At 63.1% G+C, this 115,022-nt stretch carries 99 protein-coding genes, 2 tRNA genes, 1 pseudogene and 1 riboswitch (1 of these 103 running past the window's edge); of the genes and pseudogenes, 61 read left to right on the top strand and 41 right to left on the bottom strand.

From position 1 onward, the window contains the following. Nucleotides 1-426, top strand: partial view of a glycosyltransferase gene (locus QRN22_RS12225; RefSeq protein WP_042553915.1) — the 3' end only. It extends 459 nt beyond the left edge of the window; 426 of the gene's 885 nt are visible here — the last part of the coding sequence; its start codon lies beyond the left edge, outside the window; it ends in the stop codon at nt 424-426. A gap of 40 nt (nt 427-466) precedes the next feature. Here the strand turns inward: QRN22_RS12225 and QRN22_RS12220 are convergent, their stop codons facing one another. Together QRN22_RS12220 and QRN22_RS12215 are read right to left on the bottom strand one after the other, a co-directional pair. Then, entirely contained in the window at nt 467-1,132 is a 666-nt protein-coding gene (locus QRN22_RS12220) for a BUD32 family EKC/KEOPS complex subunit (protein ID WP_042553916.1), read from the bottom strand. Then, nucleotides 1,129-2,313, bottom strand: coding sequence for an O-antigen ligase family protein (locus QRN22_RS12215; protein ID WP_231570159.1), 1,185 nt, complete (start codon nt 2,311-2,313; stop codon nt 1,129-1,131). Before QRN22_RS12215 ends, QRN22_RS12220 begins: the two co-directional genes overlap by 4 nt. Before the next feature lie 239 nt (nt 2,314-2,552). Here QRN22_RS12215 and QRN22_RS12210 point away from each other — a divergent pair, with 239 nt between their 5' ends. From QRN22_RS12210 to hldE, 3 genes are all read left to right on the top strand, one after another. Then, complete coding sequence (locus QRN22_RS12210) at nt 2,553-3,449, top strand: GNAT family N-acetyltransferase (RefSeq protein WP_042553918.1); 897 nt, start codon at nt 2,553-2,555, stop codon at nt 3,447-3,449. A gap of 4 nt (nt 3,450-3,453) precedes the next feature. Continuing rightward, on the top strand, nt 3,454-4,875 hold the full coding sequence (locus tag QRN22_RS12205) for a PIG-L deacetylase family protein (protein WP_042553919.1): 1,422 nt from the start codon (nt 3,454-3,456) through the stop codon (nt 4,873-4,875). Between the two features lie 84 nt (nt 4,876-4,959). Next, nucleotides 4,960-6,381 carry a bifunctional D-glycero-beta-D-manno-heptose-7-phosphate kinase/D-glycero-beta-D-manno-heptose 1-phosphate adenylyltransferase HldE gene (gene hldE / locus QRN22_RS12200; RefSeq protein ID WP_042553920.1) on the top strand — a complete coding sequence of 474 codons (1,422 nt, stop codon included), beginning with the start codon at nt 4,960-4,962 and terminating at the stop codon, nt 6,379-6,381. A 92-nt stretch (nt 6,382-6,473) separates the two neighbouring features. Here hldE and QRN22_RS12195 read toward each other — a convergent pair whose 3' ends face one another. From QRN22_RS12195 to QRN22_RS12180, 4 genes are all read right to left on the bottom strand, one after another. Next, the gene (locus QRN22_RS12195) at nt 6,474-7,439 is read right to left on the bottom strand and encodes a hypothetical protein (protein ID WP_042553921.1); all 966 of its coding nucleotides are present in this window, start codon (nt 7,437-7,439) and stop codon (nt 6,474-6,476) included. Between the two features lie 69 nt (nt 7,440-7,508). Next, a complete protein-coding gene (locus QRN22_RS12190; RefSeq protein WP_197077016.1) occupies nt 7,509-8,345 on the bottom strand; it encodes an aldo/keto reductase in 837 nt (278 codons plus the stop codon). After that, the gene (locus QRN22_RS12185; RefSeq protein ID WP_042553923.1) at nt 8,342-9,514 is read right to left on the bottom strand and encodes an NAD(P)/FAD-dependent oxidoreductase; all 1,173 of its coding nucleotides are present in this window, start codon (nt 9,512-9,514) and stop codon (nt 8,342-8,344) included. The genes QRN22_RS12190 and QRN22_RS12185 overlap by 4 nt, the downstream gene beginning before the upstream one ends. Before the next feature lie 70 nt (nt 9,515-9,584). Further along, nucleotides 9,585-9,917, bottom strand: coding sequence for a DMT family transporter (locus tag QRN22_RS12180; protein WP_042553924.1), 333 nt, complete (start codon nt 9,915-9,917; stop codon nt 9,585-9,587). An 86-nt stretch (nt 9,918-10,003) separates the two neighbouring features. Here QRN22_RS12180 and QRN22_RS12175 point away from each other — a divergent pair, with 86 nt between their 5' ends. Together QRN22_RS12175 and waaA are read left to right on the top strand one after the other, a co-directional pair. Then, nucleotides 10,004-10,891, top strand: coding sequence for a LysR family transcriptional regulator (locus QRN22_RS12175; protein ID WP_042553925.1), 888 nt, complete (start codon nt 10,004-10,006; stop codon nt 10,889-10,891). Between the two features lie 70 nt (nt 10,892-10,961). Beyond that, nucleotides 10,962-12,245 carry a lipid IV(A) 3-deoxy-D-manno-octulosonic acid transferase gene (gene waaA, locus QRN22_RS12170; protein ID WP_042553926.1) on the top strand — a complete coding sequence of 428 codons (1,284 nt, stop codon included), beginning with the start codon at nt 10,962-10,964 and terminating at the stop codon, nt 12,243-12,245. A gap of 109 nt (nt 12,246-12,354) precedes the next feature. Here the strand turns inward: waaA and QRN22_RS12165 are convergent, their stop codons facing one another. Continuing rightward, nucleotides 12,355-13,788 carry a TolC family outer membrane protein gene (locus QRN22_RS12165; RefSeq protein WP_042553927.1) on the bottom strand — a complete coding sequence of 478 codons (1,434 nt, stop codon included), beginning with the start codon at nt 13,786-13,788 and terminating at the stop codon, nt 12,355-12,357. Nucleotides 13,789-13,939: 151 nt separating this feature from the next. Continuing rightward, nucleotides 13,940-14,046, top strand: a riboswitch (TPP riboswitch). A gap of 216 nt (nt 14,047-14,262) precedes the next feature. On the opposite strand from QRN22_RS12165, the gene thiC reads away from it, so the two are divergent. Continuing rightward, a complete protein-coding gene (thiC, locus tag QRN22_RS12160) occupies nt 14,263-16,146 on the top strand; it encodes a phosphomethylpyrimidine synthase ThiC (RefSeq protein WP_042553928.1) in 1,884 nt (627 codons plus the stop codon). Nucleotides 16,147-16,192: 46 nt separating this feature from the next. Here the strand turns inward: thiC and QRN22_RS12155 are convergent, their stop codons facing one another. Further along, nucleotides 16,193-16,951 carry an RsiV family protein gene (locus QRN22_RS12155; RefSeq protein WP_042553929.1) on the bottom strand — a complete coding sequence of 253 codons (759 nt, stop codon included), beginning with the start codon at nt 16,949-16,951 and terminating at the stop codon, nt 16,193-16,195. 169 nt (nt 16,952-17,120) lie between these two features. Between QRN22_RS12155 and QRN22_RS12150 the strand changes: the two genes are divergently transcribed. From QRN22_RS12150 to QRN22_RS12110, 9 genes are all read left to right on the top strand, one after another. Further along, on the top strand, nt 17,121-17,738 hold the full coding sequence (locus QRN22_RS12150; RefSeq protein ID WP_042553930.1) for an NUDIX domain-containing protein: 618 nt from the start codon (nt 17,121-17,123) through the stop codon (nt 17,736-17,738). Then, nucleotides 17,729-18,181: a DUF1249 domain-containing protein gene (locus QRN22_RS12145; protein WP_042553931.1), complete on the top strand. Its 453-nt coding sequence runs from the start codon at nt 17,729-17,731 to the stop codon at nt 18,179-18,181. Before QRN22_RS12150 ends, QRN22_RS12145 begins: the two co-directional genes overlap by 10 nt. A 116-nt stretch (nt 18,182-18,297) precedes the next feature. Then, nucleotides 18,298-19,116 carry a 3',5'-cyclic-AMP phosphodiesterase gene (gene cpdA / locus QRN22_RS12140; RefSeq protein ID WP_042553932.1) on the top strand — a complete coding sequence of 273 codons (819 nt, stop codon included), beginning with the start codon at nt 18,298-18,300 and terminating at the stop codon, nt 19,114-19,116. Nucleotides 19,117-19,233: 117 nt separating this feature from the next. Further along, on the top strand, nt 19,234-19,815 hold the full coding sequence (locus QRN22_RS12135) for a YqiA/YcfP family alpha/beta fold hydrolase (RefSeq protein ID WP_042553933.1): 582 nt from the start codon (nt 19,234-19,236) through the stop codon (nt 19,813-19,815). 45 nt (nt 19,816-19,860) lie between these two features. Then, nucleotides 19,861-21,759: a DNA topoisomerase IV subunit B gene (parE, locus tag QRN22_RS12130; RefSeq protein WP_042553934.1), complete on the top strand. Its 1,899-nt coding sequence runs from the start codon at nt 19,861-19,863 to the stop codon at nt 21,757-21,759. Continuing rightward, complete coding sequence (locus QRN22_RS12125; RefSeq protein ID WP_082045783.1) at nt 21,759-22,745, top strand: esterase-like activity of phytase family protein; 987 nt, start codon at nt 21,759-21,761, stop codon at nt 22,743-22,745. Before parE ends, QRN22_RS12125 begins: the two co-directional genes overlap by 1 nt. Next, nucleotides 22,742-23,266 carry a retropepsin-like aspartic protease family protein gene (locus QRN22_RS12120; RefSeq protein WP_042553936.1) on the top strand — a complete coding sequence of 175 codons (525 nt, stop codon included), beginning with the start codon at nt 22,742-22,744 and terminating at the stop codon, nt 23,264-23,266. The genes QRN22_RS12125 and QRN22_RS12120 overlap by 4 nt, the downstream gene beginning before the upstream one ends. 7 nt (nt 23,267-23,273) lie before the next feature. After that, nucleotides 23,274-25,529 (top strand): DNA topoisomerase IV subunit A, encoded by a 2,256-nt coding sequence (gene parC / locus QRN22_RS12115; RefSeq protein WP_042553937.1) that lies wholly within the window; start codon nt 23,274-23,276, stop codon nt 25,527-25,529. 258 nt (nt 25,530-25,787) lie between these two features. Beyond that, a complete protein-coding gene (locus tag QRN22_RS12110; protein WP_042553938.1) occupies nt 25,788-26,492 on the top strand; it encodes a PqiC family protein in 705 nt (234 codons plus the stop codon). 10 nt (nt 26,493-26,502) lie between these two features. On the opposite strand, the gene QRN22_RS12105 is transcribed toward QRN22_RS12110, so the two are convergent. Then, the gene (locus tag QRN22_RS12105) at nt 26,503-27,441 is read right to left on the bottom strand and encodes a LysR family transcriptional regulator (protein ID WP_042554422.1); all 939 of its coding nucleotides are present in this window, start codon (nt 27,439-27,441) and stop codon (nt 26,503-26,505) included. Nucleotides 27,442-27,585: 144 nt separating this feature from the next. Between QRN22_RS12105 and QRN22_RS12100 the strand changes: the two genes are divergently transcribed. Then, nucleotides 27,586-28,974: an L-serine ammonia-lyase gene (locus QRN22_RS12100; RefSeq protein WP_042554423.1), complete on the top strand. Its 1,389-nt coding sequence runs from the start codon at nt 27,586-27,588 to the stop codon at nt 28,972-28,974. 249 nt (nt 28,975-29,223) lie between these two features. Beyond that, the gene (sstT, locus tag QRN22_RS12095; RefSeq protein ID WP_042554424.1) at nt 29,224-30,486 is read left to right on the top strand and encodes a serine/threonine transporter SstT; all 1,263 of its coding nucleotides are present in this window, start codon (nt 29,224-29,226) and stop codon (nt 30,484-30,486) included. Nucleotides 30,487-30,548: 62 nt separating this feature from the next. Here sstT and QRN22_RS12090 read toward each other — a convergent pair whose 3' ends face one another. Then, nucleotides 30,549-31,733: a BaiN/RdsA family NAD(P)/FAD-dependent oxidoreductase gene (locus QRN22_RS12090; RefSeq protein WP_042554425.1), complete on the bottom strand. Its 1,185-nt coding sequence runs from the start codon at nt 31,731-31,733 to the stop codon at nt 30,549-30,551. Nucleotides 31,734-32,108: 375 nt separating this feature from the next. Here QRN22_RS12090 and QRN22_RS12085 point away from each other — a divergent pair, with 375 nt between their 5' ends. Next, on the top strand, nt 32,109-32,819 hold the full coding sequence (locus QRN22_RS12085; RefSeq protein ID WP_373565123.1) for a substrate-binding periplasmic protein: 711 nt from the start codon (nt 32,109-32,111) through the stop codon (nt 32,817-32,819). A gap of 10 nt (nt 32,820-32,829) precedes the next feature. Here QRN22_RS12085 and QRN22_RS12080 read toward each other — a convergent pair whose 3' ends face one another. The 3 genes from QRN22_RS12080 to mdtD form a co-directional block, all read right to left on the bottom strand. Then, nucleotides 32,830-34,065, bottom strand: a complete 1,236-nt coding sequence (locus QRN22_RS12080) for a diguanylate cyclase domain-containing protein (protein WP_042554427.1) — start codon at nt 34,063-34,065, stop codon at nt 32,830-32,832. A gap of 36 nt (nt 34,066-34,101) precedes the next feature. Further along, the gene (gene dbpA / locus QRN22_RS12075; RefSeq protein WP_082045807.1) at nt 34,102-35,481 is read right to left on the bottom strand and encodes an ATP-dependent RNA helicase DbpA; all 1,380 of its coding nucleotides are present in this window, start codon (nt 35,479-35,481) and stop codon (nt 34,102-34,104) included. Nucleotides 35,482-35,558: 77 nt separating this feature from the next. After that, nucleotides 35,559-36,974, bottom strand: coding sequence for a multidrug transporter subunit MdtD (mdtD, locus tag QRN22_RS12070; RefSeq protein ID WP_042554428.1), 1,416 nt, complete (start codon nt 36,972-36,974; stop codon nt 35,559-35,561). 148 nt (nt 36,975-37,122) lie between these two features. On the opposite strand from mdtD, the gene torT reads away from it, so the two are divergent. After that, nucleotides 37,123-38,139, top strand: coding sequence for a TMAO reductase system periplasmic protein TorT (gene torT, locus QRN22_RS12065; protein ID WP_042554429.1), 1,017 nt, complete (start codon nt 37,123-37,125; stop codon nt 38,137-38,139). On the opposite strand, the gene betA is transcribed toward torT, so the two are convergent. The 5 genes from betA to QRN22_RS12040 all read right to left on the bottom strand — a co-directional run bounded on the left by betA (nt 38,136) and on the right by QRN22_RS12040 (nt 45,109). Next, nucleotides 38,136-39,845 (bottom strand): choline dehydrogenase, encoded by a 1,710-nt coding sequence (betA, locus tag QRN22_RS12060; protein ID WP_042554430.1) that lies wholly within the window; start codon nt 39,843-39,845, stop codon nt 38,136-38,138. The genes torT and betA overlap by 4 nt on opposite strands. 119 nt (nt 39,846-39,964) lie before the next feature. Then, nucleotides 39,965-41,437: a betaine-aldehyde dehydrogenase gene (betB, locus tag QRN22_RS12055; protein ID WP_042554431.1), complete on the bottom strand. Its 1,473-nt coding sequence runs from the start codon at nt 41,435-41,437 to the stop codon at nt 39,965-39,967. Nucleotides 41,438-41,836: 399 nt separating this feature from the next. After that, entirely contained in the window at nt 41,837-42,439 is a 603-nt protein-coding gene (betI, locus tag QRN22_RS12050; RefSeq protein ID WP_042554432.1) for a transcriptional regulator BetI, read from the bottom strand. A gap of 59 nt (nt 42,440-42,498) precedes the next feature. Then, nucleotides 42,499-43,191, bottom strand: a complete 693-nt coding sequence (locus QRN22_RS12045) for a response regulator (protein ID WP_042554433.1) — start codon at nt 43,189-43,191, stop codon at nt 42,499-42,501. Beyond that, nucleotides 43,184-45,109, bottom strand: a complete 1,926-nt coding sequence (locus QRN22_RS12040) for an ATP-binding protein (RefSeq protein ID WP_052493812.1) — start codon at nt 45,107-45,109, stop codon at nt 43,184-43,186. The genes QRN22_RS12045 and QRN22_RS12040 overlap by 8 nt, the downstream gene beginning before the upstream one ends. 164 nt (nt 45,110-45,273) lie before the next feature. Here QRN22_RS12040 and QRN22_RS12035 point away from each other — a divergent pair, with 164 nt between their 5' ends. Then, on the top strand, nt 45,274-47,151 hold the full coding sequence (locus tag QRN22_RS12035) for a potassium transporter Kup (protein ID WP_156152719.1): 1,878 nt from the start codon (nt 45,274-45,276) through the stop codon (nt 47,149-47,151). 143 nt (nt 47,152-47,294) lie between these two features. Here QRN22_RS12035 and QRN22_RS12030 read toward each other — a convergent pair whose 3' ends face one another. Beyond that, on the bottom strand, nt 47,295-47,927 hold the full coding sequence (locus QRN22_RS12030) for a class I SAM-dependent methyltransferase (protein ID WP_042554435.1): 633 nt from the start codon (nt 47,925-47,927) through the stop codon (nt 47,295-47,297). A gap of 102 nt (nt 47,928-48,029) precedes the next feature. Here QRN22_RS12030 and QRN22_RS12025 point away from each other — a divergent pair, with 102 nt between their 5' ends. The 11 genes from QRN22_RS12025 to QRN22_RS11975 all read left to right on the top strand — a co-directional run bounded on the left by QRN22_RS12025 (nt 48,030) and on the right by QRN22_RS11975 (nt 59,202). Next, nucleotides 48,030-50,387 carry a DNA polymerase II gene (locus QRN22_RS12025; RefSeq protein WP_042554436.1) on the top strand — a complete coding sequence of 786 codons (2,358 nt, stop codon included), beginning with the start codon at nt 48,030-48,032 and terminating at the stop codon, nt 50,385-50,387. Between the two features lie 263 nt (nt 50,388-50,650). After that, nucleotides 50,651-51,997 (top strand): OprD family porin, encoded by a 1,347-nt coding sequence (locus tag QRN22_RS12020; RefSeq protein ID WP_042554437.1) that lies wholly within the window; start codon nt 50,651-50,653, stop codon nt 51,995-51,997. A gap of 280 nt (nt 51,998-52,277) precedes the next feature. Then, on the top strand, nt 52,278-52,922 hold the full coding sequence (locus QRN22_RS12015) for a DMP19 family protein (protein ID WP_179539282.1): 645 nt from the start codon (nt 52,278-52,280) through the stop codon (nt 52,920-52,922). 64 nt (nt 52,923-52,986) lie between these two features. After that, nucleotides 52,987-53,538 (top strand): sugar O-acetyltransferase, encoded by a 552-nt coding sequence (locus QRN22_RS12010; protein WP_042554439.1) that lies wholly within the window; start codon nt 52,987-52,989, stop codon nt 53,536-53,538. Between the two features lie 161 nt (nt 53,539-53,699). Next, entirely contained in the window at nt 53,700-54,338 is a 639-nt protein-coding gene (locus QRN22_RS12005) for a peroxiredoxin (protein WP_042554440.1), read from the top strand. A gap of 9 nt (nt 54,339-54,347) precedes the next feature. Next, complete coding sequence (gene ssuE, locus QRN22_RS12000; protein ID WP_042554441.1) at nt 54,348-54,935, top strand: NADPH-dependent FMN reductase; 588 nt, start codon at nt 54,348-54,350, stop codon at nt 54,933-54,935. Between the two features lie 112 nt (nt 54,936-55,047). Further along, nucleotides 55,048-56,025 (top strand): sulfonate ABC transporter substrate-binding protein, encoded by a 978-nt coding sequence (locus QRN22_RS11995; RefSeq protein ID WP_042554442.1) that lies wholly within the window; start codon nt 55,048-55,050, stop codon nt 56,023-56,025. Nucleotides 56,026-56,083: 58 nt separating this feature from the next. Then, entirely contained in the window at nt 56,084-57,232 is a 1,149-nt protein-coding gene (ssuD, locus tag QRN22_RS11990) for an FMNH2-dependent alkanesulfonate monooxygenase (protein WP_042554443.1), read from the top strand. A 54-nt stretch (nt 57,233-57,286) separates the two neighbouring features. After that, nucleotides 57,287-58,081 (top strand): aliphatic sulfonate ABC transporter permease SsuC, encoded by a 795-nt coding sequence (gene ssuC / locus QRN22_RS11985; protein WP_042554444.1) that lies wholly within the window; start codon nt 57,287-57,289, stop codon nt 58,079-58,081. Continuing rightward, nucleotides 58,078-58,878, top strand: a complete 801-nt coding sequence (gene ssuB, locus QRN22_RS11980) for an aliphatic sulfonates ABC transporter ATP-binding protein (protein WP_042554445.1) — start codon at nt 58,078-58,080, stop codon at nt 58,876-58,878. The genes ssuC and ssuB overlap by 4 nt, the downstream gene beginning before the upstream one ends. 108 nt (nt 58,879-58,986) lie before the next feature. Continuing rightward, on the top strand, nt 58,987-59,202 hold the full coding sequence (locus QRN22_RS11975; RefSeq protein ID WP_013793202.1) for a TOBE domain-containing protein: 216 nt from the start codon (nt 58,987-58,989) through the stop codon (nt 59,200-59,202). 207 nt (nt 59,203-59,409) lie between these two features. Here QRN22_RS11975 and QRN22_RS11970 read toward each other — a convergent pair whose 3' ends face one another. Then, nucleotides 59,410-60,942, bottom strand: coding sequence for an AhpA/YtjB family protein (locus tag QRN22_RS11970; protein WP_042554446.1), 1,533 nt, complete (start codon nt 60,940-60,942; stop codon nt 59,410-59,412). 180 nt (nt 60,943-61,122) lie between these two features. On the opposite strand from QRN22_RS11970, the gene serB reads away from it, so the two are divergent. After that, entirely contained in the window at nt 61,123-62,337 is a 1,215-nt protein-coding gene (serB, locus tag QRN22_RS11965) for a phosphoserine phosphatase SerB (protein WP_042554447.1), read from the top strand. 43 nt (nt 62,338-62,380) lie between these two features. On the opposite strand, the gene QRN22_RS11960 is transcribed toward serB, so the two are convergent. The 5 genes from QRN22_RS11960 to QRN22_RS11940 form a co-directional block, all read right to left on the bottom strand. Further along, nucleotides 62,381-64,444: an EAL domain-containing response regulator gene (locus QRN22_RS11960; RefSeq protein ID WP_042554448.1), complete on the bottom strand. Its 2,064-nt coding sequence runs from the start codon at nt 64,442-64,444 to the stop codon at nt 62,381-62,383. A 57-nt stretch (nt 64,445-64,501) separates the two neighbouring features. Next, nucleotides 64,502-66,304 carry a cyclic-di-GMP receptor FimW-related protein gene (locus QRN22_RS11955; RefSeq protein WP_042554449.1) on the bottom strand — a complete coding sequence of 601 codons (1,803 nt, stop codon included), beginning with the start codon at nt 66,302-66,304 and terminating at the stop codon, nt 64,502-64,504. 130 nt (nt 66,305-66,434) lie between these two features. After that, complete coding sequence (asd, locus tag QRN22_RS11950; RefSeq protein WP_179540120.1) at nt 66,435-67,292, bottom strand: archaetidylserine decarboxylase; 858 nt, start codon at nt 67,290-67,292, stop codon at nt 66,435-66,437. A 58-nt stretch (nt 67,293-67,350) separates the two neighbouring features. Further along, nucleotides 67,351-68,166 carry a rhodanese-like domain-containing protein gene (locus QRN22_RS11945; protein ID WP_042554451.1) on the bottom strand — a complete coding sequence of 272 codons (816 nt, stop codon included), beginning with the start codon at nt 68,164-68,166 and terminating at the stop codon, nt 67,351-67,353. 68 nt (nt 68,167-68,234) lie between these two features. After that, entirely contained in the window at nt 68,235-69,746 is a 1,512-nt protein-coding gene (locus QRN22_RS11940) for an HDOD domain-containing protein (RefSeq protein ID WP_042554452.1), read from the bottom strand. Between the two features lie 120 nt (nt 69,747-69,866). Here QRN22_RS11940 and motA point away from each other — a divergent pair, with 120 nt between their 5' ends. Then, complete coding sequence (gene motA, locus QRN22_RS11935) at nt 69,867-70,718, top strand: flagellar motor stator protein MotA (RefSeq protein WP_042554453.1); 852 nt, start codon at nt 69,867-69,869, stop codon at nt 70,716-70,718. Between the two features lie 5 nt (nt 70,719-70,723). Further along, nucleotides 70,724-71,752, top strand: a complete 1,029-nt coding sequence (motB, locus tag QRN22_RS11930; protein WP_042554454.1) for a flagellar motor protein MotB — start codon at nt 70,724-70,726, stop codon at nt 71,750-71,752. Nucleotides 71,753-71,823: 71 nt separating this feature from the next. Here motB and rsgA read toward each other — a convergent pair whose 3' ends face one another. Next, nucleotides 71,824-72,855, bottom strand: coding sequence for a small ribosomal subunit biogenesis GTPase RsgA (gene rsgA / locus QRN22_RS11925; RefSeq protein ID WP_042554455.1), 1,032 nt, complete (start codon nt 72,853-72,855; stop codon nt 71,824-71,826). A 117-nt stretch (nt 72,856-72,972) separates the two neighbouring features. On the opposite strand from rsgA, the gene QRN22_RS11920 reads away from it, so the two are divergent. Beyond that, nucleotides 72,973-73,788 (top strand): class I SAM-dependent methyltransferase, encoded by an 816-nt coding sequence (locus QRN22_RS11920; protein ID WP_042554456.1) that lies wholly within the window; start codon nt 72,973-72,975, stop codon nt 73,786-73,788. A gap of 27 nt (nt 73,789-73,815) precedes the next feature. After that, complete coding sequence (orn, locus tag QRN22_RS11915; RefSeq protein ID WP_042554457.1) at nt 73,816-74,358, top strand: oligoribonuclease; 543 nt, start codon at nt 73,816-73,818, stop codon at nt 74,356-74,358. A gap of 62 nt (nt 74,359-74,420) precedes the next feature. Here the strand turns inward: orn and queG are convergent, their stop codons facing one another. Next, entirely contained in the window at nt 74,421-75,488 is a 1,068-nt protein-coding gene (gene queG, locus QRN22_RS11910) for a tRNA epoxyqueuosine(34) reductase QueG (protein WP_042554458.1), read from the bottom strand. A 57-nt stretch (nt 75,489-75,545) separates the two neighbouring features. Between queG and QRN22_RS11905 the strand changes: the two genes are divergently transcribed. From QRN22_RS11905 to QRN22_RS26600, 13 genes and pseudogenes are all read left to right on the top strand, one after another. Further along, nucleotides 75,546-77,036 carry a bifunctional ADP-dependent NAD(P)H-hydrate dehydratase/NAD(P)H-hydrate epimerase gene (locus QRN22_RS11905; RefSeq protein WP_042554459.1) on the top strand — a complete coding sequence of 497 codons (1,491 nt, stop codon included), beginning with the start codon at nt 75,546-75,548 and terminating at the stop codon, nt 77,034-77,036. Beyond that, complete coding sequence (gene tsaE, locus QRN22_RS11900; protein WP_042554460.1) at nt 77,024-77,491, top strand: tRNA (adenosine(37)-N6)-threonylcarbamoyltransferase complex ATPase subunit type 1 TsaE; 468 nt, start codon at nt 77,024-77,026, stop codon at nt 77,489-77,491. The genes QRN22_RS11905 and tsaE overlap by 13 nt, the downstream gene beginning before the upstream one ends. 8 nt (nt 77,492-77,499) lie before the next feature. Then, nucleotides 77,500-78,930, top strand: a complete 1,431-nt coding sequence (locus QRN22_RS11895) for an N-acetylmuramoyl-L-alanine amidase (RefSeq protein WP_373565162.1) — start codon at nt 77,500-77,502, stop codon at nt 78,928-78,930. After that, nucleotides 78,927-80,801 (top strand): DNA mismatch repair endonuclease MutL, encoded by a 1,875-nt coding sequence (gene mutL, locus QRN22_RS11890; protein ID WP_042554462.1) that lies wholly within the window; start codon nt 78,927-78,929, stop codon nt 80,799-80,801. Before QRN22_RS11895 ends, mutL begins: the two co-directional genes overlap by 4 nt. Nucleotides 80,802-80,871: 70 nt before the next feature. Further along, nucleotides 80,872-81,828 (top strand): tRNA (adenosine(37)-N6)-dimethylallyltransferase MiaA, encoded by a 957-nt coding sequence (miaA, locus tag QRN22_RS11885; RefSeq protein WP_042554463.1) that lies wholly within the window; start codon nt 80,872-80,874, stop codon nt 81,826-81,828. 113 nt (nt 81,829-81,941) lie between these two features. Beyond that, nucleotides 81,942-82,202, top strand: a complete 261-nt coding sequence (hfq, locus tag QRN22_RS11880; RefSeq protein ID WP_042554464.1) for an RNA chaperone Hfq — start codon at nt 81,942-81,944, stop codon at nt 82,200-82,202. A gap of 14 nt (nt 82,203-82,216) precedes the next feature. Continuing rightward, nucleotides 82,217-83,518 (top strand): ribosome rescue GTPase HflX, encoded by a 1,302-nt coding sequence (gene hflX / locus QRN22_RS11875; RefSeq protein ID WP_042554465.1) that lies wholly within the window; start codon nt 82,217-82,219, stop codon nt 83,516-83,518. 97 nt (nt 83,519-83,615) lie between these two features. Next, a complete protein-coding gene (gene hflK, locus QRN22_RS11870) occupies nt 83,616-84,809 on the top strand; it encodes an FtsH protease activity modulator HflK (protein ID WP_042554466.1) in 1,194 nt (397 codons plus the stop codon). Next, a complete protein-coding gene (gene hflC / locus QRN22_RS11865) occupies nt 84,809-85,678 on the top strand; it encodes a protease modulator HflC (protein ID WP_042554467.1) in 870 nt (289 codons plus the stop codon). Before hflK ends, hflC begins: the two co-directional genes overlap by 1 nt. A gap of 346 nt (nt 85,679-86,024) precedes the next feature. Continuing rightward, on the top strand, nt 86,025-87,209 hold the full coding sequence (locus tag QRN22_RS11860) for an ATP phosphoribosyltransferase regulatory subunit (protein ID WP_042554468.1): 1,185 nt from the start codon (nt 86,025-86,027) through the stop codon (nt 87,207-87,209). 79 nt (nt 87,210-87,288) lie between these two features. Next, the gene (locus QRN22_RS11855) at nt 87,289-88,581 is read left to right on the top strand and encodes an adenylosuccinate synthase (protein ID WP_042554469.1); all 1,293 of its coding nucleotides are present in this window, start codon (nt 87,289-87,291) and stop codon (nt 88,579-88,581) included. A gap of 105 nt (nt 88,582-88,686) precedes the next feature. Continuing rightward, nucleotides 88,687-89,847: pseudogene (locus QRN22_RS26605) on the top strand (HAMP domain-containing protein); the annotation flags it as partial. After that, nucleotides 89,821-90,705 (top strand): methyl-accepting chemotaxis protein, encoded by an 885-nt coding sequence (locus tag QRN22_RS26600; RefSeq protein ID WP_373565161.1) that lies wholly within the window; start codon nt 89,821-89,823, stop codon nt 90,703-90,705. The pseudogene QRN22_RS26605 and the gene QRN22_RS26600, both read left to right, overlap by 27 nt. 131 nt (nt 90,706-90,836) lie before the next feature. Here the strand turns inward: QRN22_RS26600 and QRN22_RS11845 are convergent. Together QRN22_RS11845 and QRN22_RS11840 are read right to left on the bottom strand one after the other, a co-directional pair. Then, a tRNA-Leu gene (locus QRN22_RS11845) sits at nt 90,837-90,923 on the bottom strand. An 83-nt stretch (nt 90,924-91,006) separates the two neighbouring features. Then, nucleotides 91,007-91,093 (bottom strand) — tRNA-Leu (locus QRN22_RS11840). Nucleotides 91,094-91,294: 201 nt separating this feature from the next. Here QRN22_RS11840 and rnr point away from each other — a divergent pair. The 7 genes from rnr (at nt 91,295) to dnaB (ending at nt 98,325) form a co-directional block, all read left to right on the top strand. Beyond that, nucleotides 91,295-93,787, top strand: coding sequence for a ribonuclease R (rnr, locus tag QRN22_RS11835; RefSeq protein WP_042553834.1), 2,493 nt, complete (start codon nt 91,295-91,297; stop codon nt 93,785-93,787). Next, nucleotides 93,784-94,533, top strand: coding sequence for a 23S rRNA (guanosine(2251)-2'-O)-methyltransferase RlmB (rlmB, locus tag QRN22_RS11830; RefSeq protein ID WP_042553835.1), 750 nt, complete (start codon nt 93,784-93,786; stop codon nt 94,531-94,533). The genes rnr and rlmB overlap by 4 nt, the downstream gene beginning before the upstream one ends. Nucleotides 94,534-94,735: 202 nt before the next feature. Beyond that, on the top strand, nt 94,736-95,158 hold the full coding sequence (rpsF, locus tag QRN22_RS11825; protein ID WP_042553836.1) for a 30S ribosomal protein S6: 423 nt from the start codon (nt 94,736-94,738) through the stop codon (nt 95,156-95,158). A 28-nt stretch (nt 95,159-95,186) separates the two neighbouring features. Then, nucleotides 95,187-95,417: a 30S ribosomal protein S18 gene (gene rpsR / locus QRN22_RS11820; protein ID WP_003246847.1), complete on the top strand. Its 231-nt coding sequence runs from the start codon at nt 95,187-95,189 to the stop codon at nt 95,415-95,417. 36 nt (nt 95,418-95,453) lie between these two features. Further along, nucleotides 95,454-96,347, top strand: coding sequence for a YybS family protein (locus QRN22_RS11815; RefSeq protein WP_042553837.1), 894 nt, complete (start codon nt 95,454-95,456; stop codon nt 96,345-96,347). Nucleotides 96,348-96,368: 21 nt separating this feature from the next. Then, entirely contained in the window at nt 96,369-96,815 is a 447-nt protein-coding gene (rplI, locus tag QRN22_RS11810; protein WP_042553838.1) for a 50S ribosomal protein L9, read from the top strand. A 115-nt stretch (nt 96,816-96,930) separates the two neighbouring features. Next, a complete protein-coding gene (gene dnaB / locus QRN22_RS11805; protein WP_042553839.1) occupies nt 96,931-98,325 on the top strand; it encodes a replicative DNA helicase in 1,395 nt (464 codons plus the stop codon). 6 nt (nt 98,326-98,331) lie between these two features. On the opposite strand, the gene QRN22_RS11800 is transcribed toward dnaB, so the two are convergent. Continuing rightward, the gene (locus tag QRN22_RS11800; protein ID WP_042553854.1) at nt 98,332-100,149 is read right to left on the bottom strand and encodes a sensor domain-containing diguanylate cyclase; all 1,818 of its coding nucleotides are present in this window, start codon (nt 100,147-100,149) and stop codon (nt 98,332-98,334) included. 250 nt (nt 100,150-100,399) lie between these two features. Between QRN22_RS11800 and QRN22_RS11795 the strand changes: the two genes are divergently transcribed. Next, complete coding sequence (locus QRN22_RS11795; protein WP_042553855.1) at nt 100,400-102,712, top strand: YgiQ family radical SAM protein; 2,313 nt, start codon at nt 100,400-100,402, stop codon at nt 102,710-102,712. A gap of 131 nt (nt 102,713-102,843) precedes the next feature. On the opposite strand, the gene QRN22_RS11790 is transcribed toward QRN22_RS11795, so the two are convergent. From QRN22_RS11790 to QRN22_RS11770, 5 genes are all read right to left on the bottom strand, one after another. Beyond that, complete coding sequence (locus tag QRN22_RS11790) at nt 102,844-103,569, bottom strand: class I SAM-dependent methyltransferase (protein ID WP_042553840.1); 726 nt, start codon at nt 103,567-103,569, stop codon at nt 102,844-102,846. 71 nt (nt 103,570-103,640) lie between these two features. Then, a complete protein-coding gene (locus QRN22_RS11785) occupies nt 103,641-104,906 on the bottom strand; it encodes an Hsp70 family protein (RefSeq protein WP_042553841.1) in 1,266 nt (421 codons plus the stop codon). Between the two features lie 231 nt (nt 104,907-105,137). Continuing rightward, the gene (locus QRN22_RS11780; protein ID WP_042553842.1) at nt 105,138-106,091 is read right to left on the bottom strand and encodes a lysylphosphatidylglycerol synthase transmembrane domain-containing protein; all 954 of its coding nucleotides are present in this window, start codon (nt 106,089-106,091) and stop codon (nt 105,138-105,140) included. A gap of 210 nt (nt 106,092-106,301) precedes the next feature. Continuing rightward, nucleotides 106,302-106,742 (bottom strand): YqaA family protein, encoded by a 441-nt coding sequence (locus QRN22_RS11775; RefSeq protein ID WP_042553843.1) that lies wholly within the window; start codon nt 106,740-106,742, stop codon nt 106,302-106,304. 12 nt (nt 106,743-106,754) lie between these two features. Beyond that, entirely contained in the window at nt 106,755-107,483 is a 729-nt protein-coding gene (locus QRN22_RS11770) for a VC0807 family protein (protein WP_042553844.1), read from the bottom strand. 288 nt (nt 107,484-107,771) lie between these two features. Here QRN22_RS11770 and QRN22_RS11765 point away from each other — a divergent pair, with 288 nt between their 5' ends. From QRN22_RS11765 to QRN22_RS11755, 3 genes are all read left to right on the top strand, one after another. Beyond that, nucleotides 107,772-108,527, top strand: a complete 756-nt coding sequence (locus QRN22_RS11765) for a substrate-binding periplasmic protein (protein WP_042553845.1) — start codon at nt 107,772-107,774, stop codon at nt 108,525-108,527. Between the two features lie 204 nt (nt 108,528-108,731). After that, on the top strand, nt 108,732-109,595 hold the full coding sequence (locus QRN22_RS11760) for an oxaloacetate decarboxylase (protein WP_042553856.1): 864 nt from the start codon (nt 108,732-108,734) through the stop codon (nt 109,593-109,595). Between the two features lie 132 nt (nt 109,596-109,727). Beyond that, nucleotides 109,728-109,994: a DksA/TraR family C4-type zinc finger protein gene (locus QRN22_RS11755; RefSeq protein ID WP_042553846.1), complete on the top strand. Its 267-nt coding sequence runs from the start codon at nt 109,728-109,730 to the stop codon at nt 109,992-109,994. On the opposite strand, the gene QRN22_RS11750 is transcribed toward QRN22_RS11755, so the two are convergent. The 6 genes from QRN22_RS11750 to urtC form a co-directional block, all read right to left on the bottom strand. Next, on the bottom strand, nt 109,995-110,525 hold the full coding sequence (locus QRN22_RS11750) for a GNAT family N-acetyltransferase (protein WP_042553847.1): 531 nt from the start codon (nt 110,523-110,525) through the stop codon (nt 109,995-109,997). It abuts the gene before it with no gap. After that, a complete protein-coding gene (locus tag QRN22_RS11745; protein WP_042553848.1) occupies nt 110,522-111,040 on the bottom strand; it encodes a GNAT family N-acetyltransferase in 519 nt (172 codons plus the stop codon). Before QRN22_RS11745 ends, QRN22_RS11750 begins: the two co-directional genes overlap by 4 nt. Nucleotides 111,041-111,087: 47 nt before the next feature. Then, nucleotides 111,088-111,849, bottom strand: coding sequence for an SDR family NAD(P)-dependent oxidoreductase (locus QRN22_RS11740; RefSeq protein WP_042553849.1), 762 nt, complete (start codon nt 111,847-111,849; stop codon nt 111,088-111,090). Between the two features lie 286 nt (nt 111,850-112,135). After that, entirely contained in the window at nt 112,136-112,834 is a 699-nt protein-coding gene (urtE, locus tag QRN22_RS11735) for an urea ABC transporter ATP-binding subunit UrtE (protein ID WP_042553850.1), read from the bottom strand. A 150-nt stretch (nt 112,835-112,984) separates the two neighbouring features. Then, nucleotides 112,985-113,824: an urea ABC transporter ATP-binding protein UrtD gene (gene urtD / locus QRN22_RS11730; protein ID WP_042553851.1), complete on the bottom strand. Its 840-nt coding sequence runs from the start codon at nt 113,822-113,824 to the stop codon at nt 112,985-112,987. Then, nucleotides 113,821-114,909 carry an urea ABC transporter permease subunit UrtC gene (gene urtC / locus QRN22_RS11725; RefSeq protein WP_042553852.1) on the bottom strand — a complete coding sequence of 363 codons (1,089 nt, stop codon included), beginning with the start codon at nt 114,907-114,909 and terminating at the stop codon, nt 113,821-113,823. The genes urtD and urtC overlap by 4 nt, the downstream gene beginning before the upstream one ends. Between the last annotated feature and the right edge of the window lie 113 nt (nt 114,910-115,022).

The raw sequence follows: 115,022 nt of genomic DNA, 5'->3' as shown, positions 1-115,022 counted from the left end.
TTCATGGATCGAAAGCCTGGGCCACCTGCGCCAACCTTGCTATTTCGTCGCGACGCGCTCGAGACGGTTGGTGGTTTCGATCCATCCATTCGCATCGAGGATTACTACGTAGAGCTTCGTATCGCTCACGCCGGGTACTTCATCGACATATTGGCAGAGCCGCTCGCTCTCTATCGCGTGCATGGCAGCAATACTTACAAGAACCGCCGATTGATGATCGAGACCGAGCTCGCAATCTACAAGCGTTTCGAGGAGCATCCGGGCTATGAAGCGACTCGGTTGCGTTATCTGAACGCGATGTTTGCCAAGGTCGCGAATGAAGATAGGGCGTTGGCAGGTGAGTTGTTGGCTCAGATTCCTTGGCGCTCGCGCAATCTCAAGACGCTCAAGGGGCTCTGGCGCTACTGTTTCACACGAACTGCCTGACACCTGCACTTGGCGGCAAGTGCGGCATGTCCGTCATCCTTCACTGCGTCGCCGACAGCCATTTTTTCAGGTCGCGAGAAAAGCGCTCGGCGCTGCGAGTGCTGACGCTCTTTGCGTAGCCTGCTACCCAGTCTTCGCGGTGTTGCTCGGTTAGCCAGCCGATATCTTCCGGGTATCTCAGGATGTGCTGCAAATTGCGGCGGCGCTTCCAGGGGGCCAATGCATTGCGCTCGAGTTTCATGTCCGACAGGTCGATCAGGCCGAAGCTCCCGTCTGGCAGCAGCAGCACATTTCCCAGGTGCAGTGAGCGAAAGTACACGCCGCACTGATGCAGTTCACCGAGAAAGCTTCCGAAGCGCATCACGTCTCGAGAGCGTGTCGCAGCATCTGATTTGCGCAGGTGATTGCGCAGCGTGTCGCCAGGCAATGGCTGATAGCGCACCGCGCTGAGGCGGCGTTCACTGATCATCAGCACCTCGAGAACCTTAGGGGCGGAGATGCCCAGGTTCAGCAGGCCGTTTGCATTGTCTGCGAACCGTTGCGCAGGCAGATCCCACAGATCGGAAGACAGCAGCCGCTTGCGCCGGTACAGTTTGAGGAAGTCGCCCTCCTTGAGTTCGGCGACCTTTATGCCCAGGCCATCCTCTTCAATGGTTCTGGCGTCCTTGAGCAGTCCGTCCAGCTGTGCGGGTTCGATACGCTTCATGCTTGCGACTGCCTATGCCGAATGGAAAGAGCGCATAGCAGCGCCAGTGGTATCCAGATCAGGAACCAGCTCTCGTTGGGACGTGAAAGATAATTGCCACCCTCGGTCAGTCCGGCACACAGTCCGTAGATCAATAGCGCCGATGCGAGCTGGAAGTGCGGCTCTGCACGCAGGCGCAGGCAACGCGAAAGCGCGAATGCATACATGGCAGTCCACAAGCCAAGACCGATAAGCCCCAGTTCGAGGAGTACCGCGAGCTCGACATTGTGCGGGTCATGCAGCAGGTAGCCAACCCCGGCAATGTCGAAAACGAATTTGCTCTCATAGCCCGAGCCAAGCCAGAGGTGCTGGCCCGCCTGACGTACCGCGTCGGCCCAGAGCTCGGGTCGATATGACATACCGCGCTGGAGAAGTATTTCCGGAAATGCCAGGTATGCGGCACTCGCCCCGATCAGCAGGGCGCCTACCAGAAGGATCGCGCGTTTTCCGCTCATCAGCAGCATCCAGACGCTGGTCAAAGCCAGGCCCATCAATGGGGTCCGCGAACCTGTGGCGAGCAGCGCGGCCAGGAGGGGAAGAGCCATGAGAATTGGCAGCCAGTCATGGCGCTCACTGCGTGATAACCAGGCGGCCACCCAGTAGGTGCATAGAAACCCCAGCACATGGGAGGTCAGCAATGGATTGCGCAGAGCCCCGCTACCGATCAGCCGCTCACCTGGGGTTGCGTGCTGCAGGAACCACACGATATTGACGAGAGCCGCCAGTGCGCCCAAGCCGGCGCCGATGCGCAATGTTTTCAAAAGCAGGACTTCGCTCTTGAGAGCGATCAGCGCGCAACCTGCGAATAACATGAACACGTAGAGAGGCCGCTTGGCCAAACTGCCGAGGTCGTCTTCGGCACGGGTCCAGCCCATGCTGATCAGCAACCATGCAGTCAGCGCCAGGAAACTCAGCAGGACTGGCTCGCTCAGAATCGGTTTGATCTGCCTGGGTGCAAGTACGAGTCCTAGCAAAGCTGGGGCTGCGAACATGACGTAGTAGATTTTTTTGTAATGGCTGCCGTCACTGACCCAGAACAGACCAGTGAGTAAAACTAGATAGCCGAAGACGAGCCAGCGTCCAGCAATGAAATCGTGTATCCGGATGCATATGAGATGCGGCTGCGAGTTCGATACCTGCACTAGGGGTTCCAGCATGTCTACAAAAAGGGCGTTATCTTAATCCATCACCGCACAACTACCAGCGAATGCTGTGCTAGTCTTTCGCGCTTTTTTGACGGTACGCACATGCAGGTGAGTCTCTGGAGAGCCAAACAGCCCTTCTGCTCGGACATCAGCCTGCTGGCCAATGTTTCGGTCTGGCCAGTGCGTGAACCGTATGTTGCGCTATTCAATACCACTACGTCGGAGCAGGATGCCTGATGTTCAATCCCTTTCAGCGCTGGCGCGAACGCGGCTGGCGTTCGATCAGTGCCGAATGCTACAGCGAGATCTGGTCCCGTCTGGGGGGGAGTGTCGCGACCCATCCTGAGGTGGTCTCGCGGCTTTCTGCCATGGCTGGCATTCCCGTACGGTATCTGGGCTGGCCTCTGGAGGGGCAACTGCAGGCCGCTGTTCCCGTGTGGGGTGGGCGCTTGGCTTTATCTCGCGATGTGCTCAAGCGCCGCGGTCAGCGTGACCTGTTCGATCTCGGCAATGCCGAAGTGATTCTGCCGATTGCCAAAGGGGCGATGGCGCCTGTGCGGCAACGCATGCGCTACGTTTCGGCTCTCCATCAGGGCAGCATCTCGACGCTCTGCAAGCAGCCCGAAGAGCTGGCTATCGCCCGGGAGCCGGAGGAATACAGCAAGAAGTTTCGTTACAACCAGCGCCGTGAATTGCGGATGCTGGAAGAGGCCGGCGGGCAGGTTTTGCCGGTTTCGCAGCTGTCTGCAGGCGAACTGGCAGCTATCTATACCGAGTTGTTCGAGAGCCGCTGGGGCTTCGCGGTGCCAGGTAAAGTGCACCTCGCCGAGGTCTTCGAAGCGTTGCGGGACCTCCTGTGGGGAAGCTATCTGCAACTTGACGGCAAGCCTGTCGCCGTTCAGGTCTTGTACAGAGTCGAGTCGCCAGAATGGATCAGCATCGAATACATCAATGGTGGGGTTGACCCCGCTTCCCGTGATTTCAGTCCGGGCAGCGTGCTCAGCTTCATCAACACGCAGTCTGCGTGGGAAGAGGCTCGCTTGAAGGGAAAGGCTTTACGTTACTCGTTCGGCCGCGCCGATGTTGAATACAAGGATCGTTGGTGCAATCGCCAACCTGTTTTTCGAGTGTAAGTGTATGGAAGCACGCAAGCAGCAGTTGTTACGTCGGCATCGGCGTAACAAGCGCATTCTCATGGTCGTTGCCTTACCGGTTCTGGTAGCCCTCGACTGGTTCGGCTCATGGGGGACGGCGCCGGTCGTTCTCGTTCTGGCATGGATTGCCCACGAAGCCTGGTTTTCCGACCATCTGTTCTATTCGCCCAAAGACGACTATCGCTACGATTTTCCGGCAGACAGCCTGAGCCTGTCGGTACGCATCGGGCGCGATGGTCGTGTTGCGCCCGCTACTGCCGCATTGCCTGACAGTGCCGAAACACTGGTGCTGGCCGTTCACGTTCGCAGCAGTTGGCTGGGACGCTGGCTGGACCCGAATGTGCTGATCGGGGAAGGCGCGCACCTCGATCGACAGGACTTCGAAAGGGGCGTCAACGGGGTACGCTTCGTCAACCTGTCCGGTTGCCTTGCGGCGCTTCGTGATGGGCGACTGAGGGTGCGCGGGCGCTTCTGCAGGCTGTCCAGCGAGGCGACTCTGCATTGCTTCAGCAATCCCGACTATGCCGGTCGTCGGGTGATGGTCATCGCTCCGCATGCCGATGACGCCGAACTGGCCGCATTCGGGCTTTACAGCCGTTGTATCGAAGCCTCCATCGTGACACTGACTCAGGGCGAGATCGAGGCGAAGTTCTATCGGCGTCTGGGCCTGAGTGACACGGCGGCTGCGCGGCTAAAAGGTCGCCTGCGCAGTTGGAGCAGCCATACCGTGCCGCTGTGGGGAGGCGTGCCGCCGAGTCACTGCGTGCAGTTGGGCTACTACTGCATGCAGCTGACGAAAATGGAGGGCGAACCCAGCATGCCCTTCGTGTCATTGGAGTCGGGCGATTCGGATATCCGTAGCGTGCGACGTTTCAATCCGTTCAGGTTGCCTGGGGATACCGATGGGTTGCCTACCTGGAACAATCTGGTGGCCGATATGGCGGCGCTGCTGCAGCATTTTCGGCCCGAGGTCGTGGTCTTGCCTCACCCGCAGCTGGATCCGCATCCCGACCATGTCCAGTCCAGCAGGGCGCTGCACCAGGCAATAGAGCTCGGTGGCTGGCGCCCGGATGTACAGCTGCTTTACGCCAACCATCTCGCCGACAATGATCGCTGGCCCATGGGCCCTGCGGGCAATGGCGTAGCATTGCCGCCCTGTATCGAGCCGTTGCCTGCCGACAAGCTGTGGAGCCCGCTACTCGATGATCAGGAGCTGGTCGACAAGAGCCAGGCGCTGGCGATGCAGCACGATCTGCAAACGCCGCTACCCTTCAAGAAGCGTTTGCGTCGCTTCATTCAATGGTGTCTGGCGGCGCGGCGCTGGCCTCAGGCGGGCGAAGACGAATTCTTCCGCAAGGCGGTACGTCGGCACGAGCTTTTCTGGGTGCGACCGCTGGATCGCTGAACGTCGCTGCCAAGGCCTGACGGCGGAGTGGCCATGGCCAATGTGCTATTCTCCGCGACGATTTTGCATATCCGGAGTTTCCGCATGAAGTTATCCATGCCCCGTTTCGATCAGGCCCCCGTTCTCGTGGTGGGCGATGTCATGCTTGATCGTTATTGGCACGGCGCTACCTCGCGTATTTCGCCAGAGGCTCCGGTGCCCGTGGTCAAGGTCGAGCAGATCGAGGACCGACCAGGCGGCGCGGCCAACGTTGCGCTGAATATCGCCGCGCTCGGTGCGCCTGCTGTGCTGGTGGGTGTCACCGGTGAGGACGAGGCGGCGGAAAGCCTGCGTCAGAGCCTGGAAGCCATTGGTGTGAAAACCTACTTCCAGCGCATCGAGAGTCAGCCGACCATCGTCAAACTGCGGGTCATGAGTCGTCATCAGCAGTTGCTGCGCATGGACTTCGAAGAGCCCTTCCATACCGACGCCGATGCGCTGGCGCGGCAGGTCGAGCAGTTGCTGGATGAGGTCAAGGTGCTGGTGCTGTCCGATTATGGCAAGGGCGCCCTGCAGAACCATCAGGTGCTGATTCAGGCCGCACGGGCGCGAGGCATTCCTGTGCTGGCCGACCCGAAAGGCAAGGACTTCTCCATCTATCGCGGCGCCAGCCTGATCACCCCGAACCTCAGCGAGTTCGAGCTCATCGTCGGGCGTTGCGAAGACGAAGCCGAGCTGGTCAGCCGTGGTGCTCGCCTGATGCGTGAGCTTGATCTGGGTGCTTTGCTGGTGACCCGCGGCGAGCATGGCATGACCCTGCTGCGCCCGGACCATGCGCCATTGCACCTGCCCGCCCGCGCGCGGGAAGTGTTCGATGTGACGGGGGCCGGGGATACGGTAATTTCGACACTGGCAGCCTCCATCGCGGCAGGTGAAGAGCTGCCTCAAGCCGTTGCACTGGCCAACCTGGCTGCGGGTATCGTCGTCGGCAAGCTGGGTACGGCGGCGATCAGTACTCCCGAGCTACGTCGTGCGGTACAGCGTGAGGAGGGCTCCGAGCGTGGTGTGCTGAGCCTGGAGCAACTGCTGCTGGCCACTGAAGATGCTCGCGCTCATGGCGAGAAGATCGTATTCACCAATGGCTGTTTCGACATCCTGCATGCCGGTCATGTGACCTACCTTGAGCAGGCGCGTGCCCAGGGTGATCGTCTGGTCGTCGCGATCAACGACGATGCTTCGGTCAGTCGCCTGAAGGGGCCCGGCCGTCCGATCAATGCCGTGGATCGGCGCATGGCGGTGCTGGCCGGCCTAGGTGCCGTGGACTGGGTGGTGAGTTTCAGCGAGGACACGCCCGAGCGCCTGCTCAAGCAGGTTCAGCCGGATGTGCTGGTCAAGGGTGGCGACTACGGCATCGATCAGGTGGTTGGCGCCGATATCGTGCTGGCCTGCGGCGGCGAAGTGCGCGTCCTGGGGCTGGTCGAGAACAGCTCGACCACCGCCATCGTCGAGAAGATACGCAGCCGTTGAGCATCAACCCCGCCATTCGGCGGGGTTTTGCTATGCGCTCTGTAATCCTCGATAGTAGGATCCGGGCGGGGCGAGGTGCACATGCCCGCATGTCAGACCGCTGCAGCGGTATCCAGGCGAACTCTCGGTACCTGTGCCGTGCCGGCGCGGTTGGTGCCAGGGCCAGATTTGTGGGCCTTCGGCTTGACGTTCTGCAGCGCCAGCCAGTCCTTCCAGCGAATGCGTTCATCGCGCACCAGCCAGCCATCCTGGGCAGCAAAGCTCTCGGCCAGCCACAGGCCACGGGTGTTGGCAGGCACCAGTTGGCCCTGGCGCAGGGTCATCAGCTCTGCCGTCGGCCGGCCCTGTTCAAGGGGAATCAGATAGAGGTCCGGGCGGCTGTGATCCAGCCGCGCGATCAGCTTGCCGTTCTCCAGATGCTCGTCAACGTGCAGCAGGCTGGGCTGTTTGGCTTCCTTGGGCAGGTCCAGGCGCATGTCGTAGACCAGCTGCAACGAAGCCGTTGGCACGTGCACGTAAGCGCGGGGGCGTTCCAGCAAGGTCAGGTTACCGCACTGCACGGGGCGCGCTGCGCCGGACAGTGGGCTTAGCTGGAAGTGCACGCCATCGCGGTACCTGAGCGTCCCCTCGTAGGGTGCTGGTAGCCAGGTATCGCCGAAGCGTCCGTGCAGCCAGCCTTCGCTGGTTTCCAGCAGGCACTCTTCGGCCACTTCCTGAATTGCGGTCAGCAGCGGCAGGTTGAGTTCATGAGCCGGCACATAGCCTGAGATCAGCTTGAGCACGACGTCGCCACGATCGAGGCGTCGCTGACGCACCAGCAGCCAGTATTCGCGGCCTTGCCAATTCAGGGTCAGGCGCACCGAGACGCCCAGGTTGGCCAGCTCGACGGCGAAGCGCTGACTGTCGTTGAGCTCGACCGGCTTGCGGCGTTCCAGCACTTCGCTGAAGTTCAGCGGGCGGCCAAGGCTCTGATAGACGATACCGTCGGTCGAGGCTTCGACGAACAGCGGCATGGTCTTGAACGTGGCAGGGTCTTTCCGGGAAATGATACGCGGCATGTCGGCTCCTTCTTGCGTCGGGGTCGGCCGCATAAGCGGCGTCAATGGCGTGCCAAACACGCCAGTTCATCACTCTCCTGATTCTTTGTTACCGGTGTTGGTGCCCGCGATCACTTCAGCGGCCATGGCGACGTTGTGAGCCAGGTGCAGCGGGTTGATCGTGCCGACGATGGCACTGCCGACCCCAGGGTGAGCAAAGATCAGCTCGAAGCTTGCCCGCACCGGATCGACACCGCTTTCCAGGCAGACATGCCCGCTGGCCAGGGCTTTCTTGATCAGGATGCCTTTGGCGTGACTGGCAGCATAGTCCAATACCGGGCGCTCATGCTGCTCGCCCAGGTTGTAGGTCACCATCGCGCAGTCACCCCGCTCGAGGGCCAGCAGACCGCCTTCTGCCGTCTTGCCAGAGAAGCCGAAGCCTCGGATCAGCCCGGCCTGCTTGAGTTCGGCAAGGGTGTCGTAGACGGCTTCGTCGCGCAGGATCGACAGATCATCACCGTTGGAATGCACCAGGACCAGGTCGATGTAGTCCGTTTCCAGACGTTTCAGGCTGCGCTCCACCGAGCGGCGGGTATGGGCGCTGGAAAAGTCGAAATGCGACTGACCGTTGTCGAACTCCTCACCGACCTTGCTGACGATCACCCAGTCCTGGCGTTGGCCGCGCAGCAGTGGGCCGAGGCGTTGTTCGCTGATGCCGTAGGCTGGTGCGGTGTCGAGCAGGTTGATGCCCAGCTGGCGGGCGAGATTCAGCAGTTGGCGAGCCTGATGATCGTCAGGAATGGTGAAGCCGTTGGGGTATTTGACGCCTTGGTCGCGGCCCAGCTTGACCGTGCCCAGGCCCAGAGGGGAAACGCTCAGGCCGGTCGATCCTAGCGGGCGGTGCAGACCTTGCAGATCACGTATCAAAACGAGGTCTCCCAGGCGGTGCGGCCGATGACCGGGCGCGGCAGCTCGGGCAACGGCGGATGAACGGCGGGGCGGATGCCATCCCGTTCCAGGTGGCTCAGCACACGATCAGCGAAGTCCGGCGCCAGGGCCAGTTTGGTCGGCCAGCCGACCAGCAGTGCACCCTGGTCACTGAGAAAGGCGTTGTCGGGGCGAACCAGGCCGCTTTGCGCGGGTTCGGCGCGCTCCACCCGCAGCGTCGCCCAGCGGGCTGTGGACAAGTCCACCCAGGGCAACAATTGAGAGAGCTCCTTGCGCGCCGCCTCGATCTGCGCCGCTTCGTCGCGCGCCACGCCATCGGCTTCGGCAAGGTCGCCGCCGAGGTACCAGACCCATTCGCCATCGGCCCCTGGATGGCTGGTAACGGTGATCCGCGGCTTGGGGCCGCCGCCCAGGCAGTGGGCGTACAGCGGCTTCAGCGTCGGCCCCTTGACCATCACCATGTGCAACGGGCGCAACTGCTGACTGGGCTGTGCGACGTTCAGGCTGGCCAGCAGCCCGGCATTGCCGCGACCTGCGCTGAGCACGATACGCTGCGCACGGATCTCCCGGCCATCGACGCGCAGGCCAACGAGTTGCCCGCCTTCGTGCAGGGGCTCGATAGCGTCGGCGGCGAGCAGGCTGTCACCGGCGAGATCGGCCAGGCGCGCAATCAGGCTGGGTACGTCCACCACCAGCTCGGCCAGGCGATAGACCTTGCCCTTGAATTTCGGGTTCTGCAGCGCGGGCGGCAACTGCTCGCCCTTGACCTGATCGACTCGGCCGCGCACCGCCTTGCTGGCGAAGAAGCTGGTGAGGTTGCCGGCCAGGGTGCCAGGCGACCACAGATAATGAGCGTCGGAGAGCAGGCGTACGCCAGACAGATCCAGCTCGCCGCTGCCGTCCAGCGCCTCGCGCCAGCGTCGCGGCATGTCTGCGATGGCTTCCGAGGCGCCGCTCAGGGCGCCGTGCAGGGCATATTTGGCGCCGCCGTGGATGATCCCCTGGGACTTGACGCTCTGACCGCCGCCCAGGCTTTCCCGCTCCAGCAGCAGCGTGGCATAGCCGTTGGCACGCAGGCGCGCATTCAGCCATAAGCCGGCGATGCCGCCGCCGACGATCAGGACGTCTGTGCTCAGAGTTTGGGACATGCGGGCGCCTCTAGGGAAAACAGGTGCGCAGTATAACCCTCGTGAGAGCGGCAAGCTTCAAGCGCCTGCCTCAATGCCCAGTGACACGGGAGAACAACTGGATCACCACCACGCCACTGACGATCAGGCCCATGCCCAGGACCGCGGGCAGGTCCGGTTTCTGGTCATAGACGAACATCGCCGCGATGCTGACCAGGACGATGCCCAGGCCGGCCCAGATGGCGTAGGCGATGCCCACCGGAATGGTGCGTACGACCAGGATCAGCATCCAGAACGCGATGCTGTAGCCGGCGATCACCAGCAGCAGCGGCAACGGTTTGTTGAAGCCATCGACGGCCTTCATGGACGTGGTTGCAACCACCTCGGCAGCGATGGCCAGAGCGAGATAGAGATAACCATTCATCGGCAGCACTCCTATTAACAGGGGACCGATTTTACGGGTTCATTCTGTTAGGTAAACTCATTACCTATCTTGATTGGAGATAGGTTGTGCGCTGGACTCTCGAGCAGCTCGAAGTATTCGTAGCCGTTGCCGACGGCAACTCCTTTTCTGCCGTGGCGCGGCGTTTCGGCCGGGTGCAATCTGCGGTCAGTACCGCCGTGGCTGCGCTGGAGGATGATCTGGGGGTGCGCTTGTTCGAGCGCAGCAGCGGGCGTCAGCCGCGCCTGACCGAAGCCGGCCAGGCGTTACTCGAAGAGGCCCGCGAGTTGCTGCGTCAGTCCGAACGGCTGGAGGGGCGGGCTTTGGGGTTGTCGCAAGGCGAGGAGGTGTGTTTGCGCCTGGCTCAGGATGAGGCGCTGCCGATGCCGCCGATACTCGACAGCCTGGAGGCCTTGGCCCAGGCGTTCCCGCGGGTCGAGGTGCAGATGACCAGCGGCGGCCAGGGCGTGGTGGCGCGCCAGTTGCTCGAGCGGCGTGCCGACCTGGGCCTGCTGTTTCACCATGAAGGCATGCCCGCCGAGCTGGAGCGTCGCCGCTTGGGCATGGTGGATATGGTCATGGTCTGCGGGGCCGCTCATCCGCTTGCCCAGGGGCGCTCCGTCGACCGTCGTGAGTTGGCCCAGCACCGGCAGTTGCTGATTACCCTGCAGGACAGCCACTACCCGGGTAACGAACGAATCAGCCCGACGGCCTGGCGCACCGACAGCTTTTATGTGATGGCTGAGTTGCTGATGCGTAATCTGGGCTGGGCGTGCCTGCCTAGGCACGTGGCGCAGTACCCAACTTATCAAGGGCATTTGATCGAGCTGAGCAGCGACTGGATCGCGCCGCCACTGCCGGTGGAACTGGTGTTTCGCCGTGATGAAACCTTGGGCCCGGCCGCGCAGTGGCTGGTACGCTATCTCGGTGATCGGCTGCGCATACTGGAGCCTTGATGCGTACGCTTGTGGCCGGCGCTCTGTGCCTGCTTGTGCTGCAACGTCGGCATCCCTAAGCTTCGCCGCCATGAACCGATATCTCTATAGCCTGCTGTTTCACCTCTGCCTGCCGTTGATCGGTCTACGTCTGATCTGGCGAGCCTGGCGCGCGCCTGCTTATACCAAGCGTGTCGGCGAGCGCTTTGCTTTAGGTCTGCCGCCATTGCGTCCAGGCGGTATCTGGGTCCACGCGGTATCGGTCGGTGAAAGCATCGCGGCAGCGCCGCTGGTGCGCGAGCTGCTGGCGCGCTATCCGGATCTGCCGATCACCCTGACCTGCATGACACCGACCGGCTCCGAACGCATTCGCGCGCTGTTTCCCGACGCGCAGTTCGCCGGTCGCGTCCAGCACTGCTATCTGCCCTATGACCTGCCCTGGGCTGCGTCGCGCTTTCTCGAGCGAGTACGTCCGCGCCTGGCGGTGATCATGGAAACCGAGCTGTGGCCCAACTACATCCACCAATGTGCCCGTAGAGGTATTCCGGTGGCCCTGGCCAATGGTCGACTGTCCGAGCGCTCGGCCAGAGGCTACGGGCGCTTTGCCAAGCTCACTGCGCCGATGCTCGCTGAGCTGAACCTGCTCGCGGTGCAGAGCCAGGTCGAGGCGCAGCGCTTCGTCGCCCTCGGAGCACGGCCTGAAACGGTCGAGGTGACCGGCTCGATCAAGTTCGACCAGCAGGTGGATACCGACGTGTTGGCGCGCGCCACGGCGCTGCGTGAGCGGTGGCAGGCGCAGCGACGACCGGTATGGATCGCCGCCAGTACCCGTGAGGGGGAAGATGCGCTGGTCATCCAGGCACACCAGCAACTGCTCGCCACGCAGCCGGATGCGTTATTGATCCTGGTGCCGCGTCATCTCGAGCGTTTCGACAGCGCCGCTGCGCAGTTGCGTGAGGTCGGCCTCACCTTCGTGCGTCGCTCCTCGGGCGAGGCTGTTGACCCTGGTGTGCAGGTACTGCTCGGCGACAGCATGGGCGAACTGATGTTTCTGTATGGCTTGGCCGATGTCGCTTTCGTGGGTGGCAGCCTGGTCGAGACGGGCGGGCACAATCCGCTGGAGCCAGCGGCGCTGGGGCTTCCGGTAATCATGGGGCCACATCGCTTCAACTTCCAGGAGATCACCGCGCAGTTGCTCGAGCGTGGCGCGCTCTGCGAGGTGGCGGATGCCAAGGCGCTCGGCACTCAGGTCGCGGTGCTGTTGCACGAGCCACCACGTGCGGCGGCCATGCGCGAGGCCGGGCTGGCAGTGCTCAAGTCCAACCAGGGCGCGCTGCAGCGTTTGCTGGATGGGTTGGGAAGGCTGATCGTCTAGAGTCTGCCCGTCTGCCCTGAGTTTCGCTGCAACGCTGCGGGCGTGGGCCAATCTCTATTCATTGTGGGCCTGATCCGGTATCCCTGCAGATTGTCCATTCCCCCTGCGCTTACTCGTCGCCTTGCAGGCGTGCTTCGGCGGCCTTGGCCAGATCCGTGGGCAGGAAGTCGCGGTCCGGGTTGTAGTCCGGCTTCAGGTAACGACCCAGAGCGTCCAGATCTGCCGGGCTGAGGGTGCCGGCAGCCTGTTTCAGGCGCAGATTGTTGAGGATGTAGTCGTAGCGCGCGTCGTTGTAGTTGCGCACTGCGCTGTACAACTGGCGCTGGGCGTCCAGTACGTCGACGATGTTGCGCGTGCCTACCTGATAACCGATTTCCGTGGCTTGCAGCGCGCTCTGGTTGGAGATGATCGACTGGCGGCGAGCCTGTACGGTTTCCACGTCGGTGTTCACCGCGCGATAGAGGTTGCGGGTGTTCTGTACCACCTCACGGCGCAGCCCTTCACGTTGTTGCTCGGACTGACTGAGGCGCTGGTAGGCCTCGCGGGCCTGGGAGCTGGTGAGGCCGCCGCTGTACAACGGAATGTTCAGTTCCAGGCCAATGCTGCGTTGCGACACGTCGCTGCCATAGTTCTGCCCGGTGTAGTTGGGGTTGCTCAGGCCCAGTGCGTCGTTGTCTCCGCGCTCATAGCGGGCCACGGCATCCAGGGTCGGCGCGTGCCCGGCCTTGCGCTGACGCAGGGTTTCCTCGGCCGCATCGACGGCAAAGTTGCTGGCCTGCAGGTTGAGATTCTGCGCGGCCGCGGTGTTGACCCAGGCGGTGGCGTCGTTGGGCACGGGGGTAAGAATCGGCAGGCTGTGCTGGATGCCTTCGATGCTCCGGTATTCGCGGTTGGTCAGGGTGATCAGGGCCTGGAAGGCGTCGTCGACCTGACGCTGGGCAATGATGCGATTGGCCCTTGCCGTATCGAAACCGGCCTGGGCCTGAAGCACGTCGGTCTTGTCCGAGAGGCCAACGTCGAAGCGCTCGTTGGCCTGGTCGAGCTGGCGATTGAAGGCCGCTTCTTCGGCTTTGGTGGAGGCCAGGTTGTCCTGGGCGCGCAACACCGAGAAATAGGCCTCGGCGCTCTGCAGGATCAGGTTCTGCTCATTGGCGGAAAGCTCCAGGGCGGCCTGCTCGCTGACCGCTTCGGCCGCCTGCAGCTGGAACCAGCGGTCGGCGCGAAACAGTGGCTGGCTGAGGTTGGCCTGGTACAGCGTACCGCTGCGTGACTGGGTGGCGGAGGGCTGTTGCAGGGCGGTGCGAGTGTCCGTCGTCCGGGCGCCGGCACTGAGGTTCGGCAGCAGGCCTGCGCGGGCCTGCGGTACGCCTTCGCGGCGGGCCTGGTAGTCGGCTCGGGCGGCGGCCAGATCGGCATTGTTGGCGGCGGCCTCCTGATACACCGACATCAGGTCGGTGCGTACCGACAGCGGGGCCGGATCTGCCCAGGCCGTGGCGGTTGAGGCAGCGGTCACGGCGACGGCCAGGGAGAGTCTGCGCAGCATGTCAGCGAATCCTAGAGGGGGCAGTAGTCGGCGAGACTAAGCCCGGCCATCGGGGTGGTCAAGGCGCGCGGTGATGGGCAGGCAGGCGCCACTATCCGACCTGCGGGTCCTGCCGGCGTTGCGGCGGCGGGCAGCTGTCAGTAGACTGGCCGAGTTCTTGTCGGGGTGCCTCGAATCGGAGGCTGAGATCGGATAGTTCCGGATCCCGTTGAACCTGATCAGGTTAAGGCCTGCGTAGGGAACAAGAGGTATCCACCTCTACAGATCGTTTGAAAACGTGTGCGATGGCACGCGGATAGTTTTCAGCGACCTGCATGGTGGAAACCCCCGCACCGCGTTCGCGGTGCGCCCGCGCCCTGGCTGTTCGATCATGCCGGCGCTCTCACGAATCCTGCATGTTCAAACAGCCACGGCGTGGTGTTGCTTCATCACGTCCATCAGGTTCGCTCCGACATCAAGCCGAGGAGCCAACCGATGAGCGTCAAACAACAACAGAACCTCAGTGAGTCCGCCCAGGTCGACGAGCAGTCGATCCAGCCCTTTCCCCGTTCGCAGAAAATCTACGTCCAGGGCTCGCGCCCGGACATTCGCGTGCCGATGCGCGAAATCAGCCTGGACGTGACACCGACAGACTTCGGTGGCGAGATCAATGCCCCGGTCACCGTCTACGACACCTCCGGCCCCTACACCGACCCGAGCGTGACCATTGACGTGCGCAAGGGCCTTGCCGACGTGCGCAGCGCCTGGATCGAGGATCGTGGCGATACCGAACGCCTCGATGGCCTGTCCTCGGAGTTCGGCCAGCGCCGTCTGGCCGATGCCGAGCTGACCAAGATGCGTTTCGCTCATGTGCGCAACCCGCGCCGCGCCAAGCCCGGCAAGAATGTCAGCCAGATGCATTACGCGCGACAGGGCATCATCACGCCGGAGATGGAATACATCGCCATCCGCGAGAACATGAAGCTCGCCGAGCACCGCGCGGCCGGGCTGCTCAAGGAGCAGCATGCCGGCAACAGTTTCGGCGCCAGCATTCCCAAGGAAATCACCGCCGAGTTCGTTCGTGACGAAGTGGCCCGTGGCCGCGCCATCATTCCCGCGAACATCAACCACACCGAACTGGAGCCAATGATCATCGGCCGCAACTTCCTGGTGAAGATCAACGGCAATATCGGCAATTCGGCGCTGGGTTCGAGCATCGAGGAAGAGGTCGCCAAGCTGACCTGGGGCATTCGCTGGGGTTCGGATACGGTGATGGACCTGTCCACCGGCAAGCACATCCACGAAACCCGCGAATGGATCATCCGCAACTCGCCGGTGCCGATCGGTACCGTGCCGATCTACCAGGCGCTGGAGAAGGTGGGCGGCGTGGCCGAAGACCTGACCTGGGAGCTGTTCCGCGACACCCTGATCGAACAGGCCGAGCAGGGTGTCGACTACTTCACCATTCACGCCGGCGTGCTGCTGCGCTACGTGCCGCTGACCGCCAAGCGGGTTACCGGCATCGTCAGTCGCGGCGGTTCGATCATGGCCAAGTGGTGCCTGGCGCACCACAAGGAAAACTTCCTCTACACCCACTTCGAAGACATCTGCGAAATCATGAAGGCCTACGACGTCAGCTTCTCGCTGGGTGACGGCCTGCGCCCGGGCTCCATCGCCGATGCCAATGACGCCGCGCAATTCGGTGAGCTGGAGACCCTTGGCGAGCTGACCAAAATTGCCTGGAAGCACGATGTGCAGTGCATGATCGAAGGCCCGGGCCACGTGCCGATGCAACTGATCAAGGAGAACATGGACAAGCAGCTGGAGTGCTGCGACGAGGCACCGTTCTATACCCTGGGCCCACTGACCACCGATATCGCGCCAGGCTACGACCACATCACCAGCGGCATCGGTGCGGCGATGATTGGCTGGTTCGGCTGCGCGATGCTCTGCTACGTCACCCCCAAGGAGCATCTGGGGCTGCCCAACAAGGATGACGTGAAGACCGGCATCATCACCTACAAGATCGCCGCCCATGCGGCCGACCTGGCTAAGGGGCACCCGGGGGCGCAGATCCGCGACAACGCGCTGAGCAAGGCGCGTTTCGAATTCCGTTGGGAGGATCAGTTCAACCTCGGTCTGGACCCGGATACCGCGCGTGCCTTCCACGACGAAACGCTGCCGAAAGACTCGGCCAAGGTCGCCCACTTCTGCTCCATGTGCGGGCCGAAGTTCTGCTCGATGAAAATCACTCAGGAAGTGCGCGAGTACGCCAAGGTCAACGGTCTGTCCGACGACAGCAAGGCGGTCGAGGCCGGCTTCAAGGAGCAGGCCGAGCGCTTCAAGGAAGAGGGCTCGGTGATCTACCGGCAGGTGTGACGCTCAGCCGGGTGGACGGCAGGGCTGCCGCTCACCCGGCCTTCTCTCAGCGTGCCGCGGCGCCGGGCATGTAGGCCGGGCGCAGGATCCCCTGCAGCTGGCTGTAGGGGATCTTGATCTCGGGGTGGCCGTCGGAGTAGGGCGCCAGGCGGGCGACATCGTACTTGAGCATCACCGCGTCGGGGTTGAGGGCGATATTCGCCGTGCGCTCGAAGGGCCAGGTCTTGCGGAATTCCCCATCGTCGCCGTGCCCCTGGGCGATCAGCCAGGCCTGGTGAGCGCGCTGGGCGACCTGCCAGAACGCTGCCTCTTCGCCAGGGACGATGAAGTCCTGCAGGCTCAGCACCTTGTTCAGCTCACGGTCATAGTTCAGGTAGGTGCGACCCGGAACGCCATGGGCGCCACCGATGAAGTGGTAGCTGGACAGTTCGATCACCACCAGGCGGTCATGCTGGCTGATGACCTTGTCCTGCAGATAGCTGACCCAGCCAGGTTTGCCGTTGGCGAGAAACTCACGTTCATGATCGGCCAGCGATTGCGGTCTGGCGCCGGTGGCGGTGCCCACCAGGCCAAGCAGAGTCGACTCGATCCGTGCATTGAGCTCGGGGTGGTCGGTTACCCGCTGCAGCTCGATGTTGACCAGCGGGCAGTCCTGGGCGGCGCAACCCGGTGCCTTGTGCTCCCAGCGCTCGTTGCTGGTGGCGAGGGCCGCTGGCGTGTCCGGCCCGGACAGGCTCTGGCAGGCGCCGAGCAGCAGGCCCAGGCTGAGGATGGCGCCGAGGCGGGCAATGGAAGATGTTTTCATGCAGGAAAGCCATTGGCGAAGGACGGGTGTTCGACTGCCTGACGGCAGTTGAGTTCGCGATTATTCGTCAATGCGAGCGGATCGGCCAGGGTTTCGATGCGTCGCTTGCGGGAGAGGCTTAACAGCCCCTAGGATGCATTCAATAAGCAGGCAAACGAGAGAAAAGCAGATGACCGAAACCTTTACCCCCGGCCCGGATGCGGTGGAAATCATCGAACGTGAAGAATGCTTCCGCGGTTTCTACCGTCTGGATCGCTTTCACCTGCGCCACCAGCAGTTTTCCGGCGAGATGGGGCCAGTGCTCCGCCGTGAACTGTTCATCCGCCACGATGCCGTGTGCGTGCTGCCCTACGATGCGGTGACCGACAGCGTGGTGCTGGTCGAGCAGTTCCGGGTCGGCGCCATGCACAAGGCCGCCAACCCCTGGCTGGTCGAACTGGTAGCCGGGCTGATCGACAAGAACGAGGAGCCCGACGAAGTCGCGCTGCGTGAAGCCGAGGAAGAGGCCGGGCTGACGCTGACCTCGCTGTGGCCGATAACGCGCTATTTCCCGTCGCCGGGCGGCTCCGACGAATTCGTGCACCTGTTCCTCGGTCGCTGCGACAGCGCCGGTGTGGGCGGCATACATGGCCTCGAGGAAGAGGGCGAGGACATTCGCGTGCAGGTCTGGCCTTTCGAGGATGCCTTGCAGGCGGTCAAGGATGGGCAGATCAACAACGCGGCGAGCATCATCGCCTTGCAATGGCTGGCGCTCAATCGCGCCGAGGTAAGGGGCCTATGGGGGTAAATCTGCTGCGTGAGCGCTACCGGGTCGATCTGATCGAACTGCAGGCTGCTTGCGAGGCCAATTACGCGCGGCTCATGCGTTTGCTGCCCGGCATGCGCGAAGCTCACGCTGCCCGCCGTGTGGCGCTCAGCCAGGGTGAACGGCAGCTTGGCGTGCTGGCGCTGGAAGTGGTGGAGTGCTGCCCGTACACCTCCACCGTCCAGGTACGTCAGGAGCACAGCCTGCCGTGGCTGCCCGTGCCGCAGTTGGAGGTGCGTGTCTATCACGATGCGCGCATGGCAGAGGTCACCGGTGCCCAGAGTGCACGGCGCTTTCGCGGCATCTATCCTTATCCCAATGCCGCCATGCACCAGCCGGACGAGAAAACCCAGCTCAACGTGTTCCTCGGCGAATGGCTGAGTCACTGCCTGGCATGTGGGCACGAAACCGAACCTTTGCTGTGAGATGGCGTCTTGCTATCAAACTGCTTCGGGTTTCTGTGAACTAGTCCCTATTAGTGGGTTTACCGGGCCCACGCCGCGCTTCCATAATTTGCACTTGCCCTCTATGGAGAAGCACCTTGTCGAGTGCGTCCGTGTCCACCCCCGCCGATTCTTCGGTACTGCTCGTGCAGCTTACCGATAGTCACCTGTTTGCCGCCGCGGACGGCAAGCTGCTGGGCATGGATACCGCCGACAGCCTGCGCCTGGTGGTCGATCTGGTGCTTCAGGAACAGTCGAACATCGACATGATCCTGGCGACTGGCGATCTGTCTCAGGACGGCAGCCCTGCCTCTTATGCGCGCTTTGTCGAGCTGAGCGCCGCGCTGAATGCCCCGGCTCGCTGGATCCCCGGCAACCACGACGAGATCCCGGCCATGAAGGCGGCCTGCGTGGGCACCGACCTGCTCGAGCCTGTCGTGGATATCGGCAACTGGCGGTTGGTCATGCTCGACTCCTCGATCCCCGGTGCTGTGCCCGGTTACCTGCAGGATCCGCAACTGGCGCTGCTCGAACGGGCGCTGAGCGAGGCCCCCGATCGCCACCATCTGATCTGCCTGCATCACCATCCGGTGGACATCGGCTGCCAATGGATGGCGCCGATAGGCTTGCGCAATCCCGAGGCGCTGTTCGCTGTGCTGGACCGTTTTCCGCAAACGCGGGCGGTCCTCTGGGGGCACGTCCATCAAACCATCGACGAGATGCGCGGCAAGGTACGCCTGCTTGCCTCGCCATCGACCTGCGTACAGTTCACTCCCGGCAGCGAAGAGTTTCAGGTCGACAGCACGGCGCCCGGCTACCGCTGGCTGCGCCTGTACGATGACGGTCGTCTGGAAACCGAGGTGTCGCGGGTCAGCGGGATGGTTTTCGAGCCCGACTACAGTGTCGGCGGTTACTGAGCGATCCGCCTACGCTCCAGCGCAAGCCGCGTTGCCGCATGAAATCCGCTATGGCTGGGGGCGATCCGCCAGCCGCAGGGCTTGCCGCTGATGGGGCGGCGCTAGTAGCCTCCCGTTATGACTACCAGCATTCTTTATATCCATGGGCTCAACAGCTCGCCGGCTTCCACCAAGGCCAGCCAGTTGATCGCTGCCATGACCGCCATGGGGCTGCAGGCGCAACTGCGCGTTCCGGCCCTGCATCATCATCCACGCCAGGCCATCGCCGAGCTCGAGGCGCTGATTGCCGAGCTCGGTCGCCCCGTGCTGGTCGGCAGCTCCCTGGGCGGCTACTATGCGACCCACCTGGCCGAACGGCATGGCCTCAAGGCGCTGTTGATCAACCCTGCGGTGTGCCCGCACCGGCTGTTCGACGGCTACCTCGGCCCGCAACGTAACCATTACAGTGGCGAAACGTGGGATCTGACTGCCGATCACGTGACGGCACTGGCGGAGCTCGAAACGCCCCCGCCCACTGATCCGGCCCGTTATCAGGTATGGCTGCAGACTGCCGATGAAACCCTCGATTACCGGCACGCCCAGGCGTATTACCGGCATTGCGCCCTGCGCATCGAGGCTGGCGGCGACCATGGTTTTCAGGGCTTCGCCGAGCGCCTGCCCATGCTGTTTGCCTTCGCCGGCATCGCGCCCGTGTCCTGACCGGTCGCGCCCGAACCCCGATTAATCAGAGCATTTCAGAGACCTATGGCCCAGCAAAACGCCTACAACGCAGATGCCATCGAAGTCCTTTCCGGCCTTGATCCGGTACGCAAGCGGCCGGGGATGTACACCGACACCAGCCGCCCCAACCACCTGGCCCAGGAAGTCATCGACAACAGCGTCGACGAAGCCCTCGCGGGGCACGCCAAATCCATCCAGGTGATCCTCCACGAGGACAATTCCCTGGAGGTCAGTGACGACGGCCGCGGCATGCCGGTGGACATCCATCCGGAAGAGGGCGTGCCTGGGGTCGAGCTGATCCTCACCAAGCTGCACGCTGGTGGCAAGTTCTCCAACAAGAACTACCAGTTCTCGGGCGGCCTGCATGGCGTGGGTATCTCGGTGGTCAACGCCCTGTCGACCCGGGTCGAAGTACGGGTCAAGCGCGACGGCAACGAGTACTCCATGGCGTTCGCCGATGGTTTCAAGGCCAGCGACCTGGAAGTGATCGGTACGGTCGGCAAGCGCAACACCGGCACCAGCGTGCATTTCTGGCCGGATGGCAAGTATTTCGATTCCCACAAGTTCTCGGTCAGCCGCCTCAAACACGTGCTCAAGGCCAAGGCCGTGCTGTGCCCCGGCCTGGCAGTGAGCTTCCATGACAAGGCCAGCGGCGAGCTGGTCGAGTGGCTCTACGAAGACGGCCTGCGCTCCTACCTGGTCGATGCGGTCAGCGAATACGAACGCCTGCCCAACGAACCCTTCTGCGGCAGCCTGGCCGGCAACAAGGAGGCCGTGGACTGGGCGCTGCTGTGGCTGCCGGAAGGCGGCGATTCGGTGCAGGAAAGCTACGTCAACCTGATTCCCACTGCCCAGGGCGGTACCCACGTCAACGGTCTGCGCCAGGGCCTGCTGGACGCCATGCGTGAATTCTGCGAGTTCCGCAACCTGCTGCCCCGTGGAGTCAAGCTGGCCCCGGAAGACGTCTGGGAGCGGATCGCGTTCGTCCTGTCGATGAAGATGCAGGACGCCCAGTTCTCCGGGCAGACCAAGGAGCGCCTGTCTTCCCGTGAGGCGGCCGCATTCGTCTCCGGCGTGGTCAAGGATGCTTTCAGCCTGTGGCTCAACGCCCATCCGGAGTTCGGTCAGCAGTTGGCCGAACTGGCCATCAGCAATGCCAGCCGCCGCCTCAAGGCGGGCAAGAAAGTCGAACGCAAGAAGATCACCCAGGGCCCGGCGCTGCCCGGCAAACTGGCCGATTGCGCTGGCCAGAATCCGATGCGCTGCGAGCTGTTCCTGGTCGAGGGTGACTCCGCCGGTGGCTCCGCCAAACAGGCGCGGGACAAGGAGTTCCAGGCGATCCTGCCGCTGCGCGGGAAGATCCTCAATACCTGGGAAGTGGACGGCGGTGAAGTGCTGGCCAGCCAGGAAGTGCACAACATCGCCGTGGCCGTCGGCCTCGACCCCGGCTCCAGCGATCTGAGCCAGTTGCGTTACGGCAAGATCTGCATCCTCGCCGACGCCGACTCCGACGGCCTGCACATCGCCACGTTGCTCTGTGCGCTGTTCGTGCAGCATTTCCGCCCGTTGGTGGACGCCGGGCACGTGTACGTGGCCATGCCGCCGCTGTATCGCATCGACCTGGGCAAGGAAATCTACTACGCCCTGGATGAGCCTGAGCGTGACGGGATCCTCGACCGCCTGGTGGCCGAGAAGAAACGCGGCAAGCCGCAGGTGACCCGCTTCAAGGGTCTTGGCGAAATGAACCCGCCGCAACTGCGCGAAACCACCATGGACCCCAACACCCGGCGCCTGGTGCAACTCACCCTCGACGACTACGACGGGACTCGCGAGGTCATGGACATGCTGCTGGCGAAAAAGCGCGCCGGCGACCGCAAATCCTGGCTGGAGTCCAAGGGCAACCTGGCGGAGGTGCTGCTCTGATGCGGCGACTGCTCGGCGTCGTGCTGTTTTCGGCTCTGGCGCCGGTGCTGGCGGATACCCCGCCACTCGAGGAACTCAAGCTGCTCAGCGAGCACCCGGTCGCCGGCATGGAGTCGGGCAATCTGTCCGGCCTTGCCTGGTGCGGCGATGCGTTGTGGGCCGTGTCCGATCGTGACGACGATCGCCTCTATCGTCTCGACTCGTCCGCGCGGATCTGGCAGGCCGAGGCCGAGCGTTTCGTGGCGCCGCCGGCACCCGTGATGCCGCTGCCCTGGGGCCTGCGCATGCGCGCCTGGGTGTCCGGCCTGGTGCGCGGTGGTCATCTGGATTTCGAAGGTATCGCCTGCGACGCCAAGGGCAATCGCTACCTGGTCAGCGAAAGTCATGCCGCAGTACTGCAGGTACCGCCCGCCGCCGATGCGCAGTGGCTGGCATTGCCCGAGGGCATGGTGCGCCAGGCACGGGCCAGCGGCATGCTGCTGCACTTCAACTCGCAGTTCGAGGGCATCGCCGTCGATCCGGCTGGTGAGCGCCTGTGGCTGGCCGCCGAGAAAGAGCGGCGTGGCCTGGTGGTGGTGCATCACCGTCGTGCCACCTGGCGCTGCGAAGGGGGCTGCGTGCTGCTCAGCGAGGGCGGCCAGGAGGCTTCGCCCGACGCCCTGGGCGGCGCACCGGCCCCCGTCGACTTCTCCGGCCTGGCCTTTCACGAGGAAAAACTCTTTACCCTGGAGCGACAGGCCCACCGTATCTGCCGCCGCACACCGGCGAGCGGTGACGCCGAGCGCTGCTGGTCGTTCGCCGCGGATGCGCTGACCGACGAACGTCGCTATCCGGTCAGCTACGGCGTTGCCGAGGCGCTGTCGGTGGATGCGGAAGGTGCCTGGATCGGTCTCGACAACGGTGGCCACGCCCGTGCGGACGGCGAGAGTCGGCCGGTGGTCTGGCGTTTCGCGGCGCCTGCCGGTGGCTGGGGTGCGACGCGGTGAGCGAGCAGACCGCCGGCCGTCGTGCCGGCCGGGTGATGCTGGTCCTGGCCTGGGGGGCGGGGCTGCTGCTGGCCACGCATTTCTTCGGCAAATGGGAAGAGGACAAGCGCCATCCCAACCGTCAGCCGCAGTCGGTGCATGGTAGCGACTATGTCGAGGTGCGCCTGGCCAGCAGCCCCGGTGGGCATTATCTGGTCGATGGGCAGATCAACGGTGACTCGGTGACCTTTCTGCTCGACACCGGCGCCACCCAGGTCGCGATCCCCAGCCAGGTTGCCCGCAGCCTGGGCCTGCAGTCGGGGGCACCTGTGCAGATCAGCACCGCCAATGGCCGCGCCACGGCGCATCGCACGCGTCTGGAGCGCTTGCAGCTTGGCGATATCGTGCTGCATGACGTATCCGCGCTCATCGCGCCAGGCATGGATGGCGACGAAATCCTGCTGGGCATGAGCGCCTTGAAACAACTTGAATTCAGTCAGCGCGACGGCACCTTGATGCTGCGCCAATCAACCTTGCAATGAGGCACGCATGAGCGAAACCCTCGATCTGAGCCTGGACGGTGTCGAACGCCGCTCCCTTGCCGACTTTACCGAGCAGGCTTATCTCAATTACTCGATGTACGTGATCATGGATCGCGCGCTGCCGCACATCGGCGACGGCCTCAAGCCCGTGCAGCGGCGCATCGTCTATGCCATGAGCGAACTGGGTCTGGATGCCGACTCCAAGCACAAGAAGTCGGCGCGTACCGTCGGTGACGTGCTCGGCAAGTTCCACCCGCACGGCGACTCGGCCTGCTACGAAGCCATGGTGCTGATGGCGCAGCCGTTCAGCTACCGCTACACCCTGGTCGATGGTCAGGGTAACTGGGGGGCGCCGGACGATCCCAAGTCCTTCGCCGCCATGCGTTACACCGAGGCACGCCTGTCGCGCTATTCCGAGGTGCTGCTGAGCGAGCTCGGCCAGGGCACGGTGGACTGGGTGCCGAACTTCGATGGCACCCTGAACGAGCCGGCGACGCTGCCGGCACGCCTGCCCAACCTGCTGCTCAATGGCACCACCGGCATCGCCGTGGGCATGGCCACCGATGTACCGCCGCATAACCTGCGTGAGGTCGCGGCCGCCTGCGTGCGTCTGCTCGACGAGCCCAAGGCCACGGTGGAGCAACTTTGCGAGCACGTGCTCGGCCCGGATTATCCGACCGAGGCGGAGGTCATCACCCCGCGTGCCGACCTGCTGAAGATCTACCAGACCGGCCGTGGCTCGATACGTATGCGCGCCGTGTACAGCGTCGAGGATGGTGACATCGTGGTCACCTCGCTGCCCCATCAGGTGTCTGGCGCCAAGGTGCTGGAACAGATCGCCGCGATGATGCAGGCCAAGCCCTCGAAGGCACCGCAGATCGCCGATTTGCGCGATGAGTCCGATCATGAGAACCCCTGCCGTATCGTGATCATCCCGACCAACAGCCGCGTCGATCACGAAGCGCTGATGCAGCACCTGTTCGCCAGCACCGACCTGGAGTCCAGCTACCGAGTCAACACCAACGTCATCGGTCTCGACGGCAAGCCGCAGGTCAAGGATCTGCGCACCCTGCTGGTCGAATGGCTGCAGTATCGCGTGGGCACCGTGCGCCGCCGCCTGCAGTTCCGCCTGGACAAGGTCGAGCATCGCATGCATTTGCTGGAAGGCCGTTTGATCGCCTTCCTCAACCTCGACGAAGTGATCCACATCATTCGTACCGAGGATCAGCCCAAGCCGGTGCTGATGGAGCGCTTCGGCCTCACCGAGATACAGGCCGAGTACATCCTCGAAACCCGCCTGCGCCAACTTGCCCGCCTCGAAGAAATGCAGATCCGCGGCGAGCAGGACGCGCTGAGCAAGGAACGCGACAAGCTGCTTGCCCTGCTGGGCAGCGAGACCAAGCTGAAGAAGCTGGTGCGCAAGGAAATCATCGAAGACGCCGAGAAGTACGGTGATGATCGCCGTTCGCCGATCGTCGAGCGTGCCGAGGCCAAGGCGCTGTCCGAGCACGATCTGCTGCCGAACGAAAAGATCACCGTGGTGCTCTCGGAAAAAGGCTGGGTGCGCTCGGCCAAGGGGCACGAAATCGATGCCACCGGCCTGTCCTACAAGGCTGGCGATGGCTTCAAGACCGCAGCACCGGGACGCTCCAACCAGTACGCCGTGTTCATCGATTCCACGGGACGTAGCTATTCGCTTGCCGCCCACACTCTGCCATCGGCCCGTGGCCAGGGCGAGCCGTTGACCGGTCGTCTGACGCCGCCGCCAGGGGCCAGCTTCGAATGCTTGCTGATGCCCGATGACGAGGCGCTGTACGTGATCGCGTCGGATGCCGGCTACGGTTTCGTGGTCAAGGGCGAAGATCTGCAGGCCAAGAACAAGGCCGGCAAGGCCCTGCTCAGCCTGCCCAATGGCGCGCTGGTAGTGGCGCCAAGGCCGTTGGCCAATCGCGAGGAGGACTGGTTGGCGGCCGTCACCACCGAAGGTCGTTTGCTGCTGTTCAAGGTCGCCGACCTGCCGCAACTGGGCAAGGGCAAAGGCAACAAGATCATCGGCATTCCGGGTGAGCGTGTCGCCAGCCGTGAGGAATACCTCACCGACCTGGCCGTGCTGGCCCCGGGCGCGACGCTTGTATTGCAGGCTGGCAAGCGTACCCTGTCTCTCAAGGCCGACGATCTCGAGCACTACAAGGGTGAGCGTGGCCGACGTGGCAACAAATTGCCGCGTGGATTCCAGCGCGTCGACGCCTTGCTGGTCGAGTAGCGAACTGCTGGCAAATGGCCTGCTACTGGAGTTGCAGGCCGGTTTGACGGATGATACAGCCCCTTATGGGCCTGCCTGACGGTGGGCCCTATGCCATCTTTTCGGGTCAAGGCGTTCGGTGGCAGGCGCATTGCATATGGACAGGGATTATTCGACACCTCGCCGGGGTTTGCCGGCGCGGTGATTTACCTATTTTTTGTTTTTGACCCTTTACCTGTAGCCATGGTCGCTGGCGATACTGCCAGCTGGAATACATCGATGATTTTCAAGCGGCTTCCTCTCACGCTACTCCTCGCTGGTCTGCTGACGCTGACTGGCTGTTCGCATTTCATGCCTGTCTCGCTCTATCAGCTCGACGGTGGCCCAAGCGCCGCCAAGACCGCTGACAAGGACGGGATGAGCGTATTGCTGGGCCCCATTACCGTCGCCGATTATCTGCAGCGTGAAGCGCTGCTGCAGCGTCAGGACGATGGCAGCTTGAGCACCGCAGGCGGTGCCCGTTGGGCCGGCAGCCTGGCCACCGACCTGGATCGCCAGGTGCTGCGCCAGCTGTCGAGCCGGATCAACAGTCAGCGCCTGGTGCTCGCTTCGGATAACCCGGGCTTCAAGGCCCAGGTGCAGGTACTGCTGTCCGTAACCCGCCTGGACTCCGGTCCCCGTCAGCCTGCGGTGCTCGAAGCGCAATGGCGGCTGGTCGGTCGAGAAGGGCAATTGCTCGATACCCGGCTGGTGCACCTGGAAGAGAAGCACAAGGGGGCGGTCGCCGATCAGGTGCGTGCCCAGAGCGCGGTGGTGCAGCAACTGGTCGAGCAATTGGCGAGCGCGGTGAAGAACCACGGCAATACGCCGATCGCCGCCGAGGAGCCACGCAAGAAGGCACCGACCCCGGCAGCGCGTCAGGAGCCACCGAAGATGCCGGTGGCCGAGCCGATCCGCATCGATGCGGAAGTCTTCCGCTTCTGATCCTGGCGGGTCAGGCCTTGCCTGACTCGTTCAGCTCGATCCGCTGATACCCTTCCAGCATTCCTGCCGTGCGTATCGCCTCGTCGAGGAATACGGTCACGGCGGGATGCTTGCGCTCGCCCTTGCGGTAGGCGAGGAATATCTTGCGCTGGATGGCCGGTGCGAGTCTTACGGCCGTGACGTTTTCCAGTGGGCGCACCAGGCGCAGGCCCGAAACCACCGAGATCGAATTGCCGGATGCGACCATCGCCGCGACCATTTCGAACCCGGCGCAGTGCGCGTTGATACGCGGCGCGAAGCCGGAGCGGCGGCACAGGTTGCCGATGAATTCACCAAAGGAGCTATTGGTCGAGTCCAGCGCCCATGCCTCGTCCTGCAGGTCGGCGATGGTCAGGGTGCTGCGCGATGCCAGCGCATGGCTCGCTGGCAGCAGCACGTGCAGGCGATCTTCGGTCAGTGGAATCAGCTCGTAGTGTTCCTGGCGCGATTTTGCCGCGCCGGCCAGGTCGTCGATCACGGCGACATCGATCTGCCAGGCACTCAGGGCGCTGAGGCTCTCCTGCGGCTCCAGATCCGCCACCACCACGTCCAGGCGCGGATAGGCCTGGCGCAGATTGCGTACGATGGGCGCGACCAGCGCTACCGCGATCGAAGGGAAGGCTGCCACGCGCAGCTCTCCGGCTATTTCGCTGCGCATCTGCGCCAGCTCCGAGCGGGCCTCGTCGAGAATCACCAGAATCCGCTCGACGTGCGCCACCAGTCGACTACCTGCGGGCGTCAGCACCACGCCGCGGCCACGCCGCTCGATCAATGCCACGTCGGTCTCGCGTTCCAGCTGAGTGATCTGCTGGGAAACCGCTGAGGGCGTCAGGTGCAGAAACTCGGCGGTGGCTGCCATGGTGCCGCAGCGGGCGAGCTCGCGAAGGGTGCGTAAGCGGATGAGGTCCATGGGCGGAATTCTATAGGTAAGATTTTCTAATCAATGGGGTAAGAATAAATCAGTATACATAACGAAAGTGGGGTCTTAGATTTTTCTCACCGACGGGTGCATGACCGGGCGCCTGTCTTCACCTCATAAAAGAAAAATACCGCCATGGCCGTTAGCGTATTCGATCTGTTCAAGGTGGGCATCGGCCCATCGAGCTCGCACACCGTCGGGCCGATGCGTGCCGCGGCGCTGTTCACCCACGCCCTGGAAAATCAGGGGCATATGCCCAATGTCGTGCGGGTGGTGGCCGAACTGTATGGCTCGCTGGGTGCTACCGGCAAAGGCCACGGCAGCGACAAGGCGGTATTGCTCGGCCTGAGTGGGTATGAGCCAGACACTGTCGATGTCGAGCAGGTTGCAGGCTATATCGAGGCCATTCGCAGCGAGAAGCGTATCGTTTTGCCTGGTGGTCATTCGGTCGCATTCAACGAAAAGACCGACCTGAAGATGATTCGCAAGGCGCTGCCGCTGCATGCCAACGGCTTGCGCTTCGCGGCGTTCGACGCGGCGGGGCTGCAGGTGCACGAGGCCACCTATTACTCGGTGGGCGGTGGTTTCGTGGTCAGCGAGGCGATCCTCGCCGACGGCTCCAAGCACAAGGTCATCGCCCCGGATGCCACCGCATTGCCATTGCCGTTTCGCAGCGGCGCCGATCTGCTGCGCCTGACCCGCGAGTACGGGATCGGCATTGCCGAGGTGATGCGCCGCAATGAGCGCCACTGGCGTACCGATGAGGAGATCGACAGCGGTCTGCTGGCGATCTGGCGCGTGATGCAAGCCTGTGTCGAGCGCGGCTGTCGCACCGAAGGCATCCTGCCTGGCGGTTTCAAGGTGCGCCGCCGCGCCGCCATCCTGGCCCGCAAGCTGGGTGGCTTTCAGCGCAGCTACACGGAAGATCCGCTGCGCATGCTCGACTGGGTCAACCTCTGGGCCCTGGCGGTGAACGAGGAGAATGCCGCCGGTGGCCGCGTCGTCACCGCACCCACCAATGGCGCGGCAGGCATCATCCCCGCGGTGCTGCATTACTACGCCAACGCCATTTCCGGTGCCAGTGAGCGCGGCATCATCGATTTTCTGCTGACCGCCGGTGCGATCGGCATCCTGTACAAGGAAAACGCCTCGATCAGCGGCGCCGAAGTGGGCTGTCAGGGGGAGGTCGGCGTGGCCTGCTCGATGGCTTCCGGCGCGTTGTGTGCGGTACTCGGGGGCACGCCTGAGCAGGTCGAGAACGCCGCCGAGATCGGCATGGAGCACCATCTGGGCCTGACCTGCGACCCGGTCGGCGGCCTGGTGCAGATTCCCTGCATCGAGCGCAACGCCATTGCCTCGGTGAAGGCCATCAATGCCGCGCGTATGGCGCTGTACGGCGATGGTTCGCACCATGTGAGCCTGGACAAGGTGATCAAGACCATGCGCGAAACCGGCGCCGACATGCTGACCAAGTACAAGGAAACCGCACGCGGCGGCCTGGCCGTGAACATTATCGAGTGCTGAGCCGCTCACCTGCCGAACCTGCGTGATGCGCAGCCTGGAGGGCTGCCATCAGGCTCCGGTCGTCGACAACAATAACAAGTGAGACCTCCCTGCGTGTCCCCGCAAAGCATCTAGATGGCGCTGATCCCGTCCCCCTCCCTTATAATCGCGTGATGTCTTGGGGTGACCTGCCCGGTTGGCGTGGCTCGTGCCCCTGCTGACCTGTCCCCCAATGCCATCAAGCCTAGAATTCTGGACAGCGTCTATTACATGAATACTCTAAAACGCATCGCCTCCGCCTATTCCACTACCAGCCTGGTGCTACGCATCTTCATCGGTCTGGTGCTGGGCATTCTGCTCGCTTATTTCTCGCCAGATGCCGCCCTCAAGGTCGGCCTGCTGGGTGAACTGTTCATCCTCGCCCTCAAGGCGGTCGCGCCGGTACTGGTGCTGGTGCTGGTGATTTCCTCCCTGGCGGCCCATCAGAGTGGCCAGCCCACCCATATTCGTCCGGTGCTGATGATGTACCTGATCAGTACCTTCAGCGCAGCGGCCCTGGCGGTATGCGCCAGCTTCCTGTTTCCCACCATGCTGTCGCTGGACATCAGCTCGGCCGAGGGCAATCCGCCCGGCAGCATCATCGATGTCTTGCACAACCTGCTGACCAGCATCTTCGTCGGCCCGGTGCAGGCGCTGAACACCTCCAACTACATCGCCATCCTCGCCTGGGCCGTGGCGCTGGGCATCTTCCTGCGGCATGCCGCGCCGAGCACGCGCACCATGCTGCATGACGTATCCAACGCCTTCACCCAGGTGGTGCGGTTCGTCATCAATCAGGCGCCGATCGGTATCTTCGGCCTGGTCGCCAGCACGCTGGCCGACTCCGGCTTCGAAGCGCTGTACGGCTATGCCCGCCTGCTGATGGTGATGGTTGGCTGCATGCTGATCGTGACCCTGCTGATCAACCCGCTGCTCGCCTACCTCAAGATGCGCCGCAACCCCTATCCGCTGCTGTTCACGGTGCTGCGCGAGAGCGCGGTGACGGCCTTCTTCACCCGTAGCTCGGCGGCCAACATTCCGGTCAACCTGCGTCTGTGCGAGAAACTCAAGCTGGACAAGGACACCTACTCGATCACCATTCCGCTGGGGGCCACCATCAACATGGCGGGTGCGGCGATCACCATTTCCGTGATGGCCCTGGCGACCACCCACACCCTGGGCATCAATGTCGACCTGCCGACGGCGCTGCTGCTCTGCGTGGTGTCGTCCCTGGCAGCGGCGGGCGTTTCCGGGGTGGCTGGCGGCTCGCTGCTGCTGATTCCGATGGCGACCAGCCTGTTCGGCATCGACACCGAAATCGCCATGCAGGTGGTGGCCATCGGCTTCGTCATCGGCGTGGTGCAGGACTCCTTCGAGACGGCTCTGAACTCGCACACCGATGTGGTCTTCACCGCGGCGGTGTCCTATGCGGGTGAAGCGCGTGGCGCTGCCGAGCAGGCCACGCGGATCGACGCCCAAGCCTCTCGCAGCTGATCTTGCGGGCAATGAAAAACGCGCCTCATGGCGCGTTTTTTTGCGAAAGGCGCGCTCAGCGACTACACGAACTGCGCTGCTGCATAACCTGAAGCCCAGGCCCACTGGAAGTTGAAGCCGCCCAGGTGGCCGGTGACATCCAGTACCTCACCGACGAAATACAGCCCGGGTGACTTCAGCGACTCCATGGTCTTGGACGACACTTCCTTGGTATCGATGCCGCCAAGCGTGACCTCGGCCGTGCGGTAGCCCTCGGTGCCCGCCGGCACCAGCTGCCAGTCCGCCAGGCGCTCGGCGATGGCCTTGAGCTCGGCCGGGTTGTACTGCTTCATCGGTTTGGACGCGAACCAGTGTTCGGCCAGCAGGCCAGCCATTTTCTTGGTGAAGAGTTCGCCCAGCAGGGTTTTCAGCTCGCTGTTGGGACGCTCGCGCTGTTGTGCCTGCAACCACTCCGGCAGGTCGATATGCGGCAGCAGATCGATGCTGACTGCATCGCCAGGCTGCCAGTACGACGAAATCTGCAGGATCGCCGGGCCGCTGAGGCCGCGGTGGGTGAAGAGAATGTTTTCCACGAAGCTCTGGCCGTTGCAACTGACCCGGCAATCTTCCACCGAAGTACCCGACAGTTCACTGCACAGGATTTTCAGCTGTGGATCCGTCAGCGTGAACGGCACCAGGCCAGCGCGCGTTGGCAGCAGGGTGTGGCCGAACTGGCGAGCGATCTGGTAGCCGAAGCCGGTGGCGCCGAGGGTCGGAATCGACAGCCCACCGGTGGCGATTACCAGCGACTCGCAGCTGACGGGGCCGAGGCTGGAGCTCAGGCGATAGCCATTTTCGCCGCGCTCGATGGCGTTCACCGAGGTATCCAGGCGCAGGTCGACGCCAGCCTGTTCGCATTCGTCCAGCAGCATGCCGAGGATGTCGCTGGACTTGTGGTCGCAGAACAGTTGGCCGAGTTTCTTCTCGTGGTAGGGCACGCCGTGCTTGGCCACCAGGGCGATGAAATCCCACTGGGTGAAGCGCGCCAGCGCGGATTTGCAGAAATGCGGGTTGTGCGACAGAAAGTTGCCCGGCTCGCAGTACAGGTTGGTGAAGTTGCAGCGCCCGCCGCCGGACATGAGGATCTTCTTGCCTGCCTTGTTGGCGTGGTCGAGCAACAGCACGCTGCGGCCACGCGCGGCGGCGCTCATGGCGCACATCAATCCGGCCGCACCGGCACCGATGATGACAACCTGGGGTGAAAGCACGGCAATGTCCTCGCATACGCTAGGCGTCAGGCATCGCTGCGGGCTGACGCGAAACGGCGCAGTTTACCTGAAGGCCGGGTTCCGCTGTCGCCCACGCAGGGTGATCGCATCAGGTTTGTCCGGCGCGGCGCGGGAGGGCCACAAGCGCGTGTTTGCGGATGGACGCGGGCAGCCCGCCAGGTGCCATTCGGACTTTTTTGCGAACCGCGCATTGCCAGGGCTGGTCTAGCGATTATGCTCAATGGATAAAACGGGAATAGCTATTTGCCACTATCTTGTCTGCCGTTACCTCAGGCGCGCCGTCGGCATGTTTCATGCGGCGGGTTCACTCTTGGCTTTCGGGGCACATGAGCATTGAAAAGCTGGCGAGCGTGGTTGCTGTCGCTGTTCCTGCTGCCCGGCGCTGTGGCCGCCGAGCAGTTGCGCCTGGTCGCCGATACCTGGCCGCCGTTCACCGACCAGCGCCTACCGGGAAATGGAGTGGCAGCGGAGCTGGTCGCGACTGCGCTTGAGCGTGCCGGCTACACCAGCGATTACCGCGAAGTGCCTTGGGAACGAGCCATCCTGGGGTTGCAGCGGGGGGATTACGATGTGCTGATCAATGCCTGGTACAGCGACGAACGTGCCGGGTTCGGTCACTTTTCCGAGCCCTATCTGATCAACCGAATCCGTTTCGTGCAGCGCAAGGGCGATGGCATCGCTTTCGCTCAACTCTCCGACCTGTACCCCTACCGAATCGCCGTGCTACGTGGCTATGCGTACTCCGCGCAGTTCGGTGCCGACAAGAATCTGCGCAAGGTCGGCGTCAGCAGTTTCGAAAGCGCCGCGCACATGGTGCAGCACGGTCGGGTGAGTCTGGCGCTGGAGGATGAATACGTTGCGCGCTTTCAGTTCAACCACCAGCTCAAGAGCATTGCCGATCAGCTGGAGTTCCTGCCGACGCCCCTGAGCGAAAACGGCCTGCACATTCTCATCCGTCTGACCCATGGCAACCACCTCGAGATTGCCAGGCGTTTCGACGCCGCGATTGCGGCCATGCGCGCCGATGGCAGCTATGCGGCGATCATGCAGCGTCATGGCCTGTAGGTCGCGAACGTCACTGCCAGAGCGTGCGTGCGCGACCCTGCCGCTTGGCCTGATAGAGCTGCTGGTCGGCGAGGTGCAGGAGGCTTTCCAGGTCATCCGGGGCGCCGTGATAGACGCCGGCACTGAATGACAGCGGCGGCGCGCCAATCGCGTACTTGAGCTGTGCGCACTGCTCACGCAGGCGGTCGAGAGCCTGGCTCAACTGCTCGGCGTTCTGCTGGCTGACCATGGCGAATTCTTCACCACCCAGGCGGCCGAGCAGGGCATCGGGAAACGCTGCGCTCAACGCCCGGGTAAAGGCGACCAGCGCCGCGTCGCCGCTGGCATGGCCATGTTCGTCGTTGATCTGCTTGAAGAAGTCCATGTCGAGCATCGCCACGCTGAGATCGCGACCACTGCGCTGGGCCAGCTGGAACTGCTGGATTCCCTGCTCGTAGAACGCCCGCCGGTTGTTCAACCCCGTCAGTGCGTCGAATTGCGCGGCCTGCTTGAGTGCGCGCATCAGATCACGGCGCTCCAGAGTGGAAATCACCCGGCAGTTCAGTTCTTCCGGGCAGAACGGTTTGCGCAGGAAGTCGTCAGCGCCGTGCTTGATGAACATGGCGCTGAGCGAGCCCTTGGTATCGGCGGACAGGCCAAGGATGATCAGCTCGTTGCGCTTCATCTTCTGGCGCAGCAGCTTGACCAGTTCGAAGCCGCTGATGCCGGGCATGCTGTGGTCGACCACCAGCAGGTCGATATCCGGTTGTTCCTTGAGAATGCGCAGGGCTTCCTCGCCGTCGCTGGCGTCGATGATCTGGTAGCGATGCGGCGCCAGCACATGACGAATGAAGTGGCGCGTGGCCTCCGAGTCCTCGGCGACGAGAATCTTCACCTGGCTGTTGCTTTCCAGCCGGTGCAGCAGGCGGAAAGCGTACTCGTAGGAGTGCTGGCTTTCCTTGAGCACGTAATCGACCACGCCCTTGAGCAGCAGGTCATCGCGACGTTTTTCGTTGTACGAGCCGCTGAGCACGATGCACGGCAGGGCGTAGCGCATGACCAGATCGACGCTTTCGCCATCCGGCGCATCTGGCAGGTGCAGATCGACGATGGCAGCGAAGAACAGCTCCGCCGAGGTTTCCAGCATGACCTCGGCTTCAGCCAGAGAGGCGCAGAATACCGGTTGCAGATCCGTTTCCTGGCGGAACAGATGCTCGAGGATTTTCAGGACCAGCGGGCTGTCTTCGATAACCAGAATATTGCGCACGAAACCCCCTGTAGCGGATCTGCAATTTCCTTGAGTTTACAACGTGCGCACGCGTAATGAGCGGCCTTTGATCTTGCCTTCGCTGAGGCACTTGAGTGCTTGCACGGCCAGGCTGCGCTCGACGGCTACATAGGCCTGGAAGTCGAAAATGGCGATCTTGCCGACCTGCGCGCCAGGGATGCCGCCCTCGCCCGTGAGTGCACCGAGAATATCGCCGGGGCGCAGTTTGTCTTTGCGCCCAGCACCGATGCACAGCGTCATCATGAGCGGCTGCAGCGGCGCGCCCCCTTGGTGTTTCAAGCTGCTCAGCGGGTGCCAGTTGAGTGGCGACTTTTGCAGGTTTTCGATGGCTTGGGCACGATGACCTTCGGCCGGGGCAACCAGGCTCATGGCCAGGCCTTTCTCGCCTGCACGACCGGTGCGGCCAACACGGTGAATGTGAATTTCCGAGTCGCGCGCCAGTTCGACGTTGATCACCATGTCCAGTGCGTCGATGTCCAGGCCACGCGCCGCCACATCGGTGGCGACCAGAACGGACAGGCTGCGGTTGGCAAAGGTCGCCAATACCTGATCGCGGTCGCGTTGTTCGAGGTCTCCGTGCAGGGCAGCGGCCGAGATGCCCTTGGCGGTGAGGTGGTCGACGACTTCCTGGCATTGTTGCTTGGTGAAGCAGAAGGCCACGCAGGATGTCGGGCGGTAGCTGTTGAGCAGCTTGACCACGGCGTCCAGGCGCTCTTCAGGCGTGATCTCATAGAAACGCTGTTCGATCTGGCTGTCGTCGTGCAGCGCTTCGACCTTGACCTGCTGCGGGTTGCGCATGAAGGTCGCGGACAACTGTTTGATGCCGGCCGGGTAGGTGGCCGAGAACAGCAGCGTCTGGCGGCGCTCCGGGGTTTGCCCGATGATCTCGGCGATGCTGTCGTAGAAGCCCATGTCGAGCATGCGATCGGCTTCGTCGAGCACCAGGGTATTGAGGCCGTCGAGTTTCAGCGTGCCTTTGGCCAGGTGCTGCTGCACCCGGCCGGGGGTGCCGACGATGATCTGCGCGCCGTGCTCCAGAGAGCCGATTTGCGGGCCGAAGGGCACGCCACCGCAAAGGGTGAGGATCTTGATGTTGTCTTCGCCCCGAGCCAGGCGGCGCAGTTCCTTGGCGACCTGATCGGCCAGCTCGCGAGTGGGGCACAGCACCAGCGCCTGGCAGCCGAAGTAGCGCGGGTTGAGGGGGGCCAGCAGGCCGATGCCAAAGGCGGCGGTCTTGCCACTGCCGGTCTTGGCCTGGGCGATCAGGTCCATGCCCTTGAGCATGACCGGCAGGCTCTGGGCCTGGATAGGCGTCATCTGCGCGTAACCGAGGGACTCGAGGTTCGCCAGCATGGCGGGCGACAGGGCAAGCGAGGAGAAAGCGGTGGCGGTCACGGTACAGAGCCTAGGGAGAGCGTTTAGAGGCGCCTAGTGTAGCAGGCGCCGTGCCCGGTTCCGTGGCGATCGCTGCGTTACTCGTCGACGTCCACCTCCACGCGTCGCGCGCTGCGCCCGTCTTCCGGCGACAGCTGCAGGAAGATGCCTGCCGCCAGTATCGACAGCAGGCCGACGCACAGGTAAGTGGCCTGGAAGGCGCCCAGTACGCCATCTGCAGCACCCTGATTGTCCAGGTTGAAACCGCCAAGCAGTGCCGCGGCGGCGGCGATCCCCATGCTCATCGACAGTTGCACCACCACGGACAGCAGGCCGTTGCCGCTGCTGGCCTCGCTATCGCGCAGGTCGATCAGGGTCACGGTGTTCATGGCGGTGAACTGCAAGGAGTTGATGGCGCCGATCAGCGTCAGCTGAATGGCCAGTTGCACGTGGGAGGTCTGCCCGTCGACCAGGGCCATGCTGGCGATCAGCAGGCCTAGCAGCACGGTGTTGCTGGTCAGGATGCGGCGGTAGCCGAGGCGGTCGATCAATGGCTTGGCCAGCGGCTTCATGGCCATGGCGGCCAGGGCCAGGGGAATCATGCTCATGCCCGCCTGGGCCGGTGAGTAACCCATGCCCAATTGCAGCAGCAGTGGCGTGAGGAACGGCAGGGCGCCGCTGCCCAGGCGGGCGAAGATATTGCCGAGAATACCCACCGCGAAACTGCGGGTGTGGAACAGGCTGGGCGGGAACAGCGCATTGGGCGTGCGCCCGGCGCGCAGCCAGTACGCGGCCAGACACGCCAGGCCACCGAGCAACAGCAGCATCACCCGGACATGGGGCAAGTGCAGCTCGCCGAGGCCTTCGAGCGCCATGGTGATCAACAGCATGGCGGCGCCGAAGAGCAGGAAGCCGATCAGATCGAACCGCGTGCGTTCGGGGCCGCGCAAGTCCGGCATGAAGCGGAAGGCGGCCCAGCAGCCGATGGCGCCGACCGGCAGGTTGAGCAGGAATATCCAGTGCCAGCTGGTGTACTCCACCAGCCAGCCGCCCAGGGTGGGGCCGATCAGCGGCCCGAGCAGGCCGGGCAGGGTGATGAAACTCATGATCCGTACCAGCTCGGTACGCGGATAGGCGCGCAGCACCACCAGACGACCTACCGGCATCATCAGCGCGCCGCCGAGACCCTGGATGATGCGTGCGATCACCAGCATGTTAAGCGACTGCGAGACGGCGCACAGCAGCGAGCCGAGGCTGAACAACAGGATGGCGCCAAAGAATATGTGCCGGGTGCCGAAGCGATCCGCCAGCCAGCCGGAGGCGGGGATCAGCAGTGCCACCGTGAGCATGTAGGCGATGACCACCGACTGCATGCGCAGCGGGTCTTCGGAGAGATCGGCGGCCATGCTCGGCAGGGCGGTGTTGAGGATGGTGCCGTCCAGCGTCTGCATGAAGAACGCGATGGCGACGATCCAGGGCAGCAGGCGGGCAGTGCGGGCGTCGAGCAAGGTCATGGTGGTCTCACTACGGGGTGTCATACTCTATCCATGCCGGTCATCCAGGCATGGGTGCTAGGATGAACCGTGGTCAGTGTACTAGGGTCTGTTGACGCTTCACGCACGGCTCGCGCTGAAAGGCCAACAGATACTAGGGAGGGTTCATATGCGCTGTCTGTTGTTGCTCGCTATGCTCTGGTCGAGCCTTTCGGCGGCGGCGTGGTTTTCTCAGCCTGTTCTTGTCGATGGTCAGTTGCATGTCTATCAGCCGACGAATGCAGCCAGTGAGCCCTGGCGTATTTGCGTGCTGATCCCGAATGCCAAGGATCGTTACTGGTGGGGCGTAGCCTGGGGGTTGCAGCAGGAAGCTCAGCGTCTGGGCGTACGGCTTGGCATCTACGAGGCCGGCGGCTACGACCATCCCGAGGTTCAGGTCAGGCAGTTCGACCATTGTGTCAGTAAAGGCGCCGATGGCTTCCTGATCGCCGGCATCAATCCTTCCGACCTGTGTTCACGCATCGCGGTTCAGCAAAGCGCCGGGCGCCCGGTGATCGACCTCATCAATGGCCTTGGCTGTGAAACGCTGAGCTCACGTTCGCGTGTCGACTTCGCCGATATGGCCAGCGCTACCGTGAATTATCTGACCACGCTCAGTGAAGGTCGGCCAATTCGTGTCGGCTGGTTGCCGGGGCCTGCCGATGCCGGCTGGATAAAGGACGCCGAGCGTGGCTTGCACGCCGCTTTGCAGGGAACCGCCATCACGTTGGTGCACGGCGGTTATGGCCCGCTGGATCGCAGTCGTCAGGCGCAGCTGGCGCGCGAGCTGTTCAAGAACGAGCCTGCGCTCGACTACGTGATCGGCAACGCCGAGGCGGCACTGTTCGCCACCGAACTGGTGAACAGCGCCCGTTCGCCCACTCGGGTGTTGTCGCTCTACGCCACGGATCGCGTGCTGCAGCAGGTGCGCGAAGGCGACATACTGGCCGCCCCGACCGACTCTCCAGTGATTCAGGCACGTATCGCCCTGGATCTCGCGGTACGCGGTCTGCAGGGCGAAGTGCTACCCGCCATCATCAGTCCGCAGGTCGAGATACTCGATGCCCGTGCCCTTAAGCGCTTCGATCTCGAGCGCCTGGCACCGCCGGAGCGCTATCGGATGACGACTCAGGAACTGCCGAACTAACTGGCCGTTCGCATCGCTTCGACCGCGCGCTGCGGGGTGCCGCGTACCGGTTTGCCATTGGCGGTGTAATAGGGCGCGGTGCTGCGCGGCAGTGCCTCATTGCCACGAATGCGGTCGGCGATCTTCTCGGCGATCATGATGGTGGTGGCATTGAGGTTGCCGGTGATGATCTCCGGCATGATCGACGCGTCCACCACGCGCAGGCCCTGTACACCATGCACGCGGCCCTGGCCATCGACTACCGCCATGGCGTCCTCGCCCATCTTGCACGAGCAGGATGGATGGAATGCCGTCTCTGCGTGTTCGCGGATGAAGGCATCCAGCTCGGCATCGCTCTGTACATGAGCACCGGGGCTCAGTTCACGGCCGCGGTACGGATCGAGAGCGGGTTGGTTGATGATCTCCCGGGTCAGGCGAATGCCGTCGCGAAACTCCTGCCAGTCCTGCTCATGGGACATGTAATTGAACAGGATGCTCGGGTGCTGGCGCGGGTCCTTCGACTTGACCTGCACGCGGCCGCGACTTGGCGAGCGCATCGAGCCCACGTGGGCCTGGAAGCCGTGCTCTTTCACCGCATTGCTGCCGTTGTAATTGATCGCCACCGGCAGGAAGTGGTACTGCAGGTTCGGCCACTCGAACTCTTCGCGCGAGCGAATGAAACCACCGGCCTCGAACTGATTGCTGGCGCCGATGCCGTCGCCGGCCAGCAGCCATTTTGCGCCGATCCCGGGCTGGTTGAGCATCTTCAGGGCCGGGTACAACGACACCGGCTGGGTGCAGGCGTACTGCACGTACACCTCCAGGTGATCCTGCAGATTGGCGCCCACGCCGGGTAGCTCGTGCACCACGTCGATGTCCAGGCTGCGCAGCAGCTCGCCAGGGCCAACGCCGGAGCGCTGCAGAATCTGTGGCGAGGCAATGGCACCTGCGCACAACAGCACTTCGCGGCGTGCCGTGGCGATGATCGGCGTATTGCCGTTGCCCTGCAGGTAGGCAACGCCGTTGGCGCGCTTGCCGTCGAACAGGATGCGGTCGGTGGTGGCGTGGGTGGCGATGGTCAGGTTAGCGCGCTCGCGGGCCTGATCCAGATAGCCACGTGCCGTGCTGGCGCGGCGGCCTTCCGGGGTCACGGTGCGATCCATCGGGCCGAAGCCTTCCTGCTGGTAACCGTTGAGGTCCTCGGTACGCGGGTAGCCCGCCTGCACGCCGGCCTCGACCATGGCGTGGAACAACGGGTTGTTGTCGGCCTTGGGCGTGGTCACGCTGACCGGGCCGCTGTCGCCGTGATAATCGTTGGCACCGATGTCGCGGGTTTCCGCCTTGCGGAAATACGGCAGGCAGTCCAGGTAGCTCCAGTCTTCGAGGCCGGGCTGCTTGGCCCAGTTGTCGAAGTCCATGGCGTTGCCGCGGATATAGCACATGCCGTTGATCAGCGACGAACCGCCCAGGCCCTTGCCGCGTCCGCACTCCATACGGCGGTTGTCCATGTACGGTTCCGGGTCGGTCTCGTAAGCCCAGTTGTAGCGGCGGCCCTGCAACGGAAAGGCCAGGGCGGCAGGCATCTGGGTACGGAAGTCGAGGCGATAATCCGGGCCGCCGGCTTCCAGCAGCAGCACGCTGACGCTGGCGTCTTCGGTCAGGCGGGTCGCCAGCACGTTACCGGCAGAGCCGGCGCCGATGATGATGTAATCGAATTCTTGGGACATGGTGGCCTCCTGGTAGGTGGCTGAGCCTTGGGCCAAGCGGATCGCAGGCCCGTGTCCGGCTCATGCAACAGGTTTGCAGCGCTGCCGGGACGCCGGTTGGCGCCGCCTGGCAAACGCAGTCAGAACACCGAGGCGTAATCGCCCAGTTCGACCTGCACGGATTTGATTCGGGTGTAATGAGCCAGCGTGGTCAGACCGTTCTCGCGGCCGACGCCGGATTGCTTGTAGCCGCCCACCGGCATTTCGGCAGCGGATTCGCCCCAGGTATTGATCCAGCAGATGCCTGCTTCCAGCTTGTGGATAACCCGGTGCGCACGATTCAGGTCGCGGGTGACGATGCCGGCGGCCAGGCCGTAGTCGGTGTCGTTGGCGCGGCGGATGACTTCCTCTTCGCTGTCGTAGATGAGGATGCTCATCACCGGGCCGAAGATTTCCTCGCGCACGATGGTCATGTCGTCACGGCAATCGGTGAACACGGTCGGTGCCACGTAGGCGCCATTGGCATATTCACCCGTGGTCACCCGCTCACCGCCGATCAGCAGGCGAGCGCCTTGCTGGCGACCCGACTCGATGTAGCCGAGCACGCGCTCCATGTGGGCGAAGCTGACCAGCGGGCCGAAGTTGGTGTTGTCATCCTGTGGGCTGCCCAGGCGGATGCGCTTGACCCGCTCCAGCACCTTGCTCTCGAAACGAGCCTGCAGCGCGCGTGGCACGAAGACCCGCGTGCCGTTGGTGCACACCTGACCGGAGCTGTAGAAGTTGGCCATCAGCGCGATGTCGGCGGCGCGGTCCAGATCGGCGTCTTCGAAAATGATCAGCGGCGACTTGCCGCCCAGCTCCATAGTCACTTCCTTGAGCGATGAGCTGGAGGCACTGGCCATGACCTTCTTGCCGGTGACCGTGCCGCCGGTGAAGGAAATCTTCTCGATCCGCGGATGCTCGGTGAGCCACTGGCCCACTTCACTGCCGCTACCGGTCAGCACGTTGAACACGCCATCGGGCAGGCCAGCCTCGCTGTAGATTTCGGCCAGTTTGAGGGTGGTCAGCGAGGTGACTTCGCTGGGCTTGAAGATCATCGCGTTGCCAGCGGCGAGGGCTGGAGCGGATTTCCACAGGGCGATCTGGATCGGGTAGTTCCAGGCACCGATACCGGCGACCACACCCAGCGGCTCGCGGCGGGTATAGACGAAGCTGGTGTCGCGCAGCGGGATCTGTTCGCCCTCGATGGCCGGGATCAGGCCAGCGTAATACTCGAGTACATCGGCGCCGGTGACGATATCGACGTAGCGGGTTTCGCTCAGCGGCTTGCCAGTGTCGAGGGTTTCCAGCTCGGCCAGCTCGTCATTGCGCTCACGGAGAATATCCACGGCACGACGCAGGATGCGTGAGCGCTGCATGGCGGTCATCGCGGCCCAGACTTTCTGGCCCTGCTCGGCACTGACCACGGCACGTTCGACATCGTCCTGGCTGGCGCGCTGGATGTTGGCCAGCACCTCGCCGTTGGCTGGGTTGATGCTTTGCAAGGTGGCGCCGCTGCTTGAGTCGACGTACTGGCCGCCTATATAGAGCTTCTGGTCTGCGAATCGAGCCATGGGGCGTCTCCTGATCGGGCCAGGCACCGTTCGCGGCCTGGCGGATGGATCGGCGTGATCGAGATGAAAAGACATGTCAGCCGATTTGGTTAAAAAACAGCCTACTTTATTTTTATTGATCGATCAATCAATAAAAATCCTGCGGGCGACGAGAAACCAGCCGAATACGACGAGTCGGCGCCTTTTCAGGAGGAATCATTCGCTGCATCTCTGACACGCAGGCTGAAGATGCAGCCCAGTATTGAGGGCCGTCGTAGGAGCCGGCTTGCCGGCGATAGCAGTGGCAAGATCGACGCATGGGTTGCGGCTGCAACCGCTTCGCTGGCAAGCCAGCTCCTACCAGGAGGGTGCCTGTGCGCGGCAACTGGTGGATGATCGGCGGCTACCGCTTGCGGGCGATCAGCTGGGGTTGGTGTCGGCCTTGGCCAGTTGCAGGTCGAGGTAGTCGTAGGCGATCTGCGCCGCCTGGCGGGTATCGAAGCGTTCCCCGGACAATGCACCGCGCAGCCACAGACCGTCGATCAGCGCCGCCATGCCACGGGCGGCAGCACGGGCTTGCGGTTGCGGCAGCACACGGCGGAACTGGCCGCACAGGTTGGAGTACAGGCGCTGGTCGTTGACTCGCTGCAGGCGACGCAGGGAGGGGTGGTGCATGCTGCTGGCCCAGAATGCCAGCCAGGTCTTCATCGCCGGGCCGCTGACCTGCGTCTCGTCGAAGTTGCCGTCGATGATCGCGCGCAGGCGCGCCTGCGGGGTGTCTTCGCGCAGCAGCCGGTAGCGGGCATGTACGGCCTCGCTGAGCGCCTGCATCAGGTGGCGCATGGTCGCTTCCAGCAAGCCGTTCTTGTCCTGGAAGTAGTGGCTGATGATGCCGTTCGACACGCCAGCGAGGCGTGCGATATAGGCGATGCTGGCATCGCTCATGCCAACCTGGTCGACGGCTTCGAGGGTCGCCGCAATCAACTGCGAGCGGCGGATCGGCTGCATTCCGACCTTGGGCATCGTGTTCTCCGGTAGGGGCTGTGGCAGCAGTCTATCAGAGGCTCGCGCAGGCTGGCCGCTCAGCTATCCCTATCCACCAGCCGATAGCCGACCCCGGCTTCGGTGATGATCAGCCGCGGTGCGGCCGGGTCGTCGCCCAGTTTCTGCCGCAGGTGAGCGATGACGATGCGCAGGTAATGGCTGTGCTCGACATGGCTGGGTCCCCAGATGTCGCGCAGCAGCTGCTGTTGGGTGACGACCATGCCAGGGTGCCGGGCGAGCGTCTCCAGCACGGCGTATTCCTTGCGCGTCAGGCCGACATCCTGATCGTCCAGAGTGACCCGGCGAAAGGCGAAGTCGACCCGCAGTGGCCCGTTGACCAGTGCTGCCGCAGGCCTTTCGGCCGATGGTCGATTGCGCAGCAGGGCGCGTACGCGGGCGAGGAATTCCTGCACGCCGAAGGGTTTGCTGACGTAGTCGTTGGCGCCCTGGTCGAGCGCCATGACCTTGTCCTTTTCCCCGGCACGCACCGAAAGCACCAGCACCGGCACGCTCGACCATTCACGCAGTCGCGTCAGTACCTGCTGGCCGTCCAGATCCGGCAGGCCGAGGTCGAGCACCACCAGATCCGGTTGCTCCAGTGCCGCCAGTCGCAGGGCCACTTCGCCACCGTCGGCTTCGATTACCCGATAGTTCTGGGCCTGCAGGCCGATGCGCAGAAACTTGCGGATGGCTGCCTCGTCGTCGACCAGCAGAATGGTCGCTTCACTCATGGGAAATGGCCTCGTTTTCGCCGGGTTCATCGTCAGGGGGCGCCGCCAGCGGCAGTTGCAGGGTCAGTGTGCTGCCCTGGCCGACGACCGAGGCGACGCTCACCTTGCCGCCGTGGGCATTGAGCATGCCCTGGCAGATCGCCAGGCCCAGGCCGGTGCCTCCGCCGCCACGGTCTCCCCGTGCGGCGGTGTAGAACATGTCGAAGATGCGTGCCTGCTCGTCCGCGGGAATGCCGGGGCCCTGGTCGCTCACGGCAATGTTCAGCCAGTCGCCGTCGTTACGGACGCGAATGCCGATTTCGCCGCCGGGTGGGGAGAAGCGGGCAGCGTTTTCCAGCACGTTGATCAGCGCCTGCTCGATCAACGCGCCCTGGATCCACAGCAGTGGCGTATCGGCCGGCACATCGTGGCTGACCTGCAGGGGCTGCAGCACCGGCTGCAAGCGTTGCAGGGCGGCGGCGATCAGATCGTCGGCACTCACCCAGTCGCGTTCCAGGCGCAGGCCTCCATGGCCGAGGCGGGTCATGTCCAGCAGGTTCTGGATATAGCGATCCAGTCGCGCGGCTTCGGTGCCGGTGTCCTGCAGCAACTCGTCGCGAACACCTGCGTCGAGGCTGTCGGCGAACAGTTGCAGGGTTTCGATATTGCCGCGCATGGCGGTCAACGGCGTGCGCAGGTCATGGGATACCGAGGCCAGCAGGGCACTGCGCAGCCGCTCGGTTTCGTGATGCAGGCGCGAATGGGCGAGGGCTTCAGCGATCTTCACCCGGGCCAGCGCGTTGCTCAGCAGTGGCAGCAGGGCGCTGATCAGGCGCCGCTGGTCGATGGGCGGCGCGTCGCCCTGCCCGGTGCGCACGCCAAGCAGCGCCAGCGGTCGATCGATTTCCAGCAATGGCCACCACCACCAGTGCGGGCGCGCCAGGCTGTGGCTGTCGTAGCCGCGTGGTTGCGCGTTGCGCCAGGCATGTTCGGCACTGATCCGCTCCAGCTCGCTGAGGTCGGTAGGGCTGCCATCCAGCGTTTGCCAGCGACCATTTTCATCCAGGCCCAGCAGACACAGTTGCGCAGCGGGGATATCCAACTGGCGGGCCATGGCCTGCAGCAGATCAGTGTGATCACGGGCGTTGCTCAGGCGCTCGGCGAACAGCAGCAATTGCTGGGTCTGCGTCTGAGCCTGCTGCAGGTCCCGGTACTGTCGCCGCTGGCGGGCGGCGAGGTTGCCGGTGAGCAGGGCCATCAGCATGAAGAACACCAGGGTGAGGATGTCCTGCTCGCGGTGGATCATCACCGACCAGGCCGGTGGCAGGAAGTAGAAGCCGTAGGCGCCGAACGACAGCAACGCGCACAGCAGTGCCGGGCCGGTGCTGCTGCGCACGGCCACCAGCAGCACGGCGGCGAGAAATATCAGGGAAATGTTCGGCAGGTCGAGCCAGCGCGAAACGCCCAGAGCCAGCAGTGCGCCGACCACCGCCGCAGCGATGGCCAGCAGGTATTCGCTGAACGGCGCCGTGGGCTGCAGCACCTTGCGTTCGGTGAGCCTGCCTGGCAGGTTCAGGACGCCGATCTCGAAACCGTCCCCCTTGCGTAATAGCGAGCCGCTCAGTGAGCGCCGCCCTGTGCCGGCGCACCACAGGCCCGCTGCCTGTCTGGCATGGGCGAAGTCGATGAGCAGGGCAGCGCAATCATTGCCCTGCAGTTGCACGTAACTGCCGCCCAGTTGTTCGCAAAGACGTTCCGGTGTGTGCAGCCGCTCATGCCGAGCACTGCCGCCCACCGCCACGGCGATCCAGGGTCTGCCACGTTGTCGCGCCAATTCGGCGACATGGCCGAGCAGGGCGTCTTCGTTCGCCTGGCCGCTCAGGCAGGCCAGTAGAGGCCCCTGTGGATAACGCAGGGTAGGAGGTACAGCGGTAGGCATGGCGATTTCCGGTCCAGGGCAGTGATGATCATGGCCCGCTGCAAGGTTGGCGTAAAGAACCGCGAGTGGGCGTAAAAATGCCGTAAAAGTTCGCCTGAAGACGCTGTTGGCAGCCGGGTTCAGAGGTATATCTGAAGCATCTGCAGTTCCCAGAGAAATCCAACGTGAGCACCACCACTACCCGCACCTCTCCCATTGCGTTGCTGATCGGCGCGGTCGGTATCGTTTATGGCGATATCGGCACCAGCCCGCTGTACAGCCTCAAGGAAATCTTTTCGCCGCATTACGGCGTCGATCTGTCCCAGGCCAGCGTGCTCGGTATTCTGTCGCTGATTTTCTGGTCGCTGACCCTGGTGGTCACCGTCAAGTACGTGATGTTCATCCTGCGCGCCGACAATGGCGGCGAGGGGGGCATCATGGCCCTCACCGCCCTGGCCCAGCGCGCCGCTGCCGGCCATCCACGTCTGCGTTCGGTACTGATCATGCTCGGCCTGTTCGGCGCCGCACTGTTCTATGGTGACAGCATGCTCACTCCGGCGGTTTCGGTGCTCTCCGCCGTGGAGGGTGTCGGTCTGGTGGTCGACGGCATCGATCACTGGGTGGTGCCGGTGGCGCTGCTGATCCTGGTGCCGCTGTTTCTGTTGCAGCGCCATGGTACGGCGCGCATCGGTTATCTGTTCGGGCCGGTGATGGTGGTCTGGTTCGTGGTGCTGGGTGCGCTGGGCGTACATGGCATCGTGCAGCAGCCGCAAGTGTTGCTGGCGCTGAATCCCTATTGGGCGCTGCACTTCTTCATCGCCAATCCGTTGCTTGGGGTGACGGTAATGGGCGCGGTGGTGCTGACCATCACCGGGGCTGAGGCGCTGTATGCCGACATGGGCCACTTCGGTCGCCGTCCCATCGTGCACGCCTGGCTGTTTCTGGCCTTTCCCGGTCTGATTCTCAACTATTTCGGCCAGGGCGCAGTGCTGCTCAGCGATCCCGAGGCGGTGCGTAACCCCTTTTATCTGCTGGCGCCGTCCTGGGCGCTGATTCCCCTGATCGGCCTGTCGACCCTGGCCACCATCATCGCCTCCCAGGCGGTGATCACCGGCGCCTTCTCGGTGACTCGCCAGGCGATCCAGCTCGGCTACGTGCCGCGCATGCAGATCCTGCACACCTCCAGTGCCGAACAGGGGCAGATCTACATTCCCCTGATCAACAGTTGCTTGCTGATCGGTGTGGTACTGCTGGTGCTCGGCTTCCAGTCGTCCAGTGGCCTGGCCGGCGCCTATGGTGTGGCCGTGACAGGCACCATGCTGTGCACCACGCTGCTGGTGTCGGCGGTGATCCTGCTGTTGTGGCGCTGGCCGAAAGTCCTGGCCGTGCCGCTGTTGGCGGTGTTCCTGCTGGTCGACGGCATCTTCTTCGCCGCCAACGTGCCGAAGATCGCCGGTGGCGGTGCAGTTCCAATGATCGTCGGCATCCTGCTGTTCGGCCTGATGACTACCTGGAAACGCGGTCGCCAACTGGTGCTCGAACGCCTCGACGAACATGCGCTGGTGCTGCGCGACTTCATCGCCAGCATTGCCCTGCAACCGCCCCATCGGGTCGCCGGTACCGCGGTGTTCCTGACCAGCCGGGTGGACGTGGTGCCCCATGCGCTGTTGCACAACCTGCTGCATAACCAGGTCCTGCATGAGCGGGTGATGCTGCTCACCGTGCTCTACGAGGATCGTCCGCGGGTGCCGTTGGCCGAGCGCTTCGAACTCGATGCCTATGACCAGGGGTTCTATCGCGTGCGCCTGCGCTTCGGCTTCCTCGAAGCACCGGACATTCCTCAGGCGCTGGCGCAACTGAGCGAAAAGGGACTCGATTGCCCGCCGATGCGCACCACCTACTTCCTCAGCCGGGAAACGGTGATTCCTTCCGAGCGTATCGGCATGGCCATGTGGCGCGAGCGGCTGTTCGCCGTGCTGCAGAAGAACGCCGGTAGCTCTCTGGGCTTCTTCCGGCTGCCGGTGAACCGGGTGATCGAGCTGGGCACGCAGGTGGAGATTTAGACTGTGAAATGGCGATAGCCGCCGTTCGTAGTCGGGCGCCAATTGGTGGGCTGAAGCCCACCCTACGGTTAGATGCGCGGCTGTAGGGTGGGCTTTAGCCCACCAAATCGAAGGTCCGCTATCGCCTTATAGCCGTCACCGAGTCAGGCATCGCAGCGACGCCATACACTGGCCAGCCAGGGTTGTTGCTCGCGTGGCAGGCCAGCTGGGCGGTAGTAATGTTCCAGCTCGTCGAAGCCGGCGGCGGTGAGCAGTTGGCGCCAGCTGTCCAGGTCATGCCAGGCACCATAGCGCTCGCCGCTCCAGCCTTCCTGGTTGTCGCCTCTTGGGTTGGAGCTGAACAGCACGCCGCCCGGCTTCAGGCTGGCACGAAGTTCCCTGAGCACCCGAGGCAGTTCCTGGCTGGGGATATGGAACAGCACGGCGTTGGCGAATATGCCGTCGAAGCGTTCTGCCGGCAGATTCAGGGCGAGAAAGTCTTGGTGCCAGACCTCGCAGCCACTGTCTGCGCGGGCCATGGCGACGAACTGCGGGCAGCCGTCGAGACCTACCGGGCGATGGCCGAGCCTTGCGAAGGTGCGCAGGTCACGGCCGGGACCACAGCCGAAGTCGAGAATGCTCAGGGGGGCGGCCGCGTCGATATGGCGCAGCAGCGCGTCGATATTCTGGCTGACGTCATGGTCGCGGGTGCCCTCGCGAAAGCCTTCGGCGTTGGCCTGGTAATGAGCCAGCGTGCGGCTGGTGATCTGTTGCAACTGATCGGGGTCGATGGGCATGACGGGCCTGCGCAGTACGTGGGCGCCTATTTAACCGCATTGCGCGCAGGCCGTGACGATGCGCGATAACATCGCACCCTGAACAGCATTCGAGGTGGCAGGGTGGATCTACAGCAGGGCTTCGTCCTGACCCGGCACTGGCGCGATACGCCAGCCGGTACCCAGGTGGAATTCTGGCTGTCGACCGACAGCGGCCCGCGTCTCGTCCGCCTGCCGCCGCAAACGTCGGTGGCCTTCATTCCTGTCGAGCAGCGCGCGCGCGCCGAGGCCTTGTTGGGCAAGGAGGCGGATGTCGAGCTGCGCCCGCTGCAGCTGCGCGACTTCCGTCAGCGCCCGGTACTTGGCCTGTACTGCCGCCAGCAGCGCCCGTTGATTCAGCTCGAGCAGGCCCTGCGGCAGGCCGGTGTGGATGTCTACGAGGCCGATATCCGTCCGCCCGAGCGTTACCTGATGGAGCGCTTCATTACCGCGCCTGTACTGTTCGGCGGTACGCCGACACAGGAGGGGGTGCTGATAGACGCGCAGTTGAAGCCGGCGCCGGACTATCGCCCGCAGCTCAAACTGGTTTCCCTGGATATCGAAACCACCGCCCGCGGCGAGCTGTATTCGATCGCTCTGGAGGGCTGCGGCCAACGCCAGGTGTACATGCTCGGGCCGCCGAACGGTGACGCCGACGTCGACTTCGATCTCGCTTATCTGGATAGCCGCGCCGAGTTGCTGGAGGCGCTCAATGGTTGGCTGGAGCGTTTCGATCCGGACGCCATCATCGGTTGGAACGTGGTGCAGTTCGACCTGCGTGTGCTGCACGAGCACGCGCAGCGTCTGCAAGTGCCGCTACGCCTCGGCCGTGGTGGCGAAGCGTTGAACTGGCGCGAGCATGGTTCCAAGCAGCATTTCTTCGCCAGTGCACCGGGCCGTCTGATCATCGATGGCATCGAAGCGCTGCGCTCGGCCACCTGGAGCTTCCAGTCCTTCAGCCTGGAAAGCGTCGCCCAGCAGTTGCTTGGCGAGGGCAAGGCGATCGACAACCCCTACCAGCGCATGGACGAAATCAACCGCATGTTCGCCGAGGACAAGCCGGCTCTGGCCCGCTACAACCTCAAGGACTGCGAGCTGGTGACGCGCATCTTCGCCAAGACCGAGCTGCTCACCTTCCTGCTCGAGCGAGCTACGGTCACCGGCCTGCCGGTGGATCGCAGCGGCGGTTCGGTCGCCGCCTTCAGCCACCTGTACATGCCGCTGATGCATCGACAGGGCTTCGTGGCGCCCAACCAGGGCGAGCGTCCGCCCGAAGCCAGCCCGGGCGGCTTCGTCATGGATTCGCGGCCTGGGCTTTACGAGTCGGTGCTGGTGCTGGATTACAAGAGCCTGTATCCGTCGCTGATCCGCACCTTTCTGATCGACCCGGTGGGGCTGGTCGAGGGGTTGCGTCAACCCGACGATGCCCACTCGGTTGCGGGCTTCCGCGGTGCGCGCTTTTCGCGCACTCGGCACTGCCTGCCGGCCATCGTCGAACGCGTGTGGCAGGGCCGGGAAGCCGCCAAACGGGCAGGCAACGCGCCTTTGTCGCAGGCGCTGAAAATCATCATGAACGCCTTCTACGGCGTGCTCGGCTCCAGTGGTTGCCGCTTCTTCGATACGCGCCTGGCGTCCTCGATCACCTTGCGTGGCCATGAGGTGATGCGCCGTACCCGCGAGCTGATCGAGGCCGAAGGGCATGCGGTGATTTATGGCGATACCGACTCCACCTTCGTCTGGCTGCGCAGCGCCCACCGCGAGGACGACGCCGAGCGTATCGGCCGCGGCCTGGTGCAGCGGGTCAACGCCTGGTGGCGCGAGCACCTGCAAACCGAGTTCGGCTTGCAGAGTGCTCTGGAGCTGCAGTTCGAAACCCACTTCAGCCGTTTTCTGATGCCGACCATTCGCGGTATGGAGGAGGGCAGCAAGAAGCGCTACGCCGGGCTGATTCGCCAGGCCGATGGCGGCGAGGAAATGGTCTTCAAGGGGCTGGAAACGGTGCGCAGCGACTGGTCGCCGCTGGCCCGGCAGTTCCAGCAGGAGCTGTACCTGCGCATCTTCAAGCGCCAGCCCTATCAGGATTACGTGCGTGACTACGTGCAGAGCACTCTGGACGGCAAGTTCGACGAACGACTGGTGTACCGCAAGCGACTGCGCCGCAGGCTCGATGACTATCAGCGTAACGTGCCGCCACATGTGCGGGCGGCACGCCTGGCCGATGCCCACAATGATGAGCAGGGACGCCCTCGCCAATACCAGAGCGGCGGCTGGATCAGTTACGTAATGAGCGTGGCGGGCCCTGAACCCCTCGAGCTACGCCGCGCGCCCATCGACTACGGCCACTACCTGAGCAAGCAGCTGCAGCCGGTGGCCGATGCCATCCTGCCGTTCGTGGACGATGACTTCAGCGCACTGATCGGCGGCCAGCTCGAGTTGTTCTGAGACCCATGCCGGAACTTTCGAAACTTTTTGCAAACATTCTGCTTCCGCCACGTGACCCGCGCTTGAGCCGCGCGTCGAACAGAGCGGACTGCTGACAGAGAACCTTGTCAGGTCGGGCCGTATATTCAAAAAAGTAATTTATTAGTAATTATTGATTCTTTTTTGTTTTATTCGCCTTGGCTTAGCCTTGCACCTGCCAATAACTAGCGCTTATCGAGTCTGGCCGAGCCGGCTCGCGATCCATGCCCCGGAGCATCACACCCATGAAAAAATCCACCCTGGCCCTGGCCGTCACCCTCACCACGCTGGCGCAACAGGCCAGCGCTGCCGGCTTCGTCGAAGACAGCACCGCCAAACTCGACCTGCGCAATTTCTATTACGACCTGAACACCAAGAACACCGCCGACAACACGGGCGAAGCGAATGAGTGGGGGCAGGGTTTCATTTTCAACTACCAGTCCGGCTTCACCCAGGGCACCGTTGGTGTCGGCGTCGACGTGATCGGCCTGTATGGCCTGCGTCTGGATTCCGGCGGCAAGAACACCAAAGCCGGTCGTGATCGCACCCCGGGCCAGCTGTTCCCGCTGGAAACCGATGGCAGTGCCGTCAACGATTACAGCAAGGCTGGCGCTACCGCCAAGTTCCGCCTCTCGAAAACCGAGCTGCGCGTCGGCACCCTGCAGCCGAAGCTGCCGGTCGTGACCTTCAACGACGGCCGTCTGCTGCCACAGCTGTTCAACGGTGGCCAGGTCATCTCCAATGAGATCGATGGCCTGACCCTGACTGCCGGTCAACTGGAGCACACCAAGACCCGCTCTTCTACCGATGACATCGGTCTGCGCATCGGTGGCGCCGCTCGCCCGAATGGTACGGCTGTCGGCACGCCAATCGCCGATACCAACAAGTTCTACTTCGCCGGTGGCGACTACAAGATCACCAAGGACCTGACCGCCCAGTACTACTACGGCAACCTGGAAGACTTCTACAAGCAGCACTTCCTGGGCCTGGTCCATAACCTGGCTCTGCCGGCCGGTAATCTGAAAACCGATCTGCGCTATTTCAACAGCGGCTCCGATGGCAAGAACGGCAACCTGGCGGGCCGTAACGAAGGCTACCGCAGCAGCGGCTACTGGGCTGCTGGCGACACCAAGAGCGGTGAAGTCGACAACCAGACCTGGAGCGCCCTGTTCACCTACAGCCTGAGTGGCCATGCCCTGAGCGCGGGTTACCAGCAGGTTTCCGGCGACAGCGCTTTCCCGTTCCTCAACCAGGGTGACGGCTCCAGCTCCTACCTGATCACCGACCGTCAGATCGGCAAGTTCGCCAGTGCTGGCGAACGCACCTGGCTGGCCGAGTATGGCTATGACTTCGGTACCGTTGGCGTGCCTGGCCTGAAAGCTGTCGTCACTTACCTGAAAGGCGACAACATCGATGCCGCCGATGGCGAGCGCAAAGAGTGGGAGCGCGACTTCCGTCTGGATTACGCCGTTCAGCAGGGTTCGCTCAAAGGTCTGGGCTTCTCCTGGCGTAATGCTTCGCTGCGCGGCAACAACGCGACAGACGCCGACGAGAATCGTCTGATCGTCAGCTATAGCCTGCCGCTGCTCTAAGTTTTCCGGGTGGGGCGAAGCGCTGCTTCCCTCGCCCTTTTTATTCGAGCCTGCCTGCGCCAGTCATGGGTTGCAGGCGCTCGGCGCGACAGCGGTTCGCCGCTTCGATCGCGAGCCTCCATTCCTCGTGGTGGAATCTTTACCGGGCGCAAGCCCGGTTTTTTATGCCTGCGATAAAGCTTACGGCCGCCGATGTGCAGGTGAACGCAGTTCTGCACGCTGTTCAGCGTCGCCAGGCTCTGGCATGGTCGGCTCCGACTTCATTCTGGTGACCAGGCCCATGCCCTATCATCGTTACCCCGAACTCGCCTTCCTGAAAATCGACCACCTGAGCTTCGATGAGCAGAAGGTGTTCTTTCATCTGCGCAATGGTCAGGTGTTTTCCCTGATCCAGGATGGCTATCTACGACTCGACCGTCTTTCACCCGCGCAGCGGCAGGACTATCGCCTGGAAAATCTGGGGTTCACCGCCAGCTGGCGACATCTGGGAGGCAGTTGCTGGGATGCTCCGGAACTGGCCTGGGAGGACCTGCAGAACCAGGCGTTGCGCCGTCTGGACGAAGCCGCTTGGGACCTCGAGGCGATCGAACTGCGAGATCGACAATTGGTGGCCTTATGGCGTCTCCAGGCCGACTACTACAACGGTGGCCTGCTGCAGTTCTTCGCCAACTGGGGCATGCCGACCTTCGAGTACGCCCAGGCCGCACTCGCCCTGCTGGGCCTGCAGCAGGCCCGTCAATTGTTGCAGGATTTCTACGGTGTATTCGCTCATCTGCAGGATGAGCCGACCGAAATCGCCCTGTGGGACATCCCGCAATGGCTGACCGAGGCGCAGAACGCACGACTCTGCGAGGTGGACGAGCGGTTGGGCGAGGCGATCGAGGAACTGCAGTGGGTGGCGCTTGGACATTTCCTGACGACCTGATTGGCGGAACCCCAGGGGGGACTTCAGGTTCACTTACTGCACACCCCCAAAGGAAGCACCCGCCATGGCGCTCAGTGAAAAACACAAAATGCTCATCGGTGAGCTCTATCTGGCCAGCGATCCCGAACTGCAGGCCGAAAGCGCCGCCACCATCGCCTGGCTGGCGCGCTACAACGGCAACCTGGGGCTGTCACCTGCCGAGCGTACCCAAGTGCTGGGCGAGCGCCTGGCCAGCATTGGCCGGGGCGTGGTGGTGCGTTCGCCGTTTCACTGCGATTACGGCTTCAATCTCAGCCTGGGCGACGAGGTGTTCATCAACTTCAACTGCGTGATCCTCGACGTGGTGGCCGTGAGCATCGGCGACAAGACCCAGATCGGCCCCGGCGTGCAGATACTCACCGCGGATCATCCCCGTGCTCCTGCCGAGCGCGAGTCCGGCCTGGAATTCGGTCGGCCTGTGAGCATCGGTCGCAACGTATGGATCGGCGCTGGAGCGCTGATCCTTCCGGGAGTGACCGTCGGTGACGACGCGCTGATCGGCGCTGGCAGCGTGGTCACCCGCGATGTACCTGCTGGAGCGAAGGTCGCAGGCAATCCGGCGCGGCTGCTCGAATAGCGCCATGTCACTGGACAGGCCCGCCGTTGACGAGGTGCTGGCGCGTCTCGAGTCCATTCAGCTGATTTGGTTATAAATAAATCATTATTTATTCTTTTTAATATTCCGTGTTCCTGAGCATAGTGAGCGCCACGCAACGACTCACTTGAGGAGCACACAGCATGAGCATCCGCCTTGGCGACATCGCACCTGACTTCGAACAGGATTCCAGCGAAGGCCGTATCCGCTTCCACGAGTGGCTGGGTAGCCAGTGGGGCATCCTGTTCTCCCACCCTGCGGATTTCACGCCGGTGTGCACCACCGAGCTGGGTTTCACCGCCAAGCTGAAAGACGAGTTCGCCAAGCGCAACGTCAAGGCCATCGCCCTGTCCGTGGACCCGGTCGACTCCCACCTGAAGTGGATCGACGACATCAACGAGACCCAGAACACCGCGGTCAACTTCCCGATTCTGGCCGATGCCGACCGCAAGGTTTCCGAGCTCTACGACCTCATCCACCCGAATGCCAACGACACCCTGACCGTGCGTTCGCTGTTCGTCATCGACCCGAACAAGAAGGTCCGCCTGAGCATCACCTATCCGGCGAGCACGGGGCGCAACTTCAACGAAATTCTCCGTGTGGTCGACTCGCTGCAACTCACCGACAGCCACAAGGTGGCCACCCCGGCCAACTGGCAGGACGGTGACGATGTGGTGATCGTGCCTTCGCTGAAGGACGAAGACGAGATCAAGCAGCGCTTCCCCAAAGGCTATCGCGCCGTGAAGCCCTACCTGCGCCTCACCCCGCAACCGAACAAGTAAGGACATCCCATGTTGGTGGTTTTGCTGGGTGGCAGTCCGAGCCAGAAGTCACGCTCCAACGTACTGCTCGACAGGGCGCGGCAGTGGCTGCAGTCCCATGGTGTCGAGGTGGTGAGTTATCAGGTGCGTGACTTCGAGGCCGAGGATCTGCTCTTCGCCCGTTTCGACAGCCCGCGCATTCAGGGCTTGCAGGCCCACGTGGCTGCTGCCGATGGGCTGATCGTGGCGACGCCGGTATACAAGGCGTCGTTTTCGGGCGCATTGAAGACCCTGCTCGACGTGCTGCCCGAGCGCGCGCTGCATCACAAGGTGGTGCTGCCAATCGCCACGGGTGGTAGCAGTGCCCACATGCTGGCGGTGGATTACGCCTTGAAGCCGGTGCTGTCGGCGCTCAAGGCGCAGGAAGTACTGCACGGCGTTTTCGCCGATGACAGCCAGATTGCCTACACCGATACCGGTGGCGATCTGCTGCCGGTACTTGAACAGCGTCTGGATGACGCCTTGCAGCATCTGATCCAGGCACTCAACCGCCGGCCACAGCCGATCGAGCCGGGGCTGTTAAACGATCGCCTGATCAGTGGGCGCTGGAGCGCCTGAGTCAAGGATTCACACACATTTTCCACATGGGTGAAGGTTCACCCATCAACCACCTTACTAGCCCGCCAACGAGGCAGCAGGTGGCCAAACACTCAATGCAGAGGAGAGCGTCATGCGCACTATCACTTTGCGTCGGAGTCTGGTCGCCTTGTTTGCCGCGGCCATTTCCTTCGGCGCCATTACCCAAGCTCAAGCCGAGACACTGCGTATCGGCTATCAGAAATACGGCACCCTGGTGCTGCTCAAGGCCAAGGGGACGCTGGAGAAGCGTCTGGCCGACAAGGGCGTGGACGTCAAATGGACCGAGTTCCCCGGTGGCCCGCAGTTGCTCGAAGGGCTCAACGTAGGCTCCGTGGATTTCGGAGTGACCGGTGAAACGCCGCCGGTCTTCGCCCAGGCGGCCGGTGCCGATCTGCTCTACGTCGCCTACGAGCCGCCAGCTCCGCACAGCGAAGCGATTCTGGTACCCAAGGATTCACCGCTCAAGTCGGTGGCCGAGCTGAAAGGCAAGAAGGTCGCGCTGAACAAGGGCTCCAACGTGCATTACCTGCTGGTGCGTGCTCTGGAAGACGCGGGCCTGAAGTACAGCGATATCCAGCCCGTTTACCTGCCGCCAGCCGATGCCCGCGCTGCATTCGAACGCGGCAGCGTCGACGCCTGGGTCATCTGGGACCCCTTCCAGGCGGCCGCCGAACAGCAACTGCAGGCACGCACCCTGCGTGACGGTGAAGGCCTGGTCGACAACCACCAGTTCTACCTCGCCACCAAACCCTACGCCGAGAAGAACCCGGAAATCCTTCAGGTGCTGATCGAAGAGGTCCGTGCCGTGGGTGAAGACTCCAAGGCCGACCCGGAAAAGGTTACCGACCAAGTCGCACCGCTGCTCGGCTTGCCACGGGACATCACCGCCATCGCCGTGAAGCGCCAGGGCTACGGCGCTGCAGCACTGACTCCGGAGGTGGTGACGGCGCAGCAGAAGATCGCCGACACCTTCACCGAGCTGAAACTGATCCCCAAGAAATTGAGCATCAAGGACGTGATCTGGACACCGCCGGCGTCCCTCGCAGCCGCTCAGAAAGCCCAGCAGTAAGGCATTCAGCTGCATGGTCACTGGCCATGCAGCGACCCAATCCCAAGGAGACCACTCCATGAGTCTGAACATTTTCTGGTTTCTGCCGACCCACGGTGACGGCCATTATCTCGGTACCTCGCAAGGGGCCCGTGCCGTTGACCACGGTTATCTGCAGCAAATCGCCCAGGCTGCCGACCGCCTCGGTTTCGGCGGCGTACTGATTCCCACCGGCCGTTCCTGCGAGGATTCCTGGCTGGTCGCCGCGTCGCTGATCCCGGTGACCCAGCGCCTGAAATTCCTCGTGGCCCTGCGTCCGGGCATCATTTCTCCGACCGTGGCTGCACGCCAGGCGGCGACACTGGATCGTCTGTCCGGCGGTCGTGCGTTGTTCAATCTGGTCACCGGCGGTGATCCGGACGAACTGGCAGGCGATGGTCTGAACCTTTCTCACGCCGAACGCTACGAGGCGTCCGTCGAGTTCACCCGCATCTGGCGTCGCGTGCTGGAAGGCGAAGTGGTCGATTACGACGGCAAGCATATTCAGGTGAAGGGCGCCAAGCTGCTTTACCCGCCAGTCCAGCAACCGCGTCCGCCGCTGTACTTCGGTGGCTCCTCGGAAGCCGCGCAGGACCTCGCCGCCGAACAGGTCGAGCTGTACCTGACCTGGGGTGAACCACCGTCCGCGGTGGCCGAGAAGATCGCCGCCGTGCGTGAGAAGGCTGCGGCCCAGGGGCGCGAAGTGCGCTTTGGCATTCGTCTGCACGTGATCGTCCGGGAAACCAACGAAGAGGCCTGGAAGGCCGCTGACAAGCTGATTGCCCATGTCGACGATGACACCATCGCTCGCGCCCAGGCCTCTCTGGCGCGCTTCGACTCGGTCGGCCAACAGCGAATGGCTGCCCTGCACGGCGGCAGCAAGGACAACCTGGAGGTGTCACCCAACCTCTGGGCTGGTGTCGGCCTGGTGCGCGGTGGTGCCGGTACGGCGCTGGTCGGCGATGGTCCGACGGTGGCCGAGCGGGTCAAGGAATACGCCGCGCTGGGCATCGATACCTTCATCTTCTCCGGTTATCCACACCTCGAAGAGTCCTATCGGGTCGCCGAACTGCTGTTCCCACACCTGGACGTGAACCGCCCTGCGCTGCCGGAAGGCGCGAACTATGTCAGCCCGTTCGGTGAAATGGTCGCCAACGACATCCTGCCCAAGGCGGCGTCGGCCAGTTGAAACGCTGCCGGGCGTGGACGCCCGGCCATCCCGTGATGATTGTTGAGGTATGAAATGAGCAACACGTCTTTCCATAGCCTGGCCCTGCGCCTGGCGCCCTGGGCACTGCCCGTGGCGCTGCTGGTTGCCTGGCAGGGTTCGGTCGCCCTGGGGCTGCTGTCCACGCGCATTCTGCCGGCGCCCAGCGCGGTGTTCGAGGCCGGCTGGCAGCTGCTTTCCAGTGGCGAGATCTGGACCCACCTGGCGATCAGTGGCTGGCGCGCAGGGGTTGGTTTCGCCATTGGTGGGGGCATCGGTCTGGCCCTGGGCTTCATCACCGGCTTGTCGAAATGGGGCGAGCGCCTGATCGACAGCTCGGTTCAGATGATCCGCAACGTGCCGCACCTGGCGCTCATTCCGCTGGTTATTCTGTGGTTCGGCATCGACGAAAGCGCGAAGATCTTCCTGGTCGCTCTTGGCACGCTGTTCCCGATCTACCTGAACACCTACCACGGCATCCGCAACGTCGATCCGGCGCTGGTGGAAATGTCGCGCAGCTATGGTCTGTCCGGCTTCGCGCTGTTCCGTCAGGTGATCCTGCCCGGTGCGCTGCCATCGATTCTGGTCGGTGTGCGCTTCGCCCTCGGGCTGATGTGGCTGACCCTGATCGTCGCCGAAACCATTTCCGCCAGCAGCGGCATCGGTTACCTGGCGATGAACGCCCGTGAATTCCTGCAGACCGACGTGGTGGTGCTGGCGATTCTGCTGTATGCGGTGCTCGGCAAGCTGGCCGATGTCGCTGCCCGTGGCCTGGAGCGCGCCTGGCTGCGCTGGCATCCGGCCTATCAAACCAAGGCAGGTGCCAAATGACCGCTCTGCATAGCCTCAAGCGAGGCACGCCGCTGACCATTCGCGGCATTCAGAAATCCTTTGGCGAGCGCCAGGTACTCAAGGACATCGACCTGCGCATCCCTTCGGGCCAGTTCGTTGCCGTGGTCGGACGCAGTGGTTGCGGCAAGAGCACCTTGCTGCGTCTGCTCGCTGGCCTCGACCAGCCTACTGGCGGTGAGCTGCTGGCCGGTAACGGCACGTTGGCGGCGACCCGTGAAGATACCCGTCTGATGTTTCAGGAAGCGCGCCTGCTGCCGTGGAAGCGCGTGATCGACAACGTCGGCCTCGGGTTGACCGGTGACTGGCGACCCAAGGCCCAGCAGGTGCTGGAAGCTGTCGGTCTCGGCGAGCGTGCCAATGAGTGGCCGGCGGCGCTGTCCGGTGGCCAGAAGCAGCGCGTGGCCCTGGCCCGTGCATTGATTCACGAGCCGCGCCTGCTGCTGCTCGACGAGCCCCTGGGGGCTCTGGATGCCCTGACCCGTATCGAAATGCAGCAACTGATCGAGGGCCTCTGGCAGAAGCACGGTTTTACCGTACTGCTGGTCACCCACGACGTCAGCGAGGCCGTTGCCACCGCTGACCGGGTCATTCTGATCGAAGACGGTCAGGTTGGCCTGGATCTGGACGTGAATCTGCCGCGCCCCCGTAACAAGGGCTCGGCACGCCTGGCTTCGCTGGAAGCCGAGGTGCTCAATCGTGTTCTGCAACTGCCCGAGCTGCCACCGCAGCCCGATCCCGTTTCACCGCTCCCGACGCAACTGCGTTGGGCGCTTTAAAGCAGCGACAAGCTTCAAGCCACAAGCTGCAAGTAAAAAGCCCAGGCGCTCTGTTGTCGCTTGCAGCTTGAGACTTGCAGCTAAATTCGACCCTAGGAGAAATTCGACATGACCATTAAAGCCATCAACGTCCGTAACCAGTTCAAAGGCACCATCAAGGAAATCGTCGAGGGCGACGTGCTGTCGGAAATCGACGTGCAGACCGCAGCCGGCATCGTTACTTCGGTGATCACCACCCGTTCCGTGCGCGAGCTGGAACTGGGCGTGGGCAGCGAAGTGATCGCGTTCGTCAAGTCCACTGAGGTGTCCATCGCCAAGCTCTGATCGCTTCGCGCGGGAAAACGGCCGGCCTTGCGCCGGCCTTTTCGTGCCTGCTAGGTAATGCCCCATTCACAGTCCGAGCTGCGCGTTGCCTGCAGACTCCTCGTGTCAGTTGCGTAACGGGTATTGATGGGGAAGACGCCGCCCCCTTGTTCACCGCTTCGCTGGCGCGATGGTGGATGAGAAAGGCGCCATCCACCCCACGGGGGCCTAGCGCTCTTCGCGTAGCCTGGCCATCTGACGTTCGAGCAGCGCCGGATACGGATCGAGCAGGCGCTCGACGCAGCTGGCGCCCTCGGGGCTGGCGATGGCACGGATGCGGGCGCGCTGGCGCAGCGTGGCGTCTTCGCCTACGCGTCGTTCCACCAGCAGCAGGTTGCGGCTGTGCTGAGACAGGGCCAGGGCATCCTGTGCGGTTTCGCTCAACAGCAGGTCGCCTTGGCTGAGGCCCTGCAGGTCTTCACCCAGGGTCAGGCCGAGTTGCAGGTGCAGGGTGATGCCGCTGTCGGCAACTTCGATCTGCAGGGCGTGGCCCAGTGCGCGCAGCAGTTCACCGCAGCAGATGGCGTGAGTCAGGTAGTCGTCCTGGCTGTCCTGATGGTGGAAGAGCATCAGGCTGCTGCCATCGTTGAGGGTGTACAGCTGAGCCTTGTAAAGCGCCGCGGCCTTGTCCAGGCAGTTGCGGTAGCTTTCCAGAAGCTCCATCAGGCGGGTACGCGGCAAACGGCGCAGTTGCTCCTGAGCGCCCAGCTGGACCGCCAATACGGCACTCTTCTGCGGCGCAGCAGGTGCCGCCGGAGGGATGTGGGCAGGCGTCTCATCGCGGTCATACAGATCGGCGAAGGCATCGTCATCGGTGTCTTCACCGCGTCTGCGGCTTGGCGGATCGTAATCGTCGGTATCGAAGCGACTGTCGCGCAGGTCGCGAACTTCGAACTGCGGATCGTCGCGGCGATCCACTTCTTCGTCATCCTCGTCGTGCAGGAACTGCTCGTCCAGATCGTCGAGGTCGTCGAATTCCGGCTCTGGCTCCGGCTCGGGCTCCGGTTTTACCGGCGCGAGGCGAGCCTGCAGCTGCCGCGCCAGGTCGCCAATCTCGTCCTGGCGATTGGCGCCCGGGGCGTAATCATCAGGGTCACGCAGCCAGACCCGCATCTGCATCAGTGGCGTGGAGATCTGTCGGCCCAGGCGCAGGCTCAGCGACAGCGTCAGCGCCAGCAGGATGAGGCTGAGGATGCCCATGCTCTGCAGGCTGATGGTCATTGGCTGCTGGAATTGCTGCATGTCCAGGCTGATGCGCAACTGCCCGGCCATCACCTCCTGGAAAGTGATCGGCGTGGAGTACAGGCCCTCGGTCTCGCCGAGCATGCTCTTGCTGGGGCGGGTGCCGGCTTCCGCAAGGATGCGGTTGTCGACGCTGTAAATGGCCGCGTGCGCCACCAGCGGGTTCTTCACCAGGTTGTTGAGCAGCACGTTGAGGCTGAGGATGTCGTTGGACACCAGCAGTTCGGTGGCCGAGGCAGCCGTCTGCGTGATCAGGCTGCTGCCCAGTGCTTCGGCCTGCTGCTGCATGGCCTGCTTGAACTGCATGCCGATGACCCAGGCATAGATCACCAGCGCCATGGCCACCAGCAGCAAGCTGTGACTGACGACGCGCAATGCCAGCGGCACGCGACGTTGGCGCAGTGCACGGAAGAGCAGAAGGAAGAAGTTATCGGGTTTTACGGGGGCGGGCCGGTTCACAGAGCTCGGCTCTTGTCGACTGTAGATGCGGCGCAGTATAGCGAGCGACCCGCGCAGGGCAAAGCGCCGCGCGTGTCCGGAAGGCATTGAAAGTGGTTAGAATGTGCGTTTTTTCACCGGCCCTGCTGCACATCGCCGTTCGGCAGACCGTTCTTAGTCCTGCGAGCTCCGGAGTACGCCTTGCGCGAAATCGTCCTGATCAACATTACCGGTGAAGATCGGCCCGGCCTCACGGCTGCCATTACCGGCGTACTGGCCCAAGGTGGCGTGAACATTCTCGATATCGGCCAGGCGGTCATCCACGACACGCTGTCTTTCGGCATCCTGGTGGAAATTCCCGATACCGAGCGCGCGTCCTCGGTGCTCAAGGACATCCTCTTCACCGCCTACAAGCTCGACCAGCAGGTGCGGTTCACGCCGGTATCGGAAGACGATTACCAGAACTGGGTGGCCGGGCAGGGCAAGGCACGCCACAGCGTGACGCTGCTGACCCGCAAGGTCACCGCCGAGCAGTTGCAGCGCGTCAGTGCGATCACCGCCCGGTACGGGTTGAATATCGACCATATCGACCGACTGTCCGGGCGTATGCCGCTGGACATGCCGGTCGAGCAGGGCAAGGGTTGCATCGAATTTTCGGTACGTGGCGAGCCGAGTGATCCGGCCGCTTTGCGGGCCGAATTTCTCAGCGTGGCCCAGGAGCTGAACGTCGATATCGCCTTTCAGGCCGATTCTCTGTTTCGCCGCAATCGTCGCCTGGCCGTGTTCGACATGGATTCCACCCTGATCGAGGCGGAAGTGATCGACGAACTGGCCAAGGCCGCCGGTGTCGGTGAGCAGGTATCGGAAATCACCGAGCGGGCCATGCGTGGCGAGCTGGACTTCCGTGCCAGCTTCAAGGAGCGCCTGGCCCTGCTGAAAGGCCTGGATGTGGGTGTTCTGGATGAGATCGGCGCGTCGCTGCGTCTGACCGAAGGTGCCGAGAACCTGTTCGCCGAGCTCAAGCGCCTGGGCTACAAGACCGCCATTCTGTCCGGCGGCTTCACCTACTTCGCCAAGCAACTGCAGGCCAAGCTGGGCATCGACTACGTGTTCGCCAACGAACTGGAAGTGGTCGATGGCAAGGTCACCGGTGTGGCCATCGAGCCGATCGTCGATGCGCAGCGCAAGGCTGATCTGTTGCGCGAGCTGGCGCACAAGGAGGGTTTGCGTCTGGAACAGACCATTGCCGTCGGCGATGGCGCCAATGACCTGCCGATGCTGGCCATTGCCGGGCTGGGTGTGGCATTTCGGGCCAAGCCGCTGGTCAAGCAATCGGCCAAGCAGGCGATCTCCACCCTTGGCCTGGACGGCCTTCTTTATCTGCTGGGTTTCCGCGACCGCGACGGTCAGCGGTAAGCGAAATGCAGCTGCAACGGGGCGGCCAGGCTGCCCTGTTGGCTCAATCGTCTGACGAGAAGTTGTAATCCATCGACTGACTCGGGCCCTGCAGGTAGTAACCCTGAATGTAGTTCGTGCCGGCTTGCCACAGGGTGGCGAGGACGCTGGCGGACTCCACGAACGGCACGATGGTCAGCTTGGCCTGGCTGTGCAGGCTGGCGAGCATGGTCTTCAGCGCTTCCTGATTGGCCGGATCGCTGAGGTCCTTGGCGAAGGAGCCATCCACCTTGACGAAGTCGACGGGCAGGTGCCTGAGCGTATTGAACGGGTTCAGCGCGCAGCCGAACTGACTCAGGGCGATATGGCAGTGCAGATCCTTGAGGCCGTGGGTCAGCGCTTTCACCTGTTTCAGGTAGGCAATGGCATCCGGTTCGCTGAACTGGAATACCAGGGCATCGGAAGGCAGGCGCGCGGCCTTCAGGGCGACACTGAGCCAGGGCAGCAGCGTCTGATCCTGCAGGCTGGCGCTGGACAGGTGCACGAACAGGCGTGTCGCGTGCCCTTTGGAGCGGTGGTCGGCGAGCAGCTTGATCGAGCTGAGGATCACCCAGCGGTCGATCTTCTCACCCATTCCCGAGTCCCTGGCCACGGCCAGGAATTCCCCGGGCGGGACTTCCTGACCGGATGGGCTGAGCAGGCGCAGCAGCACTTCGTAGTGTTCGTGCTCATCGCCTCGCAGGCTGATGACCGGCTGGAACAACAGGCGGAAGCTGTTCTGTTCCAGCGCCTGCTGCACCATCGCCACGACACTGCCGCGGCTGGCTGCTGCGGCCAGTTCCTCGGCCGGGTCGAACAGTTTGAGGGTGCCCGGCTCGTCGATCTGATCGGCGCAGCGCTGCGCGCGGTCGATCACTTCACCTGCCTTGGGCGTGGTGTCGTTGAGGCCGGCAACGCCGATCGACAGGGTGGTTTGTGCAGTGCGTCCGTTGATGTCGAACAGGTGCGTCTCGGCCTTGCGCAGCAGGGCCTCGAGTTGCGGGCGCTGTTGCTGCGGTGTCATGCCCGCTTGCAGAACGGCGAACACATCGTCGCCGAAGCGCGCCAGATGGGCATCCTGCGGGAAATGCGTGCGCAGCATGCCGGCGAGGTCGGTCAGCAGCAGATCGATGGCGCCCAGGCCCATTTCGGCAAGCAGGGCGGCATAGCGATCGACGCGAATGTAGGCCAGGCTCGCCGGCTGTTCGTCGTTCACCGCGCGATGCGCTGCGGTATCCATCAGCTCGATGAAGTGGGCGCGGTTATACAGGCCGGTGACCAGATCCAGGCTGCTGATCTCCCGCAGCTTCTCTTCCAGTTCGGCGTTGCCGCTTTCGGCGCGGATCACCGCCTGGATGCAGGGCTCACCGTCGTAGGCTGCGGGGGAGAGGGTGACGCGCGCCGAGAACGTGCTTTCGTCGGTGCGCACACCTGCACAGGACAACTCGTGATCGTCCAGATGCTGATAGTTTTTCAGGAAGTCCTTGAAGGCACCCTGGTCGGCGCTGCCGATCAGGTCGATCATCGGCAGGCCTTCCAGTTCTTCGGCGTCGTCGAAGCCGAACAGCTCGAGGTAGGCGCGGTTGGCATAGATGTGCATGCCGTCGTGCACATAGGCGATGGCATCCACCGAGCTGTCCAGCAGCAGCTGGCAGCGCTTCTCCGCTTCGCGCAGGGCTACCTCGGCGGCGCGGCGGGCGCGGCGTTCCTCGAGGTTGACCAGCTCGCGACGGGCCACCAGCACCAGGCGCTCGTCCTCGCCCTGAGGCAACGCATCCTGAGCACCCAGCATCAGCGCCTCGGTGACGCTGTCGGGCTCGTTGTCGGCCAGCAGCAGAATGACCGGAATGTCCTTGCCCTGATGACGAATGCAGGAGAGCGCTTCGTGGGGCTCCAGGCATTCGCTGACGGGGGCGCAGATCAGCAGATCCCAATTGTGCTTGAGGGCTTCGAGCAGATCCTCGCTGGAGATCAGCCGATGTACACGGGTCGCGTTACCGGCATTACGGAACAGGCTGACGAGACGCTCTGCCTCATTCTGCGAATCTTCGAGAATCAGCAGGCGGATGGTTTTCTTTTCGATGGCCATTAGCGAGGTCGAATCTGCGATAAGACAGCAGAAGAAGGCGGGAGGGTTTCCCGCAATCTACAGCGACTTCCAGAGTGAGTCAAAGTCTTCCTCCCCGGCCGGCCGGTGGGTTCCGGAGGCTGTGACGGAGGTCGCGTGATCGACGCTTTTCTGCTCGAGATCGTGATACTCGAACTGGCTGAAACTGCCGGTGCTGGCCTGTTTCTGGCTCAGCACGGCGCGGCGCTCCTTGCCACTGATGTTGATCAGCACCTTGCTACCTTCCTGGAAAGGCAGGCGTGGCGTGATCAGTGTGGCCGGGCGGGAAATGGCGGAGATTTCCGGGAGCAGCAGGGCGCGCAGGTACTGGCTGTTCTGTTCGGCCTTGCGTACCAGTTGCAGGCCGCAGGATTGCGCGTGTGGGGCGATCAGTTCGATGCCCATCTGCGTGCCGCCACCGCGTACCTGGCGAATCCAGCGTACTACGGCCACGCTCCAGCTCTGCTGCGGGTTGTCTCGGATGCCCAGCAGTTCACCGGCCTGCAGCTGGTTGGGCACTTCCTTCGGCCAGGACAGGCAATAGCCGCCAGGGCTGTGGTTGACGATCGACAGCGTGTAGCTCGGGAAGCCTTCGCCCGCCCCGGAGGCCGATTGTTCCTGGTCCTCGACGGGCTTGGGGTATTCGATTTCCTCGAACGGCAGACCATGTTCCCACTCGGTGCCGCGCCGTGCGTCCGGGGCGTTGGACCAGATATCCGGTTCGCTGCTGACCGGCTTGAACGAAGCGGTGGTTTCTATCGGCTGCTTGAGGATCTCGCTGAATGCCCGGCCGTTGGCCAGGTAGTAGTTCAAGGCGCTCATGCCGATGCACAGGGTCATGCTGCCAGTGCCCTGGGTGCGCTGGAAGGTGCGCTCGGAAATGTCGCCCCAGGCTGCAGCGGCATGCTGCAGCATGTCGATGGTGAAGCCATCCGGCACGGGCAGGCGCGACTGGCTTCTTTCCTCGGGCAGCAGATGCAGGTGGTCCTTGATGGCATTGACCAGCGGTGTCGGGTCGATACCCAGGGCGCCTTGCAACTCGCTTGGCTGGAACAGCGAGGTATAGCGCGGCGGCCCGTCCAGCTGGGGGGCGACGGCAAAGATGCTCGATGGATGGCCGCCAGCCTGCAGGTTGATCAGTGTGCTCCAAGCTTCCAGTGCTTCGGCCAGACGGGCGATGGCGCTCTGGCGCATCTGGTTGCAGCGTGAGCAGCCGATCAGCAGCGCCACGATGTAACTCTGCTCGACGCTCAGCCCCTGGGTGTGGCGCGCCAGCGGGTCGCGGATCACCACCTTGTGGAGGTCCTGCTGATGAGCGATCAGGTAAAGCTGGTGCAGCTCCAGCCACAGCCCCTCGGGGACCGGACAGTACAGCTGGCTGGTACGAATCAGCGGGCCATTGAGGCTGTGAACGGCACGCTGCAGCGCGGTGCCGAGCAGTTGGTTGCGTTCACGGTTCGGCTGGGCGGCGAGGCGTGAAATGATCAGCTTGTAGCCGATGGCCAGGTGGTTCTGCAGGGCCTGGCACAGATTGGCCACCTTGCGCGGGCGCTCGTCGAGGACGATGGCCTGGTTGAGGAAGTGGCGCTCCAGATGCTGACAGACGAAGTACACCTCGGGCCGCAACAGCTCGAGCAGTTGCAGACGGTTGTCCGAGGGGGTCAGCAACTGGTTGAGCTCGATCAGCGCCTGGTACAACTGGCGCGCGGTTTCACCGATGTTGGCCTTGGGCAGGCCGGCGATCCAGCGTTTCAGGTCACGTGGCGTGGCGTCGCAGAAAGTCAGGCCCTGCTTGGTCGGCGTCGGGACGCGGAGCAAAAGGTGGGGGCTCTGTTTATCCATCAAACTTTCTTACTCCAGCGCCAACATGCGAGCGAATCGTTCGGTAATCGTGAGGCGACTCTAGCAGCATCTGGCCATCGTCGCAGCCTTTGCACCAATCATGGCGAAGGCTGCAGGCCGTGCTGCCGGTTCACTGGCCGAGCAATTGGCCCATGCGCACGGGGCTATTGGCAGCCAGCTCCTCGGCCCATTTCACCTGTTCCGGGCCAAACAGCACGATGGCGGTGGAACCGAGCTTGAAACGGCCCAGCTCCGCACCCTTCTCGAGGCTGACCGGTGCCCGGGCGGCTTCGTCGTAGCGTACGGTCTTCAGTTCCCGCTTGGGCGGCGTGATCAGGCCGGCCCAGACGGTTTCGATGGAGGCGACGATCATCGCGCCAACCAGTACCACGGCCATGGGGCCGCGTTCGGTGTCGAACAGGCAGACCACGCGCTCGTTGCGGGCGAACAGCTCGGGAACGTTTTCGGCGGTGGTCTGGTTCACCGAAAACAGGCGACCCGGCACGTAGATCATTTCCTTCAGGGTGCCGGCCAGCGGCATATGCACGCGGTGGTAGTCCTTGGGAGACAGATACACGGTGGCGAAATCGCCGCCCATGAAGGGCGCCGCGCGTTCGCTGTCACCGCCCAGCAGTTCGGTCACGCTGTAGCTGTGGCCCTTGGCCTGGAATACCCGGCCGTGCTCGATGCGGCCAAGCTGGCTGACGGCACCGTCCGCGGGGCAGAGTACCGCGCCAGGCAGATTGTCCAGCGGGCGGGCGCCTTCTTTCAGGGCGCGGGTGAAGAATGCGTTGAAGTGTTCGAATGCAGTCGGATCCTCGACCTGCGCCTCGCTCATGTCGACCTGATACTGCTTGGCGAACCAGGTGATCAGGCGATTCTTGAACCAGGGTGCCCGGCATTCGGCTGCGCAGCCGATCAGGCGCGACAGCAGGTGATGCGGAGTCAGGTACTGGCTGAGGATAAACAGGCGTTCTTTCATCTTTATTCCTTGGCAGCCCGGCATTTCTTGCCGGGCGAATTACAAGTGGACAATCAAGTCGCACTCACTGTTCGACAGGTGTATCGGAAAGATTGCCCCATTCGCTCCACGAGCCGGCGTAGGCCTTGACCCGTGGGTAGCCCAGGGCCTTGGCCACCAGATAGGTGAAGCCGGAGCGGCGATGGCTCTGGCAGTGGGTGATGATTTCCTTGTCGGCGCTCAGGCCCAACTGGTTCAACTGCTGGCCGATATCCTCGCGGATACGCAGGCCGCGGGCGGGATCCATGCCGGCCGTCCACTCGAAGTGGATGGCGCCGGGAATATGCCCCCCCCTGGCGGCCTGTACCTTTTCGCCGCGGTACTCCTCCAGCGAACGGGCATCCCAGATGGCCAGATCGTCGGCGCCCAGGCGCGACTTCAGGTAATCGAGGCTGGCCGTCGGCTCGTCGCTCAGCGACAGCCGCACCGGTGTGCTTTTCGGTTCGGGCACAGCCTGATCCAGCGGACGCTGCTCAGCCTCCCAGGCGGTCAGGCCACCGTTGAGAAAGTGATAGCGCGGGTGGCCGATTACATCCAGCAACCAGATGAAGCGCCCAGCCCAGCCGCCGCCTTCATCGTCGTAAACCACGTAGGTGGCGTGCGGGTGATGGCCAAGCTCGCTGAACAATTGCTCCAGTGCCGCCTGTTGGGGTAGCAGGCCAGGTGCCGGCGGTCTGCCCAACTGAGTGCGTTTGCTGTCGACGAAACGGGCGCCGGGAATGTGCCCGGCCTCATAACGAGCACGGCTGCTCAGGTCGACCAGAATCAGGCTCGGTTCTTCCAGGCGCGTAGCGAGGTGCGCGGGCTCGATGACCAGCGGCAGTTCGTCGAAGGCAGTCATACGGGCCTCGTTGGCAGAAATGAGAACGGGATTGTAGCGCAGCCAGGGCCTGGGAAAAGAGCCGCGGTTCAGCGCTTACGTTTGCTGAACGTGTCCAGGGCGCGCTCTATGCATTGCGCGGTCTTGGCGAACGCCTGCAAAGCGGTATCGCTGATCGGTTTGCCGTGCAGATCGGCGAACAGGATCATCACCACCCGGTCGTTGCTGGCCAGGGAGCGGATCAGCAGGTGCTCACTGGGCAGCAGGGCCTTCAGATTGCCCGGCAGCAGCGCGGAAAACTGGGCGATATTGGCGGGCGTGAGACGCAATTGCGCAGGCGTCTGCAGCAGGCGACGCAGCACCTGGCTTTGCGCCGGGTCGACAGCCAGGCCGCTGGCGGTGGCGTCGACGCCAGCATGCTGTTGCACCTGCAGGCGGCTGTGGGTGCGGTCGGCGAGCAGCATGAGCAGGCGCGACAGGCCGGTCGCCTGCAAGGCCTGGCGGGCGCAGGTGGTGAGTTGCTGCACGTTGCTGAACGCCGTCGGCTGGGCGAGCAGTTGAGCGCACAGTTGTCGCCAGTCGGCGAGTGGCGACGTTGGCGCCGGCTTGGGCGGCTGGAAGTGCCGTACGTTCCAGGGCCAGAGCAGTGCCTCGGCCGGGTGCCAGAGGTCGGTGGTGTCCAGCTGCCGTGCGCTTTGCGCAGCATTCTGATGGATGTGCTGGTGCAGCTCCGGCAGTGGCATCTGCAGGTACAGGCTGTTGAGCCGCTGCCAGCGCCGGGTGTGACTGCCGGTCCAGGCGTTGTGCGCGGAAACGGCCAGCACGTTGGCCAGCAGGATGCTGTTGGCCGGCTGGGTCAGCCAACGCTGCAGCGTCGGGTCGGCGTCCAGTTCCTGCTGCTGACGCAGCGGGTCGTCGTGCTTGCGCGCCAGGCGCAGCGCCTTGGCCAGCAGGCGCCGGTCGTTGAGCAGCAGTTGATAGCCCTGAATGATCCACGCCGGCAGGCGCCAGTGTTCGGCCAGCGCCAGGCACAATTCGAACAGGGAAATGCCCAGCAACTCGCGTTCGACCCGCGCCGGCCGTTCGCCGTTGATCAGTACGCGCTGCTCCCAGGCCTCGAACAGATGAGGGTGAGCCGCCAGCAGTGCCCAGACCGGGGAGAGGAACAGCAGGCTGCCCCAGTGGATTTCCTGCCACAGCCTGGCGAGGCGTGCGGCGAACAGGCCGTTGGCCTGTTGCGCAGCATGCTGGCTGATCAACTGGATCTGCCGCAGCGGCTGGGGAATGTCGGCGACAGCCTTGGCCGGTATGCGCATCAAAAGCTCTTCGGCGCGTTTCAGGCCCAGGCGATTGAGGGCGGTTTCCAGGCTTTCTGCCGCTTCGCCAAGGCTGCTGCTCTTGCGATTGGCTTCGCGCAGCACGCAGAGCACCAGTGCCGGGCTATCCTGCATCAGGTCGGCGATCTCGCGCAGCGAGCGGCGGCTATCGCCCAGGGCGCGGCGAACCTGCTGGTGATAGTGGGTCGGGATGGGCAACACCTGACCGTCCAGCTGCTTGAGCCAGGCATCGAGGGTGCGCGGTAACGGCGTGCTTGCGACCATGGGGATATGCCAAAATGGCTTTTTTTAGACTTAACTGACTATAGTCTCGCGCATCTCTTCCGATAAGTAGAAGGGGTGTTTCGTGCATTCCCTTTCTTTTCACTTCAGTAAGTTTTCCTTATGGCCAAAATCATCGGCATCATCGTTGTCTTCGCTTGCGTCTTTGGCGGTTTTGTCGCGTCTGGCGGCAAACTCATGGCGCTGGTGCATCCCTTCGAGGTGTTGATCATCGGCGGTGCCGCGCTGGGCGCGTTTCTGCAGGCCAACCCGGGCAGCATGTTCATGACCGTCCTCAAGAAGTCGTTGAAGATGTTCAAGTCGCGCTTTACCCATGATTACTACCTAGAAGTGCTGCGCCTGCTCTACGAGATCCTCAACAAGGCGCGCCGCGAAGGGATGATGGCCATCGAGGCCGATCTCGAGGATCCCGCGGCCAGCCCGATCTTCAGCAAGTATCCGGCGGTGTTGGGTGATGAGCGCATGGTCGCCTTCATCTGCGATTACCTGCGCATCATGTCCTCGGGCAACATGGCGCCGCACGAACTGGAAGGCCTGTTCGACATGGAACTGGTTGGCCTGAAGGAGGAACTCGAGCATCCCGCCCATGCCGTGGCGAAGATCGCCGACGGCATGCCGGCCATGGGTATCGTGGCGGCTGTACTGGGTATCGTGATCACCATGTCGATCCTGGCCGAGGCGGACAACGCGCAGATTGGCGAGAAAGTCGGCACGGCACTGGTCGGTACCTTTCTCGGCATTCTCGCCTCCTATGGTTTTTTCGGTCCATTGGCCGCCGCCCTCGAACACGATGCCAAGGAAGAACTGAACGTCTACGAGGCCATCAAGGCAGGCCTGGTCGCCTCCGCCTCCGGAATGCCGCCGTCGCTGGCGGTGGAGTTCTCGCGCAAGACCCTCTACCCGGCGCACCGCCCAAGCTTCAGCGAGCTTGAACAGGCAATGCGCGGGAACTAAGCACCATGGAAAACAACCAGCCGATTATCGTCAAGCGGGTCAAGAAGGTCGCCGGGGGCCACCATGGTGGTGCCTGGAAGATCGCCTTCGCCGACTTCGCCACGGCGATGATGGCCTTCTTCATGGTGATGTGGCTGATGTCCTCGGCCACGCCCGAGCAGAAGAAGCTGATTTCCGGCTATTTCAAGGACCCTATCGGTTTTTCTGAAAGTGCCAGCCCCTACGTCATCGACCTGGGCGGCTCGCCGACCCCATCGCCGGATCGCACCCTCAACGAACAGCCCCAGGAGGCGCCGGGGGACGAAGCGGACACTGATCCCAAGGATCCTGCCGAACTGGACGCCGAGCAGGCCGAGGCCAAGGCCGAAGAGGTGGAGCGCGAGCGTCTGGAGTTGCTGCTGCAGGAACTGCAGAACAAGGTCGAGCAGGACCCGCAGTTGCAGCGTTTCAAGGATCAGATTCTTTTCGAGATTACCCAGGACGGTCTGCGCATTCAGATCGTCGATGCCGAGAACCGGCCCATGTTCGCCCTGGGCAGCGCCCAGTTGCAGCCCTATTTCGAGGACATCCTGTTCGCCCTGACCGACACCATCAAGGCGGTACCGAACAAGATCAGCGTCAGCGGTCATACCGATGCCAAGCCGTTCGCCGGCGCTGGTGGTTTCGGCAACTGGGAGCTGTCGGCCAACCGCGCCAACGCCGCGCGTCGGGTGTTGATCGCAGCAGGTTACGACGATGCTCAGGTGGCGCGGGTGGTCGGGTATGCATCTTCGGCGTTGTTCGACCGCAACGATCCGTTCAATCCGGTCAATCGCCGTATCGATATCGTGGTGCTGACCAAGAAGGCTCAGCGCAACATCGAAGGTGAGCAGGGTGGCGGCGAGCTGGCGCCCGATCCAGCACCGGATGCGCCCGCTGGTGGTGCTGGTGGTACTGGTGCACCGGCTGGTGCGCCGTTATCCAACGAGCAAGTGCGTGAACGGTTGAACATCTTCGAAGACGGCACGCTGCAGGTGGATCAGCCCGAGGAGTGATCGGCCTGCATGGCCAAAGCCCGCTGAGTGGGTACGCCCGGGCAGTGGTGCATGGGCGCTGCTGCCCTCATTCAGTACTCGGCCTCCGGCAGGCTGGCGAGAATGTGCCGGTAGCTGTTCATCCGCTGCGGCTGAATGCGCCCATCCTCCAATGCCTTGAGCAGTGCACAGCCTGGCTCGCGGTCGTGCTTGCAGTCGCGGAAGCGGCAATGGCCGAGCAGCTCGGCGAACTCGATGAAGCCAGCCTCCACGTCGTCCCGGCTAACGTGCACCAGACCGAATTCCCGGATACCCGGTGAGTCGATCAGCTGGCCGCCACCGGGGAAATGGAACAGCCGTGCCGTGGTGGTGGTGTGTGTGCCCTTGCCGGTCAGTTCGGACAAGGGGCCGACTCGGGTGTCGACGCCCGGTAGCAGGCTGTTGACCAGCGACGACTTGCCCACACCGGACTGGCCGACGAATACGCTGATATTGCCATCGAGCTGCTGCTTGAGCTGCTCCATGCCATCACCTTCCAGGGCAGACACTTCCAGCAGCGGGTAACCCAACTGGCGGTACACGCCGAGCAATGCGTTCAGCGCCGTTTCATTCTGTGCATCGATCAGATCGGCCTTGTTGAGCAGCAGCAGTGGGCGGATGCCAGCATGCTCGGCTGCAACCAGGTAGCGGTCGATCAGGTTGGCATGGGGCTCGGGCAGTGGCGCGAAGACGATGACGATCAGATCGACGTTGGCCGCTACCGGCTTGAGTTGGCCACGGGTGTCCGGGCGACACAGCTCGGTGTCGCGTGGCAGTTGGGCGACGATCACGCCAATACCCTGGTTGCCGGGGCGCCACACCACCCGGTCGCCGGTAACCAGAGTCGGCAGGTTGGCGCGCAGGTGGCAGCGGAAAATCTGGCCTGACAGCTCGCCGTCCGTGGCCTCGACTTCCACTTGCACACCGAAGTGAGCGATCACCAGGCCGGTCTGTTCCGGGCCCAGATCGCCGCCTTCCAGGGTTTCCACCACGCGGGATTCGCGTTTGGCCGCACGTGCGGCACGTTCGCCCTGGATTTTTTCGATGCGCCAGTTTTGCCGGCGGTTGAGTTGGCGTTTGGCCATGGGGCTTCCGAGTGTGTGATGCGCTGAAAATGGAGGCGAGTCTAGCATGCCCCGAGGGCGGCAATTTGCGCATGCCAGCGCTAGACTGGCCATCCATCTTTCATTGAGCCTTGTGGCATGGCCGTCTTTTATCGCGCGCTGCATCGGTTGGGTGAGCGCTACCCAGCGTTGCTGGCATTGCTGATCCAGCTCGTCGTCACCCTGTGCATGGGGCTGGCCATTGTCGCTGTCGCGCAGTTGTCCAGCTGGCGGCCAAGTCCGCTGGCGGCCGGTCTGCTGCATGGCCTGCTGTCGGCCAGCCTGGCGCGCTGGTTCGGCCTGTCGCGCTGGTGGTGGTGGCTGAACCTGCTGTTCGCGCCCGCTCTGCTGCTGGCCAGTGGAGCACCGTTGCCGTCCTGGCTGTTTCTGCTCGGGTTCCTGCTGCTGTTGCTGTTCAACTGGAACAGTTTCTCCGAGCGGGTGCCGCTGTACCTCACCGGCGCTGGTAGCCGTCGCGAGCTGGCGCGGTTGCTGGAGGAGCGGGGTGAGCGCTTCGCTTTCGTCGATCTCGGCTGCGGCCCGGCGGGCACGCTGTTATGGCTGGCGCGGCGCTTTCCCCAGGCCCGCTTCACCGGCGTCGAGACTGCGCCGCTGTCCTATGCCATCGCCTGGCTGCGCAGCATCGGTCAACGCAATTGCCAGATTCGTTACCAGAACCTCTGGCGCAGCGACCTTGCCGCGATCGACGTGGCCTACTGCTTCCTGTCCCCGGCGCCCATGCCGGCGCTCTGGGACAAGGCCCGGCTCGAGCTGCCAGCAGGTGCCTGGCTGATCAGCAACACCTTCGACATTCCCGGTGTGGCGCCGCAGCGTGTGGTGCAGTTGAAGGACTGGCGCGATTCGCGCCTGCTGCTCTGGGAGATCGACGGCGCGCAGGGCGCGGCGATTAGCTAGAATGGCGGCACTACAGAGGAGCGCAGCATGCAGAATCCACAGAACCTGATCTGGATCGACCTGGAAATGACCGGTCTCGATCCCGAGACGGACGTCATCATCGAGATGGCCACCATCGTCACCGACACCGAGCTCAATGTGCTGGCCGAAGGCCCGGTGATCGCCGTGCACCAGAGCGATGAACGCCTGGCCGCCATGGACGAGTGGAACACGCGCACCCACGGTGAAAGCGGCCTCACCCAGCGGGTTCGCGAGAGCCGTGTCAGCCAGGCCGAAGCCGAAGCGCAGACCATCGCCTTCCTGGAAAAGTGGGTGCCGAAGGGCAAGTCGCCGATCTGCGGCAACAGCATCGGGCAGGACCGCCGCTTCCTCTACCGCTACATGCCGACACTGGAAGCCTACTTCCACTACCGCTACCTGGATGTCTCGACCCTGAAGATTCTCGCCGAGCGCTGGGCGCCTGGGGTTAAGGATGGCTTTCTGAAAAAAGGCAGCCATCAGGCGCTGGACGACATCCGCGAGTCGATCGCCGAGCTCAAGTACTACCGCCAGCACCTGCTCAAGGTCTGAGGGCGGCAGCGTCAAGCCGCAAGCCTAGAAGCCAGTAGCCTGGGTTGGCCGAAGGCGTAACCCTAGGCGCGTCTGGCGTGTTGATCCAGCGCCCACTGCACGTGCTCGCGCACCAGCTCAGACGGATACTCGCGGCGCGCTTGCAGCGCTTCCAGCACCGGGATGGTCGACGGTGCGTTGCCCAAACCGACGGCCAGGTTGCGCAGCCAGCGCTCGTAGCCGGCGCGGCGCAGCGGTGAGCCCTCGGTGCGGCTGAGAAACTCCTCCTCGCTCCAGCGAAACAGCTCGGCCAGCTCGGCGTTGTCCAGGCTGTGCCGTGGCTGGAAGTCGCCCTGCTCGGTGGCTTTGGCGAAGCGGTTCCAGGGGCAGACCATCTGGCAGTCGTCGCAGCCGAACACGCGGTTGCCAATGGGAGCGCGCAGATCCTCGGGTATCGGACCTTTCAGTTCGATGGTCAGGTAGGAGATGCAGCGCCGTGCATCGAGCACGTAAGGGCCGACGAAGGCCGCCGTCGGGCAGACGTCCAGGCAGGCGCTGCAGCGACCGCAGTGTTCGCTGCCGTAGGGCGGGTCCTCGGGCAGCGGGATGTCGACGAACAGCTCACCGAGAAAGAAGTAGCTGCCGGCCTTGCGGTTGAGTACCAGCGTGTTCTTGCCGATCCAGCCCAGGCCCGACTGTTCGGCAATGGCCTTTTCCAGCACCGGTGCGCTGTCGACGAAGGCGCGATAGCCGAATGGCCCGATGGCCTGCTGAATGCGCTCGGCCAATTGTTGCAGGCGTTTGCGGATCAGTTTGTGGTAATCACGGCCCAGGGCGTAGCGCGAGACGTAGGCCTTTTCAGGTTCCTGCAGGCGTTGCGCCATCTGTGTGTCGCCGGGCAGGTAGTCCATGCGCAGCGAGACCACCCGCAGGGTGCCGGGTACCAGTTCGTCCGGATGTGAACGTTTGCGGCCATGTGCGGCCATATAGTCCATCTCGCCCTGGTAGCCGGCATCCAGCCAGCGCTGCAGGTGCGCCTCGTGTTCGCCCAGCTCCAGGCCGCTGATGCCAACCTGCTGGAAGCCCAGTTCGCGCCCCCAGTCCTTGATGGACTGGGCGAGGCTGGTGAGGTCGGGGGTGGCGTCAGTCATGCTGGGCGGGAATCTGGATAGTCGACGTATAATTCTGCCAGACATCGGAGCACAGGCATGCGGCATTCATCAGACGATCTTCCCGTTGCGCTCTACAGCGCCGCTCAGGTGCGCGCGCTGGACGCCGAGCTGATCGCTGCCGGCACGCCCGGTTTCGCGCTCATGCAGCGTGCTGCGCACGCCATTTGGCGGGCCCTGCGCCGCAGCTGGCCGGATGCCGGTGCGGTCACCGTGCTGGCCGGTCACGGTAATAATGCCGGTGATGGGTATCTGCTGGCCGTGCTGGCAGTGCGTGCCGGGTGGCAGGTTCGTGTGCTGGCGGTGGCCGAGCCGCAGCGTCTGCAGGGCGACGCGGCGCTGGCCCGCGATGAGGCCCTGGCCGCCGGTGTCGAAGTGCTTGCCTGGGAGGCAGGCCACGAAGCACGGGGCGTGCTCGTCGACGCATTGCTTGGCACCGGTCTGGCAGGCGCCGTGCGCGAGCCTTACGCGGCGGCCATCGAATGGATGAATCATAGCGCTCGCCCCGTGTTGGCGGTGGATATCCCTTCGGGTATCTGCGCCGATACCGGCCAGGTGCTGGGCGTGGCGGTGGCCGCCCAGCTCACCGTGACCCTGATCGGCTTGAAGGTGGGCCTGTTTGTAGGCCAGGCGCTCGACCATGTCGGCCGCCTGCTGTTCGACGACCTGCAGTCGAATGTCGCGAACCAGTCGTGGGTGGCGCAGCGTCTGGCCGGCGATGTTCTGCCGCACCTGCCCGCGCGGGCACCAACCGCTCACAAGGGCCAGCTTGGGCATGTACTGGTGGTCGGCGGCGATCACGGCACGGGTGGTGCTGCGCTGCTGTCGGCGCACAGTGCCCTGCGCAGCGGTGCCGGTAGGGTCTCCCTGGCGACCCGCGGCGAGCATCTCGCGGCAGCGCAGAGTCGTCTGCCGGAAGTCATGAGCCTGGCGGTCGCCTCGGCCAATCAGTTGCATGGGCTTGGTGGCAACATCACGGTGTGGGTGGTCGGGCCCGGGCTTGGCCAGAGCGCCTGGGGACGCAGCCTGCTGTCGGTCGCAGTGACGGCGCCGGCCGCGCAGGTCTGGGACGCCGATGCGCTAAATCTGCTGGCCGAGGGGGTGGTGAGTATTCCTCCGGGCAGCGTGGTGACCCCGCATCCGGGAGAGGCTGCGCGTCTGCTGGGCATCTCGACTCGGGCGTTGCAGGCAGATCGTCCGGCTGCTGCCAGGGCGCTGGCCCAGCGTTATCAGGTGATTTGCGTGCTCAAGGGTGCCGGTACGCTGATCGCCGACCCGACGGGCTGCTTGCTGGTCTGCGACCGAGGCGACCCGGTGATGGCCGGTGCAGGCCTGGGGGATGTGCTGGCCGGGCTGATCGGCGCCCTGATCGCTCAGGGTTGCACGCCCTGGCAGGCTGCAGGCCTGGGCGTCTGGCTGCACGCCGGGGCGGGTGAGTATCTGGCAGGAAAAGGAAATGGTCTGGCGGCGAGCGATCTGTGCGACGCTATCCGCCATTTGTTACAGGAGCGAGCCGCTTGTCGGAAATAGAACTGTTCGCCGCCGATGAGGACGCCATGCTGGCGCTCGGCGCGCGTATCGCCAATGTCACCGAAGGACGTGGGGTGATCTACCTCGAAGGCGACCTCGGAGCGGGCAAGACCACGCTCTCGCGTGGCATTTTGCAAGGTCTGGGCCACAGGGGCGCGGTCAAGAGCCCCACCTTCACACTGGTCGAACCTTATGAAATCGGCACGGTCCGCGCTTTCCATTTCGACCTGTACCGGCTGGTCGATCCCGAGGAACTGGAGTTTCTGGGGATTCGTGACTACTTCGAGGGCGACGCCCTGTGCCTGATCGAGTGGCCACAGCGCGGTGTAGGCGTTTTGCCAAAGGCCGACATGGACATTACCATTACCCCGCGAGCGGGTGGCCGGTCGCTGCTACTTCGCAGCCATGGCGCGAAGGGTGATAGCTGGTGCGCCGAATTGGCTGCCAGAGCATGAACAAGAAAGTGGGGGCGGGTATGCGCATAGGCGCGCGATTGATCGCGGTCGGGCTGATGTTGACGGTCATGGCGGTCGACGTGTGGGCCGCGTCGGATGTGCGCAGCGTTCGCCTCTGGCGCGCGCCGGACAACACGCGTCTGGTTTTCGACCTTTCCGGGCCGGTGCAGCACAGCGTCTTTACCCTGTCTGCCCCGGATCGCATCGTTATCGATATCAGCGGTGCCAAACTGGTGACGCCGCTGGACAAGCTCGCGCTGAGCAATACACCGATCACGTCCGTGCGCTCTGCGCAGCGGACCCCTGACGATCTGCGCGTGGTCATCGACCTGTCATCTCAGGTTACGCCGAAGAGTTTCACGCTGGCACCGAATCAGCAATATGGCCATCGCCTGGTGGTCGATCTGTTCGACCAAGCCTCGGACGCCGCGCCAAGCCTGCCGTCGACCACCACGGCCAGTGCGCCGCCAGTGCCGGTCACGCCGACCCAGGCGCCGCCCAAGCTGGCGCCGGTGCCAGGCGGCAAGCGCGATATCGTGATCGCCATCGACGCTGGGCACGGTGGCGAGGACCCCGGGGCTCTGGGGCCGGTCAAGGGGCAGCTCGAGAAGCACGTGACCCTGTCCATCGCCAAGGAGTTGCAGCGCCAGATCAATGCCCAGAAAGGTTTCCGTGCCGAACTGGTGCGTACCGGCGACTATTTCATCCCGCTGCGCAAGCGCACCGAGATCGCCCGCAAGAAGGGCGCCGATCTGTTCGTGTCCATTCATGCCGATGCCGCGCCCCGGGCTGCGGCGTTCGGTGCCTCGGTATATGCGCTGTCGGATCGTGGTGCCACCTCCGAAACCGCCCGCTGGTTGGCGGATGCGGAAAACCAGTCCGACCTGATCGGTGGGGCCGGCAACGTCAGCCTCGAAGACAAGGACAGGATGCTCGCTGGCGTGCTGCTCGATTTGTCGATGACGGCGTCGTTGTCGTCCAGCTTGAACGTTGGCCAGAAGGTTCTCGGGCAGATGGGCCAAGTCACGCCGCTGCACAAGCGCCGGGTCGAACAGGCGGGTTTCATGGTGCTGAAATCGCCGGACATTCCGTCGATCCTGGTGGAAACCGGCTTCATCTCCAACCCCAGCGAGGCGCGCAAGCTGCATTCCGCCAGCCACCAGCAGAGCCTGTCGCGCTCGATCGTCACCGGCGTGAAGCAGTTCTTCGAGCAGAACCCGCCACCTGGTACCTATATCGCCTGGCTGCGTGACAACGGCAAGATCGCCCAGGGGCCACGCGAGCATCGGGTCAGTTCCGGCGAAAGCCTGGCGTTGATCGCCCAGCGCTACCAGATCAGCCTGGCCACGTTGCGCAGTGCCAACTCCCTCAAGTCCGATGTGATCAAGGTCGGCCAGACCCTGCAGATCCCCGCCACTTCGCTGGCTGCCCAGCCATGAGTGAAGCGATGCGCATCCAGCTGCTGAGCCCGCGGCTGGCCAACCAGATCGCCGCCGGCGAGGTGGTCGAACGCCCGGCCTCGGTGATCAAGGAGCTGCTGGAAAACAGCCTGGACTCGGGCGCCAAGCGGATCGAGGTGGATGTCGAGCAGGGTGGCGTCAAGCTGCTGCGGGTGCGTGACGACGGTCGTGGCATCGCCGCCGATGACCTGCCGCTGGCTCTGGCTCGCCACGCCACCAGCAAGATTCGCGAGCTCGAGGATCTCGAACAGGTCATGAGCATGGGCTTTCGCGGTGAGGCCCTGGCATCGATCAGTTCGGTCGCACGGCTGACCCTCACCTCGCGCACTGCCGATGCCGATCAGGCCTGGCAGGTGGAGACCGAAGGCCGTGACATGCAGCCTCGCGTGCAGCCCGCCGCGCACCCGGTCGGCACGTCGGTGGAAGTGCGTGACCTGTTCTTCAATACCCCGGCACGGCGCAAGTTCCTGAAGGCCGAGAAGACCGAGTTCGATCACCTGCAGGAAGTGATCAAGCGCCTGGCGCTGGCGCGCTTCGACGTGGCCTTTCACCTGCGCCACAACGGCAAGAACATTCTCTCGCTGCACGAGGCCAACGACGACGCCAGTCGCGCCCGGCGGGTCGCGTCGGTCTGCAGTTCGGGTTTCCTCGAGCAGGCGCTGCCCATCGACATCGAACGCAACGGCCTGCACCTGTGGGGCTGGGTCGGCTTGCCGACCTTCTCCCGTAGTCAGGCGGATCTGCAGTACTTCTATGTCAACGGTCGCATGGTGCGCGACAAGCTGGTCGCCCATGCGGTGCGCCAGGCTTATCGCGATGTGCTGTTCAATGGTCGCCACCCGACCTTCGTGCTGTTTCTGGAGATCGATCCGACGGCGGTGGATGTGAACGTGCATCCCACCAAGCACGAGGTGCGCTTCCGTGAGGGGCGCACGGTTCATGACTTCCTCTACGGCACCCTGCACCGGGCGCTGGGCGAAGTGCGGCCTGAAGATCAACTGGCCACGCCGGCGGCCGTCGAAACCATGCTGCGGCCTACCGGCCAGGCTGCTGGCGAATTCGGCCCCCAGGGCGAGATGGGCCTGGCAGCCAGCGTGCTGGAGCGCCCTGCGGAGTCCGTCTGGCGTTCTCCGGGCGCCGGCTATCAGGGGCAGCGCAGCGAGGCGTCGCTACCTGCGGCCGAAGCCCAGGGTGTGTATCGGGAGTTCTTCGCACCGATGCCCGCGGGCAGTGCTCCTGTCTCACTGCCGGACGCACAGGGTGATATTCCGCCTCTCGGCTACGCCATCGCTCAACTCAAGGGCATCTACATTCTTGCCGAAAGCGCTCATGGCCTGGTGGTCGTGGATATGCACGCCGCCCACGAGCGCATCATGTACGAGCGTCTCAAGGTGGCGATGGCCAGCGAAGGGCTGCGCGGCCAGCCACTGCTGGTGCCGGAGTCCATCGCGGTGAGCCAGCGCGAGGCCGATTGTGCGGAGGAACATGGCCAGTGGTTCCAGAAGCTGGGCTTCGAGCTGCAGCGTCTGGGCCCGGAAACCCTGGCGATCCGTCAGATCCCGGCGCTGCTCAAGCAGGCCGAGGCGACGCGTCTGGTCAGCGATGTGCTCTCCGATCTGCTCGAATACGGTACCAGCGATCGTATTCAGGCTCACCTCAATGAACTGCTGGGCACCATGGCCTGCCATGGTGCGGTGCGTGCCAATCGCCGGCTCACCCTGCCGGAGATGAATGGCTTGCTGCGCGACATGGAGCAGACCGAGCGCAGTGGTCAATGCAATCACGGCCGGCCGACTTGGACGCAGATGAGCATGGACCAGCTGGACAAATTGTTCATGCGCGGCCAGTAACCGGCGGGTCGTGCTTGCGAGTGACGGCCCGTGCCCTGAAAATGGGCCGCCGTTTATCCGAGTCCTGTCGATGTCCTGCCTTCCTCCCGCCATCTTTCTGATGGGCCCGACCGCTGCCGGCAAGACCGACCTGGCGCTGGCGCTGGCGCGCGTGCTGCCCTGCGAGCTGGTCAGCGTGGATTCCGCGCTGGTCTACCGGGGGATGGATATCGGTACCGCCAAGCCCGACAGGGCCACGCTGGAGGCGTTTCCTCACCATCTGGTGGACATTCGTGATCCGGCCGATGCGTATTCGGCTGCCGAGTTTCGTCGCGATGCGCTGGCGGTCATGGCCGAAATCACCGCGCGGGGGCGCATTCCCCTGCTGGTGGGCGGCACCATGCTCTACTTCAAGACCCTGCTCGATGGCCTGGCCGACATGCCCGGAGCCGACGCCGAGGTCCGAGCCGGGCTAGAGGCGCGTGGTCAGCGCGACGGCTGGCATGTGCTGCACGAGCAATTGCATGCCGTGGACCCGCAATCGGCGGCGCGCATCCACCCCAATGACCCGCAGCGTCTGGTGCGCGCCCTGGAAGTCTTCAAGGTCAGCGGCATGACCATGAGCGAATTGCGTCTGCGTCAGAACGAAGACAGCTCAGGAGCGGGGCGTTTCCCCTATACTGTCGCGCAACTGGCGATCGCGCCGGCCCAGCGACAGACGCTGCACGAACGAATCGCGCAACGATTTGATCTGATGCTGGAACAGGGCTTCGTCGCCGAGGTCGAACGCCTGCATCGGCGAGGTGACCTGCACGCCGAGTTGCCGTCCATAAGGGCCGTGGGTTACCGGCAAGTGTGGGAACATCTGGAAGGGCGTCTGAGCGCGCCGTTGATGCGTGAGCGGGGTATCATCGCCACTCGTCAACTGGCCAAGCGGCAGTTCACCTGGTTGCGTAGTTGGGAAAATGTGCACTGGTTGGACAGTCTCGATTGCGACAATCTGCCACGTGCCTTGAAATACTTGGCGACGGTCTCCATATTGACCTGAGACCTCGCCGCGGGCCGTCTATCCTTGGGGGAAGACGTGCCAAAGCCGTTTTACTGGTTAAAGAAAACCGTTCAAAAACTATTCAATTATCGATCCATTTAGGAGTGCGGCACATGTCAAAAGGGCATTCGCTACAAGACCCTTACCTGAACACCCTGCGTAAGGAACGCGTCCCTGTTTCCATCTATCTGGTCAACGGCATCAAGCTGCAGGGCCAGATCGAGTCCTTCGATCAGTTCGTCATCCTGCTGAAGAACACCGTCAGCCAGATGGTCTACAAGCATGCTATCTCCACTGTGGTACCGAGCCGTCCGGTTCGTCTGCCGAGTGCTTCCGAGTCCGAACAGGCTGAGTCCGAGCCAGGCAACGCTTAATCCAGGGGGCTGCATTGTTCTTCGAGCGCCATGAAGGGGGTGAACGGGCCATCCTGGTTCATCTGGATAGCCAGAACACCGAGGCGAGCGAGGATCCCCAGGAGTTTCAGGAACTGGCGCTTTCCGCTGGTGCCGACGCCGTGGCGTTTTTCAGTGTGCCGAACAGTCGGCCCACTGCGAAATTCCTGATCGGTAGCGGCAAGGTGGAAGAGCTGCGTGATCAGGTCAAGGCCCACGAGGCCGACCTGGTCATCTTCAACCACGTCCTTACGCCCAGTCAGGAACGTAACCTCGAGCGTGTCTTCGAGTGTCGCGTGCTCGATCGTACCGGACTGATTCTCGATATTTTCGCCCAGCGCGCCCGTACTCACGAAGGCAAGTTGCAGGTTGAGCTGGCTCAGCTCGACCACATGAGCACGCGCCTGGTGCGTGGCTGGACTCACCTCGAGCGACAAAAAGGTGGTATCGGTCTGCGCGGCCCGGGTGAAACTCAGCTGGAAACCGACCGGCGCCTGTTGCGCGTGCGCATCCGTCAGATCAAGCAGAAGCTGGAGAAGGTGCGCAGTCAGCGCGAGCAGGCTCGCCGCGGGCGCAAGCGCGCGGACATCCCCTCCGTTTCGCTGGTCGGCTACACCAACGCCGGCAAGTCCACGCTGTTCAACGCGTTGACCGAGTCGGACGTCTACGCGGCCGACCAGCTGTTCGCCACCCTCGACCCAACCCTGCGTCGCCTGCAGCTCGACGATCTTGGGCCGGTGGTGCTGGCCGATACCGTGGGCTTCATTCGTCATTTGCCGCACAAGCTGGTCGAAGCCTTCCGCGCCACGCTCGAGGAGTCGAGCAACTCCGATCTGCTGCTGCACGTGATCGACGCTCACGAGCCGGAGCGCAATGCGCAGATCGAGCAGGTGCTGGCGGTGCTGGGTGAAATCGGCGCACAGGATCTGCCGGTGCTCGAGGTTTACAACAAGCTCGATCTGCTGGAAGGTGTCGAGCCGCAGATTCAACGCAATGCCGATGGTCGGCCTGAACGTGTCTGGCTGTCTGCCCGTGACGGGCGCGGCCTGCCGCTGCTCAAGCAGGCCGTGGCCGAGCTGCTGGGCGATGACCTGTTCGTGGCGACCTTGCAGCTGCCTCAGCGACTGGCGCGTCTGCGGGCGCAGTTCTTCGAGATGGGTGCGGTGCAGCAGGAGTCGTATGCCGATGACGGCAGCAGTCTTCTGCAGGTGCGCATTCCCCGCGTCGAGTTGAACCGATTGGTCAGCCGCGAAGGCCTGCAGCCGCTAGAATTCATCGAGCAACACACTTTGCAATAAAGCCTGCAGCGGTGATTTTGCCGCTGCAAGCGGGCATTCTGTAGCATTGGTGGGCGCGCCGTTGGCGCGTCTTTGCTTTATCAGTATGGAGAGCGCTATGGCTTGGAATGAGCCGGGTGGCAATTCGAACAATCAGGATCCCTGGGGTGGCGGCGGTCGTCGTGGTAACGGCGGCGGTGGCGGCGGTGACCGCAAGGGACCACCGGATCTCGACGAAGCCTTCCGCAAGCTGCAGGACAAACTCAATGGTTTGTTCGGTGGCGGCAAGAAACGCGGCAGTGACAACAATGGTTCCAGAGGCAAGGGTGGCGGTTTCGGCCTGCTGTTCGTTGCGCTGGCCGTCGTGGGCGCCTTTTGGCTGTACAACGCTATCTATGTGGTCGATGAGCAGGAACAGGCCGTCGTGCTGCGTTTCGGTAAATACCACGAGACCGTCGGTCCGGGTCTGAACATCTACTTCCCGCCGATCGATCGCAAGTTTCAGGAAAACGTCACCCGTGAGCGTGCTTACAGCAAGCAGGGGCAGATGCTGACCGAAGACGAGAACATCATCGAAGTACCGCTGACCGTGCAGTACAAGATCAGCAACCTGCAGGATTTCGTACTCAACGTCGACATGCCGGAGACCAGTCTGCAGCATGCCACCGACAGTGCCGTGCGCCACGTTGTCGGTTCCACCGAGATGGATCAGGTGCTGACCGAAGGCCGTGAGCAGATGGCTGGTGACGTGCGTGAGCGTCTGCAGCGTTTCCTCGACACCTACCGCACCGGTATCACCGTGACTCAGGTGAACCTGCAGAGCGCTGCGGCGCCGCGTGAAGTGCAGGAAGCCTTCGATGACGTGATTCGTGCCCGTGAAGACGAGCAGCGCGAGAAGAACCAGGCCGAAACCTACGCCAATGGCGTGGTACCGGAGGCCCGTGGTCAGGCCCAGCGTCTGATCGAGGATGCCAGTGGTTATCGCGATGAAGTGATCTCCCGCGCCCAGGGTGAGGCGGATCGTTTCACTGCGCTGGTCGCCGAGTACCGCAAGGCTCCCGAGGTGACTCGCGAGCGTCTGTATCTGGACACCATGCAACAGATGATGAGCAATACCAGCAAGGTGCTGGTGACTGGCGACAAGGGGCAGAACAACCTGCTTTACCTGCCGCTGGACAAGATGATCGACAGCCGTGGTGGTAGCGGTGCTTCCAGCAATGCTGCCGGTGCTGGCGCTGGTGCGGCCGATCTGGGCGCACGGGTAGGCAATAACGTTGGGCAGACCGATTTGCGCACAAGGGAGGGCCGTTGATGAGCAATAAATCACTGGTGACTCTGATCGTAGGCGTTGTGCTGGCGCTGGTCGCCTGGAGCAGCTTCTACATCGTCGCGCAAACCGAGCGAGCGGTACTTCTGCAGTTCGGTCGTATCGTCCAGCCTGACGTGCAGCCTGGCCTGCACGTGAAGATTCCTTACGTCAACCAGGTGCGCAAGTTCGATGCGCGCCTGCTGACGCTGGATACCGTCAACTCGCGCTTCCTGACGCTCGAGAAGAAGGCGCTGATGGTCGATGCCTACGCCAAATGGCGTGTGCTCGATGCCGAGCGTTACTACACCGCAACATCGGGCATGAAGCAGATCGCCGACGAGCGTCTGTCGCGTCGTCTCGAGGCATCGCTGCGTGACCAGTTCGGTAAGCGCACGCTGCACGAGTCGGTGTCCGGCGAGCGTGATGCGCTGATGGCTGACGTGACTGCTTCGCTCAACCGGGCGGCGCAGCGTGAGTTGGGTATCGAAGTGGTGGACGTTCGCGTCAAGGCCATCGACCTGCCCAAGGAAGTCAACCGCAGCGTATTCGATCGTATGAGTTCGGAGCGTGAGCGTGAGGCTCGTGAGCATCGCGCCAAGGGTAAGGAGCTGGCTGAAGGTATTCGTGCCGACGCCGATCGTCAGCAGCGTGTACTGCTCGCTGAAGCCTATCGCCAGGCCGAGGAGCTGCGCGGTGAGGGTGATGCCCAGGCTGCTGCCATCTACTCCAAGGCGTATGGCCAGGATCAGGAGTTCTACTCCTTCTACCGCAGCCTGAACGCCTATCGCGAGAGCTTCTCCGACAAGCGTGACGTGCTGGTGCTGGATCCGAGCAGCGACTTCTTCCGTTATCTGGAAAAGTCCAAGCCTTGATAAGGCTGTAAGTCGCGGGCTACAAGCTGCAGGTCGATGCCATGTGCTCGCCTGTCGCTTGAAGCTTGTGGCTTGAGGCTTTTGGCGTGGTATGATGCGGCAGCCGGGAAAATCCCGGCTTTTTTACGCCTGTGGGAATCATGCGGCACGAACTGAGCGTTACGTTCTGTCTTTCAAGGCTTTTGACCTTGTCCCTTTCCGCGCCCCTGGCGTGGGGGCTTCGTGCAATCAATTCACTGATCGTCTCGATGCCCGTTCCTGGAGCTGACCGGCCTGTTGCCGCGTTCGGCCTTCCATCCGCTCCACTGAAGGCTTGTGCCGCCCGAATCAAGAGGGAAATGGCGAAATGGCGACCGTAGACCGCTGGCTGCTGCCAGATGGGATCGAAGAAGTATTGCCTCCGGAAGCGGCGCGCATCGAAGTTGCGCGTCGTCAGGTGCTGGATCTGTTCCAGCGCTGGGGCTATGAATTCGTGGTAACCCCTCATATCGAATACCTGGAATCGCTGCTGACCGGCGCCGGGCAGGACCTAGATCTGCGCACCTTCAAGGTGACCGATCCGCTGTCCGGCCGGCAGATGGGCTTTCGTGCCGACATCACGCCGCAGGTGGCGCGCATCGACGCGCATACGCTGCGTCGTGAAGGCCCGAGCAGGCTGTGCTATGCCGGTAGCGTGCTGCATGCGCAGCCGCGCGCGCTCACCACATCGCGCAGCCCGATTCAGTTGGGCGCCGAGCTGTATGGCGACGCCAGCCCGGCCAGTGACGTCGAGGTGATCAGCCTGCTGGTCGATACCCTCGAGCTGGCCGAGGTACCGGACGTGCATATGGACCTTGGGCATGTCGGTATCTACCGGGGCCTGGCGCGTGCCGCCGAGTTGTCCGGGGAGGTCGAGCAACAGCTGTTCGACGCCCTGCAGCGCAAGGCCATGGACGAGATCGATGCCTTGACCGACGCGCTGCCGGACGCCTTGCGACGCATGCTGCGTTCGCTCGGCGAGCTGTGCGGCGGGCGTGATGTGCTGGATCTGGCCCAGGCCTGTCTGGTCGAGGCGCCGGACGACGTGCACGCCGCGCTGGATGATTTGCTGGCCATCGCCGATGCCCTGGAGTTGCGCTATCCAGAGCTGCCGCTGTACTTCGATCTGGGTGAGCTGCGTGGCTATCACTATCACACCGGTGTGGTATTCGCCGCGTTCGTGCCGGCCGTCGGCCAGGCGATCGCCCAGGGCGGCCGTTACGACGATATCGGTGCCGACTTCGGTCGCGCCCGTCCGGCAACCGGCTTCTCTACCGACCTGAAGACGCTGGTCACCCTGGGGCGTATGCCGCTCGGCGAAGAGCCGGCTGGCATCTGGGCTCCGGACAGTCATGACGTTTACCTGTGGCAGGCGGTTCGTCGTCTGCGCGCCGACGGTGAGCGCGTGGTGCAGGCATTGCCGGGTCAGGAACTGAGCGAGGCCGAGCAGGCCCGCTGTGATCGCCAACTGTTATTGCGGGACGGTCGCTGGCAAGTGCTGGCGCTGGGCTGAGCGACCGCTGTGGTCGTCTATTCTGAATTACTTTCGCCGGCCGTGACCGGCTCAAGCTTGCGCGAAGAGGACAAGTGTTATGGGTAAGAATGTCGTCGTCCTGGGCACCCAGTGGGGTGATGAGGGCAAAGGCAAGATCGTCGATCTGCTGACCGAGCATGCGGCCGCCGTAGTGCGTTATCAGGGTGGCCACAATGCCGGTCACACCCTGGTGATCGACGGTGAGAAAACCGTGCTGCACCTGATTCCGTCGGGCGTGCTGCGTGAAGGCGTGCAATGCCTGATCGGCAACGGCGTGGTGGTTGCGCCTGACGCTCTGCTGCGCGAGATCAACAAGCTGGAAGAGAAGGGTGTGCCGGTGCGCGAGCGTCTGCGTATCAGCCCGTCCTGCCCGTTGATCCTGTCCTACCATGTTGCCCTGGATCAGGCGCGCGAGAAGGCCCGTGGCGAGCTGAAGATCGGCACCACCGGTCGCGGTATCGGCCCGGCCTACGAAGACAAGGTCGCCCGTCGCGGTCTGCGTATCGGTGACCTGTTCCACCGTGAGCGTTTCGCCGCCAAGCTCGGCGAGTTGCTGGACTACCACAACTTCCAGTTGGTGAATTACTACAAGGAGCCGGCCATCGACTTCCAGACCACTCTCGACGAGTGCATGGAATACGCCGAGCTGCTCAAGCCGATGATGCTCGACGTCACTGCCGAACTGCACAACCTGCGTCGTGCCGGCAAGGACATCATGTTCGAAGGTGCCCAGGGTTCGCTGTTGGATATCGACCACGGTACCTACCCGTACGTGACCAGCTCGAACACCACTGCAGGCGGCATCGCCACCGGTTCCGGCGTTGGCCCGATGTACCTGGATTACATCCTGGGTATCACCAAGGCCTACACCACTCGGGTGGGCTCCGGTCCGTTCCCGACCGAGCTGTTCGACGACGTCGGTGCGTTCCTGGCCAAGCGTGGCCATGAGTTCGGTGCGACCACTGGCCGTGCCCGTCGCTGCGGCTGGTTCGATGCGGTGATCCTGCGTCGTGCCATCGACGTCAACAGCATCTCGGGCCTGTGCCTGACCAAGCTGGACGTGCTCGACGGTCTGGAAACCATCCGCATCTGCGTGGGTTACAAGAACGAGAACGGTGCTGTCATCGACGCCCCGACCGACGCCGACAGCTACATCGGTCTCGAGCCGGTGTACGAAGAGATGCCGGGCTGGAGCGAATCGACCCTGGGCGCCAAGACCCTGGAAGAGTTGCCGGCCAACGCGCGTGCCTACATCAAGCGCGTGGAAGAGTTGGTCGGTGCGCCGATCGACATCATCTCCACCGGGCCGGATCGCAACGAGACCATCGTGCTGCGTCATCCCTTCGCCTGAGCGCTGGCGGCTCCCCCTGGAGTCGTGAGCAGGTAACCGGAACGGGCCGCACTTGTGCGGCCCGTTTTCATTTGACGGGCACTCGTGCTCGGGCGCAATCTGGCAATGTGCCGTCATTCGGCACGCGCTTTGCTTCGTCTTGATCCTACCTTGAAGTTGCCGCTCCTCTGGCGGTCGGAGGATTTGCCCGTGGTCGCTGTTCTGTCCCTGTTTCGCAGCCGTCTGTTGCTGCCCGTATTCATTGCGCTGGGTATCGCGCTGTTCGTTCAGGTGCTGCTGGTGCTGGCGTTGACCCGCAGTACGGTCGATGGCCTGGTCAGTGATCTGGAGCGGCAGTTGGGCAGTGATGCCGGGCGCCTTTCCAGCGAGCTGGAGCAGGCCAATCAAGAGGTTTCTGCCAGCCTGGGTGGTCTTTCGGTTCGTACCCGGGAGAGTCTTTCCGCAGGTCTGTCCAGCCGCCTCGGCGAGGAGCGCGTACAGATGCGCGCCAGCCTGGAGAAGAGCCTGAAGGATTCCGCCAATGATCTGGCGCAATTGCTCGCGGCTGTCGCGCCACGCGCCATGTGGGACTCCGATATTCCGGCGCTCTCCGAATTCGCCCGGCGTGCGCAGCGTAACCCCAATGTGCTTTTCGTCATTTACGACGATGCCGAGGGTAACCATCTGACCCGTTACCTCAACCGCCAGAACGAGCAGGTCAAGGCCATGCTCGAGAAAGGAGCCGGTGAGCGCGCGCTGGACAAGGTCATCGACGCTGCCAAGAGCGATCCTACCGTGTACTTCGTCGAGGCCGGTATCAGCCCTAACGGGGTCGAGATCGGCAAGGTGCTGATGGGCGTGTCCACCTCCGCCATCGATGCCGAGCTGGCCGCTATCGACTCACGCTTCGAGGCGTTGCTGGCCAGCGGCGGTCAGCTGGTTGCCGATAGCCTTGCCGGTGCTTCCACCGATAGTGCCGCCGCGTTGTCGGCGCGCCTGGCTGCCGCGCAACAGGCGGCTCAGGGAATGTCGGCCAATACCAGCGCGGCGGTCGACGCTGCGGCCTCGAATCTGCGCTGGCGCATCGGGCTGGGGCTGGCTGTGGTCGGTCTGGGCGTGCTGCTGGCGTTGGCTGTGGTGCTGGGTCGCCGCGTGGTGGTGCGTCTGCGTACCCTGATCGCCGCGCTCGACGATCTGGCGGCCGGCGAGGGTGATCTGACCCGGCGCATCGAGATCGACAGCCGTGACGAGGTCGGCGAGATGGCGTCGGCGGTCAATCGTTTCGTCGCCAAGCTGCAGCCTATCGTGCGTGAGGCTGGTGAGGTGGCGGTGCGTACGGGGCAGGAAATCAATGCGTTGAGCACGCGAAGCGCTGCGGCTGAATCGGCGGCTAAAAGACAGCGTGACGAGGTGGCGGCCAGCCTCCAGGCGTTGGCTTCGATGGCTGACGAGGCGCAGGCCGAGAGTCGCGCCATGCAGGAGGCTTTGCAACGGGTCGAGGCCATTCGCCAGGCGACCCAGGAGAATGCCAGCATCGCCAATCGTGTCGGCAGCTCCATTGAAGAGCTGGTGCAGCGGGTCGATGCGGGTTCGGCGGTGATCGAACGACTTGCCAAGCAGAGTGAGCAGATCGAGGTGGTGCTGACCGTCATTCGCTCGATTGCCGAGCAGACCAATCTGCTGGCGCTCAATGCTGCCATCGAGGCGGCGCGGGCGGGGGAGAGCGGTCGTGGTTTTGCCGTGGTCGCCGATGAGGTGCGGGCGTTGGCCAGCAAGACCCAGCAGTCGACCGGCGATATCCAGTCGCACATCGTTGCCCTGCAGCAGGGCGCCCGTGAGGCGGTCGGCGCGATCGGTCAGGCTGGTCAGCAGGCTGACCAGGGGCTGGCAGCGCTGCGCGAGAGCGCGCGCATCCAGCAGGCGGTACAGCGTTCGGTGGAGGATGTGCATGGCGCCATCAATGCCGCTACACAGGCGGCCGCTCATCAGGCCGAAGGCGCCGATGCGGTGCGAGGGCGGGTCGAGGTGATTCATTCCGAGGCTCAGCGTGCTGCCGAGGCGGTGGCGGCGACGGCCAATAGCGGCCGCGTGCTCGATGGCTTGGCAGGGCAGTTGAAGGCCAGTCTCGGTCAATTCAAGGTCTGAAAGCGCGGCAAGCCATAAGCTTCAAGTGGAAGCAGAGGCTGGCCGTGAGGCTGCAAGGGGCGCTGTATGCCAGCTTGCAGCCTTTCTGCAGGCAATAAAAAACCGAGCCATTGGCTCGGTTTTTTTGAATTTGGTGCCCAGGAGAAGACTCGAACTTCCACGACCTTGCGGTCACTGATACCTGAAACCAGCGCGTCTACCAATTCCGCCACCTGGGCACTGCAGTAATGTTCACCGTTGCCGGTACGGATCATTACATCCGTTATTTGCAAAGTAGGTTATCAAGCTACTTCACGAAATATGGTGCCCAGGAGAAGACTCGAACTTCCACGACCTTGCGGTCACTGATACCTGAAACCAGCGCGTCTACCAATTCCGCCACCTGGGCACTGAAACTGATGATTGGTCATCCGTTCCGTGTTACAACGTCTGCTCGACGCTGTGGGCGCGAACTATACGGTCGTGCTTTTACCTTGTAAACCCCTGACGTCGAAAAATTATTCGCGTTGAAGGCTGACCCGAAGGGCGCTTTCGCGCTTCAATAGACACATGGCAAAACCGACTCTATAGATAAGGTGAACAGGTTCTAATGGCCGATTGGCAATCCCTCGATCCCGAGGCCGCTCGTGAAGCGGAAAAGTATGACAACCCCATTCCTAGCCGTGAGCTGATTCTTCAGCATCTGGCTGAGCGCGGCTCGCCCGCCAACCGTGAGGAGCTGCTCGACGAGCTCGGGTTGAGCACCGAAGATCAGGCCGAGGCGCTGCGCCGCCGGCTGCGCGCCATGGAGCGCGACGGCCAGCTGATCTATACCCGCCGCGGCACCTATGCCCCGGTGGACAAGCTTGATCTGATTCTTGGTCGGGTCAGTGGCCACCGTGACGGCTTTGGCTTCCTGGTGCCGGACGATGGTAGCGACGATCTGTTCCTCAGTCCGGCGCAGATGCGCATGGTGTTCGATGGTGACCGTGCGCTGGCGCGAGTTTCCGGCCTCGATCGTCGTGGTCGCCGTGAAGGCGCCATCGTCGAAGTGATTTCCCGTGGTCACGAGACCATCGTCGGTCGTTATTACGAAGAGAGCGGTATCGGCTTCGTGATTCCCGACAACCCGAAAATCCAGCAGGAAGTGTTGGTGACGGCAGGGCGCAACGGTGGTGCCAAGCAGGGGCAGTTCGTCGAAGTGACGATCACCCACTGGCCGACGCCACGTTTCCAGCCGCAGGGTGACGTGACCGAAGTGGTCGGCAACTACATGGCGCCGGGCATGGAAATCGACGTGGCGTTGCGCAGCTATGACATTCCCCATGTCTGGCCCGACGCGGTGATCAAGGAAGCGCGCAAGCTCAAGCCCGAAGTCGAAGAGAAGGACAAGGAAAACCGCGTCGACATGCGCCATATCCCTTTCGTCACCATCGACGGTGAGGATGCGCGGGACTTCGACGATGCGGTGTTCTGCGAGAAGAACGGCAGCAACTGGCGGCTGTTCTCCGGTGGCTGGAAGCTGTACGTGGCCATCGCCGACGTTTCTCATTACGTGAAAGTGGGTTCGGCCCTGGATGCCGAGGCCCAGGTGCGTGGCAACTCGGTGTATTTCCCGGAACGGGTCATCCCGATGCTGCCGGAAGAGCTGTCCAACGGCCTGTGCTCGCTGAACCCGCAAGTCGATCGTCTGGCGATGGTCTGCGAGATCACCATCTCCAAGACCGGCAAGATGACCGACTATCAGTTCTACGAGGCGGTGATCCACTCCCATGCGCGCCTGACCTACAACAAGGTCAGCGCCATGCTCGAGCAGCCGAAGAGCAGCGAAGGCAAGGCACTGCGCAGCGAATACAAGGACGTACTGCCCCACCTCAATCAACTGTACTCGTTGTATCAGGTGCTGCTCGCGGCGCGCCATGAGCGTGGGGCGATCGATTTCGAAACCCAGGAAACCCGCATCATCTTCGGCTCCGGCCGCAAGATCGCGGAGATCCGTCCGACCCAGCGCAATGATGCCCACAAGCTGATCGAAGAATGCATGCTGGCGGCCAACGTGGCCACCGCGGCGTTCATGCAGAAGCACGGCATTCCTGCGCTGTATCGCGTGCACGACGGCCCGCCGCCGGAGCGCCTGGAAAAGCTCAAGGCATTCCTCGGTGAGCTGGGCCTCTCCCTGCACCGTGGCAAGCCAAAGGATGGTCCGTCGCCGAAGGACTACCAGGCGTTGCTGGAAAGCATTCGCGGTCGTGATGACTACCACCTGATCCAGACCGTGATGCTGCGCTCGTTGAGTCAGGCGGTTTATAGCGCCGACAACCAGGGCCACTTCGGTCTGAACTACGACGCTTACGCACACTTCACGTCGCCGATCCGCCGTTATCCGGATCTGTTGATCCATCGTGCGATTCGCAGCGTGATCCGCTCCAAGCAGGATACGCCCCATGTTCAGCGTGCCGGCGCGGTCAGCATGCCCAAGGCGCGTATCTATCCGTACGACGAACCAACGCTGGAGCAGCTCGGCGAGCAATGCTCGATGTCCGAGCGCCGTGCCGATGAAGCCACCCGTGACGTGGTCAACTGGCTCAAGTGCGAGTTCATGAAGGATCGCGTCGGTGAAACCTTCCCGGGCGTGATCACTGCGGTGACCGGCTTCGGTCTGTTCGTCGAGCTCAAGGACATCTACGTCGAAGGCCTGGTGCACGTCACGGCGCTGCCGGGAGACTACTACCACTTCGATCCCGTCCATCATCGCCTCGCCGGCGAGCGCAGTGGCCGCAGCTTCCGCCTTGGCGACAGCGTGTCGGTCAAGGTCATGCGCGTCGATCTCGACGAGCGCAAGATCGACTTCGAGATGGCCCAGGGTGCCGACGAAGCGCCAGCGGCACGCAAGCGTCGCGACTCCGGTAGCGACAGCCGTGGCGGCAAGAGCTCCCGTGGCGCGTCGACCAGCAATACCGACGTGCAGAAAAGCCGCGATGTGAAGAAAGCGTTGCTCGCTGACTCGAAGTCTTCTGGCAGGGGTGCCAGCAAGGCTGCCGACAAGGGTGGCAAGCCAAGTCGGCATCGCAAGGGGCCGTCGAAGAGCAAGGCCAAGTCATGAGCCAGTTGGAAAAGATCTACGGCGTGCATGCCGTGGAGGCGCTGTTGCGTCATCACCCCAAGCGGGTGAAGCAGATCTGGCTGGCCGACGGTCGCAGTGATCCTCGCGTTCAACCGCTGCTCGAACTGGCTGGGCAGGCGCGCGTCGCCGTCGGCCAGTGCGAGCGTCGCGAGATGGATGCCTGGGTCGAGGGCGTGCACCAGGGCGTGGTTGCCGACGTCAGCCCTAGTCAGGTGTGGGGCGAAGCGATGCTCGAGGAGTTGCTCGACCGTTGCGAAGGCCCGCCGCTGCTGCTGGTGCTCGATGGCGTGACCGATCCGCACAACCTCGGTGCCTGCCTGCGTACCGCCGATGCCGCGGGCGCGCTGGCGGTGATCGTGCCGAAGGACAAGTCCGCGACGCTGACACCGGTGGTGCGCAAGGTGGCCTGTGGTGCCGCGGAAGTGATCCCGCTGGTAGCGGTGACCAACCTGGCGCGCAGCCTGGAAAAGCTCCAGCAGCGTGGTCTGTGGATCGTCGGTACGGCGGGTGAGGCCGAACAGGAGCTGTTCCAGCAGGACATGACCGGCCCGACGGTGCTGATCATGGGCGCCGAAGGCAAGGGCATGCGCCGCCTGACGCGCGAGCACTGCGATTACCTGGTCAAGTTGCCCATGGCCGGTAGCGTCAGCAGTCTCAACGTGTCGGTCGCCACCGGCATTTGCCTGTTCGAGGCGTTGCGCCAGCGCCGCTCGGTCAAGCGCTGAAGCGATCGCTGGCTCATCGCCGGCGATCGCTGTTCAAAATATCACCAGTTCACCTTGCGTGCGGTGGGGCGCTTCTCTAGAATGTCGCCCCTTGCCGTCATGGCAGGCGTTTGCGCGCCTCTCCGTTTCAGCAAGTCAACAGTGTCATTCACTCCTTGCCTGACCGCATTTCGCGGCAGGCTACAACCCGTAAGGAGCATTCATGCGTCATTACGAAATCATCTTTCTGGTTCACCCGGACCAGAGCGAGCAAGTCGGCGGCATGGTCGAGCGTTACACCAAGCTGATCGAAGAAGACGGCGGCAAAATCCACCGTCTGGAAGATTGGGGTCGTCGTCAACTGGCCTACGCAATCAACAACGTTCACAAGGCTCACTACGTGATGCTGAACGTTGAGTGCAGCGGCAAGGCCCTGGCCGAGCTGGAAGACAACTTCCGCTACAACGATGCCGTGATCCGTAACCTGGTCATCCGTCGCGAAGAAGCCGTTACCGGCCAATCCGAGATGCTCAAGGCCGAAGAAAACCGCAGTGAGCGCCGTGAGCGTCGTGAACGTCCTGAAAACGCCGAGTCCAACGACGGCGATGACAGCGACAACAACGACAGCGACAACGCTGACGAGTAATCACCGGATCTATTGAGGAGCCAATCCCATGGCACGTTTCTTCCGTCGTCGTAAATTCTGCCGTTTCACCGCTGAAGACGTGAAAGAGATCGATTTCAAAGATCTCAACACCCTGAAAGCCTACATCTCGGAAACCGGCAAAATCGTTCCTAGCCGTATCACCGGTACCAAGGCTCGTTATCAGCGTCAGCTGGCTACTGCTATCAAGCGCGCCCGCTTCCTGGCCCTGCTGCCCTACACCGACAGCCACGGCCGATAAGATCGGACGATCGACAAGTAGTAAGGGATAAAACGCATGCGCGCCTTGGCAGAATTCATAATGCGCGGCCGTATGCAGGCCACCTTGGTGGTGGTCGGTTCTGCGGCATTGCCGCTGCTGTTCTGGTTGAGTGCTGCCGCAGGTTGCCTGGTGCTCCTGCGGCGTGGTCTGAGTGATGCCATTGGCATCCTCGCCTGGGCTTTGCTGCCGGCCATTGGCTGGTGGTACTTCGGCGAACCGCGCACCTTGTTGGTGTTGCTGGGTGCGCTGGGGCTGGCGTGTGTATTGCGCGCCAATCAGTCCTGGAGACGGGTGCTGTTGTTCAGCATCGCGCTGGGCCTGGTGTATGGACTGGTATTGGGGGCGACGTTCCGCGAGCCCATCGAAGCCATGGCGCAGGAGCTGAGTAAGCTTCTGCCGCAGATGTTCGATGGCGTTCACCAACAGATGTCGGTGGATGATCAGGCGCGTCTTCAGAGTCTTATTGCACCGGTCTTGACCGGATTGCTGGCAGCGTTGCTGCAGGTGGTCAGCTTGCTTAGCCTGATGCTTGGGCGGTTCTGGCAAGCGGCGTTGTATAACCCGGGAGGTTTCGGTTCCGAATTCCGCGAACTGAGATTTCCGCCGATGCTGGCGACGTTACTGCTGGTCGGCATGCTGCTCGGACCCAATCTGGGTGTCGAGATGGCCATGCTTACACCGTTGTGCAGTGTTCCGCTGGCATTTGCAGGCATCGCCCTGTTGCACGGGCTGGTGGCCAAGGGCCGACTGTCGAAGTTCTGGCTGGTCGGGATGTACATAACGCTGCTGCTGTTCATGCAACTGATCTTTCCCTTGCTGGTGGTTTTAGCCATCGTCGACAGTCTGTTTGATTTTCGTGGTCGTCTGGCGGACAAGCCCGGTTCGGGTCCCGCCAACGGTGAAGGTTAAAAGTTAAGAGGTAACACCCAAATGGAAGTCATCCTGCTGGAAAAAGTCGCCAACCTGGGCAACCTGGGCGATAAAGTGAACGTTAAAGCCGGTTACGGCCGCAATTTCCTGCTGCCGCAAGGCAAAGCTACTGCTGCCACCGAAGCCAACGTCGCTGCTTTCGAAGCCCGTCGCGCTGACCTGGAAAAAGCCGCTGCCGACAAGAAAGCTTCGGCCGAGTCGCGCGCTGCTCAGCTGGCCGAGCTGGAAGTCACCATCACCGCTACCGCGGGCGATGAAGGCAAGCTGTTCGGTTCCATCGGCACTCACGACATCGCTGACGCACTGACCGCCTCCGGCGTCGAAGTGGCCAAAGCTGAAGTTCGTCTGCCGAACGGTACCATTCGCCAGGTTGGCGAATACGACGTAGCCGTGCACCTGCACAGCGATGTCGAAGCGACCGTAAAGGTAATCGTAGTAGCCGCTTAATTGCGCTGCTAGGCGGGTTTGCACTCCGGTGCGTTCCCGCTAACATCGGGCACGGCATTGCGAAAGCGATGCCGTGCCTTTTGTTTTTCAACGCAAGCATTCTTTCCAGGCTCCCATGAACGACATCAGCATTACTGAACAGTACGACCTGCAAACCTCTGCCTTGAAGGTGCCGCCGCACTCGATCGAGGCCGAGCAGGCGGTGCTCGGTGGTCTGATGCTCGATAACAACGCGTGGGAGCGTGTGCTGGACCAGGTTTCCGATGGCGATTTCTACCGCCACGATCATCGCCTGGTGTTTCGCTCCATCCACAAGCTGGCCGAGCGCAATCAGCCGTTCGACGTGGTGACCCTTTCCGAACAGCTAGACAAGGAAGGGCAGTTGTCTCAGGTCGGTGGCATGGCCTATCTGGGGGAGCTGGCCAAGAACACGCCTTCGGTGGCCAACATCAAGGCCTACGCGCAGATCATTCGCGAGCGTGCCACGCTGCGCAAGCTGATCGGCATCAGCAACGAGATCGCCGACAGTGCCTATGCGCCCGAGGGGCGTACCGGCGAGGAAATCCTCGACGAGGCCGAGCGCCTGATCTTCCAGATCGCCGAGGCGCGCCCGAAGACCGGTGGCCCGGTGGGCATCAACGACATCCTGGTCAAGGCCATCGACCGTATCGACGAGCTGTTCAACAACGGCGATGCGATCACTGGCCTGTCTACCGGCTTCTCTGACCTGGACGATCTCACCAGCGGCCTGCAGCCGGCCGACCTGATCATCGTCGCCGGACGTCCGTCGATGGGTAAGACCACGTTCGCCATGAACCTGGTGGAAAACGCGCTGATGCGCAGCGACAAGTCGATTCTGGTGTATTCCCTGGAGATGCCTTCGGAATCCATCGTGATTCGTATGCTGGCGTCCCTGGGGCGCATCGATCAGACCAAGGTGCGTGCCGGTCGTCTGGACGATGACGACTGGCCGCGGTTGACCTCGGCGGTCAACCTGCTCAACGACCGCAAGCTGTTCATCGACGATACCGCCGGTATCTCGCCTTCGGAGATGCGTGCGCGCTCCCGGCGGCTCGCGCGCGAGCACGGCGAGATCGGTCTGATCATGGTCGACTACCTGCAGTTGATGCAGATCCCCGGCTCCAGCGGTGACAGTCGGGTGAACGAGATTTCCGAGATCTCGCGCTCGCTCAAGGCGCTGGCCAAGGAATTCAACTGCCCGGTGATCGCGCTCTCCCAGCTCAACCGGGGCCTGGAGCAGCGGCCCAACAAGCGCCCGATCAACTCCGACTTGCGCGAATCCGGTGCGATCGAGCAGGACGCCGATATCATCATGTTCGTGTACCGGGACGAGGTCTATCACCCCGAGACCGAGTACAAGGGCGTGGCGGAAATCATCATCGGCAAGCAGCGTAACGGCCCGCTGGGTACGGCGCGACTGGCGTTCCTCGGCAAGTACTCGCGCTTCGAGAACCTGGCGCCGGGCAGCTACCAGTTCGAAGACGAATAAGCGTATCTACGCCTCGCTGCCGCCGTACACGGCGGTACCCGAGCGCCCCGCTGCCTTGGCCTGATAGAGCGCCTGGTCAGCGGCCTTGTAGAGGCTGGCGAACTGCTCGGCGTGCTGCGGATAGAATGCCACGCCGATGCTGATGCTCACCGTCAGTTTCTGATCGCCATAGGCCACCGGCTTGGCCAGTTCCGCGAGCAGGCGGTCGGCGACATCGTGGGCATGGTCTTGCGCATCCGCCCCGCCGATCAGTACGGCGAATTCGTCTCCTCCGAGCCGGGCGACCGTGTCGCTCGCCCGCACATGTTCCCTGATGCGCCTGCCGATGTGCTGCAGCATCAGGTCGCCTGCATCGTGGCCATACCTGTCATTGATCGGTTTGAAGTGATCGAGATCTATCAATAGCAGCGCCAGCGCTTCACCCGACTTGTGCGCGTTGAGCAGCGCGCTCTCGCATTGCGCGACCAGGTGGCGGCGGTTCGGCAGCTCGGTCAGCGGGTCGTGAAACGCCGCGTGGCGCAGCTCCTGCTCGCGCTGTGACAACTGCTGGTTGGTCGCTTTCAGTTCCGCGGTGCGCTGTTCCACGGCCAGTTGCAGTTCGTCAGCGCTGGCCTGTACCTGGGCCAGCCGAGCACTTTTTTCACGGCCGGCCTGCAGCAGTGCTTCGGAGCGCTGGTTCTTCAGCAGTTGAATGCGGTAAGCGAGGGCGAACGAGAACAGAATCGACTCGACGGCTACTGCAACCGGGAAGACGTAGGTGCTCCATGCGGCCGGCTGAATCACACCGGTGGCGCGTAGCAGCAGCAGGTTGACGCTGGCCAGAATCATGCCGTAACCGCAGAAGTACAGGCAGGCCGGAAAGTAGCCCTGGCGCCAGCGCACGAGGGAGGCCCAGAGCGCTGCGGGAATGGCCGTGAACGACAGCAGCACGAAGACCCAGGCGCCCACGGCGCGGTGGCCGATGCCATCCGCCGTGACCGCAACGACGTACAGCACGCAGCTTATGGTCAGCAGGTGATGGGCCCATGGGACATGGCGGCGAGTCTGCAGCAGCGTCTGGGTGAAGCGGCAGGCACCAAAGCCCCATAGCGCCGGCAGACTGATGCGGTCGAGCCAGAAGGGCACAGGTGCATTCGGCCACAGGTACTGGAAGCCGTGGCCGGTCATGCCGAGGATCATCAGCAGCGCCCCCAGGGTGGTGATCACGTACCAGAAGTAAGCCGAGTCGCGCAGGGCGAAGAAAATGAACAGGTTGTACAGCAGCAGGGCGGTGATGACCCCGTAGATCACGCCGAGCCAGAGGTTTTCGTTGGCGCTCAGGGTGCTCAGGTCATCGAGTTGCCAGACCTTCAACGGAAAGGAGTTGCCCGCAGGGTCGAAGCTGCGCAGGTAGAGGGTTAGTGGTTGCTCGCTCAGCGCCGGTAGCTGGAACAGCAGGCGACGGTGGGCATGATCACGACCTGCGTCGAAGGTCACCACTTCGCCGGACTGGCGCAGCTGCCAGCCTCGTTCGCCGTCGGGCAGGAACAGCTGAAGATCGAGCAGGCTGACGGCGGCGACTTCCAGCCACCAGGCGCCCGGCGCTGTCTGGTTGGTTTGCAGGGTGACCTTGATCCACCAGGGGTTGGGGCTCTGGCCGACGCTTGCCTTGCCCTGGGCAGGCACGAAGCGTTGTTGCACGGCCGGGTCGGCCATGTCCGCTATGCTCAGCCGGGACCCGGGATCTTCGAGCAGTTCGATATGAGGGTTGAGCGCCAGGCCACTGCTGCCGGCATCGAGCGTGATGCTGTCGGCCCGAGCACCCAGACTCAGGCACGAGAGCATCAGCAGCGAGATCAGGAATATGGCTAGCCGCTGCAAGCGGAGGCTCCTTGGTGGCCTGTGCACGACCGTTGTTGTTCTGCTTTGAAGAGTATACCGAGGCGGCAGGTTTTTGATGACTGCCCGCAATCATATTGCACGCCGTCGGATAGGCCGCCAAGCGACGTTTTAACCCAGCGGTACAGTCGGGTTTGGTTAAAAAATGTGCTATATTCCGCGCCCCGTGAAATTCCTGAATAAATCGGTCATCGCCATGCAAGCCGCCAAGCCGCTGTTCGACTATCCAAAATACTGGGCCGAGTGCTTCGGCCCCGCCCCTTTCCTGCCAATGAGCAGGGAGGAGATGGATCAGCTTGGCTGGGATTCCTGCGACATCATCATCGTTACCGGTGATGCCTATGTCGACCACCCGTCGTTCGGGATGGCGATCATTGGCCGTCTGCTGGAGTCCCAGGGCTTCCGTGTGGGCATCATCGCCCAGCCCGACTGGCAGTCCAAAGACGACTTCATGAAGCTCGGCGAGCCCAACCTGTTCTTTGGTGTCGCGGCCGGCAACATGGATTCGATGATCAACCGTTACACCGCGGACAAGAAAATCCGTTCCGACGATGCCTACACGCCTGGCGGTCTGGCGGGCAAGCGCCCGGATCGCGCCAGCCTGGTCTACAGCCAGCGCTGCAAGGAAGCGTACAAGCACGTGCCTATCGTGCTCGGTGGCATCGAGGCCTCGTTGCGCCGCATCGCCCACTACGATTACTGGCAGGACCGGGTGCGCAACTCGATCCTGATCGATGCCAGTGCCGATATCCTGCTGTACGGCAACGCCGAGCGCGCCATCGTCGAGGTCGCCCAGCGCCTGTCGTATGGGCAGAAAGTCGAAGACATCACCGACGTGCGCGGCACCGCGTTCATTCGCCGCGATACGCCGAAAGACTGGTACGAGGTCGATTCCACGCGTATCGACCGCCCGGGCAAGGTCGACAAGATCATCAACCCGTACGTCAACACTCAGGACACCCAGGCCTGCGCCATCGAGCAGGAAAGGGGCAATGTCGAAGATCCCAACGAAGCCAAGGTCGTGCAGATCCTCGCCAGCCCGAAGATGACCCGCGACAAGACGGTGATTCGTCTGCCATCCATGGAGAAGGTACGTAACGACCCGGTGCTTTATGCGCACGCCAACCGTGTGCTGCATCTGGAAACCAACCCGGGCAACGCTCGGGCGCTGGTGCAGAAGCACGGTGAAATCGACGTATGGTTCAACCCGCCACCCATTCCGATGACCACCGAGGAAATGGACTACGTGTTCGGCATGCCCTATGCGCGCGTTCCGCACCCGGCGTACGGCAAGGAGAAGATTCCGGCCTACGACATGATCCGCTTCTCGGTGAACATCATGCGCGGCTGCTTCGGTGGCTGCACCTTCTGCTCGATCACCGAGCACGAGGGGCGCATCATCCAGAACCGCTCGGAAGAATCGATCATTCGTGAGATCGAGGAAATCCGCGACAAGGTGCCTGGATTCACCGGCGTCATTTCCGATCTCGGTGGCCCGACCGCGAACATGTACCGCATCGCCTGCAAGAGCCCGGAAATCGAATCCGCGTGCCGCAAGCCGTCCTGCGTGTTCCCCGGCATCTGCCCGAACCTGAATACCGATCACTCGTCGCTGATCCAGCTCTATCGCAGCGCCCGCGCGTTGCCGGGGGTGAAGAAGATCCTCATCGCTTCGGGCCTGCGTTACGACCTGGCCGTCGAGTCGCCGGAGTACGTCAAGGAGCTGGTCACCCACCACGTGGGTGGTTACTTGAAGATCGCCCCGGAGCATACCGAGGAAGGCCCGCTCAACCAGATGATGAAACCGGGCATCGGCAGCTATGACAAGTTCAAGCGCATGTTCGAGAAGTACTCCAAGGAGGCGGGCAAGGAGCAGTACCTGATTCCTTACTTCATCGCTGCCCACCCCGGCACCACCGATGAAGACATGATGAACCTGGCCCTGTGGCTCAAGGAGCACGGTTTCCGTGCCGACCAGGTGCAGGCGTTCTACCCGTCGCCGATGGCCACCGCCACGGCCATGTACCACTCGGGCAAGAACCCGCTGCGCAAGGTCACCTACAAGAGTGACGGCGTGACCATCGTCAAGAGCGAGGAGCAGCGCCGCCTGCACAAGGCGTTCTTGCGTTATCACGATCCGAAGGGGTGGCCGATGCTGCGTGAGGCGCTGCAGCGCATGGGGCGCGCCGACCTGATCGGTGATGGCAAGCACCACCTGATCCCGACCTATCAGCCAAAGGCCGATGAGTACCAGAGTGCCCGGCGCAAGAATTCCACGCCGGCCGGTAGCAAGAAGGTCGCCGGCAATGGCGGCGGCAAGCCTGCTGGTGGGCGCATCCTCACCCAGCACACCGGCCTGCCACCGCGTGGCAGCGACGGCAGCAAGCCCTGGGACAAGCGCGAGCAGGCCAAGGCGGCTGCCGAGGCACGCAATCAGCAGGCCGCGCGCGAGCGTGCTGGCGCAGGCAAGGGTAAGAAGCCGGTCAAGAAGCCTGCGGTACCGCGTTAAACGGGTGGGCTTCAAGGCCGTAGCCGCCGTTCAGCGATCCATCGTGCAAGCGCGCCATGCCCGCGAAATCACGGGCATGGCGCGTTCCCGCAAGTGGCAGGCGAGCGTCCGCTTTCGTCACTTGCCGCTGACTAGTCGACGCTGAAACGGCAGGTCAGGTAGCGGTTGCTGGCGCCATAGCGCAGGATCGAGAACAGCCGCTTGAAGAGGTACAGCGGGTGGCTGCGGTAGTAAGCCAATACGGCGTTGCCGACGCCTTCCGAGCGGTGCTGGCGGGCCGCTTTCTTGGGCTTCTTGAACAATCCGGAAAACTCCCAGCGCTGGATCTGCTCGAAGCGTTCCCGCGGTTTCAGACCATGGCGGCGGAACAGCGCGAAGAAGCTGCGCGGGCTGAAGTCGTGGAGGTGGTGGGGGTTGCCATCCAGGGTCGGCGTGGTCGGCACCGAGGCGATGATGCGGCCGCCCTTGGCCAGCAGGGTGGCGTAGTTGTCTACCAGGCGAACCGGATCGGGCAGGTGTTCGATGGTTTCCAGGCTGACGATGCTGTCGAAGCCCTGGCTGTCGGCGAAGGTCTCCGCGTTCGCGCAGACGTAGCGCAGGTTGGGTTTCTGGTAGTTGGCCTGGGCGTAGGCGATCGCTTCGGGATCGATATCGATGCCGGTAATCTGCTTGTCCGGGTGCTGTTCGGCCAGCAGTGCACTGCCGTAGCCGCAGCCACAGGCCATATCGAGTACGCGCTGACCCTGCAGCGAGCGGCTGGCGAACTCGTAACGCTGCATATGCAGATCAAGGGTCGCCTGGTCGGCCGCCAGCCTTTCGTCCATTTTCAGCGGGTAGATACGTTCTAGGGTGTGCATGGTGGCCGTCCATGGAGTGAGATCGCGAGAATATAGAGTAGTCGCGATCCCTTGTCCCTATCCGTTCGGTATCAGCCGTAGCGCTTCTTCGCCTCGATGGCCAGCCCGCTGCCGATACTGCCGAAGGTATTGCCTTCAACGTGGCGGGCGTTGGGCAGCAGTGCAGCCACGCTCTGACGCAGCGCCGGTACACCGCTGGAACCGCCGGTGAAGAACACCGTATCGACCTGTTCCAGGCCGACGCCAGCATTGGCGAGCAGCCCGCTAACACTGCCGCGGATGCGTTCGAGCAGCGCGGCGATGCTGTCCTCGAACAGCTCACGGGTCAGCTCGGCGATCAGCCCTGCCTCGATACGCTGCAGGTCGATGGGATGCTGACGCTGTTCGGTCAGGGCGATCTTGCTGTCCTCCACCTGCATGGCCAGCCAGTGGCCGGCGCGCTGCTCGATCAGGCGGAACAGGCGATCGATGCCGGTCGGATCGACGATGTCGTAGCGCATGTTCTGCAGTGCCCGTTGCGACGCGGCCGAGTAGACCATGTTGATGGTGTGCCAGGTCGCCAGGTTGAGGTGCATGCTGGTGGGCATCGGCGCGTCGCTCTTCATCCGGCTGCCGTAACCGAACAGCGGCATCACCCCTTGCAGGCTGAGTTGCTTGTCGAAGTCGGTCCCGCCGATATGCACACCTCCGGTGGCCAGGATGTCCTCCTGACGCTCGGCCAGCTGACGGCGCTCGGGTGCCAGTCGCACCAGGGAGAAGTCCGAGGTACCGCCGCCGATATCGACGATCAGCACCAGCTCTTCACGCTCGATGGTCGACTCGTAATCGAAGGCTGCGGCGATCGGTTCGTATTGGAAGGAGACGTCCTTGAAGCCCAGCTTCTGTGCCACGGCGATCAGGGTGTTCTCGGCTTCCTGGTCGGCCAGCGGGTCGTCATCCACGAAGAATACCGGGCGGCCCAGCACCACGGCGTCGAACGGGCGTTCGGCAACCGCTTCGGCGCGTTTCTTCAACTCGCCGATGAAGAAGCCGAGCAGGTCCTTGAACGGCAGCGCGCTGCCCATGACCGCAGTTTCGCTTTTCAGCAGCTTGGAGCCGAGCAGGCTCTTCAGCGAGCGCATCAGACGGCCTTCGTAGCCTTCCAGGTATTCGTGCAGGGCCAGGCGCCCATAGACCGGGCGGCGCTCTTCGAGGTTGAAGAACACCACGGAGGGCAGGGTGATCTTGCCGTCTTCCAGCGGGATCAGCGTTTCGCCGCCCGGGCGCAGCCAGCCAACGGTGGAGTTGGAGGTGCCGAAGTCGATCCCGCAGGCGCGGGCGGGGGTTGAAAAGGACATTGACGCGCGGCTCCTGAAAAAACGGCCGCGTATTCTAGGGGTTGTTGATGCTTCAACGCGAGCCGCGTTGCTGCGAAAAATCTCGCCAAGCTAGGCGGAGGGCGCTGGCAGTGGCTGTTCCCTTGGCAAGTCCTTCAACGATGCATGGCGAGATTTCTCGCGTAACCCGCAGAGCCATGGGTGAAGCGTCAATGGACCCCAGCCGAATGAAGCCGCTGCGCTGCCGCTTCGTCAGGGCAACGGGGGATTTTGTACGCCGTCGCGGCGGATGCGCCATTGGCCCCATTCGAAGCCCAGGACGACGATCAGCGACAGCGCGAACGGCAGCAGCAGATAGAAACCGCGGAACACGATCAGCGCCGCCAGCACGTCCGGCGCCGGAATTTCCGGCATGGCAGCCAGAAAGCTGACTTCCAGTACGCCCAGGCCGCCCGGGGCGTGGGAGAGCAGTGCCAGGGAGAAGGAGGCCAGGAACACGCCCAGCACCACCATATAGCCGGGGTTGTACGCCTCGGGCAGTGCGAAGTAGATGATCGCCGCCGCGCAGGCCAGCTCCAGAGGGCCTGCCAGCAACTGACGACCGACGATTCGCAGGCGTGGATACTCGACATGCAGCTTGCCGAACGTCCAGGGTTTGAACTGCAGCCAGGACCCCAGCACGTAGAGACCCACCAGCAGCAGCAGGAAACCGCCGACAGCCACCGATACCAGCGGCGTGACGTCCAGTACACGGTGAATCAGATCCGGCTGCAGCACCAGCACGCAGCCGCTGGCCAGCAATGTGCCAAGCGCAAAGGTGAAGGAGCAGAAGACGATCAGAATGCCGATTTCATGGGGTGTGAGACCCTTGGTGCGATAGGCGCGATAGCGCACCACCGCACCGGAAAATACCGAGGCGCCGATATTATGAGCCAGGGCATAGGTGGTGAACGAGCACAGGGTGATGAACCGCCATGAGATCTTCTTGCCCAGATGGGCGACGGCGATGCGGTCGTACCAGGCCAGCGCCGAATAGGCGCCGAGGGTGGCGATGGCGGCGAGAATCCAGTTCAGGTGTGGAATCGCCTTGAGGCTACCGGCAATTTCGTCAAGGGAGATATTGCGTACTTCGCGATAGAGCAGGAAGCAGGACGCGACCACGGCGCACAACCCGATCAGCGTCCAGATCAGGTCACTGCGTTTCATCGTGGGCTTGGTACCTTGCAACGGCGATCCCCTGTTTCACGTCTCTATGGACAGTCGGCTCTGCATTCGATGAGCTGTCGCACCCATTGTTCAGAACCTTTCCCAGAGGATGTCCCGGCAGTATGTGGGTGTACAGGGTGCGCAGTATCCCGGAGGTGGGCCGGTTGCTCAACTGGCACCGTTTTTCAGGCCGTTACCGAGTGTGTCCTTTCACCTGCTCAAACCCAGTGTCAGCGCGGCCAGCACGGCATAACGGGCGGTTTTCGCCAGGGTCACGATAAGCACGAAACGCCACAGCGGTTCACGCATGATGCCCGCCACCAGGGTCAGCGGGTCACCGACCACCGGAAGCCAGCTGAGCAGCAGTGACCAGCGCCCATAGCGCCCGTACCAGCTTTGCGCTTGCTGCAGGCGTTGGTCGCTGACCGGGAACCAGCGGCGACCGCGGAAACGTTCTATATAACGGCCGAGCCACCAGTTGACCAGCGAACCGAGCACATTGCCCCCACTGGCCACCAGCAGCAGTAGCCACACCGGCTGGGCGCCGCCGAGCAGCAGTGCCACCAGCACCGCCTCGGACTGCAAGGGGAGCAGCGTCGCTGCACCGAATGCGCTGGTGAACAGTCCCAGGTAGGCGTAGATGTCCAGCAAGGCGAGGCGTCGTCAGGGCTTCTTGTCCTGCTCGGCATTGGCCATGATCTCTTCCAGCTTGAGGCCGGTCAGACCATGAATGGTGCGCCACAGGTAGTAGAAGATGGCCATCAGCATGATCATCGACGGGATGGCGATCATCGGGTAGCTGAGCAGCGTCATGCGGCCCAGCTCGTCGTTGAAGGCTTCGCTGCCCGCCGGACTGGTGACGATCCACTTGGCCAGGATGTAGTTCATCGCCGAGGAGAAGAAAAAGGTGCCGCTGAGCCAGTAGGTGGCAAGCATCAGGCGCGATTCGAAGCGCTCGGTATGACCGCCCTGTTCCAGGCGATCGTGAATCTTGTCGACGTTGAGCACCGTCTTGTTGAACAGCAGTGTGCGGATCAACGGATAGCGGGTGCGCGTCGACACCAGCACGGCGATGCCGATCAGGCCGGGAATGGCCGCTTCCTTGATCGCCAGCCACTGGTTGTCCAGGTGCAGCAGACCGATGCCGCCGGTGAGGATCACGCTGACCAGGCCGAGCAGGGCGACGAAGTTGAATTTGCGGTACTTGATCAGTTCGAACGCACCCCAGCACAGCGGGAAGGCGAGGGCCAGCACCAGTGCGCCATCCGGGCCCAGGCGAGCTTCGCCGCTGAGCTTCATGAGGATCAGCGAGGGGATCAGAATACTGATCAGCAGATCGATGAACGGGCGAGGTTTGTGTGTCGCGGGGGGCATCTGAGTGGTATCGGTCATGTCATTGCGCGCAGGTGGACGAGCCCCGATGATCGCCTGCCTGAGGCTCAGGCGCCAGCCCGAATGTCGGCGCAATCACCACAAAGTCCTTCGGCGTCGTCAGGGGGTTCAAGACAAAGTGAGACAATTTGTCCGCTTGTAGAGGCCTGGGGGCAGTGGTAGCTGAAATTAACCGGGCGCTGCGGTAAAATTGACGGTCATCGCCGTCAGGTTTGCGTCGACAAACCAGTGGTACCGGCTCCGGTACTCGGCCAACTGATTTTATTGAAGCATTTAGGGGATGGCCAAATGGGCCCGTTGCGTCGCTACGGTGTGTTGTTGCTCGTGTCGCTGCTTTGCGCACACGCGAACGCCGGGCTGCGCATCCTTACCGAGCCTGGCCCGCCTACCGCGTTCATGCAGGACGGCGAGCTGCAGGGTTTTGGTGTGGATGTGGTGCGCGAGCTGATTACCCGCACCGGCTCCCAGGCGCAGATCGAGATGATGCCCTGGACGCGTGCCTACACCATCGCCCAGCGTGACCCGGATGTCGCACTGTTCGCCATGATGCGTACGCCGGACCGGGAGAAGCGTTTTCAGTGGGTCGGCCCGATTTTGCACGGCAAGGTGCGGTTCTACTCGCTGAAGTCGCGCAACCTGCAGGTCGACAGCATCGAGGACGTCGCCGCCAGCGGCCCGCTGGCCGTGCCCAAGCAGTGGTACAGCTACGAGGTGTTGAAAGAGCAGGGTTTGCAGAACCTTTATGGCGTACCGACGCCGGAAACCATGGTCACCATCTTTGCCCATGGGCGGGTCAATCTGATCCTGCTGGAGGACATCCTGCTGCGCGACATGCTTGCCCCGGCAGAGCTGGCGCCTGCCGACGTGCAGCCGCAGATGGTGTTCATGGAGTCGTCGTATTACATCGCCTTCTCCCTGGATACCGACCCGGCGATCGTCACTGCCTGGCAGCGCGAGCTGGCGGAAATGCGCCGTGACGGCAGCTTTTCGGCGATTTTCCGCCAGTGGCTGCCCGATGTAGAGCTGCCCGAGGCCCTGCGCTGAGTTGGCGGGATAATTGCTGCTCCCTGGCTGGATCCGCCATGGCCGGTGGCCCGAGACCCCGATTGGCGCGCAGGCAGCCCATGCAGCTGTCGTTCCGCGTCCGTGCCGGTAGCTGCAAGACACGAGAATTCGCTCAACGTGGCCGGAACAAGGCCGCTGGGCACCCGATTCATCTGACGTTTTGGACAATGCCTTATGTCGAACATGCAACGTGCTTCTCACCATGAACTGCGGCGCGCCTTCCGTGCCCTGCTGGCTTCGGACGCCTGCTACCACACCGCGTCGGTCTTCGACCCGATGTCCGCCCGGATCGCTGGTGACCTCGGCTTCGAGGTCGGTATCCTCGGTGGTTCTGTGGCTTCGCTGCAGGTGCTCGCCGCACCTGATTTCGCCCTCATCACCCTCAGCGAATTCGTCGAGCAGGCCACCCGCATCGGTCGCGTATCGAACCTGCCGGTGATCGCCGATGCCGACCACGGCTACGGCAATGCCTTGAACGTGATGCGCACCGTTGTCGAACTGGAGCGTGCCGGTATCTCCGCGCTGACCATCGAAGACACCCTGCTGCCCGCGCAATTCAACCGCAAGTCGACGGACCTGATCAGCGTCGCCGAAGGTGTCGGCAAGGTGCGTGCAGCCCTCGAGGCGCGGGTCGATCGGGAACTGGCGATCATCGCCCGTACCAACGCCGGCGTGCTCAGCGTCGATGAAGTGATCAAACGCACCGTTGCCTATCAGAAGGCGGGCGCCGATGGCATCTGCATGGTGGGTGTCGAGGATTTCGAGCACCTGGAAAAGATCGCCGAACACCTCAGCGTGCCGTTGATGCTGGTGACCTACGGCAACCCCAAACTGCGTGACAACGCGCGCCTGGCCAAGCTGGGTGTACGTATCGTGGTCAACGGTCATGCCGCCTATTTCGCGGCCATCAAGGCGACCTACGATTGCCTGCGTGAGCAGCGCGAAGCCACTGCCAGTGACCTCAGCGCTTCCGAGCTGTCGCACAAGTACACCCAGCCCGAAGATTACGTGGCCTGGGCCGACGAGTTCATGAACGTCAAGGAATAACCCCGCTTCACCCGCCACGCCGGACAGCGGCCGCGCAACGCGAGCCGATTAGTCCGCCGTCGGCTGCCCCTTGCCAATCGCGTCTGCACGCTCCTATCTTCCGGTCAGCGGTATTCTTTTCGGGAGAGCGATATGGCCACCGGTTGGGCGCAAGACGGCGCCGTGCAGGAACAGATCGACAGCACCATCGAAGACGCCGTGCAGCGCGCGCGCAGTCAGTTACCCACAGGTGAAAGCCTTCGCCACTGCGAAGAATGCGATGCGCCGATTCCCGAAGCGCGACGCAAGGCCGTTCCCGGTGTGCGGCTGTGCGTCAACTGTCAGGCTCAGGCAGACAGCGAGCAGGCCAAGGCCGGTGGCTTCAATCGCCGCGGCAGCAAGGACAGCCAACTGCGCTAGTCAGATGGGGCGAGAGAGGGTCTTGTAGTAGATCGTATTGGCGCGGTACTGGCCGTCCGGGCCGCAGGCATAATCCGGCAGGCCGCCGATACAGGTATAGCCAAGTGCGCGATAGAGATTCTCGGCGTCACTGCCGGCCTCGGTATCAAGGTAGAGCAGACCACGCCGCAAGGCCTTCGCGTGTGCCTCGAGGTGCTGCATCAGTAAACGGGCTATGCCTCGGCGTCGAGCGGCGCTCAGCACCAGCAGCTTCTGCACTTCGCCACGATTCAGCCCGTTGGGCTTCAGGCACAGGCTGAGTTGCACCGAACCCAGCAGTTGCCCCTCATCCTCGGCGACCCAGATCGCCAAGGCGCCGCTGCCCAGGTTGTGGTGAACCTCGCTGAAGTAGCGATCAGCTTCCTCGTTATCGATCTCGGCAAGAAAACCCACCGACGCACCGTTGGCTACGGCATCGAGCAGCAGGGCGATCAGGCCTTGCCGGCAGTCGTCGAAAGCGCTCTGATCGAGCTGGCGGATCTGCAAGGTCATGGCGTGCTCCGCTGTGGCGTCAGGATCAACTGCATGAAGGTCAGATCCAGCCAACGGCCAAATTTGCAGCCGACCTGCGGCATCTGCCCGGTGATGGTGAAGCCCAGGCGCTCGTGCAGACGGACCGAAGCACCGTTGCCGCTTTCGATGGCGGCGACCATCACATGTTTGCCTACCTCGCGCGCTCGCTCGACCAGCGCCTGCATCAGCAGCGGGCCGAGGCCCTGGCCGCGCGTGTCATTGCGCACGTAGACGGAATGCTCGACCGTGTTGCAGAAACCTTCGAACGGCCGCCAGTCGCCGAACGACGCGTAACCCAGCACCTCCTCTGCCTCGTTGACCGCCACCAGAATCGGATAGCCCTGAACCGCCCGGGCGTCGAACCAGGCCTGGCGGTTGGCCAGGTCCACGGGACGTTCGTTCCAGATGGCGGTGGTGTTGAGCACGGCATCGTTGTAGATGGCGAGGATTGCGGGCAGTTCGCCGGCAATGGCATCACGGATAACGGCAGGCATGGTGTGTCTCTTGTCGAGTGGGGCCAGTGGATTGGCCCCGGATCAGGTTACTTGTCGCGGTCGACGGCGAACGGCCCCCAGGCCTGACGGCTGGGCATGATTTCCAGGCGGTTGATGTTGATATGGGCGGGCAGGGTGGCAACGTAGAAAATCTGCTCGGCGATATCTTCCGCGCTCAACGGCGTGGTGGTGCTGTACAGCGCATCGGAGGCGGCCTGGTTGCCCTTGGTGCGTACCAGGGTGAACTCGGTTTCAGCCATGCCGGGGGCGATGTCGGTGACGCGTACGCCGGTGGACACCAGGTCACAGCGCAGGTTGAAGCTGAACTGTTTGACGAACGCCTTGCTGGCGCCATACACGTGGCCACCCGGGTAGGGCCATTCGCCGGCCACCGAGCCGATGTTGATGATGCTGGCACCCTTGCCGGTTTCCAGCAGCTTGGGCAGCACGGCGTGGGTAACGTTGACCAGGCCGGTGATGTTGGTGTCGATCATGGTGTGCCAGTCTTGCAGGGCAACCTTCTGCGCTGCCTCAGGCGCCAGGGCCAGGCCGGCGTTGTTGATCAGCGCATGGATCTTGTCGAACGGTGCAGGCAGGCTGTCGACCAGGGCTTGCACGGCAGTGGCGTCACGCACGTCGAGGGTGGCGATATGCACCGGCACCTTGGCTTCCAGTTCGGCCTTGAGTTCTTCCAGGCGCTCCTGGCGACGGCCGCTGAGTACCAGGCCCCAGCCTGCTTCGGCGAAGCGGCGAGCGGTGGCGCGGCCGAAACCGGAAGTGGCACCGGTGATGAAAACTACCTTGGTCATGTTCTGCCTCTTGTCTGTCGTCAGTGAGAATCGCTGAGCCGGTGCAGGGTTCTGCCGCGTGGCGACTGTCCAGCTCCTGATCGAGTGCCGAGGTAGGCTCGTCGACGCGCATCATCGCCACCGGGAACGCCTGCGGGTTGGCCCGCAGGTGACGACCGCGTGGTGGCGGACGGCAAGGATAACCGCCCTGATCGGGGGCGCGTAGATACAGTGACGGGCATTTTCCGCACTGCCTGGTCCTGACGACGGCTCGATGGGGGCACCCGGGCGGGTGTCCAGTCGCCTGCTAGATCGCCACCAGGCCGCGTACGCCATCCGCTTCCATGGTTTCGCCACGCCCCTGCTGGACGATTTCGCCACGGCTCATCACCAGGTACTGGTCGGCCAGTTCGGCAGCGAAATCGTAGAACTGCTCGACCAGCAGAATGGCCATGTCGCCACGGGCGGCGAGCTTCTTGATCACCACGCCGATTTCCTTGATCACCGAGGGCTGGATGCCTTCCGTGGGTTCGTCGAGGATCAGCAAGCGTGGCTGGCTGGCCAGGGCACGGCCGATGGCCAGCTGTTGCTGCTGGCCGCCGGACAGGTCGCCGCCGCGGCGGTGTTTCATTTCCAGCAGCACGGGGAACAGCTCGTAGATGAAGGCCGGAACCTCCTTGGCCTGGCTGCCGGGAAAGCGCGACAGGCCCATCAGCAGGTTTTCCTCGACGGTCAGGCGGCCGAAGATTTCGCGGCCCTGGGGCACATAGGCGATGCCGGCGTGCACCCGCTGGTGCGGCTTGAAGCCGGTGATCGGCTTGCCTTCCCAGCTGACCTGGCCCTGCTTGGCCGGCAGCAGGCCCATCAGGCATTTGAGCAGGGTGGTCTTGCCCACGCCGTTGCGCCCAAGCAGGCAGGTAACCTCGCCGGCCTTCACGTCGAAAGACAGGCCGCGCAGGATGTGGCTGCCGCCGTAGTACTGGTGTAGCTGTTGGACTTGCAGCATGGCTTACCCCTTGATCGTTCCCACGCTCTGCGTGAGCAACTCATTTCCCTGTAGGAGCTGGCTTGCCAGCGAAGAGGCCGGCACATCTAGCATCGCCGGCAAGCCGGCTCCTACCCATCATGGTCGTTCCCGCTGTCTGCGGGCGACGGCTCAGCGGCCCAGATAAACCTCGATCACCCGTTCGTTGGCCTGCACGGCGTCGAGCGAGCCTTCGGCCAGCACGCGGCCCTGGTGCAGCACGGTGACGTGGTCGGCGATGGTGCCGACGAAGCCCATGTCGTGCTCGACCACCATCAGCGAGTGCTTGCGTGCCAGGGACTTGAACAGCTCGGCGGTGAATTCGGTTTCCGCGTCGGTCATGCCGGCCACGGGTTCGTCGAGCAGCAGCAACTGCGGATCCTGCACCAGCAGCATGCCGATCTCGAGAAACTGCTTCTGGCCATGGGACAGCAAGCCTGCCGGGCGCTGGCGCGAGGCGTCGAGCCGGATGGTGGCGAGCACCTCGTCGATACGGTCGCGCTGCTCGCCGCTGAGTCTGGCGCGCAGGCTGGCCCATACGGACTTGTCGGTCTTCTGTGCCAGTTCGAGGTTTTCGAACACGCTCAGCGCCTCGAAAACCGTTGGCTTCTGGAACTTGCGACCGATCCCGGCCTGGGCGATCTGCACTTCGCTCATCTGCGTCAGGTCGAAGGTTTCGCCGAAGTAGGCGACGCCACTGTTGGGCCGGGTCTTGCCGGTGATCACGTCCATCAGGGTGGTCTTGCCGGCGCCGTTGGGGCCGATGATGCAGCGCAGTTCGCCGACGCCGATGTACAGCGTCAGGTCGGTCAGCGCCTTGAAGCCGTCGAAGGACACGTTGATGTCCTCCAGCGTCAGAATGGTGCCATGGCGCGTGTTCAGGCCACTGCCCGCACTCTGGCCCAGGCCGATGGCGTCGCGGCTGCTGCCTGCCGGGTCGATCAGCATTTCCGGAATCGGTGCACTTCTCATGACTTGTCCCCTCGTTTGAGCAGGCCGATTACACCCTTGGGCAGAAACAGGGTGACCACGATGAACAGCGCGCCGAGAGCGAACAGCCAGTACTCTGGGAAGGCCACGGTGAACCAGCTCTTCATGCCGTTGACCAGGCCCGCGCCGAGCAGGGGGCCGATCAGCGTGCCACGCCCGCCGAGCGCTACCCACACGGCGGCCTCGATGGATTGCGTCGGAGCCATTTCGCTGGGGTTGATGATGCCCACCTGAGGCACGTACAGCGCACCGGCCAGACCGCAGAGCACGGCGCTCAGCACCCAGATGAACAGCTTGTAGCCGCGCGGATCGTAGCCGCAGAACATCAGGCGGTTCTCGGCATCGCGCAGGGCGGTCAGCACCCGGCCGAACTTGCTGCGCGCCAGGCGCCAGCCCAGATACAGGCTGCTGACCAGCAACACGACGGTCAGAAAGAACAACGTGGCACGGGTGTTCGCGGCGGTGATCTCGAAACCGAGGATGCTGCGGAAGTTGGTGAAGCCGTTGTTGCCGCCGAAGCCGGTCTCGTTGCGGAAGAACAGCAGCATGCCGGCGAAGGTCAGGGCCTGGGTCATGATCGAGAAATACACGCCCTTGATCCGCGAACGAAAGGCGAAGAAACCGAACACCAGGGCCAGCAATCCAGGCGCCAGCACCACCAGGCACATGGCCCAGAGGAAATTGTCGGTGCCGTACCAGTACCAAGGCAGCTCGGTCCAGGCGAGAAAGCTCATGAACGCCGGCAGGCCGTCGCCAGCGGCTTCGCGCATCAGGTACATGCCCATGGCATAGCCGCCGAGGGCGAAGAACAGGCCATGGCCGAGGGACAGCAGGCCGGCGTAGCCCCAGACCAGATCGAGCGCCAGGGCGACGACGCAGTAGCAGAGGATCTTGCCGACCAGGGTCAGCGTATAAGCCGACACGTGCAGCGCATGATCACCGGGCAGCAGGTGCAGCAGCGGCATGGCGAGCAGCACGACGAGCACCAGCAGGCCGAGGGCCAGCGACACCTGCGGGCCAAGCTTATGGCTGGCGCGGGCCAGTAGCGTTTGGTTGGCGGCGTTCATCGGTGAATCCCCTGTAAGCCGACCTGTGGGAGCGCGCCATGCGCGCGAACGATAGCGGTGACGCAGTCGCTGGCATGGCCAGCTCCCACAGGGCGCGCCGGGTTGTTCAAGTA

Source organism: Pseudomonas sp. MEJ086 (genome assembly GCF_030209025.1).
Lineage (GTDB): Bacteria > Pseudomonadota > Gammaproteobacteria > Pseudomonadales > Pseudomonadaceae > Aquipseudomonas > Aquipseudomonas fulva_A.
The sequence above is the reverse complement of the archived record's forward strand: the minus strand, read 5'-3'. Positions and strand labels throughout refer to the sequence as shown.

Excerpts from the sequence above, each read along its gene's own strand:
- QRN22_RS12220 (WP_042553916.1), bottom strand. The coding sequence starts at position 1,132 with ATGAAGCGTATCGAACCCGCACAGCTGGACGGACTGCTCAAGGACGCC.
- QRN22_RS12210 (WP_042553918.1), top strand. The coding sequence starts at position 2,553 with ATGTTCAATCCCTTTCAGCGCTGGCGCGAACGCGGCTGGCGTTCGATC.
- QRN22_RS12205 (WP_042553919.1), top strand. The coding sequence starts at position 3,454 with ATGGAAGCACGCAAGCAGCAGTTGTTACGTCGGCATCGGCGTAACAAG.
- hldE (WP_042553920.1), top strand. The coding sequence starts at position 4,960 with ATGAAGTTATCCATGCCCCGTTTCGATCAGGCCCCCGTTCTCGTGGTG.
- QRN22_RS12195 (WP_042553921.1), bottom strand. The coding sequence starts at position 7,439 with ATGCCGCGTATCATTTCCCGGAAAGACCCTGCCACGTTCAAGACCATG.
- QRN22_RS12185 (WP_042553923.1), bottom strand. The coding sequence starts at position 9,514 with ATGTCCCAAACTCTGAGCACAGACGTCCTGATCGTCGGCGGCGGCATC.
- QRN22_RS12180 (WP_042553924.1), bottom strand. The coding sequence starts at position 9,917 with ATGAATGGTTATCTCTATCTCGCTCTGGCCATCGCTGCCGAGGTGGTT.
- waaA (WP_042553926.1), top strand. The coding sequence starts at position 10,962 with ATGAACCGATATCTCTATAGCCTGCTGTTTCACCTCTGCCTGCCGTTG.
- QRN22_RS12165 (WP_042553927.1), bottom strand. The coding sequence starts at position 13,788 with ATGCTGCGCAGACTCTCCCTGGCCGTCGCCGTGACCGCTGCCTCAACC.
- thiC (WP_042553928.1), top strand. The coding sequence starts at position 14,263 with ATGAGCGTCAAACAACAACAGAACCTCAGTGAGTCCGCCCAGGTCGAC.
- QRN22_RS12155 (WP_042553929.1), bottom strand. The coding sequence starts at position 16,951 with ATGAAAACATCTTCCATTGCCCGCCTCGGCGCCATCCTCAGCCTGGGC.
- QRN22_RS12150 (WP_042553930.1), top strand. The coding sequence starts at position 17,121 with ATGACCGAAACCTTTACCCCCGGCCCGGATGCGGTGGAAATCATCGAA.
- QRN22_RS12145 (WP_042553931.1), top strand. The coding sequence starts at position 17,729 with ATGGGGGTAAATCTGCTGCGTGAGCGCTACCGGGTCGATCTGATCGAA.
- QRN22_RS12135 (WP_042553933.1), top strand. The coding sequence starts at position 19,234 with ATGACTACCAGCATTCTTTATATCCATGGGCTCAACAGCTCGCCGGCT.
- parE (WP_042553934.1), top strand. The coding sequence starts at position 19,861 with ATGGCCCAGCAAAACGCCTACAACGCAGATGCCATCGAAGTCCTTTCC.
- QRN22_RS12125 (WP_082045783.1), top strand. The coding sequence starts at position 21,759 with ATGCGGCGACTGCTCGGCGTCGTGCTGTTTTCGGCTCTGGCGCCGGTG.
- parC (WP_042553937.1), top strand. The coding sequence starts at position 23,274 with ATGAGCGAAACCCTCGATCTGAGCCTGGACGGTGTCGAACGCCGCTCC.
- QRN22_RS12110 (WP_042553938.1), top strand. The coding sequence starts at position 25,788 with ATGATTTTCAAGCGGCTTCCTCTCACGCTACTCCTCGCTGGTCTGCTG.
- QRN22_RS12105 (WP_042554422.1), bottom strand. The coding sequence starts at position 27,441 with ATGGACCTCATCCGCTTACGCACCCTTCGCGAGCTCGCCCGCTGCGGC.
- QRN22_RS12100 (WP_042554423.1), top strand. The coding sequence starts at position 27,586 with ATGGCCGTTAGCGTATTCGATCTGTTCAAGGTGGGCATCGGCCCATCG.
- sstT (WP_042554424.1), top strand. The coding sequence starts at position 29,224 with ATGAATACTCTAAAACGCATCGCCTCCGCCTATTCCACTACCAGCCTG.
- mdtD (WP_042554428.1), bottom strand. The coding sequence starts at position 36,974 with ATGACCTTGCTCGACGCCCGCACTGCCCGCCTGCTGCCCTGGATCGTC.
- torT (WP_042554429.1), top strand. The coding sequence starts at position 37,123 with ATGCGCTGTCTGTTGTTGCTCGCTATGCTCTGGTCGAGCCTTTCGGCG.
- betA (WP_042554430.1), bottom strand. The coding sequence starts at position 39,845 with ATGTCCCAAGAATTCGATTACATCATCATCGGCGCCGGCTCTGCCGGT.
- betB (WP_042554431.1), bottom strand. The coding sequence starts at position 41,437 with ATGGCTCGATTCGCAGACCAGAAGCTCTATATAGGCGGCCAGTACGTC.
- betI (WP_042554432.1), bottom strand. The coding sequence starts at position 42,439 with ATGCCCAAGGTCGGAATGCAGCCGATCCGCCGCTCGCAGTTGATTGCG.
- QRN22_RS12045 (WP_042554433.1), bottom strand. The coding sequence starts at position 43,191 with ATGAGTGAAGCGACCATTCTGCTGGTCGACGACGAGGCAGCCATCCGC.
- QRN22_RS12040 (WP_052493812.1), bottom strand. The coding sequence starts at position 45,109 with ATGCCTACCGCTGTACCTCCTACCCTGCGTTATCCACAGGGGCCTCTA.
- QRN22_RS12030 (WP_042554435.1), bottom strand. The coding sequence starts at position 47,927 with ATGCCCATCGACCCCGATCAGTTGCAACAGATCACCAGCCGCACGCTG.
- QRN22_RS12020 (WP_042554437.1), top strand. The coding sequence starts at position 50,651 with ATGAAAAAATCCACCCTGGCCCTGGCCGTCACCCTCACCACGCTGGCG.
- QRN22_RS12015 (WP_179539282.1), top strand. The coding sequence starts at position 52,278 with ATGCCCTATCATCGTTACCCCGAACTCGCCTTCCTGAAAATCGACCAC.
- QRN22_RS12010 (WP_042554439.1), top strand. The coding sequence starts at position 52,987 with ATGGCGCTCAGTGAAAAACACAAAATGCTCATCGGTGAGCTCTATCTG.
- QRN22_RS12005 (WP_042554440.1), top strand. The coding sequence starts at position 53,700 with ATGAGCATCCGCCTTGGCGACATCGCACCTGACTTCGAACAGGATTCC.
- ssuE (WP_042554441.1), top strand. The coding sequence starts at position 54,348 with ATGTTGGTGGTTTTGCTGGGTGGCAGTCCGAGCCAGAAGTCACGCTCC.
- QRN22_RS11995 (WP_042554442.1), top strand. The coding sequence starts at position 55,048 with ATGCGCACTATCACTTTGCGTCGGAGTCTGGTCGCCTTGTTTGCCGCG.
- ssuD (WP_042554443.1), top strand. The coding sequence starts at position 56,084 with ATGAGTCTGAACATTTTCTGGTTTCTGCCGACCCACGGTGACGGCCAT.
- ssuC (WP_042554444.1), top strand. The coding sequence starts at position 57,287 with ATGAGCAACACGTCTTTCCATAGCCTGGCCCTGCGCCTGGCGCCCTGG.
- ssuB (WP_042554445.1), top strand. The coding sequence starts at position 58,078 with ATGACCGCTCTGCATAGCCTCAAGCGAGGCACGCCGCTGACCATTCGC.
- QRN22_RS11975 (WP_013793202.1), top strand. The coding sequence starts at position 58,987 with ATGACCATTAAAGCCATCAACGTCCGTAACCAGTTCAAAGGCACCATC.
- QRN22_RS11960 (WP_042554448.1), bottom strand. The coding sequence starts at position 64,444 with ATGGCCATCGAAAAGAAAACCATCCGCCTGCTGATTCTCGAAGATTCG.
- QRN22_RS11955 (WP_042554449.1), bottom strand. The coding sequence starts at position 66,304 with ATGGATAAACAGAGCCCCCACCTTTTGCTCCGCGTCCCGACGCCGACC.
- QRN22_RS11945 (WP_042554451.1), bottom strand. The coding sequence starts at position 68,166 with ATGACTGCCTTCGACGAACTGCCGCTGGTCATCGAGCCCGCGCACCTC.
- QRN22_RS11940 (WP_042554452.1), bottom strand. The coding sequence starts at position 69,746 with ATGGTCGCAAGCACGCCGTTACCGCGCACCCTCGATGCCTGGCTCAAG.
- motA (WP_042554453.1), top strand. The coding sequence starts at position 69,867 with ATGGCCAAAATCATCGGCATCATCGTTGTCTTCGCTTGCGTCTTTGGC.
- motB (WP_042554454.1), top strand. The coding sequence starts at position 70,724 with ATGGAAAACAACCAGCCGATTATCGTCAAGCGGGTCAAGAAGGTCGCC.
- rsgA (WP_042554455.1), bottom strand. The coding sequence starts at position 72,855 with ATGGCCAAACGCCAACTCAACCGCCGGCAAAACTGGCGCATCGAAAAA.
- QRN22_RS11920 (WP_042554456.1), top strand. The coding sequence starts at position 72,973 with ATGGCCGTCTTTTATCGCGCGCTGCATCGGTTGGGTGAGCGCTACCCA.
- orn (WP_042554457.1), top strand. The coding sequence starts at position 73,816 with ATGCAGAATCCACAGAACCTGATCTGGATCGACCTGGAAATGACCGGT.
- queG (WP_042554458.1), bottom strand. The coding sequence starts at position 75,488 with ATGACTGACGCCACCCCCGACCTCACCAGCCTCGCCCAGTCCATCAAG.
- QRN22_RS11905 (WP_042554459.1), top strand. The coding sequence starts at position 75,546 with ATGCGGCATTCATCAGACGATCTTCCCGTTGCGCTCTACAGCGCCGCT.
- mutL (WP_042554462.1), top strand. The coding sequence starts at position 78,927 with ATGAGTGAAGCGATGCGCATCCAGCTGCTGAGCCCGCGGCTGGCCAAC.
- miaA (WP_042554463.1), top strand. The coding sequence starts at position 80,872 with ATGTCCTGCCTTCCTCCCGCCATCTTTCTGATGGGCCCGACCGCTGCC.
- hfq (WP_042554464.1), top strand. The coding sequence starts at position 81,942 with ATGTCAAAAGGGCATTCGCTACAAGACCCTTACCTGAACACCCTGCGT.
- hflK (WP_042554466.1), top strand. The coding sequence starts at position 83,616 with ATGGCTTGGAATGAGCCGGGTGGCAATTCGAACAATCAGGATCCCTGG.
- hflC (WP_042554467.1), top strand. The coding sequence starts at position 84,809 with ATGAGCAATAAATCACTGGTGACTCTGATCGTAGGCGTTGTGCTGGCG.
- QRN22_RS11860 (WP_042554468.1), top strand. The coding sequence starts at position 86,025 with ATGGCGACCGTAGACCGCTGGCTGCTGCCAGATGGGATCGAAGAAGTA.
- QRN22_RS11855 (WP_042554469.1), top strand. The coding sequence starts at position 87,289 with ATGGGTAAGAATGTCGTCGTCCTGGGCACCCAGTGGGGTGATGAGGGC.
- QRN22_RS26600 (WP_373565161.1), top strand. The coding sequence starts at position 89,821 with ATGGCGTCGGCGGTCAATCGTTTCGTCGCCAAGCTGCAGCCTATCGTG.
- rnr (WP_042553834.1), top strand. The coding sequence starts at position 91,295 with ATGGCCGATTGGCAATCCCTCGATCCCGAGGCCGCTCGTGAAGCGGAA.
- rlmB (WP_042553835.1), top strand. The coding sequence starts at position 93,784 with ATGAGCCAGTTGGAAAAGATCTACGGCGTGCATGCCGTGGAGGCGCTG.
- rpsF (WP_042553836.1), top strand. The coding sequence starts at position 94,736 with ATGCGTCATTACGAAATCATCTTTCTGGTTCACCCGGACCAGAGCGAG.
- rpsR (WP_003246847.1), top strand. The coding sequence starts at position 95,187 with ATGGCACGTTTCTTCCGTCGTCGTAAATTCTGCCGTTTCACCGCTGAA.
- QRN22_RS11815 (WP_042553837.1), top strand. The coding sequence starts at position 95,454 with ATGCGCGCCTTGGCAGAATTCATAATGCGCGGCCGTATGCAGGCCACC.
- rplI (WP_042553838.1), top strand. The coding sequence starts at position 96,369 with ATGGAAGTCATCCTGCTGGAAAAAGTCGCCAACCTGGGCAACCTGGGC.
- dnaB (WP_042553839.1), top strand. The coding sequence starts at position 96,931 with ATGAACGACATCAGCATTACTGAACAGTACGACCTGCAAACCTCTGCC.
- QRN22_RS11800 (WP_042553854.1), bottom strand. The coding sequence starts at position 100,149 with ATGCTCTCGTGCCTGAGTCTGGGTGCTCGGGCCGACAGCATCACGCTC.
- QRN22_RS11795 (WP_042553855.1), top strand. The coding sequence starts at position 100,400 with ATGCAAGCCGCCAAGCCGCTGTTCGACTATCCAAAATACTGGGCCGAG.
- QRN22_RS11790 (WP_042553840.1), bottom strand. The coding sequence starts at position 103,569 with ATGCACACCCTAGAACGTATCTACCCGCTGAAAATGGACGAAAGGCTG.
- QRN22_RS11785 (WP_042553841.1), bottom strand. The coding sequence starts at position 104,906 with ATGTCCTTTTCAACCCCCGCCCGCGCCTGCGGGATCGACTTCGGCACC.
- QRN22_RS11780 (WP_042553842.1), bottom strand. The coding sequence starts at position 106,091 with ATGAAACGCAGTGACCTGATCTGGACGCTGATCGGGTTGTGCGCCGTG.
- QRN22_RS11770 (WP_042553844.1), bottom strand. The coding sequence starts at position 107,483 with ATGACCGATACCACTCAGATGCCCCCCGCGACACACAAACCTCGCCCG.
- QRN22_RS11765 (WP_042553845.1), top strand. The coding sequence starts at position 107,772 with ATGGGCCCGTTGCGTCGCTACGGTGTGTTGTTGCTCGTGTCGCTGCTT.
- QRN22_RS11760 (WP_042553856.1), top strand. The coding sequence starts at position 108,732 with ATGCAACGTGCTTCTCACCATGAACTGCGGCGCGCCTTCCGTGCCCTG.
- QRN22_RS11755 (WP_042553846.1), top strand. The coding sequence starts at position 109,728 with ATGGCCACCGGTTGGGCGCAAGACGGCGCCGTGCAGGAACAGATCGAC.
- QRN22_RS11750 (WP_042553847.1), bottom strand. The coding sequence starts at position 110,525 with ATGACCTTGCAGATCCGCCAGCTCGATCAGAGCGCTTTCGACGACTGC.
- QRN22_RS11745 (WP_042553848.1), bottom strand. The coding sequence starts at position 111,040 with ATGCCTGCCGTTATCCGTGATGCCATTGCCGGCGAACTGCCCGCAATC.
- QRN22_RS11740 (WP_042553849.1), bottom strand. The coding sequence starts at position 111,849 with ATGACCAAGGTAGTTTTCATCACCGGTGCCACTTCCGGTTTCGGCCGC.
- urtE (WP_042553850.1), bottom strand. The coding sequence starts at position 112,834 with ATGCTGCAAGTCCAACAGCTACACCAGTACTACGGCGGCAGCCACATC.
- urtD (WP_042553851.1), bottom strand. The coding sequence starts at position 113,824 with ATGAGAAGTGCACCGATTCCGGAAATGCTGATCGACCCGGCAGGCAGC.
- urtC (WP_042553852.1), bottom strand. The coding sequence starts at position 114,909 with ATGAACGCCGCCAACCAAACGCTACTGGCCCGCGCCAGCCATAAGCTT.